An 86,605-nucleotide genomic window follows, 5' to 3' on the forward strand; every position below is an offset into this window, starting at 1 on the left:
TTGGCTGCGATGAACCAGAAAACCTCCGTTACGAAAACCTCAAATCTGTCCCATAGGCGCTGACGTCAGACAGCCAGCTTGGCGCGCGGAAGCGGGTGCAGTTGCAAACTCGGATGGCACGTTCGGGGCGGTTGTCCTGACACCGCGCAGCTTGGCGGTTGCCGTCGATATCTCTGCCGAACTGATGGCCGATTCCTTGAACTTGGCGACAGCCCTGCCAAACATCCTTGCAGCTGCGATGGCGGTTGAACTTGACCGGGTTGCGCTGATCGGGAGCGGCACCGCACCTGAGCCGCGTGGCGTCGCCAATACGTCCGGCATCGGAACGTTTGCGCAGGACGCAGAGATTGCCAGCTATGCGAACTTGTCCAAGGCGCGCACGGGCATCCTGACCGCAAACCGTGGGCCAGTGTCGGCTTACGTCATGAACCCGCGTGACGAAGGGTCGTTCGTTGACCTGATGGACAGCACCGGGCAACCGCTCATGGCACCCAACGCCGTGGGCAGTATCCCCATGCTCACCACCACGTCGCTGCCGATCGATGGCGGCACCGGCACCGACGAGTCCACGATCATCGCGGGCAACTTCGCTCACCTGCTGGTAGGTATCCGGTCCGGTATTCAGATCGAACTGTTCAAAGGTCCGAAATACATCTCGAACCTGCAATTCACGATGGTCGCGCACATGCGGGCAGACGTAGCGGTTGAGGATTCCGCCGCGTTCTACGCCCTGACCGGCGTGGGCCGGGCTGCATAACGGGGCATTCTTTTGAGGGCGATTGGCCAGCCCGACACCGGAAAGCCGAATGCGCTGCCCCGCTATTCTCGCAGGCGTTCAATTCGGCAAGGCACAGTCCCGTCCTGACAATCTATCAGGGCGGGGCACCCACGGGATAGGGGGGGGTCATCGGGCCTCTAGCCGCAACCGCTTCGGTACCGATGGTGGGAACACAACTTTCGCAATGCCAAAATGGGGAATTTGAAATGGGACGACCTCGAACACCTGCCGCGATTGCCCGCATCACGGGCGCTGACAAATTGCATCCTGGCCGCCACAAGTCACGCTCCGAGCCGAGCGTTGCCCCTATCGGCAATCCGCCGGACAGGCTTTCCGGCGTTGAGCGTAGGGCGTGGCTGAGCCTTGTCGCTGACCTGCCGTGGCTTGGGCGCTCCGACCGGATGCTGGTGGAACTGGCTGCAAGGCTGACCGTTGTCGTGTCAGAACCCGACGCGCCGCTTGCGGCCTTTACGCAGTTGCGGCTTTGCCTTTCTTCGATGGGCGGAACGCCGGTTGATCGATCAAAGGTCGCTGCGCCGAATAGTGATACCGACGATCCGGGAGCTGAGTTTTTCCAGTGACTGATCAACTACCACCAAACGCCCGCGTCGCTCATTATGCATTGTTGGACGAGCGGCGATGCCCGGTTCCAGCCCGAATCGGACATGATACGAAACAGCAGAGCCCATCAGAGCGGACCTTGATGCGGAGACAGTCGAGCGGCTGATGTGCGGACGGAGCTGCCTTTGGCTTTGGATTACTAGACATATCGCGAGAATCTCGCGTAAGCTTCCAACACTATCGCGGGGCGTGGGGGATAAGAGCATGAAATCTGACGAAGAGATTCGACTGGCGCAGGAGCGCGTAATGTCGGTCTTTCATCGTCGTCCCGAGGCTGCCTTGGACACAAAACACGCGGACGCCAGCATATCCGAAGGTCTGACATGCACGGTCACAGAAGGCGATCGGGAAGTCGTAATCGACATGCCAGAACCGGTGGGCGGAAGTGAATTGGGCCCGTCACCTGGTTTTCACGCGCGAGCCGCCATAGCGGGCTGCGTTGCGATTGGCATTAAGATGACTGCGATCCGGCTTGGTATTGAGCTTCGTTCAGTCAAAGTCGGCGTGGACATGGATTTCGACGACTCTGCTATTTTGGGAATGGGCGAAGCGAGCGCGGCGCCTCTCAGAACGCATCTCAAGATTACAGTCGCCAGCGACGCCGATCGGGAGACGCTGCAAGGGCTGGTGGATGCCGCTCTTGAGGCCGATCCCTACTTCCTCGCCCTGCGTGATCCGCAAAAGGTCGAGACAAGTTTGGAGTTCGGATAGACCATGGATGCCCGCCTTCAAATCAGAGTACAGAGATACGGATGGGACGCGGCAGCGCCCCATTATGAGGCCGGTTGGCAGAATAGCCTGCTGCCAGCCCAGAAAACCTTGATCTCCATGGCAGGATTAGAACCCGGTCAGGATATCATCGAAACCGCGTGTGGATCAGGTCTTGTGACCAGAATGCTCAGTGTGGCGGTCGGTCAAACGGGATCAGTCCTAGCGACCGATCTCGCGCAAAAAATGGTCGAAGCGACAAACGCCCTCGGCTTGGAGAATGTCAAAACTGCAAGAATGGGAGCTGAAGCTCTGGATGCCGATGACGCAAGTTTTGATCGGGCTGTCTGTGCGTTGGGTCTGATGTACAGTCCCGATCCTCCCAGCGCCATTAAAGAGATGCGTCGCGTACTGCGACCCGGGGGTCGGGCCGTGGCCACGGTATGGGGCGAACGTCGGAACTGTGGCTGGGCAGAAGTCTTTCCCATCGTAGACAAGAATGTTCAGTCTGAGGTTTGTCCCATGTTCTTCGCGACTGGCGCACCGGGTGGATTGCGCCGCGATTTCGAACAAGCTGGCTTCCAAGGCATCGAAGAAGTCAGGCAATCTGAAACGCTGGAGTACTCAAACGCTCGTGACCTACTGGAGGCCGTCTTGCTCGGCGGGCCGGTTGCGCTGGCGATAAAGAGGTTCGACGAGCAAACGATGCAAGAAGTTAGTGAAGAATTCCTGGAGTCTGTTTCCGACTTTCTGGTTGATGGAGCTTATCGGATTCCCGGCGAGTTCGTTACTGTTTCAGGCATCCACTGACACCGATGAAACGACACCAGCGTCCCTATTTTCAACGGCCGCTTCGGGCTCTCACCCGGCATCCGCCGCACTTTGCTTGAAGGTCCGCTGTCTGGACACCGCTAAAACTTTGCAAAGCCCGCTTTCTGCGCCTCGCGGGCGTTTGCGACTGACGCGGCAAATTACTGCAAACCGCTCGATCCTGTGGAGACGCCATGTCAACTACGCCTGAACGTCCCCGCGAGACCGAAAGCCGGTCAGGCGATGATTCTGGCGCGACAGACGGTTTTCAGATTACGGACATGGCGCGGCCAATGGGTTTAATCTGTTACCCTAGACGTTACCCCTACTGTAAAACGAAAAAGGCCCCATAAGGGGGCTATTCGCTAAATCCCTGTATTTGTTGGGAATTTTGGCTCCGGCGGTAGGGATCGAACCTACGACCAATTGATTAACAGTCAACTGCTCTACCGCTGAGCTACGCCGGAACTGAGGGGGATATAACAACCTCGTTTTCGGGCGTCCAGAGGGTTTTCAGGAAAAAGTCCACAAATTCTCATATGATGTGGAAACGGGCGGTTGTCGCCAGCTCCGGCGATGGCGAAACCATGTTTCTCTCAACAAGATCAATAAGATGAGCGAGAACATTACGCTCGGCTATTGGCATCAATCGGGCGTCGATATCTGTGTAGATCCGGGTGGTCAGCTCGGTCGGAGTGGCCGGTGCGCCGTGAAGGGCGTTCAAAATCTGCATTTCGCGGTCGGCGCGGTGATCAAGCAGATCCTGGCATCGCTTGCCCGGGTCAGTCACCGCATCCCCATGGGCGGGATAGAACAGCCGGTCCTGGCGTTGAATGAGACGGCGTAGCGAGTGCCGGAAGGCGGTAAGGTCACCGTCGGGGGGCGAAATCAGCGAGGTGGCCCACTCCATCACGAGATCGCCGGAAAAAAGTGCGTCCTTCCAGGCAAAGCTCAGGTGGTTGGCCATATGGCCAGGCGTGTGCAGCACCTCCAGTTGCCATCCATCGCCAGCAATCACATCCCCGTCCGAGATGTGCTGATCCGGCTCAAAATTCGGGTCGACGCCCTCGCCTCCTCCGATCCCACCGGCGGCAGCCAGTTTTTGCATCGCCAGCGACCGACCCCACTCACTCGTGCCTGCTGCCAGAACCGGCGCCCCTGTGGCGTCGGACAGGCTGCGTGCAAGCGGCGAGTGATCAAGATGGGAATGTGTCACCAGGATGTGGCTGATCCTCTGGTCGGGACCGATCTCGGCCAGAATCGCCTGCAAATGGCTGCCAATTTCGGGGCCTGGGTCAATCACGGCGATATCCCGTTCCCCCACCAGAAACGTATTCGTGCCATGCAGGGTCATGGGAGATGGATTGGGGGCGGTGATCCGGCGAAGTCCCGGTTCCAGAAGGATTGCCGTCATATCTCTTTCCTATGCCCCTGTCGCGGGGTTAGATGGGGCCATGCGATGGGACTGGCTCAAACAACTCATGCCTCGGGGGCTCTATGGTCGGGCCGCCCTGATCCTTGTGGTTCCCATCGTCTCGCTACAGCTTGTCGTGTCGGTTGCCTTCCTGCAACGTCATTTCGAAGATGTCACGCTTCAGCTGACCACGGCGCTTGGGTTCGATCTGCGATTGATTTCGGATCACCTGCGTGAAGGTGGCCGAGACGCCGCCCTGCCCGTCGCGACACGCCTCGATATTCATGAAAGCACCGGCGGCGTGCCGGAATGGGTCGATGACGAACATGCTGCACGGCGCTGGTATGACTGGTCCGGGCGGGTGGTGATTTCAACCTTGGACAGCATGGTGCCGGAAATCTCGTGGATCGATCTGGCGCGCAATGATCGTCGCGTGATCGTGCAACTTGCCGTGGATGACGAGACCTTGATCCTGGAGATCAACCGCAAACGTGTCTCGGCCTCCAATCCGCATCAGCTTTTCGTCATCATGATCTTTACCGGCATCCTGATGACGGCGGTTGCATTCGTCTTTCTGCGCAACCAGGTGCGTCCGATCCGGCGGCTGGCCCGCGTGGCAGAAGCGTTCGGGAAAGGCCGGGTCGACCCCTACAAACCATCAGGCGCCTTGGAGGTCCGGGCCGCGGGCCGCGCGTTTCTGGACATGCGCGCGCGGATTGAACGGCAGATCGAGCAACGCACAATGATGCTGTCAGGCGTCAGTCATGATCTGCGAACCCCTTTGACCCGCCTCAAGCTTGGCCTGTCGATGCTGGAAACCGGCCCCGAAACGGACGAACTATTGCGCGATGTCGAGGAGATGGAGGCGCTGCTGACAACCTTTCTGGATTTCGCTAGGGCCGATGCCCTGGACGATCCTGAAACGGTCGATGTGTTGGCTCTTGCCCGGCAGGTGGCCGAAGACGCCGTTCGCATGGGCGGAAAGATAGAGCTGGTGGTGCCAGACAAAGCACCTGCAGTGGCCTTGCGTCCCGGAGCGGTCAAGCGGGCGCTGTCCAACCTTCTGGTCAATGCCCTTCGCTATGGAAGCCACGCAAGACTGACAATGACGGTGCTGGACCGTGCCCTTCGCTTTTCGGTCGAAGATGATGGCCCCGGCATCGCCCCCGAGGACCGCGACCGCGCCGTTCGGCCCTTTGCCCGTCTGGACGAAGCGCGCAACCAAAACCGGGGCGGCGGAGTGGGCTTGGGCTTGGCCATCGCAAATGACATCGCCCGCAGCCATGGCGGCACAATGCGCCTGTCGCAATCCCAAGATCTGGGCGGGCTTCGCGTCGATTTTGTCGTGGCGCGCTAAAAATCGCTGCGTCAACCAGGGTCGCCTGGTGCCCCGGTCTTGGCATTGGGTCTGTCGTGGTCGGCACCCCAAGCTGCTCCTCAGCCAGCTTCATCCGCGCCGCGATCCACCAGATGCCGCGACTGCACATCCTGCGATTGTCATCAGGACTTGGCCGGATCGTCTCGGACAGCCATCAAGACAACCCCAGCAATTTCTCACCCGGCCAAGTTTCCGGGCGTTAACCGACGCCTCAGACCAAATCGGTGGGGCTGGCTTCGACGAAAATCATGTGACCTGCTTTCACGAGAACGCACGCCATCTCCCAATGCTTGCGAAACGATTGCAGTCCCCTTCAACCGCAGCATGCGCCTCCCAGGATGGTCCGTAATCCGGCTTTGCCGATCGCACCGGAATTCGCCAAGCTGATTGGCCTCTCGCTTGCCTCAAACCAATGCGATCCGTTGGATGTTTGCCCGCGACCGGTAAGCGGTGCGAGTCGAGGTGCAATGGCCCCATGGCTCCTTTTGGATGCGGCGGCTGAAACAGAAGGCACCGTCTTTCACGAAGGTGAATGTGGGCGCAATGGTCTCCGACATGGTCCACGGCTTATAGCAGTGGCCAAAAGCTGAGTCGAACCAATGATATAGCTTGAGAGGTGGCGCACCCGAGAGGATTCGAACCTCTGGCCTCTGCCTTCGGAGGGCAGCGCTCTATCCAGCTGAGCTACGGGTGCCGCGTTCGCCGCGTATAGGACATCCCGGAAGGCGCTGCAATTGCAAATCTTCTGCCATGGCCCCTTGTTTCGTGCCTCAGGCTCATGACAATTGTCAAAAGCAATCAAGGACCTTGCCAATGACCCGCGTAACGCCACTCTGGCTGCTGCTGACCCTTCAGACAGGCGTTTCCGCCGCCTCTTTGGTGGTTGAGATCGTCGCGGGCCGGATGCTGGCGCCGCATGTGGGCATGTCGCTTTACACCTGGACCTCGATCATAGCTGTCGTATTGGCCGGGTTCTCTGCGGGGCACTGGTGGGGCGGGCGGCTGGCGGAACGGCCGGTGGACAAGGCGCTGGCCTGGACCGGCGGGGCGCTGATCGCGGCTGCTCTGACAACGGGCATTGCTGTGAACCTGCTGCGCCTCGTCGCCACGCCGCTGCTCAACGCGGTAGGTCATCCCGTCTGGGGCATCGCCACCATTACCATGGCGGTTTTCTTCCTGCCCTCCTTCTTCGCGGGCGTCCCTGCCCCGGTGCTTGCGCATGTCTCTGTCACCCGTGCCGCGCCCGATCAACAGGGTCGCGCTTTGGGGGCCATGTTCGCAGCGGGTGCAATTGGCGCGATTGCCGGCACGCTGCTGGCCGGGTTTCTTTTCATCTCCTGGCTCGGGACATCCGCCACCCTGGCTGTTGTGACCGCAACCTATGTCATCTCGGGCCTGTTGCTCTTCTGGCTCGCCCGTTCCGCCGCGATGAAAATCGCCGCCATCGCCGCTCTCATTGCCCTCGCCCTATCTGGCCTTGCGCTCGCCACGCCCTCGCCCTGCACCGTGGAAAGCCGCTATTTCTGCATTCGCACCGTTGACATGTCAGCCGATCCCAACAGCCCCGTGCATCTGATGGTGATCGACCATCTCGGCCACGGGATGAGCGCCCGCGACGTCCCCACCGTGATGTTCACCGAACATGCCGCCATGCTGGATGAGCTTGCCCGCCGCCGTGCGCCGCGTGCCGATTTCACCAGCTTTTTCATCGGCGGCGGCAGCTACTCCATCCCGCGTGCGTTCACCGAACACGGCACCGGCCCGATGGTGGTGGCCGAGATCGACCCCGACGTAACCGCGCTGGCAGAGCGCGATTTCTGGTTCGACCCCGAAACCGTTACCATCCTGCATGAAGATGCGCGCCGCGCTCTGCTGACCCGCCCCGACCAGCTCTATGACGTCATCATAGGCGATGCCTTTACAGATGTGGTGGTGCCGGTTCACCTGGTGACGCAGGAGTTTTTTGAGCTCGCCCGGTCACGCCTGACCGAGGACGGTACCTTCCTGATGAATGTGATCGACTACGAAGACCGGTTGCAGGCGCTCGGCTCGATTGTGCGCACCATGAGGCAGGTCTTCCCAAGCGTCGAGGTCTGGACCCAGGCCACACAGCCCGAGCCCGGCAGCCGCATGGTCTTCGTCATCGCCGCCGGCAACACCCCCTCCGATTTCGATGAGTTCAGTGCACCCATGCCATTTCGCATGACTTTCGGCGCATTGGGCGACCGGTTCGTCACCCAGATCGCAGAGGCACGCGGCCTGGTTCTGACCGATGACTACGCGCCCATCGACCGGTTGATCGGCCGCCCGGACTGAACCTTCTTCTTGGCTGAAATACTCCGGGGGTCCGGGGCAGCGCCCCGGCGGGTCGACGCGCGAAGCGCGGCGAAACGATCCGCCTTCAGGCGAACAGCTCGTGGCACAATTCCAGCGCATCCACCAGCGCGTCCACCTCTGCTTCGGTATTATACATGCCGAAACTCGCACGGCAGGTGGCCGTCACACCCATATGCTCCATCAATGGCTGCGCACAGTGATGGCCCGCACGCACCGCCACCCCCTTCTTGTCGAGCACTGTGGAGATATCATGCGCATGGGCTGCGCCCTCCAGCGTGAAGCTGAAGATCGCGCCTTTCGTGGCGGATTTGCCCTGTACGTTCAGCCAGTTCAGCCCATCCAAACGCTTACGCGCATAGGCACAGAGCCGTTTTTCATGGGCGGCAATGTTGTCCATGCCGATACCCATCAAATAATCCAGCGCCACGCCCATGCCGATCTGTTGCACGATGCCGGGTGTGCCGGCCTCGAACTTCATCGGCGGATCGTTATAGGTCACGACGTCACGGGTCACATCTCGGATCATGTCGCCGCCACCCATGAAGGGGCGCATCTCGATCATCCGGTCCTTGCGGATATGGATCGCACCGGATCCGGATGGGCCATAGAGCTTGTGGCCGGTGATCGCATAGAAGTCGGCTCCGATCGCTTCGACATCCACCGGCATATGCACGGCAGCCTGAGATCCGTCCACCAGCACAGGCACGCCCTTTTCCTTCGCACCCGCAACGATGGCTTTCACATCCACCACGGTGCCAAGCACGTTTGACATATGGGTCACGGCCACCAGTTTCGTGCGCGGGGTGATCGCGTTCAGAACGGCCTGAGGATCAAGATCACCATTGGCATCCACGTCCACCCATTTCAGAACCACCCCCTGGCGTTCACGCAGGAAGTGCCAAGGAACGATATTGGCATGGTGTTCTGCGACCGAAAGGACGATCTCGTCGCCCGCTTCCATCCGCGGCATGGCCCAGGAATAGGCGACAAGGTTGATCCCTTCCGTGGTGCCGGAGGTGAACACGATCTCTTCCTCGTCCTTCGCCCCCAAGAAGCGCGCCACGGTGCCGCGCACGGCCTCGTATTTCTCGGTCGCGAGATTGGAAAGGAAATGCAGGCCGCGATGGACGTTCGCGTATTCCTCGGCATAGCCGCGCGTCACCGCGTCGATCACAACCTGGGGTTTCTGCGCCGAGGCGCCATTGTCCAGATAGACCAGCGGCTTACCGTTCACCTGACGAGACAGGATCGGGAAATCGGCGCGGATTTTGTCGATATCGTACATGGTTCTTGTTCCTAGACGAGACTGAGGCCCATGGCCGAAAACAGGATGGAGAGCAGGATCGCAAGCCCAAGAAGCGACACGATAATGCCCGCGAAAACCAGACCGAGCGAGGTGAAGCCGTGCAGCTCTGCCACGAAATTCACCATCAGCCAGAAGAAGAGCGCCAGGGCCGCGATAGAGATTACGTCGGTCAGCGGCGGCAAGACGAAGAGGGCCGCCAATTGGATGACACTGAAGCACAGCAGGATGAACTGCGCCCAGATGACCAGTGCAAAAGCCTGCTCAAAACTGCCCCTCCCGCCGAACGCCGCTCCGATGCGAAAGGCACCGAAGGCGAGGATCAGCCCGACCATGCCCTCGAATGCGGTATAGGTAACAGCTGTTTCCGCTGGCATGGACATGCCGTCAGGCAACGGTGCCATCGACAGGAAAATGACCGAAGACATCGCCGAGAGCACCAGCTCCAGCAGGTAGAACTGCATCAGGATACGCCGCGGCAGGTTCAGCCCCATGATATGGCGCGCGCCTTCGCGCGGGTCGCTCAGCGTCTCACGGGCGAGCCGCAGCAGCGTGGGAAGATGCAGCAGATGCGTCATGCGCGTTCAGCTCCTTCACCGCGCTCGGCCTCAAACAGTCCGGAAAGCCAAATCCAGAAAAACCCGGCTGCAATGGCATAGTTCATGACCATGACCATGGCGGATGAGTGGCTGACACTGGCCATGCCGCGCAGCAGGAAGAGCGGCGAAACCGCGAGGATCGCCCAGAACAACGCCAGTCTTGCATTCACCCCCTGCCCTTTCCCCCCCGCCAATCGGGCCAGCACGTGGGTCAGCCCGCCGAAGAGATAAAGGATCAGCGGCCAGACGAAGATCCAGGCAAACAGCGTGATCGCCAGCCGCGCATCCAAAGGTGCGGGACCATCTTCGCCGGTCAGTTGCTCGGACAATGAGGGTGCGGCCAGGCCAGTGCCGGTCAGATCCGGGATCTGGCTGAGGAAGATGATCAACAGGCCAACCAGCAGGTAGATGAACCCCCGCGCCTCGGGCCGATCGCTGGTGCGATTGCCATCCATCAACGCCCGCATCACCTGACGCGGGCGCGCATAGCTGCGCAGAAGCTCTCGGGTGACCGACAAGCGCTTACCCCCTGTGCCGATCCAGCCAGCCTTGCAGGCGGGTCAGGATGTCTTCGCGCAGGGTTTCATCCTCGATCTCGTCGATGGCTTCCGCCAGGAAGGCCAGAACCAGAAGGTCCGTCGCCTCAGCATGGCTGACCCCGCGCGACCGCAGATAGAAAAGGGCCTCTTCGTCGATCGCGCCGGTGGTGGAGCCGTGCGAACACTGCACATCATCGGCGTAGATCTCCAGTTCCGGCTTGGCCTGGAAACTGGAATCCTCGTCCAGAAGCAACGCCTGGCTAAGCTGATAGCCATCGGTTTTCTGGGCGTCGGGTTTGACCAGGATCTTGCCCTGGAACACGCCTTCGGCCCCGTTGCGCAGCACCTTCTTGAACACCTGTCGGCTTTCGCAATCCACCGCGTCATGGGTGACGAACACCGTGTCGTCGTGGTGAAAGGCGCCCGAGGCCCCATCGCCAAGCGCCGCACCGGCAATATGTGCTACGGCATTGTCGCCCGTGATCTCAACGACCTGTTCGTTGCGGGTCAGCACGCCGTTCACGGTGAGGGTAAAGGATTTATAGACAGATCCCTCGCCAAGCCGCGCAAACATATGGGTGGAAGCCCGGCGTTCGTGGTCGCGTCCCTGGGCGCGGACATGGTGGAATTGGCCACCATTGGCCACCTCGACCTCCATCACCTTGGAAAAGCGTGCCGCTGCGGGTCCGTTTTCCAGTACCGTGACCGAAGCGCCCTCCTCCACCTTCACCAGATGGTGCAGGATCGCGTCCGAGGTTTCGGATTTGTGCAGGTAAACCAGGCTGATGGGCTTTGTCGCCTTGCCCGTGGCGCGGATGACCACACCGTCGGTGGCGAAGGCAGTGTTCAGGGCTGCGTGGGGGCGTTCCACCGGGGTTTGGCCACGGGTTTCCAGCACACCATACAGGTCGCGGGCCCAGTGAATGTCGCGGGCCAGCGCGTCGGACAGGCGGTCCACCTCGACACCTTCCATCGACAGATCGTCCGACGCAGCCGCGTCAAACACACCGTCAACGAACACGATCTTCAGCCGGTCCACATCAGAAAACGGCATTGTTTCATCGGTGACGAACAACCCCGCACGCGGGGCGTCGGGCTGGTTCAATGTGGTCGGGTCAGAGTATTTCCAGTATTCGTCGCGCTTTTTCGGCAGGCCCATGGCCGTCAGCCGGCCAAGCGCCGCGCTGCGCGCATCATTGGCCCATCCGGCGCCCTCGGGCATGGTCTGCCCGGCGAGGCGGTTGGCCAGCGGATCCTGTTTCAGAGCCGGGTTCGCCATTACGCGACCTCCGCCAGGATGTCTGCATAGCCGTTCTGTTCGACCTCAAGCGCCAATTCCGGCCCGCCGGTCTTCACGATGCGGCCGTTTGCCATGATATGCACCACGTCGGGTTTGATGTGATCCAGCAGACGCTGATAGTGAGTGATCACCAGGAACCCACGGCCTTCGTCGCGCAGAGCGTTCACCCCTTCTGCGACCAGCTTCATCGCGTCCACGTCGAGGCCGGAATCGGTCTCGTCCAGAATGCACATCTTGGGTTCCAGCATCGCCATCTGCAGGATTTCGTTACGCTTTTTCTCACCACCGGAAAAACCTACATTGACGGGGCGTTTCAGCATATCTGCGTCGATCTTCAGCGCCTTGGCCTTTTCGCGCACGACCTTGAGGAATTCGGCAGCCGACATTTCCTCTTCGCCGCGTGCCTTGCGCTGCGCGTTCACGGCGGTGCGCAGGAAGGTCATGTTGCCCACACCAGGGATTTCGACAGGGTACTGGAACGCCAGGAAGACACCGGCGGCGGCGCGTTCCTCGGGCTCCATCTCCAGCAGGTCTTCGCCGTTCATCAGCGCTTCACCATCCGTCACCTCATAGCCATCCCGGCCCGACAGCACATAGGACAGCGTCGATTTGCCAGAGCCATTGGGCCCCATGATCGCATGGACCTTGCCCGCCTCGACGGTCAGGTCGACACCCTTCAGGATTTGCTTGTCCTCTTCTTCCAGAGAAACGTGCAGGTTCTTGATCTCAAGCATGAAAACCTCTTTCACATAGCAGCCAGACCCGTCTGCGCACTGCGCAGCGGATGGCCCGTGGTCATGTCAGGGCAGCTCAGAAGAGCGCCAGTTTCGTGGGATCGGTCAGACGGATGACGTGGTGAACCCAAGTCTCCGAGAACAACAGCGCGAACAGGCCCGGAAAGGCGTGAACGGCCATATGCATGGTAAAGGCCGCTGCGAACATGCCAACGGTCTTGGCGGCAGTGTGTTCGGGGCGTTTGAAGTGAAAAATCTGTTGCAGAATGAAGCCCGCCAGAAAGGCCAGCCCCATATCGACCATCAGATTTGAACTGTTCAGATGCGCCGAGCCGGGCGTAACGCCGGTCAGGTGAAACCGCGCGTAGCGCGCAGCCACGACCACCAGCATTCCGACGCAAAAGGCCGCGACCAGCGACAGAACATAGAATATCCCATCCCCGCGCGGCTTTCGCCTGGGGGTGTCCGGGGCCTTGGCCCGGCGCGCCTCGATCCGTGCGACCCGTTCCGAGAAGCTGGAATCGACGATTGTGCTGCCAGATCTGCTCATCCCCGCAAATGGCCCCGAAATTGTGGCGTATTTTGGGATAGGAACGCGGCATTTTCATCCGATCCTTGTGGCCGCATCGCAGGGCTTGCCGCTCTGTAAGGGGGCAGGTGAAATACATGATCACCCCTCGTTCGAAGCGCCATCACGGCGCTGATGGTGGCGGAAGCGGGCGATGTAATCGGCGGGAAGATCGGCAGGCGCGGCGCCACGGGCAATCAGGTGGTCGATGCAATGCAGCGCCAGGTCCGGGCTGTCGAACACCGTGTCGGCGGCAAAGGCCAGATGCATCAGCTGATCATCGCTGAGACCCGCCGTTTCCTCGTCCCGGATATAAACCGCGTCGCCATCCAGAAGCTGGCTGGTAAGCTTCGGACGCACGACCTGGTCCTCGTGATCATGAGGCATCATCACCGATTTGGTGAACATGAATTTGTGCAGCTTGAAGCCCTGCGCACGCAGTTCCGCATCCAGATCGCCAAACAGCGGCTCACCATCGTAAATCCGGTGGAATCGCACTTCACTTACGATCGCTACGGCGTTGGAAAGTTTGGCAATTCCGCCACGAAGCACCTCTAGCTCACCGCCCTGAAGATCCATCTTCAACAGATCAACAGGTGGCAGTTCAGCCAGCGTATCCAGCGTCACAGGTTCCAAAGGCACCGGCTCGATCCGATCCGACAGCCATTTCTGCTTGCCGATCGCACGCACAGCCCGTTCATCCAGCGGATAGAGCGAGGTGAAACCGGGCGTCGGGTGAATATAGAGCGTCCGTTTACCGGGCAGGCCCACAGCTTCGCAGAAATAGGTCTCATGCCCTGACGGGGTCTCGACCAGCTTGGCGAACTGTGCCTCGTTCGGCTCAAACCCGTACACATGGGCCAACCCGTCATCCAGCAGCCCCTGATAGGGCGGTGTCGACAGGCGACTGGCCCCCACATCGCAGATCCGCATGGGACGCGAGGGCTGTAACGCGCCGGTCAGCACCGCGCGACGTTTGTCGGCATGACTGGCCATTACGCTTCCTTCCGCGACGCGGGCCGCACAAGATAGTTTATGCTGGTTTCATAGCGCTTGACCTCGGTCTCGACCTCATATCCGGCGCTCTGCCGCCATGCGTGGAAACCATCATCGTTGTGCTTGTCGACCTCAATCAGCATCCAAGGGCCACAGCGCTTCAACGTGGCTTCCAGCCCTTTCAGCACCTGCAACTCCATGCTTTCCACGTCAATCTTGATGAAATCCGGGGTCACATCAGCCAGTGCTTCGTCGCCCGCGACGACCCGCAGATCTCCCTGCCCTGGCAGCATTCGAGACGCGCCAAGGTTGCGGCTCCGCTGTTCCATTGCAAAGCCTTCGCCAGACGTGTCCGACAGGCCAAGTCCGAGCCATGACAGATCGAAGACACCGCCGAAACCGTTCATCGCGACATTGGCCAGAAGCAGTTTGTAGGCCGCCACATTCGGTTCGAATGGAATGACTTTAGCAGGCGACAAAAATGCCGCGACATAGAGAGAATGGTTGCCGACATTCGCGCCGATATCAACATAGGTCGCCCCAAGGGGCATAACCCGCTTGATCAGGCTCAGCTCGCGCCCTTCATAGAGCAACCCGATGCGGTGGTGGCGCTGGATCGGGTCGCGTTCCATATCGACGGCAAACCGAAACTGGCGCCCCGCGATGGTGCAGGCCACAACGTCGATACCTTCAAATACGAATGCCTCACCACCCGCAATGGCGGCGCGGGCGGCATCCAGATCGAAGGGGGTATTGACTGCGCCGTCTGCCATCAGTTGATGTCCTCTTCACCGGCGAAAAATTCTTCTGGAAGAATTTTCTGACTGAAAAGTTTTCCAGAAAACTTTTCTAGCCGACCGACCCCTCAAGCGAAATCGCCACAAGCTGTTGAGCTTCCATTGCAAATTCCATCGGAAGCGCCTGGAGCACCTCTTTGCAGAAGCCATTCACCACCAGCGCCACGGCCTCTTCTTCATCCATGCCGCGCTGACGGCAATAGAAGAGCTGGTCGTCATCAACCTTGGAGGTGGTTGCCTCGTGCTCCACACGCGCCGAGTTGTTCTTGACTTCGATGTAAGGCACCGTATGCGCCCCGCATTGATCGCCGATCAGCAGGCTGTCGCACTGGGTGTAGTTACGCCCGTTCTTCGCCTTGGGGTGCATCGACACCAGCCCGCGATAGGTGTTCTGCGCCTTGCCCGCAGAAATCCCCTTGGACACGATGCGCGATTTGGTATCGCGGCCCAGGTGGATCATCTTGGTGCCGGTATCGGCCTGCTGCATGTTATTGGCGATGGCGATGGAATAGAATTCGCCCTGGCTTTCATTGCCGCGCAGGATGCACGAGGGGTATTTCCACGTGATCGCGGATCCGGTTTCCACCTGGGTCCACATCACCTTGGACCGGTCGCCCCGGCAATCGGCGCGCTTGGTGACGAAATTGTAGATCCCGCCCTTGCCGTTTTCATCGCCCGGATACCAGTTCTGGACGGTCGAATACTTGATCTCGGCATCTTCCAGCAGCACCAGTTCCACCACCGCCGCGTGCAGCTGATTGGTGTCACGCTGCGGTGCGGTACAGCCTTCCAGGTAAGACACGTAGCTGCCTTTGTCAGCGATGATCAGAGTGCGTTCGAACTGACCGGTGTTTTCCGCGTTGATGCGGAAATAGGTCGACAATTCCATGGGGCAGCGCACGCCCGGCGGCACATAGACGAACGACCCGTCCGAGAAGACCGCGCTGTTCAGCGTCGCAAAATAGTTGTCGGTGATCGGCACGACCGAGCCGAGGTATTTCTTGACCAGATCGGGATGCTTCTGAATGGCCTCGGAGATCGAGCAGAAGATGACGCCCGCGGCTTCCAGTTCCTTCTGGAAGGTGGTGCCGACAGACACAGAGTCAAACACCGCATCGACCGCCACCTTGCGGCCTTCGGCTGGCGCGTCTTCCGCGCCTTCGACACCGGCAAGGATCATCTGTTCCTTCAGCGGAATGCCCAGTTTCGCATAGGTAGCCAGCAGCTTCGGGTCGACCTCATCCAGCGATTTGGGCTTCTCGGCCATCGACTTGGGTTTGGCGTAATAATACTGATCCTGATAGTCGATCTTCTCATAGTTCAGCATCGACCATTCCGGCTCTTCCATCAGCTTCCAGCGCTTGAACGCCTGAAGCCGCCAGTCGGTCATCCATTCGGGTTCATTGTTCTTTTCCGAGATCAGGCGAACGATGTTCTCGTTCACGCCCTTGGGGGCGTATTCCATCTCGATCTCGGTTTCCCAGCCGTACTTGTACTTGCCACCCATGGCCTGCACGGTTTCCACGGTTTCGCGGTCAACGCCTTCGCGCACGTCTGTTTCGGCAACGGCCATAGTGCATTCCTCTGTCTCGAGCCCCCTAGGGCTTGCGTATCCTTGCGCCCCTTTCGGGACACCCCTGTTTCACGTGGCGCGCGACAGGTGTCTGGCCCGTGCCGCACGCCAGGCCTCGCTAAAGCGCAAGACCTCGTCTTCCGTCGTTGTGGGCCCAATCGAAATACGGATCGCGCATCCGGCATCCCGATCGTTGAACCCCATGGCGCGCAAAACCGAGCTCGATTTCACCTTGCCGCTGGAACAGGCGGATCCGGCCGAAATGGCAAAACCCGCAAGGTCCATCTGCATCACCTGCGTCTCACCTTTCCAACCCGGCGTAACCAGGCATGTGGTGTTCGGCAGACGCGACGCGCCTTTCCCGACCAAAATAGTTACATTTCCGCTGAGGTCCAGAGAGTTTTCTAGAATATTTCTAAGTTGAGCGACCCGTTCCCAGGCCCCATTTGCCAGATCTTGTGCCGCCACCTGTGCAGCAGCACCAAATCCAGCAATGCCGATCAAATTCTCGGTCCCGGACCGTCGGCCCATTTCCTGTCCGCCGCCCTTGATCCGGGCCTCTACATCCAAGCCGCGCCGGATCACGAGCGCCCCGATTCCCTTCGGCCCCCCCAGTTTGTGGGCCGAGATCAGCCCCATATCGACACCCGTCCAATCAAATGCCAACGGCAACTTGCCGAACCCTTGGGTGAAATCGCAGACCGCCAGCCCCTGGGGCAGATCTTGCAAGATACCGGTCTCGGAATTGGCGAGTTGCAAGGTTGAACGCGCGGGATCGGTGACATTTACCCGCCCCTGCCCGTCGACCGGCAAATCCTCGGACACCCAGGCGCGCACCGCGTCGTGTTCCACCGCTGCGCCGTGCAATCCCCGCTCTGCCAGCGCCAATGCCGCGGCCTCCGTTGCGCTGGAGGTGAAGACGATATCGCTGGCCTGTGCGCCAAACGCCTCTGCCACCTGCGCCCGCGCTTTCTCGATCAAGGCCGTCGCAGCGCGCCCCTCGGCATGCACGGATGACGGGTTTCCCACCACATCCATAGCCGAAATCATTGCCTCTCGTGCCTCTGGACGAAGCGGCGCGGTCGCATTCCAATCGAGATAGCTGCGCGGTTTCATATCACTCTCCTGACCGGTAGCAGCCCTTGTGCCCCGGACGTCTGCAAAGGTCCAGTTGCCAGACCCTTAATGCATGTCCATTAACCTTAACGCGCGCCCTGCCCCTTCTTCTTGGCCAAAATACTTCCGCCGGAGGCGCCCGACCCAAGCCAAAAGGGACCGACCCGACTAGTGCGCAGCGTCGTCATCCACCACATGGAACAGGTTCGGCACCGCAGGGCATGGCGTCAGGTCGTTCTGCACCACATCCGACAGCCGTGTCTGGTGCAGGAATACGTAGACATGGGCCGACAACCCCTCCCACAGCCGGTTTGTCATGCTCTGCGCCCGGCTGCCCGACATCCCACCCGAGGCGCCTGCCCCGGTGTGCAGCGCACTCACGGTTTCATCAACCGCACCCAATACGTCTGACACTCGGATCTCGGAGGCCGGCCGCGCCAGACGATACCCGCCCCCCGGCCCGCGTACCGACTCCACCAGCCCCGCCCGACGCAGCTTCACGAAAAGCTGTTCGAGATAAGGCAGCGAGATGTCCTGACGCTTCGAGATTTCCGCCAACGAGGTCAGACCCTCAGACCCCTGAAGGGCCAGATCGGCCAGCGCAACCATCGCATAGCGGCCCTTGGTGCTCAGTTTCATTGGTTTTTTCCCTTCTCGCCATGCGTTCAGAGGCCTATGAACATTGACCTTTCCCGCAAGGAGGCTTAACTGCGATCCACCCCCCTGTTCAAGCCGGACGGGGTCGATCAGACATTCTAGGTAGCGTCGCGCAGGGGCGTCAATGACAACCCCGCCGCGCCAGATGCGCCAGCAAGAGCAAAAAGTTGAAGGAGCCGCGATGCCCGAGGTGATTTTCCCTGGACCGGAGGGCCGACTGGAAGGCCGTTACCACCCCCAGAAAGCCAAGGACGCCCCAATCGCGATCATCCTGCACCCGCATCCGCAGTTCGGCGGCACGATGAACAATCGCGTGGTTTACAACCTGCACTATGCGTTCCACAAAATCGGTTTCACCGTTCTGCGTTTCAACTTTCGCGGCGTCGGTCGCAGCCAGGGCGAATATGACCAGGGCATTGGTGAGCTGAGCGATGCCGCCTCGGCGCTCGACTATCTTCAGTCGATGAACCAGAATTCCAAGCATTGCTGGGTCGCTGGCTTCAGCTTTGGCGCATGGATCGGTATGCAGCTGCTGATGCGCCGCCCGGAGATCACCGGGTTCATCTCGGTTTCACCGCCTGCGAACATGTATGATTTCAGCTTCCTAGCGCCCTGCCCCTCCTCGGGTCTGATCATCAACGGATCGTCCGACCGGGTGGCCAAACCGCAGGACACGCGCATTCTGGTCGACAAGTTGCATGAGCAAAAAGGCATCACCATCACCCATCAGGAGATGGAAGGTGCGGGACACTTCTTTGAAGACCCTTACATGGATCCGATGATCGAGTCGGTGCAATCCTATGTGAGACGCCGCCTGACAGAGACCACGCGCTAATGGCAAACGGTGGCGACTTCATCACGGATCTGGCCGACCGGCTGGCGGTGGATGCGCTGAAAGCCGAAGAAGACCTGGATGACGACCGGCTGATCGAACAGCTCTCGACCACAATTGGCGCGGCCTCGCAAACATTGCAGGAGGCCTTCATGACCTCGGTCCGCATCCGCCGCGCTGAGAAGCGCGGACGTATCTGGCTGGACCAGAGGATAGCCAAGGCCAAAGCGGCCAAGGCGGCGGAGTGACTGACCGGCTCGACCGTCAGCTTGCGTTTCTCATTGAGTCTGACAGGCTGAAACGGATCGAGCGGGCCAGCTGGATCACCGGGCGTATCCGTCGTGAAAACAGTGCCGAGCATAGCTGGCACCTGACGCTCTTTGCGCTCACACTGGCCGACCACGCGCCCGAGGGCGTGCAGATCGACCGGGTGATCCGAATGCTCATTCTGCATGACCTGGTCGAAATCGATGCAGGCGACGCCCCGATTCACGGAAGTCACAATGCCGAAGAACTGGCCGCGCAGGAACAGGCTGCGGCCGATCGGATCTTTGGCCTTCTGCCCCGGGATCTAGGGGAGGAATTCCGCAGCCTTTGGGATGAGTTCGAAGCGGCAGAAAGTCCCGATGCCATCTTTGCCAAATCGCTCGACCGGTTTCAGCCTCCGGTGCTGAACCTTCATGCCGACGGCGGCAGCTGGCCAGAATATAATGTGACTGAAGATCAGATCCGCACCCGAGTGGGTCATAAGGTGTCAAAAGGGGCGCCGGGCCTTTGGGATTGGCTGAGCCCGCGACTGTCCGAGTGGTTCCGCGGCCGGTGACACCGCGAAACCCGCCGTGGTCCATCGCTGCATTTGGTATACATTTGCATACAATGCTTCCCTTTTCACCCGTTCTCAGCTAAAAAGACAGCAATACGATTCCCCCTTCCCCGAGGATTCCGATGACCAAGATCAAGGTAGACAATCCCATCGTTGAGATGGATGGCGATGAAATGACCCGCATCATGTGGGCGTTCATCAAGGACAAGCTGATCCTGCCCTATCTGGATATTGACCTGCTCTATTATGATCTGGGCATAGAGGAGCGTGACCGCACCGACGACCAGATCACCGTAGATGCCGCCGAAAAGACCAAGGAAGTGGGCGTCGCCGTCAAATGCGCCACGATCACCCCAGATGAACAGCGGGTGGAGGAGTTCGGCCTGAAGCGCATGTATCGCAGTCCCAATGGCACGATCCGCAACATCCTGGGCGGCGTCGTTTTTCGCAAGCCGATCATCTGCCGCAACGTGCCGCGCCTGGTGCCAGGCTGGACCCAGCCCATTGTGGTGGGTCGCCACGCCTTTGGCGACCAGTACCGCGCCACCGATTTCCGCTTCCCCGGGCCCGGCAAGATCACCATCAAGTTCGAGGGCGAGGATGGCGAAGTGATCGAACGAGAGGTGTTCGACGCCCCCTCAGCCGGTGTCACCATGGCGATGTACAACCTTGACGACTCGATCCGCGATTTCGCCCGCGCCTCGCTGAACTATGGTCTGAACCTTGGCTGGCCGGTCTATCTGTCCACCAAGAACACCATCCTCAAGGCCTATGACGGCCGTTTCAAGGACCTCTTTCAAGAGGTGTTCGAACAGGAGTTTGAAGACCAGTTTAAAGAGGCCGGGATCGAATACCAACACCGGCTGATCGACGACATGGTCGCCTGCGCGCTCAAATGGAACGGCGGCTTTGTCTGGGCCTGCAAGAACTACGATGGCGACGTGCAGTCCGACACGGTGGCGCAGGGCTTTGGCAGCCTCGGAATGATGAGCTCTCAGCTGCTGACGCCCGACGGCAAGATCATGGAGGCCGAGGCCGCGCACGGGACCGTCACTCGCCATTACCGCCAGCATCAGGCCGGGCAGCAGACCTCCACCAACTCTATCGCGTCCATTTTCGCCTGGACCGGGGCTCTGAAACACCGCGCCAAGCTCGACGACAATGCCGCGCTTAAACGTTTTGCCGAAACGCTGGAGAAGGTCATCATCGACACGGTGGAGGCGGGCCACATGACCAAGGATCTCGCCCTGCTGGTCGGCCCCGATCAGGGCTGGCACACGACGATGAGCTTCCTCGAAAAGATCGACGAGAACCTGAACAAGGCTCTGGCCGGGTAAGGGCACTTGTCCGGCGGCACTGGACAAGCGTCGCCGGGCTTGTCACCTCTAACCGATGTTCTGGCGCGCTGTTCTTCTGCTTGTCCTCGTTGTGGCCCTGTCGGCCCTACTGACCCTGTGGCTCGGCGACGAAGTGCTGATCGCGCTTGGCCTGATCCTTCTGCAACTCAAGGTCATCGGTCAGAAGATCGTCTCGATCGAGTTGCCTGCGGTTCTCGTCTGGCTGAAGACGCAGGCCGCGTTGTTCTTCCGTATCGAGCTGATCAAGAAATGGATCATGACCACGGTCGTGCCGATGCTCATGGGCTCGGCGTTGCGCAATCGGCTCGACGCCCTGTTCAAACGGTTCAAGGCCAGTACCACAGACCGTTACGCGCGCATGATGGACTGGTATCGTGGGTTGGAATGGTATGAACAGGTGGTCGCGGCGCTGATCGTCATCTTCGCGACACCGGCGCTCTCGGTCAGTTCTATCGGGCTGTGGGTGATCCTGTTCTCGGTCAAGCTGCCCTTCATGATCGCCGCAGGCGTCGGTGCGATTTGGCGCATGTTGTGGACGACGCTGGCCAAGTGGCTCTTCAAGCTCATCGCCTTCCTGCAACTGGGTTGGGCGTGGAAATGGGTCAGCCGCCGCCTGCCCGAAAGCTACCTGGAACAGAAGCGAAAGTGGGATTTCCGCGTCGCGCGCACCGTGGTACGTCGCCGACGGATGACCGTGCGACAGTTGCACGACCAGAAGGACAGCCTGTCCATGCGGCTTTCGCTGATCGCGGGGTATTTCAGGCAGGCAAGACCACAGATGCCCACGCCCGAAACCCCGGATGAAGATCACAGCGGCAGGTCATAAAGCGCCATCTGGTCGCCCTCGAACCGGGCGATCTTGCCCGGGGCCAGCGGCGTCCAGTCCGCCTCGCCCATTTCCAGCGGCTCCGAGACCACGGCCCACCCCATGCGCGTGTCCGACCATCGGTAATAGACCGTGGGCGAAATGCTGTCCCACGACCCGCGCGCCGCCCAAAGCGATGTGCCGTCACTGAACGCCGCCGACAGGCGTAGATGCGGCGCCGCGCCGTGGGTTCTGGACAGGCTAGCCATCTTGCAGGCCGCCCGGGCCAGGGCTCCCGCCGGGTCCTCTTCCAGCCCTTCCGCCAGCGCCAGCAGAAACAGAACCTCGCTATCCGTGGCTCCCTTCCGATAGGCGTATAGATCATCGGGCACCAGCATATCGGCATGTTTGCGGAACCCTTCGAAACCGCCCACCTGCCCGTTATGCATGAAGCTCCAGCGACCGACCACGAACGGGTGGCAGTTGTTGCGGCTGATGGCAGATCCGGTCGAGGCCCGCACATGGGCCAGGAACAGCCCGGATCGCACCTGCTCGGCCAGGCTCCGCAGGTTCGGATCCGACCAGGCCGGGTAGACATCGCGGTAAAGCCCCGGTTCCGGCCTGCGGTCATACCAGGCCAGGCCGAACCCGTCGCCATTGGTGACGGTCTTAGCCTCGGTGGCGTTCTGGCTTTGATGAATCAAGGAATGGCCGGGCCGGCTGACGACCTCGTCCAGAAAGATCGGTTCCCCGATATAGGCGGCCCAACGGCACATGCGGTTCTCTCCGGCAGATTTCTCTTCCTTGTGCGCCGATTCCCCGGCGCCGAGAAGCCCTTAGCTGCCGCGGTTATGAGTCCGCTCATAAAGCCGCGCAATGATCCGGCTGGCGGTTTTTTCAAACATGAAGGGCAGGATCGCATGTACCGCCGCCGCGAAGGCCGCAAGGAATAGCCAGCCCGAGAACCGTGCCGCGAAGGCGGCGTGTTCGACATAGGTTTCATCAACGCTTTGCGGATGATCGGTGAACAATCTGGCAATCATATCTGGCGCTCCCCTGTGGTCTCGTTCGCATGGAAATGTGGGGGCACTATGCCCAATGCCTGCGCAAAGCGGGTCCCAAATATTCATCCATACCTTGCATCTTTGTGGAATTTTTCCCAACATGATACACAATATGGAAAATCTGGACACACAAGACCGTAAAATCCTGAACGCTCTCCAGCGGGACGCCACCCTGTCGCTTGATGCGCTGGCCGATCTTGCCGCGCTTTCACGCAATGCGGTCTGGCGCCGCGTAAAGGCGTTGGAGGATCGCGGGCTTATCCGCGCCCGCGTCGCCCTGCTTGATCCCGCAGCGCTTGGTCTGGGCCTCTCGGTCTTCATGCTGATCCGCGCCGGTGCCCACAGCCCCGACTGGTCGGCGCGTTTTGCGCGCGCCACCCGGGAAATGCCCGAAATCCTTGCCGCCTATCGCATGACCGGTGATCTGGACTACCTGCTTCATGCCCGCGTGGCTGATATGGCCGATTACGACCGGCTCTATCAACGCCTGACCGCCAAGGTCGAGATCGCCGATGTCTCTGCCAGTTTCGTGATGGAAGAAATCAAGGACACCACCGCGCTGCCGCTTTGACCCCCCGTTCGGATCTCGGGTCAAGGGGCGCGCAGGCGCCGGCCGCAAGGCCGCTTGCCCTTGACGCGAGAGCCGGACCGATACAATCGAAAAGGCCCTGAGGTGGGCAGATACCACCCTCAGGGCCTCTCAGCAGATGATCCAAACCCAATCACGGGGCACCGTCAGCAATGGTCCTGGCACAGCCCTCGCCACTCTTGCGTGGCAACGCGGGCCGACGACGGCCCCAAAGGGGCCCGAGAAGGCACGCCCCCGGGTCGATGCCGGCAGGCAGCGAAACCGCCCTATTCGTATTCCTCGACGATCACCAGATCGCGCTCCGAAGCCCCGCGCGCATGGCTCAGAGCCTCCTGATATCGTGGCGATTCATAGCAGGCGTTCGCCGCGTCCACCGATGGAAACCGCGCCACCACGTTGCGGGGGTGATCGCGGCCTTCCTTCTGGATGTAGCGCCCACCACGCGCCAGAAAGACGCCGCCATGTTCGGCAATCGCTTCCGTCGCGATGGCTGCGTATTTCGAATAGGCCGCCTCATCGGTGACCGTCACATGCGCAATCCAGAGTGCAGATGGCATTGTTCAAACTCCCTTCAGCACGGTTTCTGCAGCGGCGATGGCCGCCTCGGCACCGCCGATATCCTTGCCGCCACCCTGCGCCATGTCAGGCCGGCCGCCGCCGCCCTTGCCGCCCAGTTCCACGACCGCAGTTTTCAACAGGTCGACCGCAGATACGCGGCTGGTCAGATCCTCGCTGACCCCCGCCGCAACGGCCACCTTGCCGCCCGCATCGGCCATCAGCAGAATGGCAGAGCCCTCGCCCATCCGCGCCTTGTGCTCGTCTATCAGGCCGGGCAAATCCTTGCCGGTCACCCCTTCCAGAACCTGCGCCAGGAAGGTGATGCCGTTCACCTCGCGATCCGCAGGGGCCGCGCCGCCGCCGCCACCGGCCATCGCCAATTGCTTGCGCAACTGCGCCACCTCGTTTTCCAGTGACCGGCGTTCGGCCATCAAGGCCTGCACCCGCTCTGCCACATCACCCGGCTGCGCCTTCAACAGGCCCGCGACCTCGGCAAGCCGGTGATCCTGAGCCGACAGGTAATCGAAGGCTGCCGCACCGGTCAGCGCCTCGATCCGGCGCACCCCGGCGCTTGAGGCGCTGTCGCCAAGCGCCACGAACACACCGATATCACCGGTCTGGCGCACATGGGTGCCACCGCAGAGTTCCAGCGAATAGGTCTCGCCATCCGAGCCCTTGCCGGACCCGGCCAGCTTGCCCATGGACACCACGCGCACCTCGTCGCCGTATTTTTCACCAAACAGCGCCTGCGCCCCAAGGCCGCGTGCATCGTCGGGGGTCATGATCCGGGTTTCGACGGTGGTATTCTGGCGAATGAAGGCGTTCACCTCCTCTTCGACCTGCTTCAGTTCCTCCAGCGTCAACCCCTTGGAATGGCTGAAATCAAAGCGCAACCGATCAGGCGCATTCAGCGATCCGCGCTGCGCCACGTGATCGCCAAGCGCCCGGCGCAGCGCCTCGTGCAGCAGGTGCGTGGCAGAGTGATTGGCCCGGATCGTGCTGCGGCGGCTGTGGTCCACCTCCAGCTCCACCGGATCGCCCATCTTCATCTCTCCGCGCTCCATCACGACCTTATGGGCCGTAATCTTGCCATCCGCGAATTTGCGGGTGTCCTCCACCAGCGCCACTTCGTCCCGGTCTTCCAGCCTGCGGATCACGCCGGTATCTCCGACCTGACCGCCGGATTCACCGTAGAACGGTGTCTGGTTCACTACGACCCAGCCTTCGCCGCCTTCCGCAATCGTTTCGGCACGTGCACCGTCGACGATCAGCGCGATCACCTGGCCTTCGGCTTTCTCGGTGTCATAGCCCAGGAAATCCGTCGCGCCCTTGCTGTCGGCGATATCGAACCAGACGGCGATGTCCGCCGCCTCGCCTGAACCCGACCAGGCGGCGCGGGCTTTGGCCTTCTGCTCTTCCATGGCCTCATCGAAGCCTGCCGTGTCCACCGCCCGGCCCTTCTCGCGCAGCGCATCCTGCGTCAGGTCAAGCGGGAACCCGTAAGTATCATAGAGCTTGAACGCTGTCCGGCCCGGCAGCTCTGCACCCTCGGGCAGATCCGTCAGTTCCTCATCGAGCAGCTTCAGGCCACGATCCAGCGTCTGGCGGAACCGGGTCTCCTCCAGCTTGAGCGTTTCTTCGATCATCGCCTGCGCGCGGGTCAGTTCCGGGTAATGCTGCCCCATCTGGCTGACAAGCGAGGGCACCAGCCGGTGCATCAGCGGATCTTGCGCACCCAGCAAATGTGCGTGCCGCATGGCCCGGCGCATGATCCGGCGCAGAACGTAGCCGCGCCCCTCGTTCGAGGGCATGACGCCATCGGCAATCAGGAAAGACGTGGACCGCAGGTGGTCCGCGATGACGCGGTGATGGACGTTCTTGTCGCCATATGGATCGACGCTGGTGGCATGGGCCGACGCCTCGATCAGCGCCTTGAAAAGATCCGTGTCATAGTTGTCATGGCTGCCCTGCAACAGCGCCCCGATCCGTTCCAGCCCCATGCCGGTATCGATCGACTGCATGTCGAGCGCACGCATCGAGCCGTCTTCGAACTGTTCGTTCTGCATGAACACGATGTTCCAGATCTCGATGAATCGGTCACCATCCTCTTCCGGGCTCCCCGGAGGACCGCCCCAGATATGGTCGCCGTGATCATAGAAAATCTCGGTGCAGGGACCGCAGGGGCCGGTCGGACCCATCTGCCAGAAATTGTCCGATGTCGCGATGCGGATGATCCGGTCTTCTGGAACGCCTACCTTTTTCCAGATCTCGAATGCTTCGTCATCCGTGTGATACACCGTGGTCAGCAGGCGGCTTTTGTCGATGCCGAAATCCTTGGTGATCAGTTCCCACGCAAATGGGATCGCTTCGGTCTTGAAGTAATCGCCAAAGCTGAAATTCCCCAGCATCTCGAAAAACGTGTGGTGACGCGCGGTATAGCCCACATTGTCGAGGTCATTATGCTTGCCGCCCGCCCGCACGCATTTCTGAGACGTCGTCGCGCGGTTGTAGTCGCGATGTTCAACCCCGGTGAAAAGGTTCTTGAACTGGACCATGCCCGAATTGGTGAACATGAGCGTCGGATCGTTGCGCGGCACCAGCGGTGAGCTTTCGACGATTTCATGACCGTTGCGGGCAAAGTAGTTAAGGAAGGTGGAGCGGATGTCGTTCAGGCTGGCCATCGTGGCAGGGCCCCTTCTCGGCAGGCGAATTAGCAGGTCTTACGGCATGTAAACCCCACCCGCGGCGCTGTCCACAGGGCAAAGCGGTCGCGGGCACCGCAGGCACATGAAAAAGGGCGGCACCAGACGGGCCGCCCCTGACATTCGCTATGTGGGGAGATCAATCCTCGACCATATCCTCATCGCCTTCGGCCATGTGGAAATCCAATCCATGAGCCGCGCGGATCTTGTCCTCGATGGACAGTGCGACCTGGGCATTTTCCTTTAGGAAGGTCTTGGCATTCTCACGCCCTTGCCCGATCCGCTCATCGCCGTAGGAATACCAACTGCCGGATTTCTCAACCACGCCGGCCTTGACACCCAGATCCAGCAATTCGCCAGTCTTGGAAATCCCTTCCCCGTACATGATGTCGAATTCGACCTGCTTGAAAGGCGGTGCGACCTTGTTCTTCACAACTTTGACTCGGGTGGCGTTACCCACCACCTCATCCCGGTCCTTAATGGACCCGATGCGGCGGATATCAAGGCGAACCGAGCTGTAGAATTTCAGCGCGTTGCCGCCCGTGGTGGTTTCAGGGCTGCCAAACATAACGCCGATCTTCATGCGAATCTGGTTGATGAAGACCACCGTGCATTTGGTGCGGCTGATCGAGCCGGTCAGCTTGCGCATTGCCTGGCTCATCAAACGGGCATGGACACCGACCGAGCTGTCGCCCATGTCGCCTTCCAGTTCCGATTTTGGGGTCAGGGCGGCCACCGAATCGACGACAACCATCGTCACAGCCCCGGATCGCACCAGCGTATCCACGATCTCAAGCGCCTGTTCGCCGGTGTCAGGCTGCGAAATCAGGAGTTCGTCCAGATCAACACCCAGCTTTTTCGCGTACATCGGATCAAGCGCATGTTCTGCGTCAACGAACGCGCAAACTCCGCCTTTCTTCTGTTCTTCCGCGATGCAATGCAGTGTCAGTGTGGTCTTGCCAGAGCTTTCGGGCCCGTAGATTTCCACGATCCGCCCCTTGGGCAGACCGCCAATGCCAAGCGCGATGTCGAGCCCAAGCGACCCGGTCGAGGTGGCCTCGATCTCGGCCACCGGATTGTCGGCGCCAAGTTTCATGATGGAGCCTTTACCGAACTGACGTTCGATCTGGGCCAGCGCGCTGTCGAGCGCCTTCTGCTTGTCTGCGGATTTACGATCGGTCATGTCGAGAAGGTTTGCCATTGCCATGTTGTTCGGCTCCTTATTTCATACCGCATGATCCGCGGCAATGATGCTCATGTTCGCCTCTTGTTCTCAACCTGTTCTGAGATCAAAACGCGAACATTTCAAGTAAAAACTTGTCGTACCCATCTTTTTACGGGAAGGGTTAAGAAAGCGTTGAAAGCGGTGAAGTGAGTGAGGTTTCAAACGTATGTTGGTGTTCTGGAAGCAAAAAATCGTTCTTTTGGCCGTTCCCAAGACCGGCACAACAGCGTTGGAGCAGGCCCTTCTTCCCCATGCCAGCGCTGCGATTCTCGACCCGCCGGGGCAAAAACATGTTCCCGCACAGCAATACAGAAACCGCCTTGCGAACTTTTTTGAACAGCGCGGCAAGCGGCGGATGGAGCTGGTTGCAGTGATGCGCGAACCGATTGATTGGTTGGGCAGTTGGTACAGGTATCGGTCGCGCCCCCAGCTTGATGGCAAGCCGAACTCCACAGCCGGGCTCAGCTTTGATGATTTCGTCGATGCCTGGCTTGAACCGACCCGGCCCCCATTTGCTGAGGTCGGATCGCAAGCAAAATTCCTCAGCGATGATCAGGGCGCTTTGGCGGTCGATCGGCTGTTTCGCTACGACCAGATAGAGGGGCTTGTCAGCTTCATGGAAGAACGGTTGGGCACATCGCTTGAGGTCCCAAGGGCCAATGTTTCGCCCAAGCGAACGCTTGCCCTGTCGCCGGATATGCACGCCCGTCTTATCCGCGAAGCACCAGAGGAGTTCACCCTATGGAACGCCTTGTCCCGCCAAGCCTAATGCAGCTGTCGCTGAACGGTTGAGGTAAGATCTGACAAGGTAAATGGCTTTGCCAGAAAGACCGAGTTCGGCACCTTGGCCTCGGTCTGCTCAACCGCATCCTCGGCATAGCCCGACACGAAAACGACCTTCACATCGGGGCGATCCTTCAACGCCTCGCGCACCCATGTCGGGCCGTCCATGCCCGGCATGATCACATCCGTAACGAACACGTCCACATTCAGGCTGCTATCTGCCAGCTTCTCCAGGGCTTCTTCGGCATTCTCAGCCTCGATCACCGTGAATCCCCGCATCTGAAGCGCCCGTGACGCAAAGGCCCGGACCAAGGCCTCATCCTCTACCAGCAACACGACCGCATCCCGCGGCAGATCCGCAAGCCGTGTGGGCGCCTCCCGGATATCTTCCGCGCTTGACTTGACCGGATCGGTTTTGGCGTGGACGGGGAAATACAGAATGAAATCAGTCCCTTCACCTGGCGTGCTGTCAACAAAAACGAACCCGCCCGATTGTTTGACGATCCCGTATACCATCGACAGGCCAAGCCCCGTCCCCTCGCCCGTGCGCTTGGTGGTAAAGAACGGCTCAAAGATCCGGCTGATCTGATCGGCGGGGATACCGCTGCCCTCGTCCGTCACATGAATCGTCACATATTGGCCAGCCGCCACCTCCGCCTGATCGCGATGCAGGGGCTCTTTCAGGGTCGTCACGCGGGCCTCCACCTTGATGGTTCCCCCTTCCGGCATGGCATCGCGGGCATTGACGACGAGGTTCATGATCACCTGTTCAAGCTGCCGGCGATCGGCCCGGATCGGCAACAGATGCGGATCATGCGTGAGGTCCAGCCTGATCTTCTCCCCGACCAGTCGATTCAAAAGATGGGTTAGATCCGGAATCGTCTGTCGCAGATCCAGAACCTCTGGCCGCATTGTCTGCTTGCGGGAAAAGGCCAGGAGCTGACCGACCAGACTGGCAGCACGGTTGGCATTCTGGTTGATCTGTTCAAGATCCGCGTAGTCGGGATCGCCCTGATCGTGACGCAGCAGCAGCAGATCGCAATGGCCGGAGATAGCGGTCAGCAAGTTGTTGAAGTCATGCGCAACCCCGCCGGCAAGTTCGCCAATCGCCTGCATTTTCTGGCTTTGCACGAACTGCTGTTCCATGGATTTGAGAGCCGTTGCATCATGCAAGACGCCAAGGAGCGTCGCTTCCCCCTCGCCCGCGATCCGGCCAAGGGTGATCTGAACGAAACACTCGTCCTCTCGCATCCGGGCGCGCACCATCTCAGGGCGTGACGGAATGCGTTCCTCCAGCATATCCGTCAGCCAATCGTTGATCGGCCGCCCGAGCCCTTCGACCACATCGGACAGGTTGGTCGTCCCGTCGGGACGGAATGCCAGAAGCGATTGAGCGCGCGGGTTTGCCGCCAGGATGCGGCCGTCACCTGCGATATGGACAAGCGCCACAGGCAGCGCCCCGAAGGCCCGCGCCGCAACACTATCTTCAAGCGGAAGCAGATCCACCGGCAGCACATAGATTTCCCGGCGCCCGTCCCCGGCCTGAAGCTCTATCACCAGAACCTCGATCCAGTCCTCTGCCCCGCGCAGACGGATACGCTGACCTGTCTTGACTGGCAGGGTTTCGAACACATCGGACAGCGCCTTTTTGCGATCCCCGAGCGTGTCGCGCATCGCCTCGTTCATGGTCAGGATCGTATCGCTGCGGCTGACAACCATCATCGGCAGGCTGGTGCCGCCGGGGTGGCGATGTGCCTGCTCAACCACCTCTTCCAGCCGCCAGAGCGTGCCAGAGCCCGCCCGAAATGCCGTTACTTGCACCGTGCCACGGCGGGTGACGACGGTTTCACGCGACGCCCGGTCGCGCATCAATGCGGTTTCCTGACGGAATGCCACCGCCGAGGCATTGGGCACAAGCCCGGCCAAGGCCCGCGACATGGGTTGACCATCGCGGGGACCAAACCGGTCCGTGGCGGCGGGGTTCTGGAACAGGATTGCCCCATGCGTATCTGTGCAAAAGACCGGCACCGGGTCTTCTGCTGCTACCGAAATGGCATTGCGAATGGCCGTTTCATCCGCGCGCGACCGACGAAACTGCCCAAGCGACATCAATAGGGCCGTCGCGGTAATTGATGCGGCCGCGGCCAAGCCGGCAACTCGCCACAACAGGCTATCCGCCAGATAGGCGACCGGCAAACAGGCCAGGGCCACCAAAATCAACACCCAGGATGCACCGCCACCGTGCAGCAGATTTCGCCTGCGCGACACAACCGATTGCTCTGCCACCCTGATCCTCCAGCTTTGTTTGCAAAACCATCAGGACAGAGATTTGTTAATTTCGGATTAAAATTAGCCCGGTTTCAGCCGACGCCGTCGCGCTGAAGTTCCGCCAGGAAAAACCCGTCCGAGGCCGCAGGCGGCTGGAAACGGTGGGACTGAAGCACAGCCCATCCGGGCGCTGACTGAGCTGCCTCGACCACGGCTTCATTCTCCGATCGCAACAAGGAACAGGTCATGTAAACAAGGCGTCCGCCGGGCCTGACAAGCCTTTGTGCTTGCTCAACAATCTGGCGTTGGATTCGCCCCAGTTCCGCCAGCCTATCCGGGGTGAGCCGCCATTTCGCCTCTGGGTCGCGCCGCCATGTGCCCGACCCGGAACACGGCACATCGCACAGGACCAGATCATAGGGCGCGTGATCGTCGGCGCGCGTGGCGGTTGTCAGGACGACGCCCGCACGGTCTGCGCGCGCAGGGATATCGGACATTCGCGCCGGAACCGCGTCATGCACATAGATCTGCGCATCGGACACAGCGGCAATCGCCAGCGCTTTGCCGCCACCTCCGGCGCAGAAATCCAGCACCCGACCGGATTGCGGCCATACCACCGCTGCGCACGCCATCTGCACCGAAAGATCCTGAATCTCTACCAATCCCCCAAGATAGGTCGCGGACAGCCGCAGGCGCCGGTCACCTTCCACAACCATCAGCGCCCCGGAAAGCCCGCAGGTTTCCGTTATAATTCCGTCGCTTGCCAGATGATCTTGAACTTCACCAACCGCTGCCTTGCGCAGATTGACCCGCAGATAGAGCGGGGCGCGGCCTTGCAGGGACGCAACCACATCATCGGCCGCGTCGCCCAGACTTTCCCGCAGCGGATCATGCAGCCAGTCCGGCACATCCAGCCACGGATCAGAGGCGACAGCCGCAGGAGGCACCTGCTCATCCGGGCTTAACGGCGATGGCGCATGACCCTCGCCCGAAAAGACCGCCTCCGGATTTTGCCCCTGGACCCGCATCAGCCCCAGCATCAGGCCACGACCGTCTGTGCTGCCATTAGCCTCGCACGCGCCCAACCGGCGCAGCACGTCATAGACATGGTCGCGAATGGCGGCCCGGTCCTTGGACCCGGCATAGCGTGCGCCGCGAGCCCAGGTGGTCAGAGCCTTTTCCGCCGGGGTGCCAGCACGCCACCGATCCAGCACCTCAATCGCTGCGGCAACACGCGCAGCCGGGGTCATGACTTCACCTTAAGTTCAGCGCACAATATGCTCATCCGAAACGATAATTCGGGCTTTCGCGCGTGATCTGCACGTCATGCACATGGCTTTCCTTCAGCCCGGCCCCCGTGATCCGCACGAACTGACATCCACCGCGCATTTCTTCCACGGTGGCAGAGCCGGTATAGCCCATAGCGGCCCGCAGACCGCCGACCAGCTGGTGCACAACTGCGCTGGCCGATCCCTTGTAAGGCACCTGCCCCTCGATCCCCTCGGGCACCAGCTTGTCACTGGCCGCATCCTTCTGGAAATACCGGTCGGCAGAACCGCGCGCCATGGCGCCAAGCGACCCCATCCCACGATAGGATTTGAACGAACGGCCCTGATAGAGAATGACCTCGCCGGGGCTTTCATCGGTGCCCGCGATCATGCTGCCCACCATGGCACAGCTTGCGCCCGCCGCGATGGCCTTGGCAAAATCGCCGGAATACTTGATGCCGCCATCTGCAATCACGGGCGTCCCGGTCTCTGCGGCGGCCTTTGCGCAATCCATGATCGCGGTCAGCTGTGGTACGCCCACACCTGCCACGATCCGCGTCGTGCAGATAGAGCCCGGCCCGATCCCCACCTTGACCGCGTCCGCACCAGCGTCGATCAGGGCGCGAGTGGCCTCACCCGTGGCGACATTGCCGGCAATGACCTGCACCTTGTTGGACAGACGCTTGGCCCGCTTGACTGCGTCGATGACGCCCGCGGAATGGCCATGTGCCGTGTCCACAACGACGATATCCACGCCGGACTCGATCAGCGCCTCGGTCCGTTCAAACCCGGAATCACCAACTGACGTCGCGGCGGCCACGCGCAGGCGGCCAAGCTCGTCCTTGCAGGCCGTCGGGTTCAGCACCGCCTGTTCCGTGTCCTTCAGCGTCAGCAGCCCGGTCAGCTTGCCATTCCCGTCATGCACCAGCAGCTTTTCGATCCGCCGCGCCCGCATCAACGATTTGGCTTCCTCCAGATCGGCCGGTTCCGCCAACATGGCAAGGTTGTTCGAGGTCATCATGACATGCACCGGCGTGTCATCGGACGACGCAAAGCGCATATCCCGATTGGTCAGGATCCCCACAACGCGGCCTTCGGCATCGACAACCGGGAAGCCGGTGAAATTGTACCTTTCCACCAAGGCTTTGGCGTCCGCCAGCGTCTGGTCGACCCGCAGCGTCACGGGGTTATAGACAATCCCGCTTTCAAACCGCTTCACCCGCCGCACCTCGCGAGACTGCTCCTCAACGCCCAGGTTCTTGTGAAGCACCCCCATGCCACCGGCCTGCGCCATGGCAATCGCCATGCGGGCTTCGGTCACCGTGTCCATTGCAGAGGACAGCAACGGGATATTCATCTTGATGGATTTGGTGACAAATGTGCGGGTGTCGGCTGCGCTCGGCAGAACCGAGGATGCACCGGGAACAAGCAGGACGTCGTCGAAGGTAAGTGCCTCGCGAATCTCCATAAGGGCCTCCAAGGCTGGGAGTTTCAGTTGGCACGTCCCTATCTCATGGGTTTGGACGAAGGGAAAGCCCTAAATCCGGCGTCTGGGACGGATTGGCGCGGGGTTCAGCCGCGAAAGCCGGTCGCCACGACGAATTTTTCCGAGGAATCGGAGCGGCTGGCACCGGGCTTCACATTGACGACCTTCTTGAACTTCTGCTTCAGCATCTGCTGCAGATCACCTTCGGCGCCGCCAGCAAGAACCTTGGCCACAAAGGTGCCGCCCTCCTCCAGCACATCGAAGGCGAAATAGGCAGCGGCCTCACACAATGCGATGATCCGCAAATGGTCGGTCTGCTTGTGCCCGGAGGCTGACGCCGCCATGTCGCTCATCACAACATCTGCCTTGCCGCCAAGCCAAGCCTTCACCTTCTCATCGGCATCGTCTTCCATGAAATCGAGCTGGTGGATCTCGCAGCCTGCGATCGGCTCCACCTCTTGCAGATCAACACCCATAATGGTGCCCACCCGCTTGCCCTGCTTCTCGCCAAGTGCATTCACGCGCTGAACCGCCACCTGGCACCAGCCGCCGGGGGCACAGCCAAGGTCCACAACCCGCGCGCCGGGTACCAGAAAGCGAAACTTGTCATCCAGCTCAAGGATCTTGAAGGCCGCCCGCCCGCGATATCCCTCGCGCTTGGCGCGCTGGACATACGGGTCGTTCAGCTGACGCTCCAGCCACAGCGTCGAGGACAGTTTCCGCCCCCGCGCCGTCTTGACCTTGACCCGCAAATCGCGCTGCCCGCGCCCGCTTGTGTTCTTTGCCATTGCCGTCGCCTTTCCAACGCCTCCCCATATAAGGCTGCTTCCGTCAAAGAAAGCCCCTGCCCCTTCTTCTTGGCGAAAATACTCCCGGGGTCTGGGGTGGAACCCGAAGCGGGCCGACGATCCCTACCGCCAGGGAGGGTGAGGAGGTACGCCCCCGGGTCGACGCCGTCAGGCGGCGAAACCGCCCTAAACTCAGAACGGCCCGTCCTCCAGAACCCCGTCCGAGGACATCTGCGCATACAGCAACCCCTCGCGCAGCCCCCGGTCTGCAACACTCAGCCGGTCCGTGGGCCAGGCGCGCAGCAGCGCCTGCAAAATGGCCGATCCCGACATGATCAGCGAATGCCGGTCGCGCCCGATCCGCGGATCACGGCGGCGGCCGGTTGGGCCAAGCGACAGGTAATCCTGAATCACAGAATCGATCTGGTCCGAGGTCATCCTGAGCCCGTCCACCTTGTTTCGGTCATAGCGTTTGAGCCCAAGGTGAGAGGCCGCGACCGTCGTTACGGTGCCGCTTGTGCCTATGATCTGAAACCCTTCGCGCGCCTGTTCGGCAGCATCCACATAGGGGGAAAACTCGGCCAGTTGCTCCTCGAAATACCAGCTCATCAATGCGAACCGTGCTCCGTCATCGGTCACATCGCGATAGAGATCTTTTAGCGTCGCCACCCCAAGCGGGATCGAGATCCAATCAACCACCTTGGCTTTGGGAAAGATCGTCTCGGTGTGATCGAATCCCTGATGCAACCGCATGATCGCGCGCGGGCGTTCGACGCGCGGCACACGGCTCAGGTCGATCCAGACCAGCTCGGTCGAGCCACCACCGATATCAACGACCAACAGTTGCTCCGTTCTGGTCGAAACAAGCGGCGCGCAGGCCACCACCGCAAGCCGCGCCTCTTCCTCGGGCTGGATGATCTCCAGGTTCAGTCCGGTATCCCGCTGCACGACGGAAATGAACTCGGCGGCATTCGTGGCGCGCCGACAGGCTTCCGTTGCAACCAGACGCATCCGTTTGACATCGTGGCGTTGCAGTTTGCTTTTACAGATCTTCAGCGCCGCCACCGTGCGGGCCATGGATTGGCGTGAGAGACGGCCCGACGCTTCCAGCCCCAAACCCAGTTGTACGGATTTGGAAAAACTATCGACCACATGCAGCTGATTGCCCTTTGGCTGCGCGATCAGCATCCGGCAGGAATTGGTGCCAAGATCCAGGGCCGCATAAAGATCGGCGGGATCAGGCTTTTGCGGTTGTGGCGGGGCGACGGGGGGCGCGGGAACCGCTGCAATACGCGCTGGAACGGGCGGTTGCCCTATCTCTGCGTTTTGCTGTTTCGGCTTGCCCCTGCGGGGGCGGCGACGGCCCATGGCCCCTCTCCTTCGTATCTCTCCTCCTCACGCTAACGCGTCGGCGGGATACGCACAATGGGTCAGCACCGGATCCGCACGGGCTCATCATCATCATGAGAATTTTGGGCCCGCCGCGCTCTGGCCGTCCGCGGCAACGCCGCCTATTGATTTGACAGCGCGTCGCAGGGGCGCGTTACGAGGTCGAAAACGAGACGGGCGCAAGCCCGGCCCGCGCATAGAGTGTGCCAGACAAATGCATTGCTCTGACAAGAAGGAAGCCAGCCACATGCCAGCCGTCACCATCGTTTACTGGCGCGACATACCTGCCCAGGTCATCGTCGGCAAAGGGCGCAAAGGGGCGAAAGCGCCTCTGCCCGAACGCTTCGAGCAAGCCATCGACCGGGCAGCTATGAAGGTTGGGGCGAAGGATGACGACGCATATATGTCCGGCTTTCGCAAAGCAGAGCCCTTCGAGGTCGAAGGAGACCCGCAGGAGGTCGCAAATGCTCAAGCTGCCGCCATCGATGCCGAATACGACGCGGACAGGTTGAAGCGGCTGATTGCAAATGACGGCAACGCCGAAGCGCCCGCCGAATGACCACCGCCCCGCCACCCTCGTTTTGGGAGAAACTGATGGCCCTGCTCAAATTCCGCTCTTCCGCCGCCCCGGCGGCCCCCGCCGGCAACCCGGCCGCGCTTGAGGCCTTTCTTCAGGGCTATTCCATCGAGGTGATGCCGCGCACCGCCGAAAAGGTGGAAAACTTCCGCGACCTGCTGCCCGAAGGCACCCGCGTCTATATCGCCCATATCGAAGGCACGCCGATTGCCGACATGGTCGCCACCGCCAAGCGGATCAAGGGCGAAGGCTTCGACGTCATGCCGCATTTCCCGGCCCGTATCATCAAGGATGCAGCGACCCTGGAAAACTGGATCGCCATGTACCAGGGCGAGGCGGATGTGAAGCAGGCGCTGTTGCTGGCCGGTGGCGTGGAAAAGCCCCACGGCGATTTCCACAGCTCCATGCAGCTGATGGAAACCGGCCTCTTTGACAAGGCGGGTTTCAAGCGCCTGCACGTGGCAGGCCACCCCGAGGGCAACCGCGACATTGACCCCAAGGGCGGCGACGCGGTGGTGATGGAGGCGCTGCGCTGGAAACAGGCGTTTTCCGAGCGCACCGATGCCGACATGGCCCTGGCCACACAATTCGCGTTCGAAGCAGGCCCGGTCATCGAATGGGCCAACCGCCTGTCTGCCGAGGGTATCAAGCTGCCGATTCATATCGGCATCGCCGGCCCCGCCAAGCTGCAAACCCTGATCAAGTTCGCCATCGCCTGCGGTGTCGGCCCGTCGCTGAAAGTGCTGCAAAAGCGCGCCAAGGACGTGACTAAGCTGCTGTTGCCGTTTGAACCGCACGAGATCCTCAACGAACTGGCCGCCCACAAGGCCGCCAATCCCGATTTCAACATCGAGAAGGTCCACTTCTTCCCGCTCGGTGGCATCAAAACCAATGCCCAGTGGGCCATCGACAATGGCGGTGCTTCCGGCACCCCCGCCAACCAGAACTGAGAAAGAGCCAATGACCCGTACCGTCCTCGAATCCAAATCCAAGACCGTCGTCATCGGCTTTGACGAGCCCTTCTGCGTCATCGGCGAACGCATCAACCCCACGGGCCGCAAAAAGCTGGCTGCCGAACTGGAAGCGGGCGATTTCTCGACCGTCGAAAAGGACGCGCTGGAACAGGTGGCCTGCGGGGCCATGGTGCTCGATGTGAACGCGGGCGTGGTCTACAACTCCAATCCGAACCCCAACGAAACCGAGCCGCCGCTGATGCGCCGGATGATCGAGCTGGTGCAAGGGTTGGTCGATGTGCCGCTCTGCATCGACAGCTCGGTTCCCGGCGCTTTGGAGGCGGGCCTTGCCGCAGCAGAGGGCCGTCCGCTGCTGAACTCCGTCACCGGCGAGGAAGACCGGCTGGAACTGGTTCTGCCGCTGGTCAAGAAATACAACGTGCCGGTGGTGGCAATCTCGAACGACGACACCGGTATTTCCGAAGATCCGGATGTGCGCTTCGAGGTGGCAAAGAAGATCGTCCAGCGCGCAGCTGATTTCGGCATTCCAGCCCATGACATCGTGGTCGACCCGCTGGTGATGCCCGTGGGCGCCATGGCAACGGCCGGTCAGCAGGTCTTTGCCCTTGTCCGTCGTCTGCGCGAGGAACTGGGTGTGAACACCACCTGTGGCGCGTCCAACATCAGCTTCGGCCTGCCCAACCGCCACGGCATCAACGCGGCCTTCCTGCCGATGGCCATCGGCGCAGGCATGACCAGCGCCATCATGAACCCGGTGCGCCCGGTAGAGATGGAGGCGATCAACGCCGCCAACTTCCTGATGAACCACGATCCCAATGGCGGTAAGTGGATCAACTTTGCCAAAGTGCTGGACGCGACCAAAGAAGGCACGCCGTTCCCCGAGGCCGCAGCAGCAGCCATGGCCGCAGGCGGCGGCCGGGGTGGGCGCCGCGGTGGACGTCGCCGCGCTTAATCCGTCGTTGACCTGACATGGGCGAAGGTGGCTGCATGAGCTATCTTCGCCCGATTCACCGTAATGACATATGGTTAGACCAAATCTTCTCCGCAAAAGCTGCGATGAGAGGTGGTGTCATTCGTCGAAGCAAAGGCGATGTCGAACGCAAGATCGGCCGCTCCCGCCTTGAGCTGGAAGTTCGAAAGCGTGGATTTCATTTGGTCGAAGCCGGCGATCAATTCATCATTATCTGTGACCGAGGTGAGATCCGGATTGTTTGCTGAGAAAAATCTTCGAGAAGATTTTTCTGGGATGGTTGAAGAATTTTCCAGAAAAATCTTCTTTCCCCGCTCGAAACACCATACCTACGGGGCTCAACCTTCCTTCTCGGCGAACCAATGACAGAGAGCACGGAGATAGAAAGCGCCCCGCCGTCATGGCGCGAGTCCCTGCCCCGTCTGGCTGTGAAGCTGGTCGTGCTGGTCGCTATCGTGGTCCTGTCACATGTCATCATCGACTATTCGCTGACATGGGCAGAGAGCCTCCCCGCCCAAGCCGAGGCCCGGATGGAGCGGCTGATTCTCCTTGCCGTTTTCGTCACTTACGCTTTGCTCATCGCTCTGCCCTTTGTGCCAGGTATCGAGATCGCCATCGCGCTTCTGGTACTGCGCGGCCCGGAATTTGCCTTGCCTATCTATTTTGCGACCCTGGGGGGCCTGTCGCTCGCGTTTCTTGCAGGGCGCCTCGTTCCCATCCGATCTCTCAAACGGTTCTTTCTAGACCTGCATCTTGCGAAAGCCGCAGCCCTCGTCGATCGCCTTGGCCCCATGTCCCCCGCGCAACGGGTCCGAGAGCTGCAACGCTCACTCCCACGCAAACATGCGCGTTTCGCCCTGCGCTACCGCTATGTCGGACTGGCGCTGCTGATCAACTTGCCCGGCTCCGGCCTGATTGGAGGCGGCGGTGGCATCTGTCTGATGGCCGGGATGAGCGGTGTCTTCACCCCGCGCGTTACCCTACCCACCATTGCCATTGCCATCCTGCCCTTCCCACTATTCATGTGGTTTGCAGGCTCCAGCGGTCTTATGCCCTGGCTGCCAGCATAGCCCGTTTTTGTGCCCCATGCCGCAACCCGGCCGGAAATTGACGTTTCGCTCCTTTCGCTTACCCACCAACGCGTTAAAACCATCCGCAAAGGAAAGGCGAGCGCATGTCTGATACTCCTCTCGTGATCTTCACTCCCTCGGGCAAGCGGGGCCGATTCCCGGTTGGGACCCCAATCCTCACTGCCGCCCGCAAACTGGGCGTTGACCTTGATTCCGTCTGTGGCGGACGAGGGATTTGCTCCAAATGCCAGGTCTCACCCTCTTATGGTGACTTTCCCAAGCATGGGGTGACAGTCAGCGAAGGCGCCTTGTCGGACTGGAACGCAGTCGAGGCGCGCTATGATCGTGTTCGCGGCCTCAAGAAGGGCCGGCGCCTTGGCTGTCAGGCCACGGTGCAGGGCGATATCGTCATTGATGTGCCGGCCGAAAGCCAGGTTCACCGGCAGGTGGTGCGCAAAGCGGCCTCTGATCGGGCCATCGTCATGGATCCGGCGACGCGGCTGGTCTTTGTCGAGGTGGAAGAACCCGACATGCACGAACCCTCGGGCGATTTCGAACGGTTGCGCAACGCGCTGAAAGACCAGTGGCAGATTGAAAATGTCAGTGCGGGCCTGTCTCTTATGCGCAAACTGCAACCGGTTCTGCGCAAAGGCAAATGGCAGGTCACCGTTGCGCTGCATCAGGCGCAGGGCTCGACCGGATTCCGTATTCTCGACATCTGGCCCGGCCTGCACGAAGGCGGCATCTACGGCCTTGCCATCGACCTTGGGTCCACCACCATCGCGGCGCATCTGTGCGACCTGAGCGACGGGCGCGTTCTGGCCTCCTCCGGTCTGATGAACCCGCAGATCCGGTTTGGCGAAGACCTGATGAGCCGGGTGTCCTACGCGATGATGAACCCCGGCGGCGATATTGAGATGACCAATGCGGTGCGCGAAGCGATCAACACGCTGGCCGGTGAAATCGCGACAGAGGGCGGGATCGACCCGAGCCTGATCATGGAAACGGTCTTCGTCTGCAACCCGGTCATGCATCATCTTTTGCTTGGCATTGACCCGGTGGAACTGGGGCAAGCGCCCTTCGCTCTGGCCACCTCGTCATCCCTGTCCTTGCCGGCGAGTGAGCTTGACCTGACGGCGCTGAACACCGAAGCACAGGTTTACGTTCTGCCCTGCATCGCGGGACATGTGGGGGCCGATGCCGCCGCCGTGGCGTTGTCAGAGGAACCCAATAAGTCCGAAGATCTCGTTCTGGTGGTCGATGTGGGCACCAATGCCGAAATCCTGTTGGGCAACACGCAAAAGGTACTGGCCTGTTCCTCACCCACTGGCCCCGCCTTTGAGGGGGCACAGATCAGTTCCGGCCAGCGGGCCGCTCCTGGTGCGATCGAACGGCTGGAGATTGATCCAATCACCAAGGAACCGCGTTTCCGCATCATCGGGTGTGAGCTGTGGTCCGACGATCCCGGCTTTGCCGAGGCCAGCGCGGCAACCGGCGTGACCGGAATTTGTGGCTCCGGCATTATCGAGGCGGTGGCTGAAATGCGGCTTGCGGGAATTCTGGATGCCTCGGGCCTGATCGGCTCGGCAGATCAGGTGGGCACCCCCCGCTGCGAGGCCGAAGGGCGCACCCATGTCTACCTGATCCATGATGGCAGCGCCGATGGCGGGCCGCGGATTACCGTCACGCAGGGCGATATCCGCGCGATCCAGCTGGCAAAATCGGCGCTTTATGCTGGGGCCAAGCTCTTGATGGATGAAATGGGCGTCGAGACCGTCGACCGGGTCACTCTGGCGGGCGCGTTCGGGGCCCATATCAGCCCAAAACATGCGATGGTTCTTGGCATGATCCCCGATGCGCCGCTCGACAAGGTGACAAGCGCGGGCAACGCCGCCGGTCATGGCGCGCGGATCGCGCTTTGTTCACGAGAGGCGCGGGGGCGGATCGAAGGGGTCGTGCGCCAGATTCACAAGATCGAAACCGCGGTGGAACCCAAGTTTCAGGAGCATTTCGTGAACGCTTCTGCCATTCCGAATGCGGTGGAACCTTTCCCGATCCTGAACAGCGTTGTCACCTTGCCCCAGGTCCACTTTGGCGCGGCGGGCGGGGACGGGGCCGATGGTGGACGCCGCAGGCGACGTCGGGGCTGACAGCTGATAGCATGGGCGAACCCTGATAACCGGAGACCGCCCATGCCGCTTTTCCCCAGCCTTCCAAGCCCTGCCCGCCTGTCCGACCTGCTGTCACGCCACCCGGCCCATGCCGGACCGTTGCTGATGCATGTCGAGGGCGTGATGCACGCCGGCGCGCCGCTGACAGCTGCGGAATGCGAGCTGATCGCGGCTTATGTCTCGGGCCTCAATGCCTGCGCCTTCTGCCACGGCTCTCATCAGATCTATGCCGAGGCGTTAGGCATTGAACCGGGCCTCATCGACGCGCTGCTGGAAGACCCGGATACCGCCCCCATAGCCCCGAAGATGCGGCCCCTGCTGGCCTATGTGGCCAAACTGAACAACCTGCCAAGCCGCCTGACCCCGACGGACGTGGCGGCAGTGATGGACGCCGGCTGGTCGGAGGATGCACTTTACCACGCGGTGCAGGTCTGCGCGCTGTTCAACCTTTTTAACCGGCTGGTGGAAGGTGCCGGGGTCGATTTCACCTACGGATCGAACGCCAACCTGACCCCGGCAGATCGCAGCGCTGACTACAAGGGCTTTGCCAAACGGCTCGGGGTGCTGGGTTAGGGTTATCCAGACTTGCGTTACAATGCGGGTCCGTCACACTGACCGGATGTTCCAGTCACGAGGCGCCGCGTCATGAAAGCCCGAAAGATCGTTATCTGTTTTGACGGAACCGGCAATGAGGTCGGAGATTTTCAGACAAATATCATCAAACTTTACAACGCGTTGCGGGACGATGACGATCAGATCACCTACTACGTCCCAGGCGTAGGAACCTTTGACGAACCGCGTCTGTTCGACTGGAAATGGCGGCAAAAAGCGCGCTCGGTGGCCGGTCTGGCCTTTGGGCTCGGACTGGAGGATGACGTACTCGACGCCTATCGCTTCCTCTGCCGATCCTACAAGAGCACCGCGCAGAAGAACAAGGAATGGAGCTATGAGCAGGGCCTGAAACGGCAGCTTGGCGTTGCGGGAAAAGCCCAGAGGCCCGAGGCGCAGAAAGATCACATCTATATCTTCGGCTTTTCCCGCGGGGCCTATGCGGCGCGTATTCTGGCCGGGTTCATCCATAATTTCGGACTGATCGAACCGGACAAACTGCATCTCGTGACGGGCGCCTTCCGTGCCTATCGTGCCGTGACGGACCACGACCGCGACCAGCCCCATTCGGTCACGTTCCGCCAGTTGCGTCGCTACGAGGACACGCTGAAACCCGACCAGAGCGTGCCGATCCGCGCACTGTGCCTCTTCGATACGGTCAGCTCCATGGTCGGGTTCGAGCGCCCCATTCAGTCGCTGATGAAGAACTACAGCCCCATGGAACTCCGCGTCCATGCCGAGGTGCTGTCGAACCCCTCTGTAAGGATCGTGCTGCACGCGTTGGCACTCGACGAACGGCGCTCCATGTTCCGTCCGCTGCTGTGGGAGCAGACGGAGCCCTACTTCGGCAACCGCTTCCGCCATGAGAACCAGAGGCGGCAGCAATATGTACGCCAGCGGTGGTTTCCCGGCTATCACTCCGACATCGGTGGCAGCCCGAGAGAGAGGGAATCCGGCATCGGCAAGCTGACCCTTCTTTGGATGCTGGATGAACTTGAGCGGCAAGAGATCGCTGCAGACCGTGAAGACCGCGCCAAGTCACCCCCCGATCCAGCACGCAGCCTGCCCCTTCCACCGCCGGGCCTGAAGCTGAACCCCAAACGCCGCAAGGTCCATTTCGAAGGGGCGAACCGAAAGGCCACCGCCCTCGACGGCACCCCCTATGCCCGCCCCGATGCCATGGCCGAGATCCATGACAGCATGTCGATCTGGTGGTATCCGCTTGAAATCCTGCCCAAATCCATCAAACGCCGTCGCTGGCCGGGCCGCTTGCCGGTGCTGTGGAAATGGTACCTGCCGCTGGAAGAACCCCGCTTTGTCCCCGAGGATCACGAAATCGACGAAAGCGTCACTGACCGTATGGCGCGCTGGCCCTTTTACCGTCCGCAAAATCTGCGCGCCAATTGGCCCGACGGCACTTGACTGTCCCCGGGCCCCGGATTACCTCCGGCACCCAGAGCGCGGGTATGGTGAAATGGTATCATGCGAGCTTCCCAAGCTTAAGGTGCGGGTTCGATTCCCGCTACCCGCTCCAAAAAAAGCGCCCCACAGATGGGGCGCTTTCTTTTTGGGATCATCTCAGGCCGTTCGCCTTCGCATAGGCCACCAGCCCGAGCGTCGAGCCATCCTTGCCTGCCCCGTCGGACGCGCCCGTCAGCACCGGTTCCAGCGCCTTGGCGAGTTCCTTGCCCAGTTCCACGCCCCATTGGTCGTAGCTGTTGATGCCCAGGATCACGCCTTCGACAAAGACCCGGTGTTCATAGAGCGCAATGATCTGGCCCAGAACGAAGGGGGTGAGCTTGGGATAGATCAGCGTCGTGGAGGGGCGGTTTCCGGGGAAAACGCGGTGGCGCGCCTGGCGGTCCAGTTCGGCCCCCGTCAGCCCCTTGGCGGCCATGATCGCGGTCGCCTCTTCCAGCGAGCGGCCCCGCATCAGTGCCTCGGACTGAGCGAAACAATTGGCGACCAGCAGCCGGTGATGATGGGCCAGATCGGGCTCATGTCCTTCGGAAGCCACGATAAATTCGCACGGCACGACTCGGGTGCCTTGATGGATCAGCTGGTAAAACGCGTGCTGTCCGTTGGTGCCCGGTTCGCCCCAGACGATGGGGCCGGAGTCCCTCTCCAGATCCGCACCATCCATCGACACGCGCTTGCCGTTACTTTCCATCTCCAGCTGTTGCAGATAGGCGGGCAGCCGCAGCAGACGCTGGTCATAGGGCAGCACGGCGCGGGTGGCGTGGCCCTGCACCTGGTTGTGCCAGATGCCCACGAGGGCCAGCAGAACCGGTAGGTTATCAGCCAGATCCGCCTGCCGGAAGTGGGTGTCCATGGCGTGGCCACCCGCGAGGAAATCCCCGAACTCTTCAGGTCCAACGGCGAGCATCATGCCAAGCCCGATGGGCCCCCACATCGAATAGCGCCCGCCAACCCAATCCTCGAAGCCAAAGACCCGCTCGGGCGCGATGCCGAAATCCGCGGTCAGATCGGCGGCGGTGGACAGCGCCACGAACTGATCGGCCGGGGTGTCCACCAGACCCGCCATCCAGTTACGGGCGGTTTCCGCGTTGGTCATGGTCTCGATGGTGGTGAAGGTCTTGGACGCGACAATGACCAGCGTTCGCGTCGGGTCCAGCCCCTTGAGAGTGTCATGGATATGCGCACCATCGACGTTCGAGACGTAGTGCAGACGCGGCCCGTCATGATAGGGCGCCAGAGCCAGCGTGCCCATGACGGGGCCGAGGTCCGACCCGCCAATGCCGATATTGACAACATCGGTATAGGCCCCGCCCTGCCCGGCAATCTCGCCTGACCGTACGGCGCGGGCAAACGCCTCCATCCGGGCGCGGGTTTCCAGCACGCCGGGCATGACATTCTGTCCGTCCACATTGATGACGCCGCCGGGTGCGCGCAAGGCAGTGTGCAACACCGCGCGGCCTTCGGTTTCGTTGATCTTCTCGCCGGTGAACATCGCCTCGCGGCGATCTTCGACTTTTGCATTCCGGGCCAGTTCGATCAGTAGCGACAGCGCGCCCGCGTCGATGGTCGTCTTGGAGAAGTCAAAGAGCATACCATCAACCGTCCGGCTGTAGCTCTCAAACCGCTCAGGATTGGCTGAAAAGAGCTCTGCGATTGTCCGCCCTGACTTGGCTGCGTGATGTGCTTTCAGATCGTCCCAGATGGACATGGGCGATTTCCTTCCTGGCATTAAATCAATGAGTTACTAGGCGTTCTTAAGGTGCCCAATGTACGGTTGCACCATTCAGGACAGCCCGTACAGGCGCCTGGTCCACGGGTAGGGATTGCGCCCGTTCCAGTGCGGCGCGCTTTTCCTCGCCGGTGATCACAATATGGGTTGAAAGTGCCGCTGCCAGGACCCGTGCCGACAGTGTCACGCGCGGTTCCGGCGCGCCGCCGCCACGCATGGGCACCAGTACAGGTGCATGATCGTCCAGCGCATCGGCCAGCCGGTCCGCGCCCGGGAACAGCGACGCGGTATGCATATCCGCCCCCATTCCGAGCAGCAAAAGGGTGATCGGCAGATGAGGTTCCAACCCCCTGGCCAGATCATCCACGTAATCCTCGGGCGTATTCGCCGCTGCATAGAGCGGCACAAAATGCGCCCGCCGCGCCTTGGAGATCAGAAGCCGCTCCATGATCAGCTTGGTGTTGGAGCGCGGGTTATCCGCAGGCACCCAACGTTCATCCGACAAGAACACCGTCACCCTGTCCCAATCCAGCGCCTGTTCGCTCAGCACGTCAAAGACAGGCCCCGGCGTGCTGCCACCGGGTACGCAAAAGCTGACCGCATCGTCGCGGCGAAGGTGGTCTGCCAATTCGCTGGCAAGCGCATCGGCAAGGTCCAGCATCATCATGTCGCTGTCAGGGTATTCGACCAGGTTCATGCGGAAATCTCCCTCCATCGGCGGCCATCGCGGTAGAGCAGGATAAGCGCATCTTCCGGCCCTGCCGTCCCGGCGTCATAGGGCAAGGGTACATCTTCGCGGGCTGTCCATCCAGCGATGATCGGATCGGTCCAGGCCCATGCAGCCTCCACCTCGTCTCCGCGCATGAACAGCGTTTGATTGCCCCGGATCACATCCATAATCAGCCGCTCATAAGCGTCCGGCACATCGGCGGCTTCCGGCCCAAGCGCCTCGGCAAAGGTCATGTCCATGGGCACCTCGACCAGACGCATCCCGCCCGGCCCCGGTTCCTTGATGGTCATGCGCAGGTCGATGCCCTCATCTGGTTGCAGGCGGATCGTCAGGATGTTGCATCGCGGATCGGCAGCCTCGGTAAAGATGTTGTGGGGCGGTTCCTTGAAATGCACCACAATCTCGGACATGCGCGACGACATGCGCTTGCCGGTCCGCAGATAGAACGGCGTGCCGTTCCAGCGCCAGTTGGAGATATGGACCTTCATGGCGACAAAGCTTTCCGTCAGGCTGTCGCCGTTTTCCGCATCATCGCGGTAGCTGGCGCCGTCTTTGCCCGCCTTGTATTGGCCACGCACGATATCGGCCTGATCGACCGGATCGAGCGCCCGGATCACCTTGAGCTTCTCATCCCGCACCGCATTGGGTTCGAAATGGGCAGGCGGTTCCATCGCGGTCAGACACAGCAATTGCATCAGGTGGTTCTGCACCATGTCGCGCATCGCGCCCGATTTGTCATAGTAGGACCCGCGCCCGCCGACGCCCACGGTTTCGGCCACGGTGATCTGCACGTGATCGACATATTGGGCATTCCAAAGCGGCTCGAACAGCATATTGGCGAAGCGCACCGCCATCAGGTTCTGCACGGTTTCCTTGCCCAGATAATGGTCGATTCGGTAGATCTGTGCCTCGTCGAAATGGGCGGCGAGCGTGGCGTTCAGGGCCTTTGCTGTCGCGAGATCGCGGCCAAAGGGTTTTTCAACCACGATCCGCGCATCCTCGCGGGCGATGCCATTGTCTTTCAGACGCTCTGCGATGGATCCGAACAGGCTGGGGGCGACCGAGAAATAGAACGCCTGGACCACATCGGGGCGCATCTGCTTCCGCAACTCGGACCAGCCACCGGTGCCCATGGCGTCGATCGGTACGTAACTCAGACATTCAAGGAACGCGTCGATGGTCTCTGGCACGCGCTTGGCTTCGGACACGAACTCCTCAATCGCTTCGCGCACGAAGGCCCTCCAGGCGTCGCTGTCCTGATCTGTTCGGGCGGCGCCGATGATGCGGGCACCAGCCGGCATCTGTTCCGACCAGAAGCGCCGATAAAGCCCCGGCAGGATCTTTCGCCGGGCCAGATCGCCCGTGCCGCCGAAAATCACCAGATCAAATTCTTCCACCGGAATGACGCGCGCAACCATGGAAATTTCCTTCAGGCTAGGGGCGGCAACCGGACCACCCCAGGATATGTTAGCGCTATCAGGCGCTGTCGTGCAGGCTCTACACCGATAATTCTTTCACGTCCAGCCTTTCACGGAAAGATCACAATGGCGTTGACACGGCTAGAGGCTGTTTTCTTTTTTTGGCGAACGGCTTAGCCATTGGCGCAGAACAACGGCCCGGACTATGAAAGACACGCTCGACCCGCAGAAATTCCAGAACCCGACCGAAACCGCCAAGGGAGAGCCCCGCGCGACCGTAGCGCTCAGCAATCCGCAAACGCTGTGGTTCAATACCGGAACGCTGTGCAACATCGAATGCGCGAATTGCTACATCCTGTCGAGCCCCACCAATGACGCGCTTGTCTATCTAAGCCGGATCGAGGTGGAAGAGTATCTCGACCAGCTGGAAGCGCGCAATTGGGGCGTTCACGAGATCGGGTTTACCGGCGGAGAGCCGTTCATGAACCCCGAGATGATCGGCATGGCCGAAGCAGCTTTGGCGCGCGGGTACGAGGTTTTGATCCTGACCAATGCCATGCTGCCGATGATGCGCAGCCGGGTGCGCGAAGCACTTGCACAGCTGAACGCCACCTATCCCGGCAAGCTGACACTACGGGTGTCGCTCGACCATTGGTCGCGGGCGTTGCACGACACGGAACGGGGTACGGGCAGCTATGACAAGACGCTTCATGGAATGGATTGGCTGCGCGATCAGGGCATCGTCATGACGGTCGCGGCGCGCACCGTTTGGGGGGAAACCGAGGCGGAATGTCGTGCTCACTTTGCCGATTTGTTCCATAGGCGATCCTACCGGATCGACGCGACCGACCCTGCCGCGCTCGTGCTATTTCCCGAGATGGACGCTCAGGTCGATGTGCCCGAAATCACCACGGCCTGTTGGGGCATCCTCGGCAAATCGCCCGAAAGCGTCATGTGCGCGTCATCCCGCATGGTGGTTAAACGCAAGGGCGCGACGCGGCCGACGGTTCTGGCCTGCACGCTTCTGGCCTATGACGAGGGATTTGAGATGGGTGAGACGCTGGCAGAGGCCGAGCGTGAGGTGGCTCTGAACCACCCCCATTGCGCGAAGTTCTGTGTGCTTGGCGGGGCCAGTTGTTCCGCCTGAAGGGGTTCGCCGCCTTCGGCGTCGACCCGAGAGCGGCCCTCCTCAACCCCCGGCTTGCGCCGGAGGCCTCGAAGGGCCGCGTTGCCACGGAAGTGTGGTGAGGAGCGGCCTGCCGGAGCCAACACCAAAATATGTGGAAAGGTTGGACGCCTCCCGCGGGAGTATTTGGGCAGAGAAGAAGCAGGGACAGGGAAAACCCGGCCAGATTTCCGTCAGACCATCACACAGAGCAGCTCGAACATGATCGACGCGCCCAGATAGGCGGTGTTGCCGGCCTGATCGAAGGGCGGTGAAACCTCGACCAGATCGGCACCGACGATCTTGACGCCGGTCAGTTCCCGCACAACCTGCAACGCCTGGTAGCTGTTGGGGCCACCCACCTCGGGCGTGCCGGTGCCCGGCGCGAAGGCGGGGTCGACGAAATCGATGTCGTAGCTGACATAGGTGTCGCCCGTTCCTGCGATCTCGCGCGCCTCAGTCATCACGTCCTCAACCCCGCGGGCGTGAAACTCGCCGATCGGAATCACACGGATGCCGACGCTGTCGGCAAAATCGCGATCCTCGCTGTCATAGGCGGTGCCGCGAATGCCGATCTGCACAACGCGCTTGGGGTCCAGCAGCCCCTCCTCCACCGCGCGGCGGAACGGGGTGCCATGGGTGTACATGCGCCCGTCGAAATAGCTGTGGAAGAGGTCGGTGTGGCTGTCGAAATGGATCATGCCAAGGGGCGCGTCCTTGGCCAGTGCACGCAGAACCGGCAGGGTGGTCAGGTGATCGCCCCCCGCCGTCAGGGGTTTGATTCCATGGGATTTCACCTTGTCATAAAAGGTGGTGATACGGGTCAGGCTGTCCATCAGGTCGGCAGGGTTGGGGCCGACATCGCCCAAGTCGGCACAGTTGCGCGCCTCGAATGGGCGCACACCCGTGGCGTCATTCTGGGCGCGGATCATGGTGGACATATCGCGCAGCTGCCGGGGGCCGTGGCGGGGTCCGGGGCGGTTGGTGGTGCCAGCGTCCCAAGGCACGCCGATCAGACCGATCTCCACCTCTGCGATCCGGGCGTGATCCAGCCCGACATGCGGAAGACGCATGAAGCTTGGGATGCCGGCAAAACGCGGCAGCTCGAAGCCCGAGATCGGGGTGAAGAACGGATCGGCCATGGGTGACTCCCTGTCATGATTTGGCGTGAGGCTAGCGGGGATTTGCCCACCAGTCACGCGGCTTTAGGCGCGGACGGACGCCCTGGCGTTTCTGCCAGGCCCGCGCCAGCCGAACGCCCATGGCCCCTGCCCCGCCAAGCGCCAGCCAGCGCCAGAGCCGATCTTGCCAGGTGCCGCGCCGGTTGAAGGGACAAACACGCATGCAGATGGCGCAATCGGATTTCAGTTTCGCCCAATAGCCGAAGCACGCCTCGCAATTGGCCGACCATTTGCGCACGCCCCTTTGGGTGGATGGGCTGCCCGCGGCCTTTTCTTCCCCGAAGTCGGGGGCGCCGAAAGGCAGCGCCTTGGGTGGGCAGCTCTCGGCACATTTGGTGCAGCCATGGCAATAATCGGCAAGGCCCAGTCTGCGCGGCGCATCCACGGCCAGCGGCATATCGGTGAAAACCTTGGAGAACCGCACACGCGGACCATATTCCGGGGTCAACACCATCTGGTTGCGCCCGTATTCGCCCAAGCCCGCCTTGATCGCGTAAGGAATGACCAGTGCGGTATCGTTCATGCTGGCCACCGCCTGAAAGCCCAGATTGCGGATATAAGCCGAAAGCTGCATCGCGATGGCAGCCTCGTGGCTGTATTCGAGCCCCGTCGCCGCGCCCGCCAGCGCGCTTGGATAGGTCTCGACCAGATCGAAATCCATCGCATGGGCCATGACGATGACATGGGTCAGCCCCTCAGGGAGCTCATTGGGGACCGGTGTCATGTCGCGCGTGTCGGGGCGGTCGGAGTAATGCCAGCGCAGGTCAATATGGGTGATGCCTACCAGATCTGCGCCAAAGAGCCTTGCGACGCGCTTTATGCCCTCAGCTTCGTCCTGCGGGGTGCCAAGATCGGCCTTGTCGGCTGCAACGGGCGTGTCGCTGCGCAGGGGGGCCTGAAAGCCTTCGCGCTCGCCCTCGGCGGCATGGCGATCGGACACCATGTCGGAAACCCGCCACGCCGCGTTGCGCAATGCAAAATCGCGGGTTTGAAAGCCTTCGCCGCGGCGCGGAGCCGCCTCCATCCTGTAGGAGGCGAAGAAGCCGTCAGTGTGTTTGTTCCGCACGGTGTCATCCCAGAAAGCGCGGGTGAACATGTCGTTCATCTGGGAAAAACGGCTGTGATCGGGGGTAATCTCGAACCCCGCTGCGCGATCGCTGTCCAGCAGATGCGCGGGCGTTTCGCTTTGATTCTCTGGCCAGCTCATGGGCAGAGCTTACGCGTCCAGTTCGGCATCCCAATAGAGAAAATCGAGCCAGCTGTCGTGCAAATGACCGGGCGGGAACTTGCGGCCCATATTGCGCAGCTCCTCTGCGCCCGGCTGGCGGGGCGGCTTGCGCAAGGACAGACCCGAGCGGCGCAGGCTTTTCGAGCCCTTGCGCAGGTTGCAAGGCGAACAGGCCGCCACCACATTTTCCCACGAGGTGATCCCGCCGCTGGCGCGCGGCACAACATGGTCAAAGGTCAGATCGCCCTTGCCACCGCAATATTGGCAGGAAAACTCGTCGCGCAGGAACAGATTGAAACGGGTGAAGGCGACGCGCTTTTGCGGTTTTACATAGTCGCGCAGCACCACGACCGAGGGGATCCGGATTTTCGTGGTCGGCGAATGGACGAAGGCATCGTATTCAGCGACGATATCCACCCGGTCGAGGAAAACGGCCTTGACCGCATCCTGCCAGGGCCAGAGCGACAATGGGTAATATGAAAGGGGGCGGTAATCCGCGTTTAGCACCAATGCCGGGTGCTGGTTGAGCCTTCCTGGCTCTCTTACAAATTCCGTTCTGAAACTGCCGTCGCCGTCCATGAGTGACTCCACCCTCGCCCTGTCTGCCCGTTTTCCGGCATCAGAGCGGGAGCACCCGCTCCAGCCATGTAACCACTATATCTGCCAAAATCTGGCTGGCAAGCGCCACATTTTGGGTTGCGCGCTTTTGTAATAGATCGGGCAGATGACGGGGGTATGACGGTTATCCACAGGCAGGGCGGTTTCGCCGCCTCACGGCGTCGACCCGAGAGCGGCCCCTCTCAACCCCCGGCTTGCGCCGGAGGCCTCGAAGAGCCGCGTTGCCACGGAAGTTTGGAGAGGAACGGTCTGCCGGAACCAACACCAAGATGCTTGGAAAGGCTGGTTGCCTCCGGCGGAAGCATTGGAGCCAAGAAGAAGGCTTAGTCCGCTTCCGCGTCATCCTCGATGCCGAGCACCTGCCGCATGAAGGCCAGCGCCACGGAGAGCCCGTCAGGCGCGATGCCATGGGCGGTGCCACGCATGATATGCGCGTAGACACTGATGCCCGCGGCTTGCAGGGCTTCGGCGGCTTGGGGCAGGCTTTGCGGGGGCACCACATCATCCTGATCGCCATGGATCAGCAGAACCGGCGGGCGGCTGACGATTTCATCGGCCAGAAGCTCCGGTTCCAGCAGGCGGCCCGAGAAGCCGACAACGCCAGCAAAGGGCGGCTCGCGGCGCGGGGCGACATGCAGGCTGATCATCGTGCCTTGCGAAAAGCCCACCAGCACGGTGCGATGTGCCGGAACACCATGGGTCTCCATGATGTGATCAAGGAAGGCGTTCAGGTCATCCACGGCGCGGGCCATGCCCTCTGACGCAGCCTCTTCTGACGATCCGTCGATCCACGGGATCGGGAACCACTGGAACCCCATCGGGTTCATGGCGGAGCGTTCGGGCGCATCGGGGGCGGCGAACATGGTGTTGGGCAGATGCGGGGCCAGGGGATCGGCCAAGCCCAGAAGGTCGTTGCCATCGGCGCCATAGCCGTGCAGGAAAATCACGAGGCTGTCGGCCTGACCGGAGGCCGCGGGCCGCGTTGCGAAGTCTAACGTGCGAGTCATCTGATCCCTTCCCTGTCTTTGGCGACACGGTAGTAGGCCCAAAGTGCGCGGGCGGCAACGGCTCTCCAGGGGGACCAGGCTTCGGCCATCTGTCGAAGCGGTTTTTCCTTCGGCCGACCCGGCAGGGCAAACAGGATCCGGGCGGCTTCCTGCAGGGCCAGATCGGCAGGCGCGAAGACATCGGCGCGACCGAGCGAGAACATCGCATAGACTTCTGCCGTCCAGCGGCCGATGCCGGGGACTTCGGTCAGGATTGAAATGACCTGTTCATCAGGCGCGGTGCGAAGGCTGGCAAAGTCGATGCCCGCATCCGCCAACGCCTTGGCATAGCGGACTTTTTGGCGCGAAAGCCCCACGGCGCGCAGATCCTCTTCACTAGCACCCGCCACCCGTTGCGGATCGGTCAGCTGCGCGTCCTGCATCCGGCCCCAGATGGCGCTGGCAGAGGCAACGGACACCTGCTGGCTGATGATGGCCGAAAGCAGTTCTTCGAACCCATCCTTGCGGCGGCGCAGCGGCAGCGGGCCGGTCAGCTTCAGCGCATGGGCAAAGCGCGGCTCGGCGCGCGCCAGCCATGCCGCGCCCTCTGCCACGCAATCGGGGGTTTCGATGATCCGTCCAACCATGGGCGCACCCTTTCAGGTCGGAAATGTTTTGCCAAGCCGCCAAAGCCACGCCACGCTGTGCACAAGCAACAGCGGAGACCGGAGATGGCCGAAGAACACGACGCCAGCATGATGAACAACCTCTACTGGTGGGGCATCCCGACCTTTTTCCGCGCCCCGAATGAGGCACCGGACGGGGCAGAGATTGCGCTGGTGGGGGTGCCGCATTCCACCGGCAACGGCACGACGGAACGCGACCAGCATCTCGGGCCCCGCGCGGTGCGCAATATGTCTGCTGTTCAACGGCGGGTGCATGGGGGCTTTGGTGTCGACCCGTGGGCACGCAAGATTGTGGACGTGGGCGATGTGCCTTTCCCCCGTGCCAATGACAATGAACACTGCATCCAGCAAATTACGGATTTCTATACGAAAATTGATGCAACCGGCGCGCGCCCCGTATCCATCGGGGGCGATCATTCTATCACTGGCGGGATCGTTCAGGCGCTTGGGAAGGGCAAGATCGCGGGGGGCGAGCCGATCAGCTTCCTGCATCTTGACGCCCATACGGATGTATTCACAAAGGTCGATCACTTCCTGGGGGCCGAGAAATCGGCTGCGCATTGGGGGGCCTATCTGGCCGATCAGGGCAAGGTCGATCCGACTCGGTCGATGCAGATCGGGTTGCGGGGTCATCCGCGCACGCTCGACTGGCTGCAACCCTCCTATGACTACGGCTACAACGTCGTGACGATGGCAGATTACCGGCGTCGCGGGGCGGCCGATGTGATTGAGCAGGCGAAAGATGTGCTGGCCGGGCGGCCCGTCTATATCACCTTCGACCTCGATTGCCTCGATCCCACCGTTGCGCCTGCCGTGTCTAACCTGGAACCCGGCGTGAAGGGCTTTGATATCGACGAGGCGATGGCGCTGATCCACGCGGCGCGGGGGCTGAATATCGTCGGTGGAGACGTGGTCTGCCTGATGCCCACAAAGGACAGCCCCAACAATATCACGGCGATGGTGGCGGGCGCGGTCATGTTCGAGATGATCTCGATGATCGCGGAAAACCTCGGAGCCTGAGCGCGCCTTTCCGTTTCGTGACTTAACAGGGCAAGTATTTTGCCCTGCCCCCCTTTCCTTCCCCGGCGAACGGGTCTAGCGATTTCGCCATGGTTGACACAGTTCACTCCCCCACCGACGACCGACGCGCCTGGCGCAATGTGATGGTGCTTGTCGCCGCGCAGGCCATTCTGGGCAGCCAAATGCCGATGATGTTCGTCGTGGGCGGGCTTGCCGGGCAGATGCTGGCCCCGAATCCATGCCTTGCGACGCTGCCCATTTCGCTGATCGTCTTCGGCTCGATGACCACCGCGCCTTGGCTGTCGAACACGATGCAGCGCTTTGGCCGCAAGATCGGGTTTTCCATCGGGACGCTTGGCGGTGCGGCGGGGGCGTCGATTTCGGCCTATGGGCTTTACGTGGACAGTTTCGTCATCTTCCTGATCGGGTCATACCTCGCGGGCATCTACATGTCGGCGCAGGGGTTTTATCGCTTCGCGGCCTCGGACACAGCTTCGGAAAGCTTCCGCCCCAAGGCGATTTCCTATGTCATGGCGGGCGGGTTGGCCTCTGCCATCATCGGGCCGCAACTGGTGAAGCTGACCAATGATGCAACGGTGATTCCCTTCCTGGGCATCTACCTGACAATCATCGCGCTGAACCTCGGTGGTATGCTGCTCTTTATCTTCCTCGACATTCCGAAGCCGCCGATGCGGGCCGAGGGCGACCCGGCCGGGCGGACACGGGCCGAGCTGTTGCGCGACCCCAAGATTGTCGTGGCGATCATCTGCGCCATGGTCTCTTACGCGCTGATGAATCTGGTCATGACGTCGACGCCATTGGCGGTTGTAGGCTGCGGGTATGAACAGGACACGGCAGCCGATATCGTGTCCGCTCACGTCTTGGCAATGTTCATTCCGTCCTTCTTCACCGGCCATCTGATTGCCCGCTTTGGCACCACGAACATCGTGGCGCTTGGCCTGTTCATCCTTGCGGCCGCGGGTGGCGTGGCGCTGATGGGGGTGGAGCTGGAGAACTTCTATATCGCCCTCATCCTCTTGGGACTTGGCTGGAATTTTGGCTTTATCGGCGCGACCGCGATGCTGCAAAACGCCCATGCGCCCGAGGAACGGGGTCGTGTCCAAGGGCTGAACGATGCGATCGTCTTTGGCTGCGTGACCATTGCCTCTCTGGCTTCCGGCGGCTTGATGAACTGCGCGGGTGGGTCCGTGACGGCGGGTTGGACCTCGGTCAACCTTGCGATGATCCCCTTCCTTGCGCTCGCGGGTGGTGCGCTGATCTGGCTGGCGCTGCGCCCGAAAGACGCCTGAGCCGTCAAAAACCGCCCGACCAGGATCTGGACGGGCGGCAAGGTGGCGGAGGAAATCAGGGAGAGGTTTCGGAAACGGCCCCCGCGCCTATCGTTTCCAAATTGGCATCAATCTAGCTAGGCGGGAACAAAGCCGTACACCTCGTTGTAATGCGTCAGCAACCGCTGCAATCCGATCTTGAGAACGATCTTGCCCGATCGCGCCGACCAGCCGAGCCGCTTTTCAGCTGATTCCAGCCCTTCCAGAAAACAGCAGACGCGCATAACGACATCCGCCAGGCCAGGACCCAGATCGTCGTGCGCCCGCGTAACCCGGTTGCGCGCAGCACTTGGCCCCTCACCGATGCCACCATCACAAAAGCCCGCCCCGCGGTCGCCGCCCGTCAGAAACTTGTCCCAGTTCTGGGCCACACGCGGCCCCATTTGGGCGCGTTCAAAGTCCTCTCGCAGCTTTTCACCCGCTTGCACAAGGTCCATGGTCAGGAACGGTTTGCCATCCGGCCCCTTGCGCCGTGCCAGCATCGCCAAGGGTGATTCCGCTAGGTTTATCCGCATCTTGCGGATCGTTCCGTCATCCTGTTCAACAGTTTTTTCACCCCATAGCTGGTGCTGCGCAAGAAAGGGCGTCGTGGCCTCCGCCATCTCCATCGGGGCACGGCGGCGCTTGCGATCCTCCTCGATCAGCCGTTTCAAGGCCGACTTGCCCGCCTCGGTGATCGTATAGATACTGACCCGCCCCTGTTTGGCGGTCTGGATCCAATCCTTCAGTGCAAAGGCATGGGCCACCTTGCGGTCCAGAACAGCGGTTCTGGTTTGGCTGCCATCGCTGCCTTTGCGCAGGACAATTGCCTTGTCCATGTCCTGCGCCAGCACCAGGGTAGCCTCTTTTTCACATAGCCTGCGCAGGATGCGTCGGGCTTCCCGGTTGACGGTAGTGTCGTCGGAAACCAGGGGTGGCCTCAGGGGTGCTGTCATCGGGGGATGCTCCTTAAACTGGTTAATTGTTTCTGAATTAGAAACACAACAGGCCGTCAGCGCAGAAAGCGCCTCATCGACCAACGGATCTTCACGGCGCGCCTCGACCGCGCGCACACGGCGGCCGATCGTTGATGGGTGACATCCCTTCTTGCGCGCGATTTCCCGCAAGGATGCGCCAAAACCTACGTGATCGAGGTAATTGCGTGCATTTTCGGGCAGCCAGCCGGGGTAAGCGGCCTGTCCTAACCGATTTGTCACATCACCTGTCATCGCCAGCCTCCGGGCACCAATGCTGTGGATAAGTCCCGCAAGCCTTTGGGAGTATTGATTACTGTTTGGTTAAAATCCTCGTATTTGGGTGCTAATTGTTTCCAAATTGTAAACAAATGCAGAACAGCGCGCGGCGTCACTGGATCGGATGCAACACCCTGTCGGATCGGGACATGCTGAGGACGACTCACCCGAATAGAGCAGGAACACCACCATGTCCGACATGCCCCCCGATCTCAGCACCCTCACCCGCCCCCGCTTGCTGGTTCAGGCCGCCCGAATTGGCGCCGAAAGCCTGCTTCACAGCGGCCGCAAGCTGCCGCGCGCCGGGCTGACGCGGCTGTTGTCGGAGGAATCGGAGATGGACCGCAAACGCAAAGACGGCGAGGCCGATTACTCGCCTCGCCGTCATGTGGATCTGCTGATCGCCGTGATGTTGGTGGCCCAGACCGTAGCGTCGATCTAGGCCCTTTCGCTTAGTAGGATGCGTCCGGCATCTCTTCCTTGCGCTTGGCCACGAATGCGCGCAACGCCTCATCAATCGCGGGGTCAAGCGCCGGCTGCTGGTAATCGGCCAGGATCTTGCGAACCTTGGCATTGGCCAGCTGCATGGTGTTGCGGCTGCCTTCATCGACCCAGGTCTCGAAGGGCTTGTAGTCCAGCACCTCGGACCGCCAGAAGCCAGTCTTGAAGTTGGCCTGAGTGTGGGCGCAGCCAAGGTAATGCCCGCCCGGGCCCACTTCGCGGATCGCATCCATGGCTTGTGCATTTTCGTCATGGCTGACACCGGCGGCAAACTTGTGCAGCGCGCCAAGCTGGTCGGCATCAATAACGAATTTCTCGAAGCTGGACACAAGTCCGCCTTCCAGCCACCCGCAGGAATGCAGCATGAAGTTCACGCCCGCCAGCAGACCGGCATTGAGCGAATTGGCGGTCTCGTAGCCTGCCTGTGCATCGGGCAGTTTAGAGCCGTTGAACGACCCTGCCGACCGGTAGGGCAGCCCAAGTCGCCGCGCCAACTGGCCTGCGCCCATGGTGATATGCGACGCTTCTGGCGTGCCGAAGGTGGGCGCACCGGAATTCATGTCGATGGAGGTCACGAAGGCCCCGAAAATCACCGGCGCACCGGGACGAATAAGCTGGCTGTAAGCCACGCCCGCCAGCACCTCGGCCAGAACCTGAGTCAGCGTCCCGGCAATCGACACCGGCGCCATGGCCCCGCCCACGATGAACGGAGAGATGATCGAGGCCTGATTATGGGCGGCGTAATGTTCCAGCGCGCCCATCATGATCGAGTCGAAGGTGAGCGGCGAGTTGATGTTGATGAGCGAGGTCATCACCGTGTTCTGTTCGACGAAATCGTCCCCGAACAGGATCTTCGACATATCGATGGAATCCAACGCCCGCGAGGGTTCGGTCACCGAGCCCATATAGGGTTTGTCCGACAGCGTCATATGGGCATAAAGCATGTCCAGGTGACGCTTGTTGACCGGAATATCGGTGGGTTCGCAAACAGTGCCGCCGGAATGGTGCAGCCATTTCGACATGTAGCCGAGCTTCACGAAGTTGTTGAAGTCTTCCATCGTGGCATAGCGGCGGCCACCGTTCATGTCCTGAACGAAGGGCGGGCCATAGACCGGGGCAAGCACCAGGTTGCGCCCCCCGATGACAACATTGCGCTCAGAGTTGCGGGCGTGCTGCGTGAACTGCGACGGCGCGGTGGAACAAAGCTTGCGTGCCAGCCCCTTGGGCAGCCGCACACGTTCGCCATCGACATCGGCCCCGGCCTCGCGCCAGCGATCCAGTGCAGCGGGGTTGTCGACGAAGTTGACGCCGATCTCTTCCAGCACGGTTTCGGCATTGGCCTCGATGATTTCCAGTGCCTCTTCGGTCAGCACTTCGAAATTCGGGATGTTCCGCTCAATGTATTTGGCGGTCTCGATGCTGACGGCGCTGCGTTCGGCGCGTCGGGCGGCCCCGCCACCACCACGTCCCCGGCGTCGGGCGGTTGCTGCATCACTCATCGCGTCATGTCCTCTCAAAGGGGGAAGTTTCCGATGTGATACAAAGCGGCGCCGATCAACCGCGTGTGATTTGCGGCGAATGCGGGGAAAAAGCGACATGAACGGCACGGGTCTGAGCCATATCAAGGCGGCACGCACGGATTCTGGGCAGACTCCCTGTCCAGAGGAGGGGCTGCCATGGATTGGAAAAACCGTAAAACGCCCTTGATGGGCCTGATCGGGGGGCTTGGTGTCGTCGCTTTTCTAGTGGGCGTGCCGGGCGGGCTTTATTCTTTGACCACGGCCATTGTTCTGGCCTTGGCCATCTGGATCATCGGCGCGACATTGATCAATGTCCTGATCCCCTGACCCTTGCCCGCGACACGCGGGGATTGTAGCCCTTGGGGTCAAGGAGAATGCCGATGCCCCACGATCACAGCTGTCACGACCCCGCCTGCGGCTGCGGCCACGATCATGCGGCCGATCCGCGTGGGCCCCGGCCACCGGTGGCTGAACAGCCACGCCCGTGGCGCCCGGTGGCGCAGCTGAGCGTGCTCGCCATCGGCATTTTCGAACGCGAAGGGCAGATTCTCTGCGGACCCGTGCACGGCGATGACGGCACGATCAAGGGCTGGCGCCCCCTGGGTGGCGCTATCGAATTCGGAGAGCGTGCAGCAGAGGCGCTAACGCGCGAGATCGGCGAAGAAACCGGGCAAAAGATCACCGATATCCGGTCTCTGGGCGTGCTGGAAAACCTCTTCGAGCACGAAGGCGCGGCAGGACATGAGATTGTTTTCGTCCTCGCCGCCCGGTTTGCCAATGACACGCTTTATGATGCAGACCAACTGGCCTTCCGGGAAGGCGACGGGCCAGAGATGACCGCGAAATGGGTGTCACTAGCCAAGGCCCGCGCAGGCCGAATACGGCTGTTCCCCGAAGGCTTGGCCGACCTTGTCTAGGCCTCTGGCTGAGTGTCCCAGTCCAGCCCCTGAACGATCGGATCCAGCATCAGCGGGGACACCAGCGTTTCTATGCTATGCCCCGACAATTCGGCGATTGTCACGCTCAGTGACAGCTCTACCCGGTCGTCCTTAGCATCGGTTTCCATTCCGGCGACCTGCACGCCCTCATGCATCAGCGCCTTTAACACAAGCCGCCGCGCCGCAGCCTCGTCCGATTTTGCACAGGTCAGCGTCACTCGGCTTTCGGCGACCAATGGCATACCCGCGCGGGTCCGGCGTTTGAGCCATTTGACCAATGGACGCAGGCCGAGATTGATGAAAACGACGAAGCCCGCCGCGATCGTTGCATGAACCGCGGATCCATGCCCGGCCAGCAATCCGACCGCTGCCGAGCACCACAGCGTTGCAGCTGTATTCAGCCCATGCACCGTGAAGCCGTTGCGAAAGATGATCCCGGCCCCCAGAAAGCCGATGCCGGAGACAACCTGCGCGCCCACTCTTGACGGGCTGAGTTCATCCGCGAATTGCGAGGAAAACACCACAAAGGCCGCCGCCCCAAGCGCCACCAGCGCGTTTGTGCGCAAGCCCGCCATCCGCTGCCGCACCTGCCGTTCCGACCCGATCATTGCCCCAAGAACCAAGGCCAGCGCCATATTCAGGGCCGCCGTAAGGGCATTCATTGTGCTCAACTCGTCCATAATCCGTTCGGCGGGTCCCGTTGCAGGTTTCGGTGCAAAGCGAGATCATTTCCGGCCTGTCGTCCGAATGCAATGGTTCCCTGAACGAAATTACCCCATTCCCGCAAGCCGACCCTACAATCGCGCTTGCACAAACCACCGCCCGCGCCTATTGGCTGGCGCATGACCAGCACCTCTCATGACCGCCTTCTCATCATCGACTTCGGCAGCCAGGTGACGCAGCTGATTGCGCGCCGCCTGCGAGAGCTGAATGTCTATTGCGAAATCCACCCCTACCAGAACGTGTCTGACGCGTTTTTGGCCGATTTCGCCCCCAAGGCCATCATCTTTTCCGGTGGCCCCGACAGTGTGATGCGAGAGGGCAGCCCGCGCCCGCCGCAATCGGCCTATACGCTCGGCGTGCCGATCCTGGGCATCTGCTATGGCCAGCAGGTGATGATGCATGATCTGGGCGGTCGGGTTGAGGCGGGCGAACACGCCACCGCCGAATTTGGCCGCGCCTATGTCACCCCCTCTGACGCGCATGTCGATCTTCTGGCAGGCTGGTTCATGGACGGGTCCGGCAAGGAACAGGTCTGGATGAGCCATGGCGACCATGTGGCCGAGATTGCCCCCGGGTTCGAGGTCTATGGCACCTCACCCGGCGCGCCTTTCGCCATCACCGCCGATGCCAGCCGCCATTTCTACGCGGTGCAGTTCCACCCGGAAGTGCACCACACCCCCAATGGCGCAACGCTTTACGAGAATTTCGTGAAGCTCGCGGGCTTTACCGGCGATTGGACCATGGGCGCCTATCGCGAAGAGATGATCGCCAAGATCCGCGAACAGGTGGGCGACAAGAAGGTGATCTGCGCCTTGTCCGGCGGCGTCGACAGCTCAGTCACCGGTATCCTGCTGCACGAGGCCATCGGCGACCAGCTGACCTGCGTCTTTGTCGATCATGGTCTCTTGCGCCTCAATGAGGCCGAACAGGTCGTCGCGATGTTCCGCGACAATTACAACCTCAACCTTATCCATGCGGATGAGAGCGAGCTCTTTCTGGGCGAGCTGGAGGGCGTGTCAGACCCCGAAACCAAGCGCAAGATCATCGGAAAGCTCTTCATCGACGTGTTCCAGAAATATGCGGACACGATCGAAGGGGCAGAGTTCCTGGCGCAAGGCACGCTCTACCCCGATGTCATTGAATCGGTTTCGTTTTCCGGCGGGCCTTCAGTGACGATCAAGTCCCATCACAATGTCGGTGGCCTGCCCGAGAAGATGGGCCTGAAGCTGGTTGAACCACTGCGCGAACTGTTCAAGGACGAGGTCCGCGCGCTTGGCCACGAACTGGGCCTGCCCGCCAGTTTCATCGGCCGGCACCCCTTCCCCGGACCGGGTTTGGCGATCCGTTGCCCCGGCGAGATCACCCGCGACAAGCTGGAGATCCTGCGCAAGGCCGATGCGGTCTATATCGACCAGATCCGCAAGCACGGGCTTTATGACGATATCTGGCAGGCCTTCGCAGCGATCCTGCCGATGCGCACCGTCGGTGTGATGGGCGACGGGCGCACCTATGACTATGCGCTAGCCCTGCGCGCCGTGACCTCAGTCGATGGCATGACAGCGGATTACTACCCGTTCACGCATGAGTTCCTGGGCGAGACCTCGACCCGGATCATCAACGAGGTCAAGGGCGTGAACCGCGTGTTCTACGACTGCACCTCGAAACCGCCGGGCACGATCGAACTGGAATAAATCCCGTAGAAATCAGGCGCGCTTTCTGAGAAAAGATCGGAAAGCGTCGCCTGAAAAGCGGCAGTCGGCGCCCCCTAGCCGATCACCGACACGAGTGCATAGATCGCCATGGCGATCACGATTACGGATCCGAATGTGAAAAAAGTCGCCCGCATCTCGTGGCTTTGCTTCGTGGCATAGGCCACGGCATGAGCCGCGCGTGTGGCAACGAATCCATACATGAGGCCCTGCGCCAGCCAGAGCGGTGGCGTGGCAGCAACGAAAATCAGGCCAGCGGCCCAGAATGCAGGAATATTTTCCAGATCATTCCTGTGCATTCGCCGGGACCGATCGACATAGTCATTGACCTCCAGCTGCTCAGGCCGCGGATTTGGGTTCGTAATGCTGGGTCGCAGATCTTCGGGGTTCACAAGCCCTGAGTCGCTTTTCAACATCCGGTAGACAGTCATCCAACCCTGTCCCATGACCTTGAGAACGGTCAGAGCTGTGGCAATGACATAGGTTACGAAAACCGGATTCTCGAACGTGAATGCGCCCATGCTGACCTCCTGTTTCAGGACGGCTCCAGCTTAGGGCGCATTCTGGTTTTTACAACCTCGGCGTGTCTTAGCCCTCGATTTGGCTCAGATATGCGCCGTAGCCTTCAGCCTCCATTTCTGCTTTTGGAACAAAGCGTAACGAGGCAGAGTTGATGCAATATCGCAGCCCGCCCATCTCGCGCGGGCCATCGGGAAACACATGCCCCAGATGGCTGTCGCCATGCGCGGACCGCACCTCGGTCCGGATCATGCCATGAGTCGTGTCACGCAGCTCGACCACATGGGCGTGCTCTACCGGCTTGGCAAAAGACGGCCAGCCGCAGCCCGAATTGAACTTCTGGGACGACGCGAACAGAGGCTCGCCCGACACGATGTCCACATAAAGCCCCGGTTCGAAATGCTGATCATATTCGCCCGAGAAAGGCCGTTCCGTCCCGTTTTCCTGCGTCACGCGGTATTGTTCGGGCGTCAGGCGGGCAAGGGCGTCATCGGTCTTGGCGTAGCTCATTGGGGCGATCCCTCCTCATCAGTGATGCAGGGCAGAATATGGGGGCACCGGACCCGCTTGCCCAGACCCGGCATGATCACGAGCGCGCGGGGTAATTGCAACATTTCCACTGGCGCATCCGTGCCTTGTGATGTCTTCTGCCCCGACAACCGCAAGGATCCAATCATGACCGTCATCCTAACGGGCCATATCGATGTGCCCGCCGACCGAATGGAGCAGATCCGCGCCGGGCTGATCGACCACATCCGCCTGACGCGCGCCGAACCTGGCTGCATCAGCTTCGACGTGACCGAAGACCCGGAGGTTCAAGGCCGCTTCAACGTCGCTGAGGAATTTACGACCCCAGAGGCATTCGAGGCCCATCAGATCCGTGCGCGGGCCTCTGACTGGGCGCGGATCAGCGAGGGCATTGCGCGCAGCTATACCGTGACCGGGATGCCGATCTGATCACCGCCCCTTGCCAAGCCGACGGGGCTGGTGTCTGGTTCCGGAAATGCCCCGATGGGGCCGCATAAGAACAGGATCACCCCGTTGACTGCCAAACCCCAGGAGACCGAGCCCACACAGGCAGGGCTGGCCGCGCTCTGGATGATCGGGGCGATTGTGTCCTTCTCGGCCATGGCAGTTGCAGGGCGTGCCCTGGCCACGGATCTCGATACGTTCGAGATGATGACCTATCGTTCGATCATCGGCTTCACGATCGTTGTCGGCTTCGCCACGCTGCGCGGCAAACTGGGTGACATCACCACGCGCGATCTGCCCCGGCACGCGGTCCGAAATCTCGCCCATTTCGCAGGTCAGAACCTGTGGTTTTTGTCTCTGACCCTGATCCCGTTGGCTCAGGTTTTCGCGCTGGAATTCACCAGCCCGCTTTGGGTTATCCTGCTGGCGCCCTTCCTGCTTGGCGAACGCTTCACGCTGAAGAAACTGGCCGTGGTGCTGTGTGGCTTTATCGGCATTCTCATTGTTGCGCAGCCCGGCACGACTCCGATCTCGCTTGGCACAGTGACCGCTGCCACCGCCGCAATCTGCTTTGCCCTGACCGGCATCTTCACCAAGCAGCTCACCCGCCGCCACACGGTCACATGCATCTTGTTTCACCTGACGGCGATGCAGCTGATGTTCGGGCTGATCTGCGCAGGGTATGACGGCGATATTGCCTTGCCTACAACGATCGGGTTGCCGTGGATCATCGTCATCGGTCTGGGCGGTCTGACCGCGCATTTCTGCATCACCACGGCGATGACGCTGGCCCCTGCCACGGTGGTCCTTCCGATTGATTTCGCACGCCTGCCGGTGATCGCAATCATTGGCATGGTGCTCTATGACGAAACCCTCACATGGCCGGTTTTTCTGGGTGCGGCGCTGATTTTCGGGGCCAACTACGTGAATGTCGTCACCGAGTCCCGGCGCACCTGGTCCCGGCGCACCTGACCTTACGTCAGCTGTAGCAATTCCGTCACAACCGGCCACACAAATCTATCCACAGCCCGTGAACCGCCCTCCTTACGTCACGGAAGAATTGACGCAGATCACCGCTTTTGACGACATACGCTCAGTACAAGGGACGACCGTTGTTCGGTCTTGGAGGGACAACCATGAAAAAAATCACTCTCGCAGGAGCGGCCCTGCTGGCAAGCACCGCAGCCGTCTCCGCAGGTGGCATCGAGCGCACCGGTTTCACCACCGGGATTCTATTTGAAGAAGGCACCTACGTAGAGCTCAGCTATGGCTCGATCTCACCTGAGGTGACCGGCAATGTGACCGGCGTACCGGTGGTAGCCTCTGGCGACATCAGCCCGACCTACAACTCAGTCACACTCGGCTATCATCAGGACATCACCGATGCGCTGTCCTTCTCGCTGGTCATTGATGAGCCCGTCGGTGCAGACGTGGCCTATCCTAGCGGCACCGGCTACCCGTTTGCAGGATCCTACGCTGAACTGTCTTCGCGCCAGATCACCGCAGCCCTGCGCTATGAACTGAACGAGAACTTCTCGGTTTATGGTGGTATTCGTGGCGTGCAGGTAGACGGCAACGTGTATGTCAGCACCCCGCTCTTCAGCTACCGCCTGAATGCAGACAGCGACTATGAGCTTGGCTACATGGTTGGTGCTGCCTATGAGCGCCCTGATATCGCCATGCGCTTCGCTCTGACCTATTTCAGCGAGGTGGATCTGAGCCTGAGCGGTGTTGAAACCCCCGGCCCGGCTGGCACGCCCGATGCTGCACTGCTTGCTGCCGCTGGCCCGACCGCGTTTAGCAACACACTGCCCCGGTCTGTCCTGCTTGAAGCACAGTCTGGCATTGCAGCCAACACGCTGCTCTTTGGCTCGATCCGCTGGACCAACTGGGATGGCTACGCGATTACCCCGAACATGTACCCGGCCGGCAACCTCGTTGACTACGACCAGGACGTGTGGACCTACACCCTGGGGATCGCCCGCCGCCTGAATGAGAACTGGGCCGTATCCGCGTCGCTCGGCTATGAAGCCGAACAAGATGGGTTCTCTGGCAACCTCGGCCCGACCGATGGCTTCACTTCGATCGGTCTCGGCGCAGAGTACACTCAAGGCAACATGTCGATCGCCGCCGGTGTCCGCTATGTCATGATCGGCGACGCCAACACGCTTCTTGCTGCTGGTCCCGTCACGTCTGATTTCTACGAGAACGATGTCGTCGCCTTCGGCCTCCGGGTTGGCTTCAACTTCTAAGCCTTTCCCATCACGTCACAGGATCAACCCCGGGCCAGCAGCGTCCGGGGTTTTTCTTTGCGCAGGTTCCGGGTCGCAACGGGACAGTCGTGGGCGTAGGACGATCGCATGACAACTGACCGTATCTCCGCCCGTGCCTGGGCCGACCTTCTGCTTCTTAGCCTCATCTGGGGGGCATCCTTTCTGTCGATCCGCGTGGCACTGGATGAGATCGGGGTGTTCACGCTTGTGGCTCATCGCGTGTTCTGGGCGATGCTGATCCTTTGGACTTATGTCACCCTGAGGCGACTGCCGGTGCCGCGCGAGCCACGGGTGTGGGGGGCGTTTCTGGTCATGGGGCTCTTGAACAACGTCATCCCCTTTTCCCTGATGGCATGGGGGCAGCTTCATATCGAAACGGGGCTGACCTCTATCTTCAACGCGGCCACCGCCGTCTTCGCCGTGCCCGTCGCTGCCGCCTGTTTCGCCGATGAACGGATGACGCCGCGCCGGGTGATCGGCGTTTCTGTGGCTTTTGCGGGTGTTGCCGTGGCCATTGGCCTCGATGCTCTGCGCAGTTTCGACATCCGGTCGCTAGCACAACTGGCGGTGTTGGCGGGGACGATGTCCTATGCCTTTGCATCGGCCTGGGCGCGGGCGCGGCTTGCGCAGTTGAAGCCGCAAGTCGCTGCCGCCGGGATGCTGACCGGATCGAGCCTGATCATGCTGCCCATGGCGCTGTGGCTGGAGGGCACGCCCACCCTGCCCGCCCATCCGCAAACCTTTGCCGCCATTGGCTATTTCGCGGTGATCGGCACGGCACTGGCCTATCTGCTTTATTACCGGATCGTGCAAGCAGCGGGCAGCGCCAACGCGATGCTGGTGACGCTGATGATCCCTCCGGTTGCCATCGGCCTTGGCGCCCTGGTGCTTGGCGAACGGCTCGCACCCACGGCTTTCGCGGGCTTCGCGCTGCTGGCGCTTGGGCTTCTGATCCTCGACGGGCGGCTCTGGCGGGCGCTAAGGCGCTGAAATTCCGCATGGACGCATGGCGCGCCGCGCGGTATCGAATGCGGACCTTTGCGACCCATGGGAAAGCGACGCGCCATGAGCCTGATCTATGAGACCGCCCGAGACTGGAATGCGGCGCCCGACAAACGGGTGCTGTTCTTTGGCATGTCCGGGCTTGGCAAGACGCATCTGGCAAACCTGCTGCGCGCCGAGGGGCACTGGTTCCACTATTCCGTCGATTACCGCATCGGCACCGCCTATATGGGCGAACATATCGCCGACAACCTCAAGCAACAGGCGATGCAGGTGCCGTTCCTGGCACAGTTGCTGCGGTCAGACTCGATCTATATCGGATCGAACATCACCTTCGACAATCTGGCGCCGCTATCCACCTATCTGGGCAAGCCGGGCAATCCCGATCTGGGGGGCCTGCGCTTTACCGAATACATGCGCCGGCAGGATCTGCATCGCCGGGCCGAGATCAACGCGCTGCTGGATACGCCCCACTTTATCCGCCGGGCGCATGACCTTTACGGCTACTCGAATTTCGTCTGCGACACCGGCGGGTCGATCTGCGAGGTGGTGACGCCCGATGACCCCCGCGACGAGGTGCTGAAGACGCTCAGCGCCCATACGCTGATGGTCTGGATCGAGGGCAGCGAGGATCACACAGACGAGCTGATCCGCCGGTTCGACCGCGCACCGAAGCCAATGTATTATCAGCCGCGGATCATGCGGCAGCTGTGGGATGACTTCAAACGCGAACGCGGGGTGGATGCCGCCGACGTGGTGCCCGATGATTTCATCCGATTTGCCTATGCCCGCGCCATTCGCCACCGCGTGCCGCTCTATGCCGGAATGGCGCGGAACTGGGGCATCACCGTTCAGGCCAGTGACGTGGCCACCGTGCGCGATGCCGCGGACGTGACTGACCTGGTTGGTGCCGCTCTTGAGAGCCGCCGCCAGACCGCCTAGATTTCCATTCCTCACCCCGAACCCCGGAGCGTTCCGATGCCCATCAAACTGCCCTCGACCCTGCCCGCCTATCACGTGCTGTCGCACGAGGGCGTCATGGTCATGGACGAGGACGCGGCGGCGCGGCAGGATATCCGGCCCCTGCGGATCGGGCTGTTGAACCTCATGCCCAAGAAGATCCAGACCGAGAACCAGTTCGCGCGGCTGATCGGGGCGACGCCCTTGCAGATTGAGCTGAGCCTCATCCGCATGAGCGAGCACCAGACCAAGAACACCGCTGCTGAACATATGGAAGAGTTTTATCGCCCCTTCACCGAAGTGGAGGCCACAGGCGAGAAATTCGACGGGCTGATCATCACCGGCGCGCCGATTGAACATCTGGAATTCAGCGATGTCACCTATTGGGACGAGCTGACCCGCATCTTCGACTGGACCCAGACCCATGTGCATTCCACCTTCGGCGTCTGCTGGGGCGGGATGGCAATGATCAACCATTTCCATGGGGTGAAGAAACACATCCTAGATCACAAGGCGTTCGGCTGCTTCCGGCATATGAACCTCGCCCCGGAAACCCCTCTCCTCAGGGGCTTTTCTGATGATTTGGTCATGCCGGTCAGCCGCTGGACCGAAATGCGGCGAGACGAGATCGAGGCGGTGCCTGGGCTAAAGATCCTGCTGCATTCAGACGAGGTTGGACCCGCTCTTGTAGAAGATCCAGCGCATCGCGCGCTCTATGTCTTCAACCATTTCGAGTATGACTCGCATACGCTGAAGCAGGAATATGATCGCGATGTGTCTGAAGGCACACCGATCAACGTGCCCACGAATTACTACCCGGATGACGACCCGTCCAATCCGCCGCAGAACCGCTGGCGCAGTCATGCGCATCTGCTCTACGGCAACTGGATCTCGGAAATCTACGAAACCACGCCTTTTGACCTTTCCCGGATCGGTCTAGACCGCACCGATCTGAGGGGCTGATCCATGGCCATTGCCGCGACCACGCTGGCCGCTACTGGGGCGCTGGCCGCGCTAACCCATTGGCGTGCGGGCGTTCAGGAAGCGCGGGCCGAAGCCAGCCACCCTCCGCTAGGGCAATTGCTGGATGTGGACGGTGTGCAGGTTCATGCCCACGTGGCGGGCAGCGGCCCGGATCTTGTTCTGATCCATGGCTCATCGGGCAATCTGAGGGATTTTTCAAATGGGCTGGTCCCCCTTCTGTCTGATCACTACCGCGTAATCTCTCTGGATCGGCCCGGTCTTGGATATTCCGATCCAATCACATCGCATGGTGCGTCACTGGACCAGCAGGCCGCCGCGCTGGCGGGTGCGGCTCGGATGTTGGGGGCAGAGCGACCGGTGGTCATGGGCCAAAGCCTGGGCGGCGCTGTCGCGCTTGCATGGGCGCTTAACCACCCCGACCAAATTGCGGCTCTGGTCCCGGTTTCCGCCGTGTCACATCCGTGGACGACCGGGCTTGGAGCCTACTACAGCGTTCTGTCTAGCTGGCCCGGACGGCATCTGCTGATCCCGGCCCTTACGGCCTTCACGCCTGACAGGATCATCGAAGATCAGATCGCCGCAATCTTTGCCCCCGATGCACCGCCTCATGGCTACGCCGACCATTTCGGCCCGCGCTTGACGCTGCGACGGGCCTCCATGAGGGCCAATGCCCTGCAAAGACGGCATCTTTTACGCTGGATCAGCGCGCAGGCCCCACGCTACTCAGATATCGCCGTGCCCACGGAAATCCTGCATTCCGCGGGAGACAAGGCTGTCGGCTATCGCATTCATGCGCAGCCTCTTGCCCGCGCCATTCTCGGCGCCAATCTGACCACGCTCGACAGCGCCAGCCACATGCCACACCACAGCCATCCGGGCGATGTCCTGGCCGCCATAGACCGCGCCGCCACCCGCGCCGGATTGCACTAGGCCCGCCCGCGGCCCATATTGGGTCTGAGCAGACATCAAAAAAGAGCCGCCCCATGACCAACCTGCCCTTCGATGGCGCCATCAGCGAATTCTTCCGATCCGAAGCCCCGGACCAAATCCGAGAGGCCATTCGCGATGCGAAGAAGGACAGCGTGCTGGACCCGTCCTTCCCCTATCGGGACCGCATGGACAAGGGCGACTACGAGGATCAGCTGGAGGCGCTTCAGATCGAGCTGGTCAAGTGTCAGGCCTGGGTCAAGGACAGCGGCAAGCGCGTGGCCGTTGTCTTTGAAGGTCGCGATGCTGCCGGCAAGGGCGGCGCAATCAAACGGGTGCGTGAAAACCTGAACCCGCGCGTGGCCTCGGTTGTCGCCCTGTCGAAACCGACCGAGCGCGAGGCAACGCAATGGTATTTCCAGCGCTATATCCAGCACCTGCCCGCGGGCGGTGAGATCAAGCTCTTTGACCGCAGCTGGTACAATCGCGGTGTGGTGGAACATGTCTTCAACTTCTGCACCCCCACGCAGCGTCAGAACTTCTTTGGCCAATTGCCAGAGTTCGAGGACATGATGGTGCGCGACGGGATCCATCTGGTAAAGATCTGGCTGAATGTGGGTCGGGCCGAGCAGTTGCGCCGCTTCCTCGACCGGGAAAGTGACCCGCTGAAACAGTGGAAGCTGAGCTGGATCGACGTCGAGGGCCTTAAGAAATGGGATGCCTACAGCGCCGCCATCAGCGAAACGCTGGATCGCGGGCACAGCGCATCGGCGCCATGGACGGTCATCCGGTCCGACGACAAGCGCCGGGCGCGGCTGGCCGTGATGCGCAAGATCCTGGCCGGGCTCGACTATGACCGTAAGAACCACGATCTGGTCGGCCAGCCCGATCCGGCCATTTGCGGCGGGCCCGAGATGTGGTCGGATAACCCTGCGAATGGCTAAACGCGGCTACCATCACGGCAATCTGCGCCAGGCTCTGGTCGATGCGGCCCTTGTTCTGATCGAACAAAAGGGCCCGACAGGGTTCACCCTGTCCGAAGCCGCAAAGACCGCAGGCGTTACCCCCGCCGCCGTCTATCGCCATTTCGAGGGGCGCGAGGCCCTGATCGCAGAAGGTGCGCGTCAGGGGCACGAGATTTTTGCCGACCTGATGGACTACGCGTTCGAAAGCGGCGGGCCATCCGCGTTGGCCGCGTTCGAGGCCACGGGCCGCGCCTATCTGGCCTTTGCCCGCAAATATCCAGGCCACTACATGGCGATGTTCGAAAGCGGCATCCCGATGAACGCGACGCCCGGCCTGGCCAGCGCCGCCGCCAAGTCACGCGCGGTTCTTGAACGGGCCGCCGAGGCGCTGTCTCAGCATATCCCGCCGGAAAAACGCCCCCCCGCCAGCATGTTCTCTGCCCATATCTGGGCGATGAGCCACGGGGTGGTGGAACTATTCGCCCGCGGCAAGCCCGGTGGAAACGCACCGTTTCCACCAGAGCAATTGCTGGAGGCCGGAATAGGCATATACTTGCGTGGACTTGGATTGATCGAGCCCGATCAATAGGTTTCCAAGCATTTTCTCAGCTAGTTCTGGGTGATTTCGACCCTTCCTGACGTCCATCAGTTTGGGTGGAAATCTGCGCGCATTCTGCTCTGCGGGCGCGCAAAAAATGCGAGGATGATCATATATGCGCTCCCTAAGCCTTGCCCGGTTGACCATCACGCTGTGCATGGGACTATCTGCTGTTCTGCTGATCCTGTTCAGTATCTTTTCAGATCCGAGCGGGCGTCTGACCCCGGACAGTGCGCAGTATCTGTCACTTGCAGATAACATTCTGGCTGGAAACGGATTTACAGTACCCGATGATGGGCGCGTTATCGCGGAACACGAGCCGTTCGCAATCTGGCCCGTGGGGTATCCCAGTGCGATTGCCGCCGTGGCTTGGGTCTTCGACCTACCGGTCTTCGCTGCGTCCAAGCTGCTGAACATAATGCTGATGCTGAGCACCATGCTTTTGATCAGTGCAGGCTTTGGACGTGGCGGATTTGCCCTGTCTCTGGTGGTGCTGTTCGGGGCCTATCTGGAGGTCTTCAGCTTTACGTGGAGTGAGGCGCCGTTTCTCTTTCTGTTCGTGCTTGCAGCGCTGATCACAGGCAAGCTTCTTGAACACCCAAGAGACACGCTGGATTGGCGGGTGGTGTGCCTGGGCGTCGTTGTGTTTTGCCTGTTTCTATTCCGTTATGTGGGCGCCCCGGCAGTTCTGATGCCTGCCGCGGTTGCCGTTATTGACCTGTATGCAGGGCGCCGTCGCCGGGGTCTGCTGGCATTGATCGTAACCGGCGCTGTGACCGGGCTGATCCTCGCATACCTCCTTAACAACCAATCGCTGACTGGCCACATGACCGGCATTGAACGGGTCGTGGCACCTGAATCGCACACAGAACTGCTTCGCCAGCTTTCAATCGCGATGATCCGAGAGGTCATCCTGCCTGTCGCCGAGTGGGAACCGCGGGATCGCTTGCACCTGATCTGGGCAGGGTTTCAGGCTGTGGCTGGCCTTGTGGTCGTCGTTTGGCTGGTCGTCTGTCTGCGGCGCGACGGGAGCGGCAAGGCCTTTGACCCATTGACGCGGACCCTGCTTTTGACCGGTTCAGGTTACTTGATTCTGATCGTCGCGATCCGCTGGACGGCCGCGTTCGACGGGTTCGGGTTTCGTCGGTTTGCGCCGGGCAGCCTGCTTGTCTTCCTTGGCCTTTTTCGCGGGCTGATGGAACGTGTTACCGCAGGAGCACCTGCGGTAGAGGGTTTTCTGACTGCCATCGCATCCGCGAGCCTCGTTGCCACCGCCTTTTCCGTCTTTGGTCAACCTTTGGTTCTTGCAGATGCACATGATGACCGCGTCAACCACTACGCCCCGCTTTCAGAAGGAAGCATCCTGATCTTTGCGGGTCTTCACGCCCCCTATCTGCGCAGTGACCTGCATATCGCCGCCCCAAACCCGTTCAGTAGCACCGGGCTGCCAGAAGACAGCGAGAGCTGGCAAGATTTCATCAACAGCCTTGACTCCAGTCTGCCCATCTTCCTCGACATGACCGGCATTCCAGCTTCAAATGATGGCCATCATCCAAGCGTTCACAGTGCGATAGAAGGGTTTGAAGGCAATGGCATCATCCAGCTGCGCTGACTGACCAAAGGCGACGCTCAACCTGCATCACCACCTTGCTCCTTTCCTTGGCGAACCAATCACGCCGTCGAGGGGCTTCCACGGCAGCAACTCGTCCACTTTGCCATCTCGCGTCAAACTGATTGGGCGATGAGGCGGGCTTGACGCTTGGACGACCCCGCCCGATGCTGGCTGCAGAACGTTCGCCTTGCCCAAATCGGAACCCAATCATGAGCCTTCTCGACCCTCAGGACTGGACATTTCCAGTCCCAATCGCCTACGGCCCCGGCCGCCTGCAAGACATCGAGGGATTTTGCCGCGATGCGGGTATGAAACGGCCCCTGGTGGTTACAGACCGCGGAAGCGCGGGGTTGCCGTTTCTGGCCGATCTTATGGGATACCTTGCCAAGGGTGGGTTGGCAGCGGACCTTTATTCCGAGATTTCGCCCAACCCACGCGACGACGAGATCGCCGGGGGCAAGGCACTCTATCGCGAAGGCGGTCATGACGGGATCATCGCCATTGGAGGCGGCAGTGGGATGGATGGTGGCAAGGCCATTGCTCTGACCGCCACGAATGACATTGATCTCTGGGCCTTCGAATTCGAGCAGACCCCGCCCGACATGTCCGCGCATCCCCCATTTCCGCCGCTCATCACCATCCCGACCACCGCTGGAACGGGCGCTGAAACGGAAAGCACCGCAATGATCACCGATACGGTGAAGGGCATGAAATGGTGCGTCTGGCACGCCGACCTGAAACCCGCGCTGGCCCTGCTAGACCCCGAGATCACGCTTGGCCTGCCGCCGAATCTGACAGCATGGACCGGGGCCGATGCCATGGTTCACGCGATCGAGGCTTATTGCGTACCGGGCTTTCACCCGCTTTGTGACGGGCTGGCTCTGGAAGGCTTGCGGTTGGTTGCCCGCTGGCTGCCCGTCGTGGTGGCAGAGCCTGCAAATCTGGAGGCGCGAGGGGGGATGCTTGCGGGGTCTTGTCTGGCCGGTGTCGCCTTTATGAAAGGGCTCGGACTGGTTCATGCCATTTCGCATATGGTGGGGGCAGAATATGACACGCAGCACGGTCTGACCAATGCGGTGCTGCTGCCCGCCGTGCTGCGCTTCAACGCGCCCGAAATTGCCGCGAAAGTGCCGGTCATGGCGCAGACCATGGGCCTTGAAGACACGTCCTTTGACGCCTTTCACGCCCATATCTGCGGACTACTGGACCAGATCGGCATTCCCAAAACGTTGGCCGATATTGGCGTTCCCGCTGACTGTGCCCCGCGCATCGCCGCCAAGGCCATTCAGGACAGCGCTGCTGGAACCAACCCGAGGGTGCTGACGGTAGAGTCCATCGTGCCGGTGATCACGGAGGCCGTGACCAAAGGCCGATAAGAAAAGGCCAGCAAGGCGCCTGCCCGCTGGCCTTCCCGATGGTTTGACGCGCGGCTTACAATGCGCCGGCTTCCTCGTAGTAGCGACGCGCACCCGGATGCAGCGGCATTCCAGCCAGATCACGCACCGCGTATTCCATGCTGATGGCCTGCGCCCATGGCGCTTCAGACGTCACCTGAGCAAGGTTTTCCCAGAAGGCGCGCGTGATCTGGTAGACGGTCTCTTCATCCAGATCGCCCCGTACAGCGATGCCAACGGCGGTGTTATGCGACCATGTCGGGCCGTCATTCGCCTGATTTGCATAGGCGTTGGCCGGGATCTCCTCCAGATAGCTGAAATTGCCCAGGAAGGCCTCCACTGCATCGCCCTCGGTGCTTTCGGGGCCGATGAAGCGGATGGCTTCGGTCTCGGTGACCTGAATGAACTGCTGGCACGGGTCCAGACAGCCATTCACATACATGTCGATATTGCCGTCCAGGAAGGCCTGGAACCCGGTCTGCCAATTGGCCGAGATCGCCTCGTAATCCTCGCCAACGACCAGCCCGGTCGAGGCTTCGATCCAGTTGCGTGCGGCGTTATAGGCACCACCGCCCTGCGGCCCGATAAAGACCGTCGCACCCTCGATATCGTCGAGGTACTCGATGTCGCTGTCAGCCCGGACCGTGTAGTGGTACTGGCCGTAGGGGAACCACATCAGCAGATCAAGGTTCTCGGCGGCTTCAGGTGCGTCGGCCTCGTTTTGATACATGGCCCGGCCGTTCACCATAAGCGCGTAGATGGTGGGCGAGGTCATGGCGAAATCGAGATTGCCGCGCCCGACCTCCAGCTGGTGCAGGGTCGCCGCACCGCCGGCAGCAACCTCGATGGTCACACCGTCAAGATTGTCGTTCACGATATTGGCAAAGGTGGCCATGGTGATGGCCTGTCCCAGACTGGGTGCGATGGTGGCCATACGCAGGGTCTGGTCCTGTGCGACGGCGGGCGATGCCGCCAACAGCGCCGACAGCGCTGCTCCCTTGAGTAGATGGTTCATGTTTCCTCCTCCTATTGATCCGGTGTCAGGGATGCGGGGTTGGATCGGCCCCCGGGTTTGCAATGAAACGGTGATAGGCAATAAGGGCGACGCCTAGCGCCAGCGCCGGGCCCGCGATCAGGCTTTGCGGAGCCAGCAGCGCCAGTCCCGCCAAGATGCGCAGGACACGTTCCACCGGTGTCAGTCGATGGCGTTCATGCCCCGCCAATGCCGACGTCAGCAGCCACAGCGTCAGGGAAAAGGCCAGCAGGATCCACGCAAATGCGCCCCAGCTGATATCTGCCGCCGCCAGCATCGCGCGTGATTGTACCGCGTCGCCCCCCGCCCATTCGAAGACTACCATCAGCTTATACAGCATCGCCGGATGATAAACGAAGACGAAGGGGATAAGGAAGCCAGCCATGCCGATCCGTGCGGCCTCGAACCCGGTTCTGATCGGGTCCGCACCTGCAATAGGTGCCGCCGCGAAGGCGGCCAGCGCCACGGGCGGCGTAACGGTGGACATGACGGCGAAGAAGACAACGAACAGGTGCAGCGACAGGTCCGGTATGCCCACGGTCTCAATGCCCGAGGAGAGCGCGATCACGATGATGAAATAGGTCGCGCCAGGCGGCAGCCCCATGCCCAAAACGATAGAGCCGAGCGCCACAACGACGAGCACCATAAAGAGCGGCCCAGAAGCCAGCTGCGCCAGCAGCAGCGATAGCCGCCCGGCGAAACCCGAAAGCTGGATCAGCCCGACAATCAGACCGATGGCCGCCACAATGGTGATGATCGAGGCTGACATACGCCCCGCATCGACGAAAGCGCGCCAGATCTTTTCACGGTTGCGAAACTCTGGAAACAGCACAAGCGCCGAGCCAATGGCAGCAAGGAAGCCATAGAACCCCGCCTTGGGGACCGAAGGCTGAATGAACAGGAAGGTCGACAACACCCCGAGCGGGATCACGAAGACCAGGGACTGCACCGCCTCGTGCCGGTTCAGCCTTGGGCGTGCTTCGGACGGCAGGGTGCCGACCCCCTGCTTGCGGGCTTCGAAATAGACGCTGAGAAAGGTGCCAACATAGTAGAACAGCGCCGGCAGGATCGCGGCCACAACAATGTAGCGGTATTCGAGCCCGATCTGGCCGGCAACGAAGAAGGCCACCACCCCCATGACCGGTGGCATCACCTGCCCGCCAGTAGAGGCCGCGGCCTCTACCGCGCCCGCAAAGGCCGGTTTGAACCCTGCGCGCTTGATCACCGGGATGGTCATGACGCCAGTCGAGACCACGTTTGAAATCGCCGCACCTGACAGCGTGCCGAACAGTGCCGAACTGGCCACCGCTGAATGCGCAGCGCCACCGATGAAACCGCCGGTCAGTCGGTTGGCGATTTTCATCAGCAGATCGCCCGCCCCGCTGCCCATCAAAACAGCGCCAAAAACGATGAAGATCAGCACATTACCGGACACGACCTGTAACGGCTGTCCAAAGACGCCCCCGGTTTGAGCCCAGAAATTCTGCACCATCGCGCGCAGGTTCTGGATGAAGGTCGCATCGGACCCGGCAAGGATACCGGTCCAGTCGGGAAACAGCCCGCGCGTGAAGTAATAGATCACCCAGAACAGGCAGAAAGCAGCGATAAACCCGCCAAAAAGCCGCCATGCCAGGTAAAGCGTGATGGCTGTGACGACAGGAAACAGCACGAAGTCCAGCGGCTGCGCCGAGGGCAACAATCCCGCGTCGGTGCCAAACAGCTTGATGATCCAGAAGGTGAAACTGCCCACGGCGGCCAGCGTCATTGCCCAGTTCAACCAGCGCTGGCCGGGGCGTTTGTGCAGGGTCAGCAGCGTGATGGCGAAGGCAAAGGTGATGGGAAGGCCGAGGATCAATCCCGTTGGCTGCAAAAACCCTCGTTCAACCGCGCGCCAGCCAGCACCCAGCCAGTGTTCCCGCATGAGCACCCGTTGTTCGCGGCGAGACAGGTCTTGAAACCCGTCGGTCGTCGTCTCGATGAACCAGCGCACGAAATCCGAGATCGGCCCGCTGGCGGAATAAAACAGAATGACCAGCGTGAAGATGACGGCAATCAGATCAACAAGACGCTCGTCGAAAGATCGTATCAGTCGTGGTTCACTCATCGCTGCCACCCGTGTAATTCGCTTCTGCCAGCCCCTGGTATTTCTCGACCAGTTCGGCGGGCACCTCCGTTCCATCATAGAGGAACGGCAACACCCCGCGCCGGATCGACCGGCCACGCATGGCGGCGATATCGGCATCCGATTTCGTCACCCGCTGAGACAGGCGCAGCCCCCACGCGGCCAGCATTGCCGTGAGCCGCGCGATCTGATCCTCATAGCCCGGCCCGCGCGCCAGATCGTTCAACTCGTCGGGGTCTGTGTCCAGATCGAACAGCATCGGACGGAACCCGCCCTCTGCATGAATCAGCTTCCAGCGCCCGTCGAACACCATGAAAAGCCGCGCATCGGCGCTGCGGCTGACCAGTGTTTCGCCAAAGGGCCGGGCAGAGTAATCATATTCGCTGATGACGAAGTCGCGCCAGTCCGGTGTTTCCCCGCGCAGCCACGGCAAGAGCGACCGACCCTCGATGATATGTCCCGGCACCTCGCCTCCTGCGACCTCCACGAAGGTTGCCGCCAGATCGAGCGATTCCACCAGCGCATCGCAGGTGGTGCCGCGCGTGGCGTTGGCCTCGGGGCGCGGATCATAGACGATCATCGGGATTTTGACGGAGGGATCGTGGAACAGATCCTTCTCACCCATCCAGTGATCGCCCAAATAATCCCCGTGATCCGAGGTCAGCACGATCATCGTGTCTGCCGCCTTCCCCGTGCGGTCCAGATAATCGAGGATCACGCCCAACTGGTCATCGCATTGCTTGATCAGGCCCATATAGGCCGGGATCACTTTTTGCCGGACCTCTTCACGCTGGAACGCTTCGGCCACCTTGCCTTTCAGAAAGGCCCCGAAAACCGGGTGAACATCGCGCCATTCATCATCAGACCGCGTCGCAGCGGGCACATGATTAGCGCCATACATGTCGTGATACGGCGCGGGCACGATATAAGGCCAGTGCGGTTTGATGTAGGAAACATGCGCGCACCAGGGGCCTTCCTGCGCCTCCATGAAATCAAGGGTGCGCTGCGTCAACCACGGGGTTTCGCTATCCTCTTCGCGGATATTCGCAGGCAAATCACTGTTTTCGAACATCCAGGCAGACGCGACCTTGCCGTCCTTCACCCCGGCATTCGCATAGTGCGCCCAGGGATTGTCGCCGCCGTAACCCTTTGATTTCAGATATTCATTATACGGGGAACGCTGTTCGTCATAGAACCCGTCAGGGCCTTGTGCCCACAAGCCGTCATCGCGCACCCAGGTATCGAACCCGCATTCCGCCTGCCGCGCACCGATCACGCTGTCACGCTCCAGCCCCAGACGCGCCATACCCTCGGCGTCGACCTTCATATGGGTCTTGCCGATCAGCCAGCAATCCATGCCCGCCTTGCGCAGGTGATCTCCCATGGTCTGCTCACCGACGCGCAGGGGAAAGCCGTTCCACTGTGCCCCATGCGAAGAGGCATAGCGCCCGGTATAAAAGCTCATCCGGCTGGCACCGCAGATAGGCGACTGGCAATAGGCGTTAGTGAAGCGCACGCCCTTTGCTGCCACCCGGTCGAAATTCGGGGTGTGCAGATGCGGATGGCCTGCGCAGCTCAGGTAGTCAAACCTCAGCTGGTCATACATGATGAACAGGATGTTCAACGATATCCTCCCTTGCGGGGACTCCCCGCAGGTGCACAGGCTAGACCGGCAGCGACCCCCAAAACAGCCCCCAATAATTTACCGTTATCACTTTTGGTTATCGCGCTGGAGCCTGTCAAACTCCTCCGCAACCGCAAGGACGCAGTCGCGAAAATATTGCCCCGCCGAGGTCAACGGGCTGTCGGATGAATGGGTTATCGCGATGCTGACCAGGTCGAAGGTCTCTGCAATCGGGATTCGGCGAATTGGCCAGATTGGCTCGATCTCATCCAATAGCAATGTCGGGAAGGTGCAGACCAGATCACTGCCTTTCAGCATTGTCAGGATCGACAGGATGGAATCCGAATTGATCACCGGAATCGGCGGCTCAAGCCCCATCTCTCGCAAGTAACCCGCAACGATCGGCTGGCGTTCGCGGGGGCCGATCATGATCCATTTGGCATCCAGCAGATCCACCACGCTGGTGGCATTCGCATGGCACGAGCCCAGACCGGTAACGATGGCGATCGGCGTGCGCACGATCTCGGCCACCGAAAGACCGTTTGCTCCTGTTCCCTGCGGCGCGGGGCCTATGACGAAATCCACATCGCCACTGCGAAGCGGGCCGAACGCCATGGGTTCGTGCCCGCCGGAAATCTGCACGTGAACACGGGGGAAGCGTTTCTGAAACCGGCGCAGCGCCGCAGGCACGAAACGGGCCGCAGCCAGTGGCGAAACCGTAATACGCAGCTGCCCGTCCAACTGGCCCTGCATCTGCCGGACGTCATCCTGCATCCGGCGCAGTTCTGCCTGGATGATCCGCCCCCGGCGCAGGACGGCCCGGCCCTGTTCGGTCGGGACAACACCTGACGGGCTTCGTTCAAAGATCGCCATCCCCAGATCGGCCTCTGCCTGCCTGAGCGCCTTGGTCAGGGCGGGTTGCGTCCGCCCAAGCACCTTGGCCGCGCCGCGCAGGCTGCCTGCCGCCTCGATGGCGAGGATGATCTCGATATGGCGCAGGTTCATCGACTTGGCTCCTCTCCCATCCACTATGGCGGGGAGAGGATGCCGGGGCGAGGGATATTTCCGATGTCTTCTGCCGCTAGTAGATATAGCGGATCTGAGAATCTATTATTGAATACATATTTTTCAATGATTTAAAAAGGATCTTAGTGCCCTCGGCAATGCCTTCCATAGTGCCCGAGAATTCTTAAGATTGTGGCTCATCTGGGGTACCAGGTCGGAAGCGACTAGGCGTCTGGCTTTGCAGAGGGTCCCAACCATTTCCAGCGCCCCCCCCCGAGCATCTAAGAGGCGACGCCCTCCGGGCACTGCTTCAAGGCACGGTTGTCGGATGACGTCGCAACACTTGACTTGCGCTTGCGATCTCCATCGGAGAGGCTCGAGTGAAGCTGTGATTGTTGGAGGAATTTGATGGCGAACTGCACAAAATGTGGGAAGAAAATTGGCATGCTCAGTGGTTCAGTTGGCGGCATGTGCCACGAGTGCGCTAACGCAAGTGTAGGGGTAAGTCGCAATGCGAGTGGAGTGTTCACAACGACGCCACCAGAGGAAGTCCAGAAGTCACGTGAAATCGAAGCTGTCCTCCTGACCACCGAACACGTCAGGAAAAAGGGATTCCAACTCCTTCGCGGCCAGTCTGACATAGCTTATGTTGCTGGGAGTGGTCCGGCCTTTTGCAATGGCTTCCTCCGCGACCTCTGATATTTTCCTCTTTTTCTGTAGGTCCGCCTCTCCTTGCAACACGGTTTCCAACTCCGCCAGAGGGCCAGCTACTCTTCCTGCAATCCACTCAATGGCAATGTCCTCCTCAAGGTCTTCTCCTGTCGGCACCGCGTAGAACCGAGACCGAGCAAGGGACAGCAATTCCTCAAGATCGGCTTCGTCGGGTGAGCCATGACTGTGCCGCTGGTCCAGTCCCAGTGCCTCACAGAGCCGCGTATAGGCGGTCTTCACCGGATTTGGCTGCACGGTGTCCAGTTCGGAGTAAAGGGTCTCTGTGATGCTATGCTGTCTCCTACGGGCCTCTCGCTCGTCGGTGGTGCCGGTGGACTTCCGAAGCTGCCTCTTGCCACCAAGAGCCTCCCTGAGAGCCTCCGGGACGGTGACGTAAACATACCATCGGTTGCCCTTGCTCCTAAGCCTGCTCAACGTGCTTGCGGGATAGTCCGTAGTGCCCGACATAGTGCCCTCCGTAGTGCCCTGAGGTTCCCATAAACTCTTATTTTATTGGGCACAATGGTTTAGGCAACGCTGCTAGTAGATATAGCGGATCTGATCGGTCCAGAACCGTTCCATACGCTTCAACGAATGGTTGACCTGATCAATGCCATCCGGCCCCAGCACGCCCCTGTCCAGAAGCGTTTCCGCGTGACGTTGGAAGAGACTCGTCACCACGTCACGCACGTCTCGTCCGCGATCGGTCAGGCGTACCCGCACCGACCGGCGATCGATCTCGCAGCGCTGATGGTGCATATAGCCCATCTCGACCAGTTTCTTGAGGTTATCGGACACGTTCGAGCCCTGGTAATAGCCCCGCGATTTCAGTTCGCCTGCCGTCACCTCGTGGTCACCGATATTGAACAAGAGCAGCGCCTGAACGGCGTTGATATCCAGCATTCCCACCCTCTCGAACTCATCCTTGATGACGTCGAGCAAAAGCCTGTGCAGCCGTTCCACCAGCGACAAGGATTCCAGGTATCCCGGCATGACACCATGCCGGGAGGTTTCGCCAAGGGGGCTGTGCAAACTCATCATGATCTCCGCGTATCTGCTTGCCATGCAGACTTGCCGATAATTCCAAATAATGAGTTAAACGCGCCGCAGTTTTTCAGTGGCTTTGTCTAGAAGCTGCCCCATCCGCCAGAACTCGTGCGAATTCTGCCATGTATTCAGGGGCTTGAACCTGACCAGAGACCCATTGATACAGATCCTGGTCTTCTTCCTCCAGCACCCTTTCAAACAGATCGAGCGCCGCATCATCGGCACCGTCCAGATGGGCATCGGCCCATCCGCCCAGGATCAGGTCCATCTCTTTCGTGCCCCGGTGCCATGCCCGCATCCGCAGGCGCTTGATCCGGATATCGCGCGGTTCAGCGCTCATAGTCGATCCACTTCCTTCGCCAGCATATTGCGCAGCCTCTTTTCAAGGCGGCCCATCTGTTCTCCCAGGCGGGCATGTTCATGCCGTATCTGCCGCAAATCCAGCAGGATCTGGTTCAGATCGCCCTCGACATCAATCAAATCGGGGTCATCGGGCCCGGTGCCCTCGCCCGTCAAGAGCCAGCGGATCGACACGTTCAGCAACCCCGCCACCATCTGTAGCTTGTTGGCACGCGGTTCGCTCCAGTCGTTTTCCCAGGCGACCACGGTCTTGAGCTTGATGCCCAATCGCCGCGCCATATCCTCCTGGCTGATGCCCAGCGCTTCGCGCGCACCGGCAAGCCGGTCGCCGAAGGTGGCAATCTCTTCGCTGAACCAATCCTCGTGCTGAGGGGTCGTATCAGTCATTCTTTCTCCTTCCACGGGGCATTTTGGCCCCTTGATCGTTGAGCGGCGCGACCCTAAGCAGGGCCAGAGACGATGTAAACCGGACCAATTGACCGGCCCCTTCGCAACCCTGGAGAAACCTGATGACCTTCCTGTCCGAAACGCTGGCCCGTGTGAAACCCTCTCCGACCATCGCGGTGTCCACTCTTGCTGCCGAGCTGAAGGCCGCAGGCAAGGACGTGATCGGCCTTGGCGCAGGGGAGCCCGACTTCAATACGCCGCAGAATATCTGTGACGCCGCGAAGGCCGCGATCGACGCGGGCAAGACCAAATACACCGCCCCCGATGGCATCGTGGAGCTGAAACAGGCGATTTGTGACAAGCTGCAACGCGACAACGGGCTGTCTTATACGCCTAAACAGGTATCCGTCGGGACCGGCGGCAAACAGATCCTTTACAACGCGCTGATGGCAACACTCAATCCCGGCGACGAGGTTGTGATCCCGGCCCCCTACTGGGTCAGCTACCCCGATATGGTCCTGCTGGCGGGCGGCGAACCGGTCATTGCCTCCGCACGCGCCGAAAACGCCTATAAGCTGACGGCAGAGGAGCTGGAGGCCGCGATTACGCCCAAGACCAAGTGGTTCATCTTCAACTCGCCCTCGAACCCGACCGGGGCGGGCTACAATGCCGAGGAATTGAAGGCGCTCACCGACGTACTGATGCGCCACCCGCATGTCTGGGTGATGACCGACGACATGTATGAACATCTGGTCTATGACGGGTTCGAGTTTGTGACGCCCGCACAGGTTGAACCGGGGCTCTATGATCGCACGCTCACCTGTAACGGTGTCTCCAAGGCTTATGCGATGACCGGCTGGCGGATCGGCTATGCCGCGGGGCCGGAAAAGCTGATCGGCGCGATGCGCAAGATCCAGTCGCAATCCACTTCGAACCCCTGCTCGATCAGCCAGTGGGCTGCGGTTGAGGCGCTGAACGGCACGCAGGACTATATCGCGACCAATAACGAGGTCTTCAAACGCCGCCGCAACATGGTGGTCGAGATGCTGAACGCCGCAGAAGGCATCACTTGCCCGACGCCCGAGGGTGCCTTCTATGTCTACCCTTCCATCGCGGGCTGCATGGGCAAGACAACGCCAGGCGGCAAGGTGATCGAAACGGATGAGGACTTCGCCACCGCGCTGCTGGCGGAAACCGGCGTGGCCGTCGTCTTTGGCGGTGCCTTCGGCCTTAGCCCCAACTTTCGGGTGTCCTACGCGACATCGGACGAAAACCTGAAGAAAGCCTGCACGCGCATTCAGGAATTCTGCGCAGCGCTGAGCTAAGCTGACGCTTCGATCACCCAACAGAAAGGCGCAATGCCCTGCGCCTTTCTTTCCCTACAGAGTATCCGGGGCCGCCAATTCGCGTTTGGGCGTGGCGCTACGTGTCTGCGCCTTACGGGTCGTCAACTGCGCCCAACCGGGATTTCGCCGCCTTCGGCGTCGATCCGCGCGTGATCCTGTGGATCACGCGACCCCCAACCCGGAGGCTCGGCACAAAGAGCCTCAGCCGGGTTAGATCCCTGCACAAACAGGCCTCCAGCCAAGCTCTTCCCGGATGCGCCCGGACCCCATGGCTTGATCCCGCATAGGGCCCGCCGCCATGGCCCCATGGCGGTGCAAAACCTCGGACCTGGACAGAACCCGCCAATCCGTCGGCCGGCCCAAACGGGCGGCAAGCCGGGCAACACAGCGTCCCACGGGGACGCACGCCTCTGCTGCAACGGTGTAGCTTCCCGTGGCAAGTGGCGCTTCCAGCACCAGCCGATAGGCCCGGGCCAGGTCACGCCGGTGCACCAGGGGCCAGCCGATTTGCTCGTGTCCCCAGATCTCCGGCAAGCGCCCCGCCTGCAGCGCCGACGTAAACGAAGCGAAGGCCCCGCCGGTAATGTTATGTACGATGGCCGGGTGGATCACGGCATGTGGCACAGATGCAGCCTGCAACCGCTTGATCCCCGAGACCATCCAGGAAAACTCGGGCATCGGGTCAAATTCGGTCTTCGGGCCGATGAGCTGCCCTTTGCCCGTTCCAAATAGCCAGGCACCGCCCGTGTAGATGATGCGCGTTCCCGCCTTGCCGGCTTCAATCAGAGCGCCTAGCGCCAGGTCGTCGATCTCTGCCATGTCGGGGCCAAATCCGGTGCCCAGATGGATCGCCGCATCAGCCCCGGTTGCCAAGGTGCTCCACCCGCCGGGGTCTGAAAGGTCCCCCCGCTTGGCATCCGCCCCCATCGCCTGCAACGCAACACAGCCCTGCTCAGTGCGCGAAAGCCCCGTTACCCTGTGGCCGCGTGCCAAAAGCTCCTGCACGACCGCCGAACCGATGAACCCCGACGCGCCCGTGACGAACACGGAAAGACCCATGTGCAAATCTCCTCGAATCAAAGATCAAAGCAGAATGCGCCCTCAAAGCCGCTTGAGGGCAAGAGGTTCTGCGTTCAGCTTTTGCGCAGCCCTACGCGCGCCGCCAGGCGCGCGCGGATCGACGCGCCGAAGGCGCGGCGAAATCCATTGGCCAGCGTCACGCTCAGCGGGTCAGAACCGCAGAAACCGGGGCCAGAGCCACGGCCTCTGACCGGCTTCCAAGCGCCCAGGAAAACAGCGCCGTCACCGTGTCGGAATAGGTGTGCCCCACCACGATCACCGCGCCCTCCTGCCCGGCGGCGAAGGCCGCGCGGTCAAGGTATCGGGTGATCACCGTGGCGCGTTCCCGTTCGCTGTCCAGTTCCCGGAATAGGGTTGCGGCGGGCACCGCCGCGCGGGTGGCTGTCTGTTGGGCGGCATTCAGCCCGCGCGGGTAGGCCACCAAACCATGGCCGGTTTCGGCAAGAACGTCCACGACACCGTCCAGCACCTCTCGCCGTCCCTGGATGGCTTCTGTCGAGCTATCCAGAACCGCAACCGCTTCTGGCAGCCGCTCAAACCCGCGGTTCAGCACATCCGCCACCTGCCCCGGCTCTGTCTCCTCGGTGAAGATCTCCCCCAAAAGCAGCACTTCGAACCCCGCCTCGCGATAGGTGGCGGCGGCTTCGCTCGCGTCGGGGCGGCGGGGGTCGATGGCGAAGGCCACCGGGAAATCGAACCGGGTGAGCGCGTCGCGGCCAAGCGAGAACGACGGGTCATCAATCAGGATCACGGCCATCAGGGGCCGTGTTTCCTCGGCATCAAAGGGCGCGGCGAAAGCGTCGATGGCGCGGCGCGGCGCATCGGGGTCCGTGGCATCCCCTGTTTCAAGCGGTTGCAGCGGGCGACCCGCCGGCGCGGTTTCGGTCTGCGCCTCTGGCCCGGTTTCGATTTGCGGCAGGCCAAGCGGCGCGGGT

85 protein-coding genes and 3 tRNA genes are annotated in these 86,605 nt (G+C 61.0%); 41 read left to right on the forward strand and 47 right to left on the reverse strand.

Annotated features, from left to right (window positions below; all coding sequences use genetic code 11):
* Positions 1-52 precede the first annotated feature (52 nt).
* From ACROHD_RS09490 to ACROHD_RS09505, 4 genes are all read left to right on the forward strand, one after another.
* Positions 53-757: a phage major capsid protein gene (locus ACROHD_RS09490; RefSeq protein ID WP_432677567.1), complete on the forward strand. Its 705-nt coding sequence runs from the start codon at positions 53-55 to the stop codon at positions 755-757.
* A gap of 227 nt (positions 758-984) precedes the next feature.
* Entirely contained in the window at positions 985-1,359 is a 375-nt protein-coding gene (locus tag ACROHD_RS09495; protein WP_432677466.1) for a hypothetical protein, read from the forward strand.
* A 244-nt stretch (positions 1,360-1,603) separates the two neighbouring features.
* Positions 1,604-2,110 carry an OsmC family protein gene (locus tag ACROHD_RS09500; protein WP_432677467.1) on the forward strand — a complete coding sequence of 169 codons (507 nt, stop codon included), beginning with the start codon at positions 1,604-1,606 and terminating at the stop codon, positions 2,108-2,110.
* Positions 2,111-2,113: 3 nt separating this feature from the next.
* Positions 2,114-2,917, forward strand: a complete 804-nt coding sequence (locus ACROHD_RS09505; RefSeq protein ID WP_432677468.1) for a class I SAM-dependent methyltransferase — start codon at positions 2,114-2,116, stop codon at positions 2,915-2,917.
* Positions 2,918-3,309: 392 nt separating this feature from the next.
* Here the strand turns inward: ACROHD_RS09505 and ACROHD_RS09510 are convergent.
* Positions 3,310-3,384: transfer RNA gene (locus ACROHD_RS09510), tRNA-Asn, on the reverse strand.
* 68 nt (positions 3,385-3,452) lie between these two features.
* Entirely contained in the window at positions 3,453-4,331 is an 879-nt protein-coding gene (locus ACROHD_RS09515) for an MBL fold metallo-hydrolase (protein WP_432677469.1), read from the reverse strand.
* A gap of 40 nt (positions 4,332-4,371) precedes the next feature.
* On the opposite strand from ACROHD_RS09515, the gene ACROHD_RS09520 reads away from it, so the two are divergent.
* Complete coding sequence (locus ACROHD_RS09520) at positions 4,372-5,688, forward strand: ATP-binding protein (protein WP_432677471.1); 1,317 nt, start codon at positions 4,372-4,374, stop codon at positions 5,686-5,688.
* Between the two features lie 638 nt (positions 5,689-6,326).
* Here ACROHD_RS09520 and ACROHD_RS09525 read toward each other — a convergent pair.
* Positions 6,327-6,403: transfer RNA gene (locus ACROHD_RS09525), tRNA-Arg, on the reverse strand.
* Between the two features lie 119 nt (positions 6,404-6,522).
* Between ACROHD_RS09525 and ACROHD_RS09530 the strand changes: the two genes are divergently transcribed.
* The gene (locus ACROHD_RS09530; protein ID WP_432677473.1) at positions 6,523-8,025 is read left to right on the forward strand and encodes a fused MFS/spermidine synthase; all 1,503 of its coding nucleotides are present in this window, start codon (positions 6,523-6,525) and stop codon (positions 8,023-8,025) included.
* 85 nt (positions 8,026-8,110) lie between these two features.
* On the opposite strand, the gene ACROHD_RS09535 is transcribed toward ACROHD_RS09530, so the two are convergent.
* The 11 genes from ACROHD_RS09535 to iscR form a co-directional block, all read right to left on the reverse strand.
* Complete coding sequence (locus tag ACROHD_RS09535; RefSeq protein ID WP_432677475.1) at positions 8,111-9,331, reverse strand: cysteine desulfurase; 1,221 nt, start codon at positions 9,329-9,331, stop codon at positions 8,111-8,113.
* A gap of 11 nt (positions 9,332-9,342) precedes the next feature.
* The gene (locus tag ACROHD_RS09540) at positions 9,343-9,927 is read right to left on the reverse strand and encodes a Yip1 family protein (protein WP_432677476.1); all 585 of its coding nucleotides are present in this window, start codon (positions 9,925-9,927) and stop codon (positions 9,343-9,345) included.
* Positions 9,924-10,466: a hypothetical protein gene (locus tag ACROHD_RS09545; protein ID WP_432677477.1), complete on the reverse strand. Its 543-nt coding sequence runs from the start codon at positions 10,464-10,466 to the stop codon at positions 9,924-9,926. The genes ACROHD_RS09540 and ACROHD_RS09545 overlap by 4 nt, the downstream gene beginning before the upstream one ends.
* Before the next feature lie 4 nt (positions 10,467-10,470).
* Complete coding sequence (gene sufD, locus ACROHD_RS09550; protein ID WP_432677478.1) at positions 10,471-11,766, reverse strand: Fe-S cluster assembly protein SufD; 1,296 nt, start codon at positions 11,764-11,766, stop codon at positions 10,471-10,473.
* On the reverse strand, positions 11,766-12,521 hold the full coding sequence (sufC, locus tag ACROHD_RS09555) for a Fe-S cluster assembly ATPase SufC (RefSeq protein ID WP_432677479.1): 756 nt from the start codon (positions 12,519-12,521) through the stop codon (positions 11,766-11,768). The genes sufD and sufC overlap by 1 nt, the downstream gene beginning before the upstream one ends.
* 76 nt (positions 12,522-12,597) lie before the next feature.
* Positions 12,598-13,071, reverse strand: coding sequence for a hypothetical protein (locus ACROHD_RS09560; protein WP_432677480.1), 474 nt, complete (start codon positions 13,069-13,071; stop codon positions 12,598-12,600).
* A gap of 120 nt (positions 13,072-13,191) precedes the next feature.
* Positions 13,192-14,085: an FkbM family methyltransferase gene (locus ACROHD_RS09565; protein WP_432677481.1), complete on the reverse strand. Its 894-nt coding sequence runs from the start codon at positions 14,083-14,085 to the stop codon at positions 13,192-13,194.
* Positions 14,085-14,858, reverse strand: a complete 774-nt coding sequence (locus ACROHD_RS09570) for an FkbM family methyltransferase (protein WP_432677483.1) — start codon at positions 14,856-14,858, stop codon at positions 14,085-14,087. Before ACROHD_RS09570 ends, ACROHD_RS09565 begins: the two co-directional genes overlap by 1 nt.
* Before the next feature lie 76 nt (positions 14,859-14,934).
* Complete coding sequence (gene sufB, locus ACROHD_RS09575; protein ID WP_432677485.1) at positions 14,935-16,455, reverse strand: Fe-S cluster assembly protein SufB; 1,521 nt, start codon at positions 16,453-16,455, stop codon at positions 14,935-14,937.
* 69 nt (positions 16,456-16,524) lie between these two features.
* Positions 16,525-17,571, reverse strand: coding sequence for a cysteine desulfurase family protein (locus ACROHD_RS09580; protein ID WP_432677486.1), 1,047 nt, complete (start codon positions 17,569-17,571; stop codon positions 16,525-16,527).
* Between the two features lie 168 nt (positions 17,572-17,739).
* Positions 17,740-18,210 carry a Fe-S cluster assembly transcriptional regulator IscR gene (gene iscR / locus ACROHD_RS09585; RefSeq protein ID WP_432677487.1) on the reverse strand — a complete coding sequence of 157 codons (471 nt, stop codon included), beginning with the start codon at positions 18,208-18,210 and terminating at the stop codon, positions 17,740-17,742.
* 199 nt (positions 18,211-18,409) lie between these two features.
* On the opposite strand from iscR, the gene ACROHD_RS09590 reads away from it, so the two are divergent.
* From ACROHD_RS09590 to ACROHD_RS09610, 5 genes are all read left to right on the forward strand, one after another.
* Positions 18,410-19,063: an alpha/beta hydrolase gene (locus tag ACROHD_RS09590; protein ID WP_432677488.1), complete on the forward strand. Its 654-nt coding sequence runs from the start codon at positions 18,410-18,412 to the stop codon at positions 19,061-19,063.
* Positions 19,063-19,308 carry a hypothetical protein gene (locus tag ACROHD_RS09595; RefSeq protein WP_432677489.1) on the forward strand — a complete coding sequence of 82 codons (246 nt, stop codon included), beginning with the start codon at positions 19,063-19,065 and terminating at the stop codon, positions 19,306-19,308. Before ACROHD_RS09590 ends, ACROHD_RS09595 begins: the two co-directional genes overlap by 1 nt.
* The gene (locus tag ACROHD_RS09600) at positions 19,305-19,883 is read left to right on the forward strand and encodes an HD domain-containing protein (protein WP_432677491.1); all 579 of its coding nucleotides are present in this window, start codon (positions 19,305-19,307) and stop codon (positions 19,881-19,883) included. Before ACROHD_RS09595 ends, ACROHD_RS09600 begins: the two co-directional genes overlap by 4 nt.
* A gap of 122 nt (positions 19,884-20,005) precedes the next feature.
* Complete coding sequence (locus tag ACROHD_RS09605) at positions 20,006-21,220, forward strand: NADP-dependent isocitrate dehydrogenase (RefSeq protein ID WP_432677493.1); 1,215 nt, start codon at positions 20,006-20,008, stop codon at positions 21,218-21,220.
* 55 nt (positions 21,221-21,275) lie between these two features.
* On the forward strand, positions 21,276-22,067 hold the full coding sequence (locus ACROHD_RS09610; RefSeq protein WP_432677494.1) for a hypothetical protein: 792 nt from the start codon (positions 21,276-21,278) through the stop codon (positions 22,065-22,067).
* Here ACROHD_RS09610 and ACROHD_RS09615 read toward each other — a convergent pair.
* A complete protein-coding gene (locus ACROHD_RS09615) occupies positions 22,049-22,822 on the reverse strand; it encodes a class II glutamine amidotransferase (protein ID WP_432677496.1) in 774 nt (257 codons plus the stop codon). The genes ACROHD_RS09610 and ACROHD_RS09615 overlap by 19 nt on opposite strands.
* 60 nt (positions 22,823-22,882) lie before the next feature.
* Entirely contained in the window at positions 22,883-23,089 is a 207-nt protein-coding gene (locus ACROHD_RS09620) for a DUF6356 family protein (protein WP_432677498.1), read from the reverse strand.
* A gap of 133 nt (positions 23,090-23,222) precedes the next feature.
* On the opposite strand from ACROHD_RS09620, the gene ACROHD_RS09625 reads away from it, so the two are divergent.
* Positions 23,223-23,681 carry an Lrp/AsnC family transcriptional regulator gene (locus ACROHD_RS09625; protein WP_432677500.1) on the forward strand — a complete coding sequence of 153 codons (459 nt, stop codon included), beginning with the start codon at positions 23,223-23,225 and terminating at the stop codon, positions 23,679-23,681.
* A 284-nt stretch (positions 23,682-23,965) separates the two neighbouring features.
* Here ACROHD_RS09625 and ACROHD_RS09630 read toward each other — a convergent pair whose 3' ends face one another.
* The 3 genes from ACROHD_RS09630 to recA form a co-directional block, all read right to left on the reverse strand.
* The gene (locus ACROHD_RS09630) at positions 23,966-24,256 is read right to left on the reverse strand and encodes a DUF1330 domain-containing protein (protein ID WP_432677501.1); all 291 of its coding nucleotides are present in this window, start codon (positions 24,254-24,256) and stop codon (positions 23,966-23,968) included.
* A 3-nt stretch (positions 24,257-24,259) separates the two neighbouring features.
* Positions 24,260-26,938, reverse strand: coding sequence for an alanine--tRNA ligase (gene alaS / locus ACROHD_RS09635; protein WP_432677502.1), 2,679 nt, complete (start codon positions 26,936-26,938; stop codon positions 24,260-24,262).
* A gap of 160 nt (positions 26,939-27,098) precedes the next feature.
* Positions 27,099-28,166 (reverse strand): recombinase RecA, encoded by a 1,068-nt coding sequence (recA, locus tag ACROHD_RS09640; RefSeq protein WP_432677504.1) that lies wholly within the window; start codon positions 28,164-28,166, stop codon positions 27,099-27,101.
* A 373-nt stretch (positions 28,167-28,539) separates the two neighbouring features.
* On the opposite strand from recA, the gene ACROHD_RS09645 reads away from it, so the two are divergent.
* Entirely contained in the window at positions 28,540-28,953 is a 414-nt protein-coding gene (locus tag ACROHD_RS09645; RefSeq protein WP_432677506.1) for a hypothetical protein, read from the forward strand.
* Here the strand turns inward: ACROHD_RS09645 and ACROHD_RS09650 are convergent.
* From ACROHD_RS09650 to ACROHD_RS09670, 5 genes are all read right to left on the reverse strand, one after another.
* A complete protein-coding gene (locus ACROHD_RS09650; RefSeq protein ID WP_432677508.1) occupies positions 28,950-31,253 on the reverse strand; it encodes a hybrid sensor histidine kinase/response regulator in 2,304 nt (767 codons plus the stop codon). The two genes, ACROHD_RS09645 and ACROHD_RS09650, sit on opposite strands and share 4 nt — an antisense overlap.
* 74 nt (positions 31,254-31,327) lie before the next feature.
* A complete protein-coding gene (locus ACROHD_RS09655) occupies positions 31,328-32,485 on the reverse strand; it encodes an RsmB/NOP family class I SAM-dependent RNA methyltransferase (protein ID WP_432677510.1) in 1,158 nt (385 codons plus the stop codon).
* A 31-nt stretch (positions 32,486-32,516) separates the two neighbouring features.
* Positions 32,517-33,971 (reverse strand): IMP dehydrogenase, encoded by a 1,455-nt coding sequence (gene guaB / locus ACROHD_RS09660; protein ID WP_432677511.1) that lies wholly within the window; start codon positions 33,969-33,971, stop codon positions 32,517-32,519.
* Positions 33,972-34,075: 104 nt separating this feature from the next.
* A complete protein-coding gene (locus ACROHD_RS09665; RefSeq protein WP_432677513.1) occupies positions 34,076-34,777 on the reverse strand; it encodes an RlmE family RNA methyltransferase in 702 nt (233 codons plus the stop codon).
* Positions 34,778-34,969: 192 nt separating this feature from the next.
* Positions 34,970-36,145 carry a Ppx/GppA phosphatase family protein gene (locus tag ACROHD_RS09670; RefSeq protein ID WP_432677514.1) on the reverse strand — a complete coding sequence of 392 codons (1,176 nt, stop codon included), beginning with the start codon at positions 36,143-36,145 and terminating at the stop codon, positions 34,970-34,972.
* Between the two features lie 268 nt (positions 36,146-36,413).
* Here ACROHD_RS09670 and ACROHD_RS09675 point away from each other — a divergent pair, with 268 nt between their 5' ends.
* The 9 genes from ACROHD_RS09675 to ACROHD_RS09715 all read left to right on the forward strand — a co-directional run bounded on the left by ACROHD_RS09675 (position 36,414) and on the right by ACROHD_RS09715 (position 44,071).
* On the forward strand, positions 36,414-36,725 hold the full coding sequence (locus ACROHD_RS09675; protein ID WP_432677516.1) for a virulence factor: 312 nt from the start codon (positions 36,414-36,416) through the stop codon (positions 36,723-36,725).
* Between the two features lie 35 nt (positions 36,726-36,760).
* Complete coding sequence (locus ACROHD_RS09680) at positions 36,761-37,693, forward strand: methylenetetrahydrofolate reductase (RefSeq protein ID WP_432677518.1); 933 nt, start codon at positions 36,761-36,763, stop codon at positions 37,691-37,693.
* 10 nt (positions 37,694-37,703) lie between these two features.
* Complete coding sequence (locus ACROHD_RS09685) at positions 37,704-38,669, forward strand: methyltetrahydrofolate cobalamin methyltransferase (protein WP_432677519.1); 966 nt, start codon at positions 37,704-37,706, stop codon at positions 38,667-38,669.
* 35 nt (positions 38,670-38,704) lie between these two features.
* A complete protein-coding gene (locus tag ACROHD_RS09690) occupies positions 38,705-38,935 on the forward strand; it encodes an N-(5'-phosphoribosyl)anthranilate isomerase (protein WP_432677520.1) in 231 nt (76 codons plus the stop codon).
* Between the two features lie 114 nt (positions 38,936-39,049).
* Positions 39,050-39,757 (forward strand): hypothetical protein, encoded by a 708-nt coding sequence (locus ACROHD_RS09695; RefSeq protein WP_432677521.1) that lies wholly within the window; start codon positions 39,050-39,052, stop codon positions 39,755-39,757.
* A 104-nt stretch (positions 39,758-39,861) separates the two neighbouring features.
* Positions 39,862-41,907, forward strand: coding sequence for an ASKHA domain-containing protein (locus ACROHD_RS09700; protein WP_432677522.1), 2,046 nt, complete (start codon positions 39,862-39,864; stop codon positions 41,905-41,907).
* A gap of 42 nt (positions 41,908-41,949) precedes the next feature.
* Entirely contained in the window at positions 41,950-42,501 is a 552-nt protein-coding gene (locus ACROHD_RS09705) for a carboxymuconolactone decarboxylase family protein (RefSeq protein ID WP_432677523.1), read from the forward strand.
* A gap of 72 nt (positions 42,502-42,573) precedes the next feature.
* Complete coding sequence (locus ACROHD_RS09710; RefSeq protein WP_432677524.1) at positions 42,574-43,959, forward strand: T6SS phospholipase effector Tle1-like catalytic domain-containing protein; 1,386 nt, start codon at positions 42,574-42,576, stop codon at positions 43,957-43,959.
* 38 nt (positions 43,960-43,997) lie between these two features.
* Positions 43,998-44,071 (forward strand) — tRNA-Gly (locus tag ACROHD_RS09715).
* Between the two features lie 39 nt (positions 44,072-44,110).
* On the opposite strand, the gene pgi is transcribed toward ACROHD_RS09715, so the two are convergent.
* Genes pgi through zwf form a run of 3 tightly spaced genes read right to left on the reverse strand, consistent with a single transcriptional unit; the run spans position 44,111 to position 47,893 of the window.
* Positions 44,111-45,724: a glucose-6-phosphate isomerase gene (pgi, locus tag ACROHD_RS09720; RefSeq protein ID WP_432677525.1), complete on the reverse strand. Its 1,614-nt coding sequence runs from the start codon at positions 45,722-45,724 to the stop codon at positions 44,111-44,113.
* A gap of 46 nt (positions 45,725-45,770) precedes the next feature.
* Positions 45,771-46,442: a 6-phosphogluconolactonase gene (pgl, locus tag ACROHD_RS09725; RefSeq protein ID WP_432677526.1), complete on the reverse strand. Its 672-nt coding sequence runs from the start codon at positions 46,440-46,442 to the stop codon at positions 45,771-45,773.
* Complete coding sequence (gene zwf, locus ACROHD_RS09730) at positions 46,439-47,893, reverse strand: glucose-6-phosphate dehydrogenase (protein WP_432677528.1); 1,455 nt, start codon at positions 47,891-47,893, stop codon at positions 46,439-46,441. Before zwf ends, pgl begins: the two co-directional genes overlap by 4 nt.
* 205 nt (positions 47,894-48,098) lie before the next feature.
* Between zwf and ACROHD_RS09735 the strand changes: the two genes are divergently transcribed.
* Entirely contained in the window at positions 48,099-49,040 is a 942-nt protein-coding gene (locus ACROHD_RS09735) for a radical SAM protein (protein ID WP_432677529.1), read from the forward strand.
* Positions 49,041-49,252: 212 nt separating this feature from the next.
* Here the strand turns inward: ACROHD_RS09735 and speB are convergent, their stop codons facing one another.
* From speB to ACROHD_RS09760, 5 genes are all read right to left on the reverse strand, one after another.
* Positions 49,253-50,200, reverse strand: coding sequence for an agmatinase (gene speB / locus ACROHD_RS09740; protein ID WP_432677530.1), 948 nt, complete (start codon positions 50,198-50,200; stop codon positions 49,253-49,255).
* A 31-nt stretch (positions 50,201-50,231) separates the two neighbouring features.
* Positions 50,232-51,446, reverse strand: coding sequence for a reductive dehalogenase domain-containing protein (locus tag ACROHD_RS09745; RefSeq protein WP_432677531.1), 1,215 nt, complete (start codon positions 51,444-51,446; stop codon positions 50,232-50,234).
* A gap of 9 nt (positions 51,447-51,455) precedes the next feature.
* Positions 51,456-52,046, reverse strand: a complete 591-nt coding sequence (locus tag ACROHD_RS09750; protein ID WP_432677532.1) for an HNH endonuclease — start codon at positions 52,044-52,046, stop codon at positions 51,456-51,458.
* 362 nt (positions 52,047-52,408) lie between these two features.
* Positions 52,409-53,092, reverse strand: a complete 684-nt coding sequence (locus ACROHD_RS09755) for an alpha/beta hydrolase (RefSeq protein WP_432677533.1) — start codon at positions 53,090-53,092, stop codon at positions 52,409-52,411.
* The gene (locus ACROHD_RS09760) at positions 53,089-53,718 is read right to left on the reverse strand and encodes a DNA-3-methyladenine glycosylase family protein (protein ID WP_432677534.1); all 630 of its coding nucleotides are present in this window, start codon (positions 53,716-53,718) and stop codon (positions 53,089-53,091) included. Before ACROHD_RS09760 ends, ACROHD_RS09755 begins: the two co-directional genes overlap by 4 nt.
* An 84-nt stretch (positions 53,719-53,802) precedes the next feature.
* Between ACROHD_RS09760 and ACROHD_RS09765 the strand changes: the two genes are divergently transcribed.
* Both ACROHD_RS09765 and ACROHD_RS09770 read left to right on the forward strand, forming a co-directional pair.
* Positions 53,803-54,777, forward strand: a complete 975-nt coding sequence (locus ACROHD_RS09765) for an arginase family protein (protein WP_432677535.1) — start codon at positions 53,803-53,805, stop codon at positions 54,775-54,777.
* Positions 54,778-54,866: 89 nt separating this feature from the next.
* Complete coding sequence (locus tag ACROHD_RS09770) at positions 54,867-56,087, forward strand: MFS transporter (RefSeq protein WP_432677536.1); 1,221 nt, start codon at positions 54,867-54,869, stop codon at positions 56,085-56,087.
* A gap of 116 nt (positions 56,088-56,203) precedes the next feature.
* Here ACROHD_RS09770 and ACROHD_RS09775 read toward each other — a convergent pair whose 3' ends face one another.
* A complete protein-coding gene (locus tag ACROHD_RS09775) occupies positions 56,204-57,061 on the reverse strand; it encodes a DUF6456 domain-containing protein (RefSeq protein ID WP_432677537.1) in 858 nt (285 codons plus the stop codon).
* A gap of 487 nt (positions 57,062-57,548) precedes the next feature.
* On the opposite strand from ACROHD_RS09775, the gene ACROHD_RS09780 reads away from it, so the two are divergent.
* Positions 57,549-57,800 (forward strand): DUF6477 family protein, encoded by a 252-nt coding sequence (locus ACROHD_RS09780; RefSeq protein ID WP_432677538.1) that lies wholly within the window; start codon positions 57,549-57,551, stop codon positions 57,798-57,800.
* Between the two features lie 10 nt (positions 57,801-57,810).
* Here ACROHD_RS09780 and ACROHD_RS09785 read toward each other — a convergent pair whose 3' ends face one another.
* Positions 57,811-59,358, reverse strand: coding sequence for a trimethylamine methyltransferase family protein (locus tag ACROHD_RS09785; RefSeq protein ID WP_432677539.1), 1,548 nt, complete (start codon positions 59,356-59,358; stop codon positions 57,811-57,813).
* Positions 59,359-59,535: 177 nt separating this feature from the next.
* Here ACROHD_RS09785 and ACROHD_RS09790 point away from each other — a divergent pair, with 177 nt between their 5' ends.
* Both ACROHD_RS09790 and ACROHD_RS09795 read left to right on the forward strand, forming a co-directional pair.
* On the forward strand, positions 59,536-59,706 hold the full coding sequence (locus ACROHD_RS09790) for a hypothetical protein (RefSeq protein ID WP_432677540.1): 171 nt from the start codon (positions 59,536-59,538) through the stop codon (positions 59,704-59,706).
* 53 nt (positions 59,707-59,759) lie between these two features.
* Complete coding sequence (locus tag ACROHD_RS09795; RefSeq protein ID WP_432677541.1) at positions 59,760-60,296, forward strand: NUDIX hydrolase; 537 nt, start codon at positions 59,760-59,762, stop codon at positions 60,294-60,296.
* Here the strand turns inward: ACROHD_RS09795 and ACROHD_RS09800 are convergent.
* Positions 60,293-60,979 carry an MgtC/SapB family protein gene (locus ACROHD_RS09800; RefSeq protein WP_432677542.1) on the reverse strand — a complete coding sequence of 229 codons (687 nt, stop codon included), beginning with the start codon at positions 60,977-60,979 and terminating at the stop codon, positions 60,293-60,295. The genes ACROHD_RS09795 and ACROHD_RS09800 overlap by 4 nt on opposite strands.
* A 180-nt stretch (positions 60,980-61,159) precedes the next feature.
* Here ACROHD_RS09800 and guaA point away from each other — a divergent pair, with 180 nt between their 5' ends.
* Positions 61,160-62,731, forward strand: a complete 1,572-nt coding sequence (guaA, locus tag ACROHD_RS09805) for a glutamine-hydrolyzing GMP synthase (protein ID WP_432677543.1) — start codon at positions 61,160-61,162, stop codon at positions 62,729-62,731.
* A 74-nt stretch (positions 62,732-62,805) separates the two neighbouring features.
* On the opposite strand, the gene ACROHD_RS09810 is transcribed toward guaA, so the two are convergent.
* Positions 62,806-63,270, reverse strand: coding sequence for an MAPEG family protein (locus ACROHD_RS09810; RefSeq protein WP_432677545.1), 465 nt, complete (start codon positions 63,268-63,270; stop codon positions 62,806-62,808).
* A 67-nt stretch (positions 63,271-63,337) separates the two neighbouring features.
* Positions 63,338-63,778, reverse strand: coding sequence for a peptide-methionine (R)-S-oxide reductase MsrB (msrB, locus tag ACROHD_RS09815; protein WP_432677546.1), 441 nt, complete (start codon positions 63,776-63,778; stop codon positions 63,338-63,340).
* 165 nt (positions 63,779-63,943) lie between these two features.
* On the opposite strand from msrB, the gene ACROHD_RS09820 reads away from it, so the two are divergent.
* The 11 genes from ACROHD_RS09820 to ACROHD_RS09870 all read left to right on the forward strand — a co-directional run bounded on the left by ACROHD_RS09820 (position 63,944) and on the right by ACROHD_RS09870 (position 74,937).
* Positions 63,944-64,225 (forward strand): putative quinol monooxygenase, encoded by a 282-nt coding sequence (locus tag ACROHD_RS09820; protein WP_432677547.1) that lies wholly within the window; start codon positions 63,944-63,946, stop codon positions 64,223-64,225.
* Between the two features lie 141 nt (positions 64,226-64,366).
* Complete coding sequence (locus ACROHD_RS09825; RefSeq protein ID WP_432677568.1) at positions 64,367-65,212, forward strand: DMT family transporter; 846 nt, start codon at positions 64,367-64,369, stop codon at positions 65,210-65,212.
* Positions 65,213-65,376: 164 nt separating this feature from the next.
* A complete protein-coding gene (locus tag ACROHD_RS09830; protein ID WP_432677548.1) occupies positions 65,377-66,492 on the forward strand; it encodes an OmpP1/FadL family transporter in 1,116 nt (371 codons plus the stop codon).
* A 108-nt stretch (positions 66,493-66,600) separates the two neighbouring features.
* Complete coding sequence (locus ACROHD_RS09835) at positions 66,601-67,503, forward strand: DMT family transporter (RefSeq protein WP_432677549.1); 903 nt, start codon at positions 66,601-66,603, stop codon at positions 67,501-67,503.
* A gap of 81 nt (positions 67,504-67,584) precedes the next feature.
* Entirely contained in the window at positions 67,585-68,457 is an 873-nt protein-coding gene (locus ACROHD_RS09840) for an ATPase (RefSeq protein WP_432677569.1), read from the forward strand.
* A gap of 36 nt (positions 68,458-68,493) precedes the next feature.
* A complete protein-coding gene (metA, locus tag ACROHD_RS09845; protein WP_432677550.1) occupies positions 68,494-69,438 on the forward strand; it encodes a homoserine O-acetyltransferase MetA in 945 nt (314 codons plus the stop codon).
* Between the two features lie 3 nt (positions 69,439-69,441).
* Positions 69,442-70,389: an alpha/beta fold hydrolase gene (locus ACROHD_RS09850; protein WP_432677551.1), complete on the forward strand. Its 948-nt coding sequence runs from the start codon at positions 69,442-69,444 to the stop codon at positions 70,387-70,389.
* 53 nt (positions 70,390-70,442) lie between these two features.
* Positions 70,443-71,330, forward strand: a complete 888-nt coding sequence (gene ppk2 / locus ACROHD_RS09855) for a polyphosphate kinase 2 (protein ID WP_432677552.1) — start codon at positions 70,443-70,445, stop codon at positions 71,328-71,330.
* A complete protein-coding gene (locus ACROHD_RS09860; protein WP_432677553.1) occupies positions 71,323-71,940 on the forward strand; it encodes a TetR/AcrR family transcriptional regulator in 618 nt (205 codons plus the stop codon). Before ppk2 ends, ACROHD_RS09860 begins: the two co-directional genes overlap by 8 nt.
* A gap of 124 nt (positions 71,941-72,064) precedes the next feature.
* The gene (locus ACROHD_RS09865) at positions 72,065-73,561 is read left to right on the forward strand and encodes a hypothetical protein (protein ID WP_432677554.1); all 1,497 of its coding nucleotides are present in this window, start codon (positions 72,065-72,067) and stop codon (positions 73,559-73,561) included.
* Positions 73,562-73,770: 209 nt separating this feature from the next.
* Positions 73,771-74,937 carry an iron-containing alcohol dehydrogenase gene (locus ACROHD_RS09870; protein WP_432677555.1) on the forward strand — a complete coding sequence of 389 codons (1,167 nt, stop codon included), beginning with the start codon at positions 73,771-73,773 and terminating at the stop codon, positions 74,935-74,937.
* A gap of 55 nt (positions 74,938-74,992) precedes the next feature.
* Here the strand turns inward: ACROHD_RS09870 and ACROHD_RS09875 are convergent, their stop codons facing one another.
* The 8 genes from ACROHD_RS09875 to ACROHD_RS09910 all read right to left on the reverse strand — a co-directional run bounded on the left by ACROHD_RS09875 (position 74,993) and on the right by ACROHD_RS09910 (position 83,244).
* Entirely contained in the window at positions 74,993-75,970 is a 978-nt protein-coding gene (locus ACROHD_RS09875; protein ID WP_432677556.1) for a TAXI family TRAP transporter solute-binding subunit, read from the reverse strand.
* Positions 75,971-75,995: 25 nt separating this feature from the next.
* Entirely contained in the window at positions 75,996-78,092 is a 2,097-nt protein-coding gene (locus ACROHD_RS09880; RefSeq protein ID WP_432677557.1) for a TRAP transporter permease, read from the reverse strand.
* Complete coding sequence (locus ACROHD_RS09885) at positions 78,085-79,734, reverse strand: sulfatase-like hydrolase/transferase (RefSeq protein WP_432677558.1); 1,650 nt, start codon at positions 79,732-79,734, stop codon at positions 78,085-78,087. Before ACROHD_RS09885 ends, ACROHD_RS09880 begins: the two co-directional genes overlap by 8 nt.
* A gap of 87 nt (positions 79,735-79,821) precedes the next feature.
* Positions 79,822-80,739, reverse strand: coding sequence for a LysR family transcriptional regulator (locus tag ACROHD_RS09890; protein WP_432677559.1), 918 nt, complete (start codon positions 80,737-80,739; stop codon positions 79,822-79,824).
* Positions 80,740-81,297: 558 nt separating this feature from the next.
* A complete protein-coding gene (locus ACROHD_RS09895) occupies positions 81,298-81,918 on the reverse strand; it encodes a DUF6538 domain-containing protein (RefSeq protein ID WP_432677560.1) in 621 nt (206 codons plus the stop codon).
* A 72-nt stretch (positions 81,919-81,990) separates the two neighbouring features.
* A complete protein-coding gene (locus ACROHD_RS09900; protein WP_432677561.1) occupies positions 81,991-82,488 on the reverse strand; it encodes a MarR family winged helix-turn-helix transcriptional regulator in 498 nt (165 codons plus the stop codon).
* A gap of 76 nt (positions 82,489-82,564) precedes the next feature.
* A complete protein-coding gene (locus ACROHD_RS09905; protein ID WP_432677562.1) occupies positions 82,565-82,837 on the reverse strand; it encodes a succinate dehydrogenase assembly factor 2 in 273 nt (90 codons plus the stop codon).
* A complete protein-coding gene (locus ACROHD_RS09910; RefSeq protein ID WP_432677563.1) occupies positions 82,834-83,244 on the reverse strand; it encodes a helix-turn-helix domain-containing protein in 411 nt (136 codons plus the stop codon). The genes ACROHD_RS09905 and ACROHD_RS09910 overlap by 4 nt, the downstream gene beginning before the upstream one ends.
* A 122-nt stretch (positions 83,245-83,366) precedes the next feature.
* Here ACROHD_RS09910 and ACROHD_RS09915 point away from each other — a divergent pair, with 122 nt between their 5' ends.
* Entirely contained in the window at positions 83,367-84,569 is a 1,203-nt protein-coding gene (locus ACROHD_RS09915; RefSeq protein WP_432677564.1) for a pyridoxal phosphate-dependent aminotransferase, read from the forward strand.
* Positions 84,570-84,800: 231 nt separating this feature from the next.
* Here the strand turns inward: ACROHD_RS09915 and ACROHD_RS09920 are convergent, their stop codons facing one another.
* Both ACROHD_RS09920 and ACROHD_RS09925 read right to left on the reverse strand, forming a co-directional pair.
* Positions 84,801-85,649 (reverse strand): NAD-dependent epimerase/dehydratase family protein, encoded by an 849-nt coding sequence (locus tag ACROHD_RS09920; RefSeq protein WP_432677565.1) that lies wholly within the window; start codon positions 85,647-85,649, stop codon positions 84,801-84,803.
* 163 nt (positions 85,650-85,812) lie between these two features.
* Positions 85,813-86,605 (reverse strand): divergent polysaccharide deacetylase family protein (locus ACROHD_RS09925; protein ID WP_432677566.1); only part of this gene is annotated, 793 nt, incomplete at its 5' end.

Source organism: Nioella aestuarii (assembly GCF_050896395.1).
GTDB lineage: Bacteria > Pseudomonadota > Alphaproteobacteria > Rhodobacterales > Rhodobacteraceae > Nioella > Nioella aestuarii.

Bases quoted from the DNA above. Each gene is read 5' to 3' on its own strand.
- ACROHD_RS09495 (WP_432677466.1), top strand. From the start codon at position 985: ATGGGACGACCTCGAACACCTGCCGCGATTGCCCGCATCACGGGCGCT.
- ACROHD_RS09500 (WP_432677467.1), top strand. From the start codon at position 1,604: ATGAAATCTGACGAAGAGATTCGACTGGCGCAGGAGCGCGTAATGTCG.
- ACROHD_RS09505 (WP_432677468.1), top strand. From the start codon at position 2,114: ATGGATGCCCGCCTTCAAATCAGAGTACAGAGATACGGATGGGACGCG.
- ACROHD_RS09515 (WP_432677469.1), bottom strand. From the start codon at position 4,331: ATGACGGCAATCCTTCTGGAACCGGGACTTCGCCGGATCACCGCCCCC.
- ACROHD_RS09520 (WP_432677471.1), top strand. From the start codon at position 4,372: ATGCGATGGGACTGGCTCAAACAACTCATGCCTCGGGGGCTCTATGGT.
- ACROHD_RS09530 (WP_432677473.1), top strand. From the start codon at position 6,523: ATGACCCGCGTAACGCCACTCTGGCTGCTGCTGACCCTTCAGACAGGC.
- ACROHD_RS09535 (WP_432677475.1), bottom strand. From the start codon at position 9,331: ATGTACGATATCGACAAAATCCGCGCCGATTTCCCGATCCTGTCTCGT.
- ACROHD_RS09540 (WP_432677476.1), bottom strand. From the start codon at position 9,927: ATGACGCATCTGCTGCATCTTCCCACGCTGCTGCGGCTCGCCCGTGAG.
- sufD (WP_432677478.1), bottom strand. From the start codon at position 11,766: ATGGCGAACCCGGCTCTGAAACAGGATCCGCTGGCCAACCGCCTCGCC.
- sufC (WP_432677479.1), bottom strand. From the start codon at position 12,521: ATGCTTGAGATCAAGAACCTGCACGTTTCTCTGGAAGAAGAGGACAAG.
- ACROHD_RS09560 (WP_432677480.1), bottom strand. From the start codon at position 13,071: ATGAGCAGATCTGGCAGCACAATCGTCGATTCCAGCTTCTCGGAACGG.
- ACROHD_RS09565 (WP_432677481.1), bottom strand. From the start codon at position 14,085: ATGGCCAGTCATGCCGACAAACGTCGCGCGGTGCTGACCGGCGCGTTA.
- ACROHD_RS09570 (WP_432677483.1), bottom strand. From the start codon at position 14,858: ATGGCAGACGGCGCAGTCAATACCCCCTTCGATCTGGATGCCGCCCGC.
- sufB (WP_432677485.1), bottom strand. From the start codon at position 16,455: ATGGCCGTTGCCGAAACAGACGTGCGCGAAGGCGTTGACCGCGAAACC.
- ACROHD_RS09580 (WP_432677486.1), bottom strand. From the start codon at position 17,571: ATGAAACCGCGCAGCTATCTCGATTGGAATGCGACCGCGCCGCTTCGT.
- iscR (WP_432677487.1), bottom strand. From the start codon at position 18,210: ATGAAACTGAGCACCAAGGGCCGCTATGCGATGGTTGCGCTGGCCGAT.
- ACROHD_RS09590 (WP_432677488.1), top strand. From the start codon at position 18,410: ATGCCCGAGGTGATTTTCCCTGGACCGGAGGGCCGACTGGAAGGCCGT.
- ACROHD_RS09595 (WP_432677489.1), top strand. From the start codon at position 19,063: ATGGCAAACGGTGGCGACTTCATCACGGATCTGGCCGACCGGCTGGCG.
- ACROHD_RS09605 (WP_432677493.1), top strand. From the start codon at position 20,006: ATGACCAAGATCAAGGTAGACAATCCCATCGTTGAGATGGATGGCGAT.
- ACROHD_RS09610 (WP_432677494.1), top strand. From the start codon at position 21,276: ATGTTCTGGCGCGCTGTTCTTCTGCTTGTCCTCGTTGTGGCCCTGTCG.
- ACROHD_RS09615 (WP_432677496.1), bottom strand. From the start codon at position 22,822: ATGTGCCGTTGGGCCGCCTATATCGGGGAACCGATCTTTCTGGACGAG.
- ACROHD_RS09620 (WP_432677498.1), bottom strand. From the start codon at position 23,089: ATGATTGCCAGATTGTTCACCGATCATCCGCAAAGCGTTGATGAAACC.
- ACROHD_RS09625 (WP_432677500.1), top strand. From the start codon at position 23,223: ATGGAAAATCTGGACACACAAGACCGTAAAATCCTGAACGCTCTCCAG.
- ACROHD_RS09630 (WP_432677501.1), bottom strand. From the start codon at position 24,256: ATGCCATCTGCACTCTGGATTGCGCATGTGACGGTCACCGATGAGGCG.
- alaS (WP_432677502.1), bottom strand. From the start codon at position 26,938: ATGGCCAGCCTGAACGACATCCGCTCCACCTTCCTTAACTACTTTGCC.
- recA (WP_432677504.1), bottom strand. From the start codon at position 28,166: ATGGCAATGGCAAACCTTCTCGACATGACCGATCGTAAATCCGCAGAC.
- ACROHD_RS09645 (WP_432677506.1), top strand. From the start codon at position 28,540: ATGGAGCTGGTTGCAGTGATGCGCGAACCGATTGATTGGTTGGGCAGT.
- ACROHD_RS09655 (WP_432677510.1), bottom strand. From the start codon at position 32,485: ATGACCCCGGCTGCGCGTGTTGCCGCAGCGATTGAGGTGCTGGATCGG.
- guaB (WP_432677511.1), bottom strand. From the start codon at position 33,971: ATGGAGATTCGCGAGGCACTTACCTTCGACGACGTCCTGCTTGTTCCC.
- ACROHD_RS09665 (WP_432677513.1), bottom strand. From the start codon at position 34,777: ATGGCAAAGAACACAAGCGGGCGCGGGCAGCGCGATTTGCGGGTCAAG.
- ACROHD_RS09670 (WP_432677514.1), bottom strand. From the start codon at position 36,145: ATGGGCCGTCGCCGCCCCCGCAGGGGCAAGCCGAAACAGCAAAACGCA.
- ACROHD_RS09675 (WP_432677516.1), top strand. From the start codon at position 36,414: ATGCCAGCCGTCACCATCGTTTACTGGCGCGACATACCTGCCCAGGTC.
- ACROHD_RS09680 (WP_432677518.1), top strand. From the start codon at position 36,761: ATGGCCCTGCTCAAATTCCGCTCTTCCGCCGCCCCGGCGGCCCCCGCC.
- ACROHD_RS09685 (WP_432677519.1), top strand. From the start codon at position 37,704: ATGACCCGTACCGTCCTCGAATCCAAATCCAAGACCGTCGTCATCGGC.
- ACROHD_RS09690 (WP_432677520.1), top strand. From the start codon at position 38,705: ATGAGCTATCTTCGCCCGATTCACCGTAATGACATATGGTTAGACCAA.
- ACROHD_RS09695 (WP_432677521.1), top strand. From the start codon at position 39,050: ATGACAGAGAGCACGGAGATAGAAAGCGCCCCGCCGTCATGGCGCGAG.
- ACROHD_RS09700 (WP_432677522.1), top strand. From the start codon at position 39,862: ATGTCTGATACTCCTCTCGTGATCTTCACTCCCTCGGGCAAGCGGGGC.
- ACROHD_RS09705 (WP_432677523.1), top strand. From the start codon at position 41,950: ATGCCGCTTTTCCCCAGCCTTCCAAGCCCTGCCCGCCTGTCCGACCTG.
- ACROHD_RS09710 (WP_432677524.1), top strand. From the start codon at position 42,574: ATGAAAGCCCGAAAGATCGTTATCTGTTTTGACGGAACCGGCAATGAG.
- pgi (WP_432677525.1), bottom strand. From the start codon at position 45,724: ATGTCCATCTGGGACGATCTGAAAGCACATCACGCAGCCAAGTCAGGG.
- pgl (WP_432677526.1), bottom strand. From the start codon at position 46,442: ATGAACCTGGTCGAATACCCTGACAGCGACATGATGATGCTGGACCTT.
- zwf (WP_432677528.1), bottom strand. From the start codon at position 47,893: ATGGTTGCGCGCGTCATTCCGGTGGAAGAATTTGATCTGGTGATTTTC.
- ACROHD_RS09735 (WP_432677529.1), top strand. From the start codon at position 48,099: ATGAAAGACACGCTCGACCCGCAGAAATTCCAGAACCCGACCGAAACC.
- speB (WP_432677530.1), bottom strand. From the start codon at position 50,200: ATGGCCGATCCGTTCTTCACCCCGATCTCGGGCTTCGAGCTGCCGCGT.
- ACROHD_RS09745 (WP_432677531.1), bottom strand. From the start codon at position 51,446: ATGAGCTGGCCAGAGAATCAAAGCGAAACGCCCGCGCATCTGCTGGAC.
- ACROHD_RS09750 (WP_432677532.1), bottom strand. From the start codon at position 52,046: ATGGACGGCGACGGCAGTTTCAGAACGGAATTTGTAAGAGAGCCAGGA.
- ACROHD_RS09755 (WP_432677533.1), bottom strand. From the start codon at position 53,092: ATGACTCGCACGTTAGACTTCGCAACGCGGCCCGCGGCCTCCGGTCAG.
- ACROHD_RS09760 (WP_432677534.1), bottom strand. From the start codon at position 53,718: ATGGTTGGACGGATCATCGAAACCCCCGATTGCGTGGCAGAGGGCGCG.
- ACROHD_RS09765 (WP_432677535.1), top strand. From the start codon at position 53,803: ATGGCCGAAGAACACGACGCCAGCATGATGAACAACCTCTACTGGTGG.
- ACROHD_RS09770 (WP_432677536.1), top strand. From the start codon at position 54,867: ATGGTTGACACAGTTCACTCCCCCACCGACGACCGACGCGCCTGGCGC.
- ACROHD_RS09775 (WP_432677537.1), bottom strand. From the start codon at position 57,061: ATGACAGCACCCCTGAGGCCACCCCTGGTTTCCGACGACACTACCGTC.
- ACROHD_RS09780 (WP_432677538.1), top strand. From the start codon at position 57,549: ATGTCCGACATGCCCCCCGATCTCAGCACCCTCACCCGCCCCCGCTTG.
- ACROHD_RS09785 (WP_432677539.1), bottom strand. From the start codon at position 59,358: ATGAGTGATGCAGCAACCGCCCGACGCCGGGGACGTGGTGGTGGCGGG.
- ACROHD_RS09790 (WP_432677540.1), top strand. From the start codon at position 59,536: ATGGATTGGAAAAACCGTAAAACGCCCTTGATGGGCCTGATCGGGGGG.
- ACROHD_RS09795 (WP_432677541.1), top strand. From the start codon at position 59,760: ATGCCCCACGATCACAGCTGTCACGACCCCGCCTGCGGCTGCGGCCAC.
- ACROHD_RS09800 (WP_432677542.1), bottom strand. From the start codon at position 60,979: ATGAATGCCCTTACGGCGGCCCTGAATATGGCGCTGGCCTTGGTTCTT.
- guaA (WP_432677543.1), top strand. From the start codon at position 61,160: ATGACCAGCACCTCTCATGACCGCCTTCTCATCATCGACTTCGGCAGC.
- ACROHD_RS09810 (WP_432677545.1), bottom strand. From the start codon at position 63,270: ATGGGCGCATTCACGTTCGAGAATCCGGTTTTCGTAACCTATGTCATT.
- msrB (WP_432677546.1), bottom strand. From the start codon at position 63,778: ATGAGCTACGCCAAGACCGATGACGCCCTTGCCCGCCTGACGCCCGAA.
- ACROHD_RS09820 (WP_432677547.1), top strand. From the start codon at position 63,944: ATGACCGTCATCCTAACGGGCCATATCGATGTGCCCGCCGACCGAATG.
- ACROHD_RS09825 (WP_432677568.1), top strand. From the start codon at position 64,367: ATGATCGGGGCGATTGTGTCCTTCTCGGCCATGGCAGTTGCAGGGCGT.
- ACROHD_RS09830 (WP_432677548.1), top strand. From the start codon at position 65,377: ATGAAAAAAATCACTCTCGCAGGAGCGGCCCTGCTGGCAAGCACCGCA.
- ACROHD_RS09835 (WP_432677549.1), top strand. From the start codon at position 66,601: ATGACAACTGACCGTATCTCCGCCCGTGCCTGGGCCGACCTTCTGCTT.
- metA (WP_432677550.1), top strand. From the start codon at position 68,494: ATGCCCATCAAACTGCCCTCGACCCTGCCCGCCTATCACGTGCTGTCG.
- ACROHD_RS09850 (WP_432677551.1), top strand. From the start codon at position 69,442: ATGGCCATTGCCGCGACCACGCTGGCCGCTACTGGGGCGCTGGCCGCG.
- ppk2 (WP_432677552.1), top strand. From the start codon at position 70,443: ATGACCAACCTGCCCTTCGATGGCGCCATCAGCGAATTCTTCCGATCC.
- ACROHD_RS09860 (WP_432677553.1), top strand. From the start codon at position 71,323: ATGGCTAAACGCGGCTACCATCACGGCAATCTGCGCCAGGCTCTGGTC.
- ACROHD_RS09865 (WP_432677554.1), top strand. From the start codon at position 72,065: ATGCGCTCCCTAAGCCTTGCCCGGTTGACCATCACGCTGTGCATGGGA.
- ACROHD_RS09870 (WP_432677555.1), top strand. From the start codon at position 73,771: ATGAGCCTTCTCGACCCTCAGGACTGGACATTTCCAGTCCCAATCGCC.
- ACROHD_RS09875 (WP_432677556.1), bottom strand. From the start codon at position 75,970: ATGAACCATCTACTCAAGGGAGCAGCGCTGTCGGCGCTGTTGGCGGCA.
- ACROHD_RS09880 (WP_432677557.1), bottom strand. From the start codon at position 78,092: ATGAGTGAACCACGACTGATACGATCTTTCGACGAGCGTCTTGTTGAT.
- ACROHD_RS09890 (WP_432677559.1), bottom strand. From the start codon at position 80,739: ATGAACCTGCGCCATATCGAGATCATCCTCGCCATCGAGGCGGCAGGC.
- ACROHD_RS09895 (WP_432677560.1), bottom strand. From the start codon at position 81,918: ATGTCGGGCACTACGGACTATCCCGCAAGCACGTTGAGCAGGCTTAGG.
- ACROHD_RS09900 (WP_432677561.1), bottom strand. From the start codon at position 82,488: ATGAGTTTGCACAGCCCCCTTGGCGAAACCTCCCGGCATGGTGTCATG.
- ACROHD_RS09905 (WP_432677562.1), bottom strand. From the start codon at position 82,837: ATGAGCGCTGAACCGCGCGATATCCGGATCAAGCGCCTGCGGATGCGG.
- ACROHD_RS09910 (WP_432677563.1), bottom strand. From the start codon at position 83,244: ATGACTGATACGACCCCTCAGCACGAGGATTGGTTCAGCGAAGAGATT.
- ACROHD_RS09915 (WP_432677564.1), top strand. From the start codon at position 83,367: ATGACCTTCCTGTCCGAAACGCTGGCCCGTGTGAAACCCTCTCCGACC.
- ACROHD_RS09920 (WP_432677565.1), bottom strand. From the start codon at position 85,649: ATGGGTCTTTCCGTGTTCGTCACGGGCGCGTCGGGGTTCATCGGTTCG.